Origin of the sequence: Clostridium guangxiense (assembly GCF_021043395.1) — a bacterium.
GTDB lineage: Bacteria > Bacillota > Clostridia > Clostridiales > Clostridiaceae > Clostridium_S > Clostridium_S guangxiense.
The window spans coordinates 1-97444 of sequence record NZ_JAJNKE010000011.1; the positions used below are offsets into that span (position 1 = coordinate 1).

The 97444-nt window shown below is 31.3% G+C and carries 89 protein-coding genes, 3 tRNA genes, 1 other RNA gene and 3 pseudogenes; 73 read left to right on the forward strand and 23 right to left on the reverse strand.

The genetic code is table 11. The annotated features are described in order from the left end of the window. Positions 1-76: 76 nt before the first annotated feature. The 8 genes and pseudogenes from LQK79_RS08550 to pyrE form a co-directional block, all read left to right on the forward strand. Positions 77-397: pseudogene (locus tag LQK79_RS08550) on the forward strand (ABC transporter permease); the annotation flags it as partial. Positions 398-954: 557 nt separating this feature from the next. Continuing rightward, on the forward strand, positions 955-2160 hold the full coding sequence (locus tag LQK79_RS08555; RefSeq protein ID WP_231016215.1) for a MerR family transcriptional regulator: 1206 nt from the start codon (positions 955-957) through the stop codon (positions 2158-2160). Positions 2161-2393: 233 nt separating this feature from the next. Beyond that, positions 2394-2792 (forward strand): helix-turn-helix domain-containing protein, encoded by a 399-nt coding sequence (locus tag LQK79_RS08560; RefSeq protein WP_053243247.1) that lies wholly within the window; start codon positions 2394-2396, stop codon positions 2790-2792. Positions 2793-2865: 73 nt separating this feature from the next. After that, a complete protein-coding gene (locus LQK79_RS08565) occupies positions 2866-4077 on the forward strand; it encodes an MFS transporter (RefSeq protein ID WP_231016216.1) in 1212 nt (403 codons plus the stop codon). A 126-nt stretch (positions 4078-4203) separates the two neighbouring features. Beyond that, entirely contained in the window at positions 4204-4725 is a 522-nt protein-coding gene (gene dcd, locus LQK79_RS08570; RefSeq protein WP_231016217.1) for a dCTP deaminase, read from the forward strand. Positions 4726-5067: 342 nt separating this feature from the next. After that, positions 5068-6297, forward strand: a complete 1230-nt coding sequence (locus LQK79_RS08575) for an aminopeptidase (protein ID WP_231016218.1) — start codon at positions 5068-5070, stop codon at positions 6295-6297. A gap of 450 nt (positions 6298-6747) precedes the next feature. Continuing rightward, the gene (locus LQK79_RS08580; RefSeq protein WP_231016219.1) at positions 6748-7365 is read left to right on the forward strand and encodes an alpha/beta hydrolase; all 618 of its coding nucleotides are present in this window, start codon (positions 6748-6750) and stop codon (positions 7363-7365) included. Between the two features lies 1 nt (position 7366). After that, entirely contained in the window at positions 7367-8041 is a 675-nt protein-coding gene (gene pyrE / locus LQK79_RS08585) for an orotate phosphoribosyltransferase (protein WP_231016220.1), read from the forward strand. A gap of 27 nt (positions 8042-8068) precedes the next feature. Here pyrE and LQK79_RS08590 read toward each other — a convergent pair whose 3' ends face one another. Next, the gene (locus LQK79_RS08590; protein WP_231016221.1) at positions 8069-9787 is read right to left on the reverse strand and encodes a ferredoxin hydrogenase; all 1719 of its coding nucleotides are present in this window, start codon (positions 9785-9787) and stop codon (positions 8069-8071) included. 203 nt (positions 9788-9990) lie between these two features. Beyond that, a complete protein-coding gene (locus LQK79_RS08595) occupies positions 9991-10875 on the reverse strand; it encodes a phosphatidylserine decarboxylase (protein WP_231016222.1) in 885 nt (294 codons plus the stop codon). A gap of 206 nt (positions 10876-11081) precedes the next feature. Between LQK79_RS08595 and LQK79_RS08600 the strand changes: the two genes are divergently transcribed. After that, the gene (locus LQK79_RS08600; RefSeq protein WP_053243075.1) at positions 11082-11648 is read left to right on the forward strand and encodes a TetR/AcrR family transcriptional regulator; all 567 of its coding nucleotides are present in this window, start codon (positions 11082-11084) and stop codon (positions 11646-11648) included. A 149-nt stretch (positions 11649-11797) separates the two neighbouring features. After that, positions 11798-14902: a YhgE/Pip domain-containing protein gene (locus LQK79_RS08605; RefSeq protein WP_231016223.1), complete on the forward strand. Its 3105-nt coding sequence runs from the start codon at positions 11798-11800 to the stop codon at positions 14900-14902. A gap of 25 nt (positions 14903-14927) precedes the next feature. Here LQK79_RS08605 and LQK79_RS08610 read toward each other — a convergent pair whose 3' ends face one another. Further along, positions 14928-16529: an ABC1 kinase family protein gene (locus LQK79_RS08610; RefSeq protein ID WP_198150098.1), complete on the reverse strand. Its 1602-nt coding sequence runs from the start codon at positions 16527-16529 to the stop codon at positions 14928-14930. A 207-nt stretch (positions 16530-16736) separates the two neighbouring features. Beyond that, positions 16737-17054 (reverse strand): phasin family protein, encoded by a 318-nt coding sequence (locus LQK79_RS08615; protein WP_053243071.1) that lies wholly within the window; start codon positions 17052-17054, stop codon positions 16737-16739. A gap of 280 nt (positions 17055-17334) precedes the next feature. Between LQK79_RS08615 and LQK79_RS08620 the strand changes: the two genes are divergently transcribed. From LQK79_RS08620 to LQK79_RS08635, 4 genes and pseudogenes are all read left to right on the forward strand, one after another. Further along, positions 17335-17411: transfer RNA gene (locus tag LQK79_RS08620), tRNA-Arg, on the forward strand. A gap of 225 nt (positions 17412-17636) precedes the next feature. Next, positions 17637-18959 (forward strand): annotated as a pseudogene (locus LQK79_RS08625) (IS3 family transposase). A gap of 24 nt (positions 18960-18983) precedes the next feature. Beyond that, the gene (locus LQK79_RS08630; RefSeq protein ID WP_231016278.1) at positions 18984-19154 is read left to right on the forward strand and encodes an Abi family protein; all 171 of its coding nucleotides are present in this window, start codon (positions 18984-18986) and stop codon (positions 19152-19154) included. Positions 19155-19184: 30 nt separating this feature from the next. Then, positions 19185-19469, forward strand: a complete 285-nt coding sequence (locus LQK79_RS08635; RefSeq protein ID WP_053242780.1) for an Abi family protein — start codon at positions 19185-19187, stop codon at positions 19467-19469. A gap of 343 nt (positions 19470-19812) precedes the next feature. Here LQK79_RS08635 and LQK79_RS08640 read toward each other — a convergent pair whose 3' ends face one another. Then, positions 19813-20592 (reverse strand): hypothetical protein, encoded by a 780-nt coding sequence (locus tag LQK79_RS08640; RefSeq protein WP_053242781.1) that lies wholly within the window; start codon positions 20590-20592, stop codon positions 19813-19815. A gap of 295 nt (positions 20593-20887) precedes the next feature. On the opposite strand from LQK79_RS08640, the gene LQK79_RS08645 reads away from it, so the two are divergent. The 11 genes from LQK79_RS08645 (at position 20888) to LQK79_RS08695 (ending at position 32831) form a co-directional block, all read left to right on the forward strand. Further along, entirely contained in the window at positions 20888-21280 is a 393-nt protein-coding gene (locus LQK79_RS08645) for a hypothetical protein (protein WP_157055776.1), read from the forward strand. A 545-nt stretch (positions 21281-21825) separates the two neighbouring features. Next, on the forward strand, positions 21826-21999 hold the full coding sequence (locus LQK79_RS08650) for a hypothetical protein (RefSeq protein ID WP_157055777.1): 174 nt from the start codon (positions 21826-21828) through the stop codon (positions 21997-21999). Positions 22000-22025: 26 nt separating this feature from the next. After that, positions 22026-22292, forward strand: coding sequence for a hypothetical protein (locus tag LQK79_RS08655; protein ID WP_231016224.1), 267 nt, complete (start codon positions 22026-22028; stop codon positions 22290-22292). 32 nt (positions 22293-22324) lie between these two features. Beyond that, the gene (locus LQK79_RS08660; protein WP_053242783.1) at positions 22325-22582 is read left to right on the forward strand and encodes a hypothetical protein; all 258 of its coding nucleotides are present in this window, start codon (positions 22325-22327) and stop codon (positions 22580-22582) included. Positions 22583-23548: 966 nt separating this feature from the next. Continuing rightward, positions 23549-24478: an ArsR/SmtB family transcription factor gene (locus tag LQK79_RS08665; protein ID WP_053241967.1), complete on the forward strand. Its 930-nt coding sequence runs from the start codon at positions 23549-23551 to the stop codon at positions 24476-24478. An 815-nt stretch (positions 24479-25293) separates the two neighbouring features. Then, a complete protein-coding gene (locus tag LQK79_RS08670; protein WP_053241968.1) occupies positions 25294-26556 on the forward strand; it encodes an extracellular solute-binding protein in 1263 nt (420 codons plus the stop codon). Between the two features lie 103 nt (positions 26557-26659). Beyond that, on the forward strand, positions 26660-27529 hold the full coding sequence (locus LQK79_RS08675; protein ID WP_053241969.1) for a carbohydrate ABC transporter permease: 870 nt from the start codon (positions 26660-26662) through the stop codon (positions 27527-27529). 18 nt (positions 27530-27547) lie between these two features. Further along, on the forward strand, positions 27548-28390 hold the full coding sequence (locus tag LQK79_RS08680; protein WP_053241970.1) for a carbohydrate ABC transporter permease: 843 nt from the start codon (positions 27548-27550) through the stop codon (positions 28388-28390). A gap of 33 nt (positions 28391-28423) precedes the next feature. Next, positions 28424-30196, forward strand: a complete 1773-nt coding sequence (locus LQK79_RS08685) for a glycoside hydrolase family 2 protein (protein ID WP_231016225.1) — start codon at positions 28424-28426, stop codon at positions 30194-30196. Between the two features lie 107 nt (positions 30197-30303). Next, entirely contained in the window at positions 30304-30705 is a 402-nt protein-coding gene (locus tag LQK79_RS08690) for a DUF4064 domain-containing protein (protein WP_231016226.1), read from the forward strand. A gap of 599 nt (positions 30706-31304) precedes the next feature. Beyond that, the gene (locus tag LQK79_RS08695) at positions 31305-32831 is read left to right on the forward strand and encodes a methyl-accepting chemotaxis protein (RefSeq protein WP_231016227.1); all 1527 of its coding nucleotides are present in this window, start codon (positions 31305-31307) and stop codon (positions 32829-32831) included. Between the two features lie 114 nt (positions 32832-32945). Here the strand turns inward: LQK79_RS08695 and LQK79_RS08700 are convergent, their stop codons facing one another. Further along, a complete protein-coding gene (locus tag LQK79_RS08700; protein WP_231016228.1) occupies positions 32946-33233 on the reverse strand; it encodes a TipAS antibiotic-recognition domain-containing protein in 288 nt (95 codons plus the stop codon). A gap of 171 nt (positions 33234-33404) precedes the next feature. On the opposite strand from LQK79_RS08700, the gene LQK79_RS08705 reads away from it, so the two are divergent. The 18 genes from LQK79_RS08705 (at position 33405) to LQK79_RS08790 (ending at position 53542) form a co-directional block, all read left to right on the forward strand. Further along, a complete protein-coding gene (locus LQK79_RS08705; protein ID WP_231016229.1) occupies positions 33405-33656 on the forward strand; it encodes a hypothetical protein in 252 nt (83 codons plus the stop codon). A gap of 331 nt (positions 33657-33987) precedes the next feature. After that, on the forward strand, positions 33988-34668 hold the full coding sequence (locus LQK79_RS08710; RefSeq protein WP_231016230.1) for a response regulator transcription factor: 681 nt from the start codon (positions 33988-33990) through the stop codon (positions 34666-34668). 96 nt (positions 34669-34764) lie between these two features. Next, complete coding sequence (locus LQK79_RS08715; RefSeq protein ID WP_053241977.1) at positions 34765-35688, forward strand: ABC transporter ATP-binding protein; 924 nt, start codon at positions 34765-34767, stop codon at positions 35686-35688. Beyond that, positions 35681-36478: an ABC transporter permease gene (locus tag LQK79_RS08720; protein WP_231016231.1), complete on the forward strand. Its 798-nt coding sequence runs from the start codon at positions 35681-35683 to the stop codon at positions 36476-36478. Before LQK79_RS08715 ends, LQK79_RS08720 begins: the two co-directional genes overlap by 8 nt. 118 nt (positions 36479-36596) lie before the next feature. Next, positions 36597-37490, forward strand: a complete 894-nt coding sequence (locus tag LQK79_RS08725) for a sensor histidine kinase (RefSeq protein WP_331000652.1) — start codon at positions 36597-36599, stop codon at positions 37488-37490. Positions 37491-37584: 94 nt separating this feature from the next. After that, on the forward strand, positions 37585-38778 hold the full coding sequence (locus LQK79_RS08730; RefSeq protein ID WP_231016233.1) for a GNAT family N-acetyltransferase: 1194 nt from the start codon (positions 37585-37587) through the stop codon (positions 38776-38778). Beyond that, complete coding sequence (locus tag LQK79_RS08735) at positions 38775-41663, forward strand: ATP-dependent DNA helicase (RefSeq protein WP_231016234.1); 2889 nt, start codon at positions 38775-38777, stop codon at positions 41661-41663. Before LQK79_RS08730 ends, LQK79_RS08735 begins: the two co-directional genes overlap by 4 nt. Positions 41664-41818: 155 nt before the next feature. After that, entirely contained in the window at positions 41819-42775 is a 957-nt protein-coding gene (locus LQK79_RS08740; RefSeq protein ID WP_053241981.1) for an AraC family transcriptional regulator, read from the forward strand. Between the two features lie 314 nt (positions 42776-43089). Beyond that, positions 43090-43404, forward strand: a complete 315-nt coding sequence (rhaM, locus tag LQK79_RS08745) for an L-rhamnose mutarotase (protein WP_053241982.1) — start codon at positions 43090-43092, stop codon at positions 43402-43404. Positions 43405-43434: 30 nt separating this feature from the next. Continuing rightward, positions 43435-44724: an MFS transporter gene (locus tag LQK79_RS08750; RefSeq protein ID WP_231016235.1), complete on the forward strand. Its 1290-nt coding sequence runs from the start codon at positions 43435-43437 to the stop codon at positions 44722-44724. A gap of 56 nt (positions 44725-44780) precedes the next feature. After that, the gene (rhaB, locus tag LQK79_RS08755) at positions 44781-46199 is read left to right on the forward strand and encodes a rhamnulokinase (protein WP_231016236.1); all 1419 of its coding nucleotides are present in this window, start codon (positions 44781-44783) and stop codon (positions 46197-46199) included. Between the two features lie 104 nt (positions 46200-46303). Then, on the forward strand, positions 46304-47560 hold the full coding sequence (gene rhaA, locus LQK79_RS08760; RefSeq protein ID WP_231016237.1) for an L-rhamnose isomerase: 1257 nt from the start codon (positions 46304-46306) through the stop codon (positions 47558-47560). A 9-nt stretch (positions 47561-47569) separates the two neighbouring features. Continuing rightward, positions 47570-48394 carry a rhamnulose-1-phosphate aldolase gene (gene rhaD / locus LQK79_RS08765; protein ID WP_053241985.1) on the forward strand — a complete coding sequence of 275 codons (825 nt, stop codon included), beginning with the start codon at positions 47570-47572 and terminating at the stop codon, positions 48392-48394. Between the two features lie 20 nt (positions 48395-48414). Further along, on the forward strand, positions 48415-49572 hold the full coding sequence (gene fucO / locus LQK79_RS08770) for a lactaldehyde reductase (protein ID WP_231016238.1): 1158 nt from the start codon (positions 48415-48417) through the stop codon (positions 49570-49572). Between the two features lie 476 nt (positions 49573-50048). After that, positions 50049-50537, forward strand: a complete 489-nt coding sequence (msrA, locus tag LQK79_RS08775; protein ID WP_053241987.1) for a peptide-methionine (S)-S-oxide reductase MsrA — start codon at positions 50049-50051, stop codon at positions 50535-50537. A gap of 202 nt (positions 50538-50739) precedes the next feature. Further along, on the forward strand, positions 50740-51633 hold the full coding sequence (locus tag LQK79_RS08780) for a polysaccharide deacetylase family protein (RefSeq protein WP_231016239.1): 894 nt from the start codon (positions 50740-50742) through the stop codon (positions 51631-51633). Between the two features lie 82 nt (positions 51634-51715). Further along, positions 51716-52174 carry a DUF441 domain-containing protein gene (locus tag LQK79_RS08785; protein WP_053241989.1) on the forward strand — a complete coding sequence of 153 codons (459 nt, stop codon included), beginning with the start codon at positions 51716-51718 and terminating at the stop codon, positions 52172-52174. A 510-nt stretch (positions 52175-52684) separates the two neighbouring features. Then, positions 52685-53542 carry a YitT family protein gene (locus LQK79_RS08790; protein ID WP_231016240.1) on the forward strand — a complete coding sequence of 286 codons (858 nt, stop codon included), beginning with the start codon at positions 52685-52687 and terminating at the stop codon, positions 53540-53542. 195 nt (positions 53543-53737) lie between these two features. On the opposite strand, the gene cooS is transcribed toward LQK79_RS08790, so the two are convergent. Both cooS and LQK79_RS08800 read right to left on the reverse strand, forming a co-directional pair. Continuing rightward, positions 53738-55624 carry an anaerobic carbon-monoxide dehydrogenase catalytic subunit gene (gene cooS / locus LQK79_RS08795; RefSeq protein ID WP_231016241.1) on the reverse strand — a complete coding sequence of 629 codons (1887 nt, stop codon included), beginning with the start codon at positions 55622-55624 and terminating at the stop codon, positions 53738-53740. A gap of 79 nt (positions 55625-55703) precedes the next feature. Next, a complete protein-coding gene (locus tag LQK79_RS08800) occupies positions 55704-56123 on the reverse strand; it encodes an RrF2 family transcriptional regulator (RefSeq protein ID WP_231016242.1) in 420 nt (139 codons plus the stop codon). 196 nt (positions 56124-56319) lie between these two features. Here LQK79_RS08800 and LQK79_RS08805 point away from each other — a divergent pair, with 196 nt between their 5' ends. The 6 genes from LQK79_RS08805 (at position 56320) to LQK79_RS08830 (ending at position 59601) form a co-directional block, all read left to right on the forward strand. Beyond that, positions 56320-56850 carry a metal-dependent hydrolase gene (locus LQK79_RS08805; protein WP_231016243.1) on the forward strand — a complete coding sequence of 177 codons (531 nt, stop codon included), beginning with the start codon at positions 56320-56322 and terminating at the stop codon, positions 56848-56850. A 448-nt stretch (positions 56851-57298) separates the two neighbouring features. Continuing rightward, complete coding sequence (locus LQK79_RS08810) at positions 57299-57772, forward strand: nucleoside deaminase (RefSeq protein ID WP_231016244.1); 474 nt, start codon at positions 57299-57301, stop codon at positions 57770-57772. Further along, positions 57763-58185 (forward strand): GNAT family N-acetyltransferase, encoded by a 423-nt coding sequence (locus tag LQK79_RS08815; RefSeq protein ID WP_231016245.1) that lies wholly within the window; start codon positions 57763-57765, stop codon positions 58183-58185. The genes LQK79_RS08810 and LQK79_RS08815 overlap by 10 nt, the downstream gene beginning before the upstream one ends. A gap of 42 nt (positions 58186-58227) precedes the next feature. Beyond that, positions 58228-58316: transfer RNA gene (locus tag LQK79_RS08820), tRNA-Ser, on the forward strand. A gap of 149 nt (positions 58317-58465) precedes the next feature. Next, positions 58466-59038: a chromate transporter gene (locus LQK79_RS08825; protein ID WP_231016246.1), complete on the forward strand. Its 573-nt coding sequence runs from the start codon at positions 58466-58468 to the stop codon at positions 59036-59038. Next, positions 59035-59601 carry a chromate transporter gene (locus tag LQK79_RS08830; RefSeq protein WP_231016247.1) on the forward strand — a complete coding sequence of 189 codons (567 nt, stop codon included), beginning with the start codon at positions 59035-59037 and terminating at the stop codon, positions 59599-59601. The genes LQK79_RS08825 and LQK79_RS08830 overlap by 4 nt, the downstream gene beginning before the upstream one ends. Positions 59602-59737: 136 nt before the next feature. Here LQK79_RS08830 and LQK79_RS08835 read toward each other — a convergent pair whose 3' ends face one another. Beyond that, positions 59738-60922: an MBL fold metallo-hydrolase gene (locus LQK79_RS08835; RefSeq protein ID WP_231016248.1), complete on the reverse strand. Its 1185-nt coding sequence runs from the start codon at positions 60920-60922 to the stop codon at positions 59738-59740. A 149-nt stretch (positions 60923-61071) separates the two neighbouring features. Here LQK79_RS08835 and LQK79_RS08840 point away from each other — a divergent pair, with 149 nt between their 5' ends. Together LQK79_RS08840 and LQK79_RS08845 are read left to right on the forward strand one after the other, a co-directional pair. Further along, entirely contained in the window at positions 61072-61659 is a 588-nt protein-coding gene (locus tag LQK79_RS08840) for a TetR/AcrR family transcriptional regulator (RefSeq protein WP_231016249.1), read from the forward strand. A gap of 68 nt (positions 61660-61727) precedes the next feature. Further along, positions 61728-62612, forward strand: a complete 885-nt coding sequence (locus LQK79_RS08845; RefSeq protein ID WP_231016250.1) for a hypothetical protein — start codon at positions 61728-61730, stop codon at positions 62610-62612. 161 nt (positions 62613-62773) lie between these two features. Here LQK79_RS08845 and LQK79_RS08850 read toward each other — a convergent pair whose 3' ends face one another. Together LQK79_RS08850 and LQK79_RS08855 are read right to left on the reverse strand one after the other, a co-directional pair. Then, positions 62774-63034 (reverse strand): hypothetical protein, encoded by a 261-nt coding sequence (locus LQK79_RS08850; RefSeq protein WP_231016251.1) that lies wholly within the window; start codon positions 63032-63034, stop codon positions 62774-62776. After that, positions 63012-63866 (reverse strand): M3 family metallopeptidase, encoded by an 855-nt coding sequence (locus LQK79_RS08855; protein WP_231016252.1) that lies wholly within the window; start codon positions 63864-63866, stop codon positions 63012-63014. The genes LQK79_RS08850 and LQK79_RS08855 overlap by 23 nt, the downstream gene beginning before the upstream one ends. A 272-nt stretch (positions 63867-64138) precedes the next feature. Between LQK79_RS08855 and LQK79_RS08860 the strand changes: the two genes are divergently transcribed. Both LQK79_RS08860 and LQK79_RS08865 read left to right on the forward strand, forming a co-directional pair. Continuing rightward, complete coding sequence (locus LQK79_RS08860) at positions 64139-64558, forward strand: helix-turn-helix domain-containing protein (protein WP_231016253.1); 420 nt, start codon at positions 64139-64141, stop codon at positions 64556-64558. Between the two features lie 5 nt (positions 64559-64563). Further along, positions 64564-65424 carry an EamA family transporter gene (locus LQK79_RS08865; protein WP_231016279.1) on the forward strand — a complete coding sequence of 287 codons (861 nt, stop codon included), beginning with the start codon at positions 64564-64566 and terminating at the stop codon, positions 65422-65424. Positions 65425-65636: 212 nt separating this feature from the next. Here LQK79_RS08865 and LQK79_RS21205 read toward each other — a convergent pair. Further along, positions 65637-66322: pseudogene (locus tag LQK79_RS21205) on the reverse strand (TIGR00266 family protein). A gap of 601 nt (positions 66323-66923) precedes the next feature. Here LQK79_RS21205 and LQK79_RS08875 point away from each other — a divergent pair. From LQK79_RS08875 to LQK79_RS08905, 7 genes are all read left to right on the forward strand, one after another. Then, positions 66924-67013: transfer RNA gene (locus tag LQK79_RS08875), tRNA-Ser, on the forward strand. An 11-nt stretch (positions 67014-67024) separates the two neighbouring features. Then, an RNA gene (gene ffs / locus LQK79_RS08880) (signal recognition particle sRNA large type) lies at positions 67025-67291 on the forward strand. A 422-nt stretch (positions 67292-67713) separates the two neighbouring features. After that, positions 67714-69351 (forward strand): DNA polymerase III subunit gamma/tau, encoded by a 1638-nt coding sequence (dnaX, locus tag LQK79_RS08885; protein WP_053243412.1) that lies wholly within the window; start codon positions 67714-67716, stop codon positions 69349-69351. A 70-nt stretch (positions 69352-69421) separates the two neighbouring features. Beyond that, on the forward strand, positions 69422-69763 hold the full coding sequence (locus tag LQK79_RS08890) for a YbaB/EbfC family nucleoid-associated protein (RefSeq protein ID WP_053243411.1): 342 nt from the start codon (positions 69422-69424) through the stop codon (positions 69761-69763). A 188-nt stretch (positions 69764-69951) separates the two neighbouring features. Continuing rightward, the gene (recR, locus tag LQK79_RS08895) at positions 69952-70548 is read left to right on the forward strand and encodes a recombination mediator RecR (protein ID WP_053243410.1); all 597 of its coding nucleotides are present in this window, start codon (positions 69952-69954) and stop codon (positions 70546-70548) included. A 73-nt stretch (positions 70549-70621) separates the two neighbouring features. Continuing rightward, complete coding sequence (locus LQK79_RS08900) at positions 70622-70885, forward strand: DUF2508 family protein (RefSeq protein ID WP_231016254.1); 264 nt, start codon at positions 70622-70624, stop codon at positions 70883-70885. A gap of 361 nt (positions 70886-71246) precedes the next feature. Beyond that, the gene (locus LQK79_RS08905; RefSeq protein ID WP_053243409.1) at positions 71247-71501 is read left to right on the forward strand and encodes a pro-sigmaK processing inhibitor BofA family protein; all 255 of its coding nucleotides are present in this window, start codon (positions 71247-71249) and stop codon (positions 71499-71501) included. A 351-nt stretch (positions 71502-71852) separates the two neighbouring features. Here LQK79_RS08905 and LQK79_RS08910 read toward each other — a convergent pair whose 3' ends face one another. Next, on the reverse strand, positions 71853-73037 hold the full coding sequence (locus LQK79_RS08910) for a M20 family metallopeptidase (RefSeq protein ID WP_231016255.1): 1185 nt from the start codon (positions 73035-73037) through the stop codon (positions 71853-71855). A 471-nt stretch (positions 73038-73508) separates the two neighbouring features. Between LQK79_RS08910 and pulA the strand changes: the two genes are divergently transcribed. The 10 genes from pulA (at position 73509) to LQK79_RS21210 (ending at position 81986) form a co-directional block, all read left to right on the forward strand. Beyond that, the gene (pulA, locus tag LQK79_RS08915; RefSeq protein WP_231016256.1) at positions 73509-75500 is read left to right on the forward strand and encodes a type I pullulanase; all 1992 of its coding nucleotides are present in this window, start codon (positions 73509-73511) and stop codon (positions 75498-75500) included. Between the two features lie 233 nt (positions 75501-75733). Then, entirely contained in the window at positions 75734-76672 is a 939-nt protein-coding gene (locus LQK79_RS08920) for an ABC transporter ATP-binding protein (protein WP_231016257.1), read from the forward strand. Then, positions 76653-77867: an ABC transporter permease subunit gene (locus tag LQK79_RS08925; RefSeq protein WP_231016258.1), complete on the forward strand. Its 1215-nt coding sequence runs from the start codon at positions 76653-76655 to the stop codon at positions 77865-77867. The genes LQK79_RS08920 and LQK79_RS08925 overlap by 20 nt, the downstream gene beginning before the upstream one ends. Before the next feature lie 24 nt (positions 77868-77891). Next, entirely contained in the window at positions 77892-79109 is a 1218-nt protein-coding gene (locus LQK79_RS08930; protein WP_231016259.1) for an ABC transporter permease subunit, read from the forward strand. Positions 79110-79175: 66 nt separating this feature from the next. Then, positions 79176-79412 carry a hypothetical protein gene (locus tag LQK79_RS08935; RefSeq protein WP_231016260.1) on the forward strand — a complete coding sequence of 79 codons (237 nt, stop codon included), beginning with the start codon at positions 79176-79178 and terminating at the stop codon, positions 79410-79412. Next, the gene (locus LQK79_RS08940; protein WP_231016261.1) at positions 79360-79995 is read left to right on the forward strand and encodes an efflux RND transporter periplasmic adaptor subunit; all 636 of its coding nucleotides are present in this window, start codon (positions 79360-79362) and stop codon (positions 79993-79995) included. The genes LQK79_RS08935 and LQK79_RS08940 overlap by 53 nt, the downstream gene beginning before the upstream one ends. Positions 79996-80014: 19 nt before the next feature. Then, on the forward strand, positions 80015-80344 hold the full coding sequence (locus LQK79_RS08945; protein ID WP_231016262.1) for an SdpI family protein: 330 nt from the start codon (positions 80015-80017) through the stop codon (positions 80342-80344). A gap of 230 nt (positions 80345-80574) precedes the next feature. Next, positions 80575-81075, forward strand: a complete 501-nt coding sequence (locus LQK79_RS08950) for a helix-turn-helix domain-containing protein (protein ID WP_231016263.1) — start codon at positions 80575-80577, stop codon at positions 81073-81075. Next, entirely contained in the window at positions 81072-81440 is a 369-nt protein-coding gene (locus LQK79_RS08955) for a DUF4180 domain-containing protein (protein WP_231016264.1), read from the forward strand. Before LQK79_RS08950 ends, LQK79_RS08955 begins: the two co-directional genes overlap by 4 nt. A 270-nt stretch (positions 81441-81710) precedes the next feature. After that, positions 81711-81986 (forward strand): XdhC family protein, encoded by a 276-nt coding sequence (locus LQK79_RS21210; protein ID WP_407928528.1) that lies wholly within the window; start codon positions 81711-81713, stop codon positions 81984-81986. Here the strand turns inward: LQK79_RS21210 and LQK79_RS08960 are convergent. After that, positions 81895-82482, reverse strand: coding sequence for a DUF421 domain-containing protein (locus LQK79_RS08960; protein WP_231016265.1), 588 nt, complete (start codon positions 82480-82482; stop codon positions 81895-81897). The genes LQK79_RS21210 and LQK79_RS08960 overlap by 92 nt on opposite strands. A 176-nt stretch (positions 82483-82658) precedes the next feature. Between LQK79_RS08960 and LQK79_RS08965 the strand changes: the two genes are divergently transcribed. Continuing rightward, positions 82659-83081, forward strand: coding sequence for a GNAT family N-acetyltransferase (locus LQK79_RS08965; protein WP_231016266.1), 423 nt, complete (start codon positions 82659-82661; stop codon positions 83079-83081). Between the two features lie 508 nt (positions 83082-83589). Here LQK79_RS08965 and LQK79_RS08970 read toward each other — a convergent pair. Next, positions 83590-83760: a hypothetical protein gene (locus LQK79_RS08970; protein WP_231016267.1), complete on the reverse strand. Its 171-nt coding sequence runs from the start codon at positions 83758-83760 to the stop codon at positions 83590-83592. A gap of 359 nt (positions 83761-84119) precedes the next feature. On the opposite strand from LQK79_RS08970, the gene sfsA reads away from it, so the two are divergent. Then, complete coding sequence (sfsA, locus tag LQK79_RS08975; RefSeq protein WP_231016268.1) at positions 84120-84812, forward strand: DNA/RNA nuclease SfsA; 693 nt, start codon at positions 84120-84122, stop codon at positions 84810-84812. A 198-nt stretch (positions 84813-85010) separates the two neighbouring features. Continuing rightward, positions 85011-85511, forward strand: coding sequence for an NUDIX domain-containing protein (locus LQK79_RS08980; protein ID WP_231016269.1), 501 nt, complete (start codon positions 85011-85013; stop codon positions 85509-85511). A gap of 309 nt (positions 85512-85820) precedes the next feature. On the opposite strand, the gene LQK79_RS08985 is transcribed toward LQK79_RS08980, so the two are convergent. From LQK79_RS08985 to LQK79_RS09020, 8 genes are all read right to left on the reverse strand, one after another. Further along, on the reverse strand, positions 85821-86837 hold the full coding sequence (locus tag LQK79_RS08985; protein ID WP_231016270.1) for a serine hydrolase domain-containing protein: 1017 nt from the start codon (positions 86835-86837) through the stop codon (positions 85821-85823). Then, positions 86837-89188 (reverse strand): excinuclease ABC subunit UvrA, encoded by a 2352-nt coding sequence (locus LQK79_RS08990; protein WP_231016271.1) that lies wholly within the window; start codon positions 89186-89188, stop codon positions 86837-86839. The genes LQK79_RS08985 and LQK79_RS08990 overlap by 1 nt, the downstream gene beginning before the upstream one ends. 29 nt (positions 89189-89217) lie before the next feature. Then, positions 89218-90141: an AraC family transcriptional regulator gene (locus LQK79_RS08995; protein WP_231016272.1), complete on the reverse strand. Its 924-nt coding sequence runs from the start codon at positions 90139-90141 to the stop codon at positions 89218-89220. A 171-nt stretch (positions 90142-90312) separates the two neighbouring features. Further along, on the reverse strand, positions 90313-91581 hold the full coding sequence (locus LQK79_RS09000) for a hypothetical protein (protein WP_231016273.1): 1269 nt from the start codon (positions 91579-91581) through the stop codon (positions 90313-90315). Beyond that, positions 91574-92698 (reverse strand): DUF58 domain-containing protein, encoded by a 1125-nt coding sequence (locus LQK79_RS09005; RefSeq protein ID WP_231016274.1) that lies wholly within the window; start codon positions 92696-92698, stop codon positions 91574-91576. Before LQK79_RS09005 ends, LQK79_RS09000 begins: the two co-directional genes overlap by 8 nt. Position 92699: 1 nt before the next feature. Continuing rightward, complete coding sequence (locus LQK79_RS09010) at positions 92700-93659, reverse strand: AAA family ATPase (RefSeq protein ID WP_231016275.1); 960 nt, start codon at positions 93657-93659, stop codon at positions 92700-92702. A 126-nt stretch (positions 93660-93785) separates the two neighbouring features. Next, positions 93786-94385 carry a DUF3862 domain-containing protein gene (locus LQK79_RS09015; protein WP_231016276.1) on the reverse strand — a complete coding sequence of 200 codons (600 nt, stop codon included), beginning with the start codon at positions 94383-94385 and terminating at the stop codon, positions 93786-93788. A gap of 140 nt (positions 94386-94525) precedes the next feature. Further along, positions 94526-96835 carry a carbohydrate-binding protein gene (locus LQK79_RS09020; protein ID WP_231016277.1) on the reverse strand — a complete coding sequence of 770 codons (2310 nt, stop codon included), beginning with the start codon at positions 96833-96835 and terminating at the stop codon, positions 94526-94528. Positions 96836-97444: the final 609 nt, after the last annotated feature.

Genomic DNA, 97444 nt, shown 5'->3' on the forward strand with positions numbered 1-97444 from the left:
CATATAAACACATCCTTCTCTTATCTATATTTTAATGTGTTCGGTCTTTCGTGTCTACAATATTATACTAGCACCACTGTTTACGCTGGCTCTGACATGGATTGCGGCCATTGCCGGACTGTCTGCAAAATCGGTGGATGGTGCAGGTGCCTTTTCATACCCGCTTATCTTTCTTCCATTTATCAGCTCGGCCTTTGTGCCAACCGCTTCTATGCCGGGACCTGTTGGTGCTTTTGCTGAAAACCAGCCAGTTACCTCCATCGTGGATGCTATTCGTGCACTGCTGTTAGGTCAGCCAGTTGGCAATGATATATGGGTTGCTCTTTTATGGTGTGTCGGAATTATGCTTGTAGCTTATATCTTTGCGATGAGAGCGTATAGACGTAAAGCAGCTTAATGTTTGCAGGCATTAAAATGTAAAACAACTTAATATATCAGTTATAAAAGAGCCAGACGCTATATTCAAGGTACTTAGTGACTCGGTAGCTCATATTAGACGAACTATTCGAACGCAACGAGCTAACCTTGTATGAGCTTACGGCATATTTAATTATGAAGTATAAATTCAACATTTGGCGTTAGGGGATAGCTAAACATTTATCTGTATTAGATGATGCAGGACGTGTAAAATCAAAACGAAAAGGAAAATATTGAGCACTTATTTTTAGCAATGAACCACTTAAAAATTTGCTAAAAGGATGGATAGAATAATTTTATAAATCAAACTAATAAACAAATGTTTTATGGGTTTTTTGAGAATAATTTCAGAAGGCCCGTTTTTTGCATATATATTTATGATCTTGAAATATACTAATAAATTTCAAAACAGTGTTGACCATAACATTATGTTATAGTGTAATATAAAAATAGAGATTAAAATGCTAACGAAAACTCACAGCCGGCAGAGTATAAGCCTGCATTTATAGCTCTAAAATCAAAGTTAGAGGTGAAGTTATGAGAACAGTAAAACAAGTTTCGGATTTAACGGGAATAAGTGTGCGTATGCTGCATCACTACGATAAAATTGGACTACTAAAACCAACTAAATTAACGGAAGCAGGCTACAGGCTTTATGATGATGAAGCACTTGAAACCCTACAGCAGATTTTATTTTTTAAAGAACTTGATTTACCACTTAAAGATATTAAGGAAATCATAACTAGCCCTAGTTTTGATAAGATGAAAGCTCTAGAAAGTCATAAAAAGCTAATCATTTTAAAAAGAGATAGACTAAATGGAATTATAGAGCTTATAAATAAAACCTTAAAAGGAGCGAATTCCATGAGTTTTAAAGAATTTGATATGACCGAATATTATAATGCACTAGAAGATTTTAAAACAGAACACGAAGATAAGGTAATTAAAATGTATGGAAGTGTAGAAAAATATAATGAATTTGTTGAAAAATGTAGGGCTAAAGAAGTTGATATTGCTAAAGAAGCTGTAAAGCATTATGGAAGTATAAAAAAGTTTGCTGAAGCCATAAAGAAAAATTTAAATAGTGATGCAATTACTAAAGCAGAACAAATTGATGAGTTTAAAAAAGATTGTCTTTATGATAGGAATCCAAAATTAAGGAAATTGTATAAAAAAATAACAGCTGACTTGAGCAAAGATCCTTCTTCAAAGGAGATTCAACAAATTGCTGGAGAAATAACTAATATAGTTAAAAGAGACTATGAGGTTTTTAAAAATGAACTTGGAGATTATTATTGGTATACTTCGGTAAGAAATTGCTTGGAGTTTCCTAAAGGTTTAGTGAAAAACTATGATGGAAGTGGTATGTCATGGTTAGAGGCAATAGATAAAAAGTATGGTGAAGGTGCCGCTAAATTTACAGGAAAAGCTTTGAAAATTTACTTGGGAGATTACGAGCCTAAAATAGAAAAGCTATATAAAAAGCTTAGAGCCGATTTAAGTAAAGATCCTACTTCAAATGAAATTCAACAAATTGTTTTTGAGATAGCAAAAGAAACTAGAAGACAAAATGAAGTTCTGAAGGTAGATAGTGGAGAGAATTTTTTTGGATATATGGCAGATTTTTATTTATCAAAGCCTACATTTATCAAAGCAACAGATAAAAAATATGGAGAGGGTGCAGCAAAATTTATTGGGGAAGCTTTCAAATTTTATTCTGAAAATAAAATTGAGATGAAATAATAATATTTGGAGATGTTAAACGGAAGTTATGAATCTAAGATTTATTAGCTTCCATTTAAACCATCTCTTCAATAGTTACTTTTAATGTCTTTCGCCTTAATAAGAGCAAAGCATATTTAAATGTTAAATATAAGATGTAAATGCCTAAGCAGATTTTTAAATATTAATTGACAATAAAAAAAATAAATGCTAATATACATTTAACGTTAACGTTAAATAAGGGAGTGAACTACGTGAGTTACAAAATTGGGGAAATAGCTAAGCTTACTAATTTGACAACTAGAACAATTCGATATTATGAAGGTCTTGGATTATTAGGAGCTAGAGAAAAAAGGTCTCAGGGTCAGCTTAGGTTATTTGATAATCACGATATTAAGCGTTTAAAAAAAATTCAGATGCTAAAAGATCTTGGGTTAACTTTAGAAGAAATTAGTAAAGTAATTGAACTATACTTTACAGATGGCCAAGTTTTGGAAGGGAAACGTCGTGTAATTAATATTTTAAAGGAGCATATCAAAACTGCTGAAGAAAAAATTAAAGAATTAAATACATTTAAAAAGGAATGTGAAGAAAATATCTTAAAACTAGAATTGATTATTGAAAAGTCACATATGCAAGAGAAAAACAAATAGGGATTTTCATATTTGTTTTTTACTTACTATTTTACGTTTACGTTAAAGTTATATAATTGGAGGATTAATCTTAATGAATCAGTATGAAAAAATAAATATTCAACAAAAATTTAAACTAAGCCGCTTTCTTGTTGTTTTAATGTCAATAGCTAGCGGCATTACTGTAGCTAACTTATATTATTCTCAGCCGTTATTAGAAAATCTTTCAAGGTTTTTTAATGTATCTTCAACCATGATTGGAATTTCAGCTATGTTAATACAAATTGGTTATGCAATTGGGCTAATTTTTTTAGTTCCGTTAGGAGACATTATAGAACATCGCTTTTTAATTATGACGATGCTGTTTTGTTCTATGGCAGCGCTAATTGGACTTTCTTTTGCTTCAAACGTGAAATGGCTATTTGTTGGATCTTTATTAGTTGGGATGACTTCAATTACACCAATGCTCATTGTGACTTTAGCAGCGCATTTGGCGGAGCCTGCTTATAGAGGTCGTGTAATTGGAAACGTCATGAGTGGATTGTTAATTGGCATGTTGCTGTCTCGGACATTTAGTGGCGTTGTTGGAGCAGCTTTAGGTTGGCAAGTTGTTTATCGTATAGCAGCTGTGATGATGGGACTACTTATTTTAATATTTTACTTTTTACTACCCGAAATTTCTTCCGATACAGTAATGAGTTATGGAAAATTACTTAAGTCTTTAGTAGGTTTACTTAAAAAGCAAGCTGTATTAAGAAGAGCTTCATTAATTGGTGCAATGATGTTTGCCACCTTTAGTGATTTTTGGACTACACTCTCATTTTTGTTGAAATCCCCAACCTATAATATGGGGGCTCAAGCTGCTGGAATATTTGGTTTGCTGGGAGTAGTAGGAGCCTTAGCAGCTTCTATTGTAGGGAGAATTTCTGATAAAAAGGGTCCGCGCTTTACTTTAACCATAGCAATTGTATTTTCTTTTGCGTCATATGTTTGCCTTTGGGTTTTTGGATATAATATGTGGGGACTTATTATCGGCATAATTTTATTAGACTTAGGTGTGCAATCTGGTCAAATTTCTAATCAAGCGGGCATTAATGATTTAGATGCTGCAGCACGTAGTCGTAATAACGCTGTATACATGGCTTTTTATTTTATAGGTGGAGCAGTGGGATCTTTTCTTGGTTCATATTTCTGGGGATTGTTTGGTTGGACAGGAGTATGTGCAGTAGGAATAGTTTTTCAAATTATTGCGGCCGTGACCCATATTATAGGTACAAGGCGAAGAGAATCTAAAATTTTATTTTGAAAACAAAAACAATGCGGATTTTTGTAATTAATAAAATTTTATTATAAAGCTAATAATAAAGAGTCATTATGTTATAATTATAAAAACAATATTTTTGGGAAATATACAAAGGTTAGGAGGATTTTTATGATTCTTTCAGGAAAAAAAATAAAAGAAGGATTAGGAAAAGAAATAATAATAGAGCCTTTTAATGGAAAACAGCTTAATCCAAATAGTTATAACTTAAAATTGCATAATGAACTTCTTGTTTACGATGAAGAAGTTTTAGATATGAAGAAGGAAAATAAAGCAAGTAAGCTTATAATACCAGAGGAGGGAATAGTTTTACAGCCAAGGAAACTGTATCTTGGAAGAACTATGGAATATACGGAAACAGATAAATATGTGCCTATGCTTGAAGGAAGGTCATCTGTTGGAAGACTAGGGCTTTTCATACATGTAACAGCAGGATTTGGAGACGTTGGTTTTCATGGATATTGGACGCTTGAAATATTCTGTGTTCAGCCTATAAGAATTTATTCTGGAGTGGAAATTTGCCAAATTTATTATCATGATATTGATGGAGAGTATGATAAATATTCTAGTGGCAAGTACCAAAATAATGAGGGTATTCAGCCAAGTTTGCTTTATAAAGATTTCAATAAATAAAAGTATAGTAAACTACTAGAAGATTTAGAAATATATTTTGTGAGGTTTGGCAAGTAATTTATAAATATTAAGAGCACAAAGTATAGAGTACAGAGTACAGTGAAGGATGATTTTTCTCCACTATCGCTTTGAAAAATCTAAAACTTAATGCTAACGCAGTGGCAGCATATATGGGGATCAGCGCAGCTGACAAATATATAAGTTCTAAGATTTACCTAAGTGAAACGAAAGGTAAATCTACTTTAACTCTACTCTGTATAAAAGTTAAGTGTTACTAAAAAATTTTCAGTTGATTTAAGAGTTGTATGTAATTTTGAAAAACGTGGAAGTGAGGGTTTAATAATGGAACAAAATTTATTAAAAAAGTATGCAGAGCTCGTAGTTAAAATAGGAGTTAACATACAAAAGAATCAAACACTTGTTGTAAGTTCTCCTATTGAGTGTGCTGACTTTGTTAGAGAAATATCCGAAGAGGCATATAAGTGTGGAGCTAGAGATGTTGAGGTAAGATGGAAGGATGATAAGCTTTCAAGAATAAAATACCTTAATGCTCCAGAAGAAATTTTTGAAGAATTTCCTGAATGGCAGAAGGAATTTTATATATCCTATGCTAGAGGAGGAGCAGCTTTTCTTAGTATAGCTGCATCAGATCCAGAAGCGCTTAAAGGGGTAGATCCAGACAGAATGGTAAAAGCAGAAAAAGCCACTGATGCTGCAATAAAGGAATATGTAGAAAGAATGATGAGTGATAAGAATTCATGGTGCGTAGTATCTATGCCTACAAAAAAATGGGCGCAAAAAGTTTTTCCTAATGTTTCAGAGGAAGAAGCAGTTAAAAAATTGGGAGAAGCAATAGCAAAGACTATAAGGCTTAATGAAGAAGATCCTGTAAGTGCGTGGATGAAACATAAGGATAATATGATTAAAAATGCAGAGTTTTTAAATAAATATAAATTTAAATACCTTAAATATAAAAATTCCTTGGGAACAGATTTAAAGATAGAGTTGCCAGAAGGTCATATGTGGCTTGCAGCTTCGTCAAAAACTCCAGAGGGAATAGAATTTATACCTAATATGCCAACAGAAGAAGTATTCACTCTTCCTAAGAAAACAGGGGTAGACGGAAAGGTTGTTAGCTCAAAACCTTTAAATTATAATGGAAATTTAATTGACAATTTTTCAATTACCTTTAAAGCTGGAAGAATTGTAGATTATGCTGCTGAAAAGGGTTATGAAAATTTAAAGAGCATGATAGAAACAGATGAAGGATCTCATTATCTTGGAGAGGTAGCTTTGGTTCCATATGATTCTCCAATTTCAAACTCAAACATATTATTTTATAATACTTTATTTGATGAAAATGCTTCATGCCATTTAGCAATAGGAAAGGCTTACCCAACATGTATAAAGGATGGTAGTGATATGTCAAAAGAAGAACTTGAAGCTTTGGGTGTAAATGATTCTATAACACATGTGGATTTTATGGTAGGAACAAGCGACTTAAGTATAGTAGGAGTTACGGAAAGTGGAGAAGAAGTAACTGTATTTAAAGATGGAAACTTTAATATCTAAATGGAATTTTATGAATGATGCTGAGGTTATTCATAGTTTAAAAATATTGCGAACTAATTCGAGTTAAGGGTTTTAACTTGCCTTGCTCGTTAAAAGACTAACTTTTTCACTTATGTGAAAAGTGAAGGGTTTGACGATGCTTTGCACGTCAAAGGTGAACTTTTCGTCTAAAGCCAAAAGTTAAGGTGATTTTTCCTTCTCTTAGCTACGGAAAAATAAATAAATTAAAGATTTTCTGTAGTAAAACGGAAGAAAATCATCATTAACTTTTTACTGAAGGTAAAAAAGTTCACCTTTTAGCGAGCAGAGCAAGTTAAAACCCTTCACCCTTAGCTTTTTCGCCTTCTTTTTAGGCGAAAAAAATTATTTATTACTTCGCAATCTTTATATTTAGTGTATCAATCCCATTAGTTATATATATTAAAGAATTGAAGTAAGAAGGTAGTATAATTGAGTAATATAATTAAATCATCGAGACTTGATGAAGTGTACGGGGAATATTACAGTGAAGAGAGTTCAAAAGCTCTGGCTGTAATATTTCCAGGATTAAAATATGGTCATGATAAACCGCTTCTTCACTATGCCAGAAAAGCGGCACAAATAAGTGGAAAAGACGTGCTTTGTCTTAATTATGAAAAAAAGCTTGATTGGGATGATATAGGCAAGCCGATTATAGATGTAGTATCTGATGCATGCTTAAGTATTTTAGATAAGTGTATGAAAAAAGGATACAAAAGTATTTATTTTTTAAGCAAGAGCATAGGAACAGAAGTTGCTGGTAATGTAGCTGAGAAATTTAAATATGGCAATGTAAAGTTTCTGTACCTAACTCCAACGTATTTTGCTGTAAAATATATTTGTAAATCAAAATGCTTTGCAATTGCTGGAACTAATGATAATATATTTAAGGATGAATACATAGAAAAGGTTAAAAGAAGTGATAATGTAAGGTTAATGCTTATAGAGGGTGGAAATCATTCTCTTGAACTTTCAAACGATTTGATTGGAAGCATTGATATATTAAAAAAAGTTGTTAAAGTTTATATTGATTTCTTTGAGGAGGAGTAAAATGGAAAAGTATAAAGAAGAATTTATTGAATTTATGGTTGAAAGTAATGTGCTTACTTTTGGAGATTTTATTACGAAAAGCGGAAGGAAAACTCCATTTTTTATAAACACAGGAAACTATACAACAGGAAAGCAGTTAAGCAAACTTGGCGAATATTATGCAAAGGCTATTCATGACAACTTTGGAGATGATTTTGATATACTATTTGGACCAGCATATAAGGGAATTCCATTAAGTGTTACAGCAGCTATAGCACTTAATAATTTATATAATATTAATGCATCTTACTGCTCCAACAGAAAAGAAATTAAAGACCATGGAGATAAAGGAATACTTCTTGGATCAAAAATTAAAGACAATGATAGAGTTGTAATTATTGAAGATGTTACAACAGCAGGAACTTCTGTATATGAAACTATGCCACTTTTAAAAACGCAAGCTGATGTAAGTGTAAAAGGACTTATAATATCTGTTGATAGAATGGAAAGAGGAAAGGGAGAAAAATCTGCCTTAACTGAGCTTAACGAAAAATTCGGTTTCAAGACATGTTCCATAGTTACAATGGAAGAGGTTGTAAAATATCTTTATGATAAAACGATAAATGGCAAGGTTTTAATTGACAGCAAAATGAAAAAGAGAATAGATGACTATTATAAAGAGTACGGTGTAAAATAAAAAAATAAGGCTTGTGGCCTTATTTTTTTATTTTTCATATACATGATGAAGTAATTTGTGAGCTAGTCCTTCACCTGGTTTTCCAAAGTAGCTTTCATACATTTTTACTATAGCAGGGTTTTTGTGTGATTTTCTCTTTGGAAGATTTTTATCTTGATTATATAATACAGAAGCTCTTAAAGTTCTGTAATCTACTTCTGATCTAGTTTCAGCATTTATATGAGGTTGTCCTCCACCATTTACACATCCGCCAGGGCAAGCCATAACTTCTATAAAATGATATTGCTTTTCTTCCATTTTACCGGATTTTACAAATTCAAAGAAGTTAGCAGCACCGTTTATAACAGCAACATTGTAGTTGTTTCCTGCAATTTCAACAGTTGCTTCTTTTATTCCTTCTAGGCCCCTTACTTCAGTGTACTCTACATTTTCAAGCTCTGCATTTTCAGCGAAATCTTTTGCACTTCTAAGAGCTGCTTCCATAACTCCACCTGTTGCACCAAAGATTACACCGGCTCCAGAGTATTCACCCATTGCTGGATCATGCTCGCCGTCTTCAAGAGCTGCAAATTTAATTTTTGCATCTTTAATCATTTTAGCAAGCTCTCTTGTAGTTAATACTGCATCTATCTGTCTTAAGCCGTTAACTTCCATGTCAGGTAGGTCAGCTTCGTATTTTTTATCATTACAAGGCATTATTGTAACTGTGTATACATCTTCTGGATTAATTCCAGTTATAGATGGATAATAAGTCTTAGTTGCAGTACCAAATATCTGCTGTGGAGATTTTGCAGATGACAGGTTTTTAAGCAAATTTGGGTAGTAATTTTGAGCTAATCTTACCCATGCCGGGCAACAAGATGTAAACATTGGGAAAGGACCATTATTTTTTACTCTTTGAAGAAGTTCTGTTGCTTCCTCCATAATAGTCATATCAGCACCAAAGTTTATATCAAATATTTTATCAAAGCCTAGAGTTCTTAAAGCAGTATAAAGTTTACCAGTTACGTCTTTTCCAAATCCCATGTTGAATAATTCTCCCATAGCAGTTCTAACAGCAGGGGCCATAGCTACTACTACATGCTTTTTAGGATCTTCTAATGCTGCCTTTACTTTTTCTATGTGAGATTTTTCCTTTAAGGCAGCAACAGGACATGCAATAACACATTGTCCACATAGTAAACAAGTAGAATCATCAAAGGATACATCATTTTCAGTTCCAACTACTCTTTGACCATCTTTTTTTATAAATTTGATTGATTCAGTTTGAGTGTATTTTTTACAAGCAGCAACACATCTTCCGCATAATACACATTTAGTTCTATCTAAAACGATAGCATTGCTTCTAGCTTCAACGTATGGAGTCTTGTCCTGTGGTAAAAATGGTTTTGTAGCTCTAGCTTTTGTTTTTATAACCAATTTTAAGAATTCGCAGCTTTCTCTTCTTGGACAAGGACCACATTTAAATTCATGTTTATCAAGAAGCATTGATACTCTCTTTTTTATTCTTTCATTTACTTCTTCGGTATTCGTATTTATAACCATACCATCTTTAACTTTTGCAATACAAGATGCTAAAATTTTCCCATTAACTTCTGCAAGGCACACTCCACATTTTCCAAAGTTGCCGCAATCTTTCAAGTAACATAAAGTAGGTATATCGACATTATTCTCTCTTGCTACTTCGAGTACAGTAGAACCTTCGTTAGCCTGTACTTCTTTACCGTTCAAAACTAATGTAATCATCTTTATCCTCCCAAACTTAAGTTTAAAAATCCAATTTAATTATAACATATCAAAATTATTGTTAAAATATTATCTAGCAAAATTAAAAAATATTTTTAAAACAAGTTTGGAATTATTTCTTTAGCATGTTAAATGATGAATTTGCCTTAACAAATAATTGATTATATGACTTTTTTAGTTTGTTAAAATAATAGCAAGCAAGTTTATTTGCTTCCTATTTTTTCACCCATAAAAATTTTGGTTTCATAACCAAACTTTGTTTGTTCAATTATATCACTATCTATTTTTATGACATTTTTTTCTAAAAACAAAACAACTGTAGAACCGCCAAATTTAAAGTAGCCTTTTTCGTCACCTTTTTTAAGTTCAGAATTTGGAGTATAAGTTTGAAGTATGCTCCCAACGCAAGTTGCACCAACCTCAACATATAATACATCTTTAAAGTTTTCAGAATGAAATATACTCCACTCTCTTTTATTTTCACAGAAAACCTTAGGTATTGTTTTTAAGGCAATTGGATTTACGGAGTAATATGAACCGTTTATTTTGTTACTTTTTTCGCAAACTCCATCGTCGATAAAGTGAAATCTGTGATAATCTGTCGGACAAAGTCTAAATACAAGACAAGTTCCATCAATATATTTTGAAGCTATAGCCTTATCCTTTATAAGTTCAAGTAGGCTGTAGTTTATGCCCTTAATTTGCATTATATTGTTTAAATCTATATGTTCATAGGCAAATAGTCTGCCATCAGCAGGTGAAATCAATATATTTTTTTCGTCAGAAAACGGTCTTGCATGAGATTTAAGCCTTCTTACGAAAAAATCATTGAAGGAATTAAATTCATCTTCAGTTTTTTCAGTTATAGACATATCGATATTAAGATCTTTTATAAAAGCTTTAATTTTAGGTTTACTTATTTTTTTATCGCAATACCATCCATACAACTTAGAAAAAGCTTTTTTCTTTATGAATATTTCAAGTAAACCCATTCCAAGTCTAGATGAGTAAGTCCAGTTTAGATATTTTTCCCCAGCTACTAGTTCTATTTCATATTTTTTTGATTTACGATTATAAAATTTTATCATTTTTAAACCCCATTTAATGTAATAAATTTACTAAGAATCATTTTTATCTTAAATTATAATATTATGCATATTAGTATGTCAAAAATTTTGTTAAAATATATTGAGTTTTATTAAACCATGAGAGTATAATATAAGTTAATGTGTTGTACTGACTGGTCATTAAATTATTATTACTAAGTTTAGTAATAAAAATGTGGAGTGATTATATGAATAAAACTAAGAAATCCATATTTGAATCTGCCTTAAGTATATTCTCTAAAAATGGATATAGTGAAGCAACGATGGATGATATAGCTGTTAATGCTGGAGTTGCAAAGGGAACTCTTTATTATCATTTTAAAAGTAAAGAAGAGATATTTAAATATGTAATTTCCGAAGGTATGAATCTTATAACGGAGGAAATGGAAGAAGCAACAAAAAATATAAACAATCCTATAGAAAAGATTGTTGCAGTTTGCAAGGTTCAGTTTGGGTTATTATATAGAAATAAGGATTTCTTTAAAGTTGTAATGAGTCAATTGTGGGGTCAAGAATCGAGGCAATTTGAATTAAGAGAAGTTGTAAGAGTTTATGTTGGAGAAATAGAAAGATTCTTAAAAGAAGCTATGGATGCTGGGGCTCTTAAAAAAGGTGAAACTGAATTTATGGCATATACGTTATTTGGAACAATATGCTCAGGAGCAGTTTATGAGCTTATAAATGATGGTGAGAAAAAAATTGATGATTTAGTGGAAAACATAACGAGTTACATTTTAAAGGGAATAGAAATATAATAAAATTCATTATTTAGAATCGGTAAATATATCGATTCTTTTTTTGCGCTTTTTTAGTATACTTCAAATTAACAGACTATTGACAATCTTTCCAAAAAGATGTATAACTAAACTGACCAGTCAGTTCACACAAAAATGGGGGTGGTTTAATGAATTTCCTTAGGATTGCATGGCGGGATATTAAAAGTATCTTAAAAAACAGATTTATAAGGGTGTCTGTAATAGCCATTATAATTGTACCTTTGTTATATAGTTTACTTTATCTTGCAGCATTTTGGGATCCTTATAGTAAACTAAAGAGTGTCCCCGTTGCAGTTGTTAATCTGGATAAGGGTGCTACTAAAGATGGGAAAGATGTTAATTATGGTGATGATATTGTTAAAAAACTAAAAAATAATAATGAACTGGGCTGGAAATTTACTACTTATAAAGAGGCCGATTCGGGGACTAAAGGCGAGAAATACTATGCGGAGTATATTATTCCTGAAAATTTTTCAGAAAAAGTCATTAGTGCAAAGGATAAAAAACCAGAACAAGCAAAAATTTTGTATAGGGATAATGAAAAAAGAAACTTTATAATGTCTCAAGTTAATTCAAAAGCTGAACTTGCTTTAAAGGATGAAATTGCAAGGACAATAACTAGTGAGTACACTAAAGTTACATTTGACAATTTATACGACGTTAAAGATGGATTTAAAGCAGCGACTTCTGGAAGCAAAAAATTAAGAGATGGACTTTCAAGCGCTAAAACTGGAAGTGAACAGCTTAAGAATGGCATAGGTCAAGTTAAAGACAAAATGCCACAGATTCAAAGTGGAACTAAACAGCTTTATGATGGAGCAAATCAGCTTGTAGATGGAATTAACACAAATGCTGTTGACAAGAATGGTAAACCACTTGGTCTCCAAAATGGAGCTCAGCAATTACACAATGGACTTTATGAAGCTGCTTATGGAGTAACTTCGGCACAGGGGCAAATATCACAAGCTGTAGCAGTTTTAAATGGACAAAAAGGTATTGCAGCTTTAATCAACATCAACAATGCAAGAGCCCTTAGAAGTATTATGGGCAATGCAAGTTCACTTTCACAAGTGGATTTAAGCGGCTTAAATAATGTTTTGCCATTTATGAACTCAAAAAATTTATCTACAATTAATAAAACAGTAGCAGACTTCAATTCTATTAACTTAAATTCAATACTAGCAATTCCAAAACTTGCAGAATTAACGACACCAGAAAATATAAATAATATAAATAATTTACTTAATGATACAAGTACTTTAAGTCAAGTGGATATGAATAAACTTTACCCAATAATGAAGCTTATGGAGAATACAAAGCAGTTAAATGATTTATTAAATCAGGCACAAGCACTTGGTAAAATGGATACAAGTTCATTAAATTCAATAAAAACTTTATTGAATACAAAAAATGCACAGGTTTTGAGTCTTATGCTGCGAGGTGCCAGCAGTAGTTTGGGAGGACAAAATGGAAAAAATACAATTGCTTTTATAAATCAGCAGAGTAGTTCTTCGGAGAATTTTGTAAGATCAGCAGCTGCTTTAAGTGAAGCTTATAATAAGTTAAACAGTTTGCAGTTAAGTGATGAGCAAAAAATTCAAGCTCAAAAAGAGCTTTTGGATAATTATAATAAACTTGTAACAGATACAGCGGCTTCAATGAGTGCTTCAAAAGGTACTATGACTAATATGGCAAATTCGCTTCAAAGTATGAATACCTTAATAGATAGCAATAGTGAAGTTATAAATGGAGCAGAAAATGCCCTGCAGTCATCAAATATAAATTCAGTTAACAGTATGATAGGAGCCTTAGAACAGACACAGGAGAGCATTAATTCACCTGAAACAACGCAAACTATACAAACAGTACAAAGTGCTATGTCACCTTCAAATATACAATATATTCAGCAGCTTGTAGGTCAATTTAATACCATGAAGACAGATCTTGACAAGAATAAAGATAATCTTGCAGCGGTTAAAGGTCTTTTGGCAGCAGTTCAGTCTAATGGTGGAGCTAAGGATGCTATTGCCAAAATAGCTGTATTACAAGATGACATGCAGCAAGCACAGCCAATAATAAGTACATTTAATACTATGATGAATGACCCAAAGATTAAAGCTCAGCTTGCAAATGCACCACAGCTTTTGACGCAAGTTACTAAGGTTCAAAAACAACTTAAAGATAACCAGAAATTACTTGATGTTGCACAGGATGAACTGAATGATGGAAATATTCAAATGGCAAACAATCTTATAGCACAAATTCCTACTATGACAGGGAAGTTCAACGAGCTTGCTTCAGGAATGAATCAGTTAAGCTCTGGCTCAAGTGATTTACTTGCTGGTGTAAAAACTTTATCAAATGGATCAACTAAACTTAGAGATGGTATAGGTACGTTAAACAGCGGAATTCCTGCTCTTACTGATGGAGCTAATAAGCTATACAGCGGTTCAAGTGATCTTAATAATGGAATTGGAAAACTATATGATGGTTCAGATGAATTAGCTTCAAAATTACAGGATGGTTCAGATAAAATAAATAAAAACCTTGTAAACACAAGCAGCGATATGGCTAAGTTTGTATCAGAACCGCTTGCAATGAAGGATGACCCAATTGGGGCAGTTAAAAACTATGGAACTGGTTTTACACCTTACTTTATACCTCTTTCCTTATGGGTAGGAGCTATAATGATGTTCTTTGTAATTACAGATAAGGTTGATGATGATATAAATGCGAGCCCAGCTTCTGTTGTTGCAGGTAAATTCATATCCTATGGTTATATAGGTATAATACAGGCAATTTTAGCAAGCGCAGTAGTGCTGACACTGGGACTTAAACCAAAGAGTTTAATTCTCTATTTCTTATTTAATATATTTATGGCCTATGTGTTTATAGCGATAATTCAATGCTTGGTATTTTTACTTGGAATGGCGGGTAGACTTCTTTCTATAGCAATTTTAATATTGCAGCTTACTTCCTGTGCAGGTACTTTCCCGCTGGAAGTTGTGCCAAAATTCTTTAAGGTTATAAACCCATTTATGCCATTTACCTATTGTGTATCGGCAATTAGAGAAATTATTGCAGGAGTAAATTATGCAACATTGTCTAAGGATATAGCAATACTTGCTGGAACTATGTTTGTATTCCTTGGTATATCAATGGCACTTAAAGGCCATGCAGATAAGGTTAAGGAAATAATACTAGAAAAGAAAGACGAAAGTTTAACAATGTAAAAAAATACGAAGGAACAGTACTATTTTATAATTTCTTTGTTCGTATAATTGATATTAAGAGCCAAAAACCAAGAATTGCTGCTATGGCATAGCCAGTTATTCCTATTATTGATATTCCATACATTTTAGGACCAATGTTTGAATGCAATATTAAAGAAGAACTTATTATCATTGAGGAGATTATAAGTGAGAGAACAATTCTGTTTACCATCTTGTTTATTTCATTTATAGGTTCCTCAATGTTTTTTATGTTAAATTGAATTTTCGCTCTTCCTCTCATAAGCCCGTTGCTTAGCTCTATTAATTTAGAAGGGAGCTTTGAAGAATTCTTTAAAAATAAATATGAATTTAAAAGTGCTTCATTAATATTAAAATTTTTAAGTATAGAGTCGTTATTTTGAGATTTAACAAAAGGAATTGCCACGTCCAATACAGAAATATCAGGGGAAATTTTTGCAATTACGCCTTCTAGTATAACGCATCCTCTTACAAGTACTATTAGATCTTTAGGAAGACTTATGTTATTTCGCTTTGCACAATCAAATACTTCCTGAAGAAATTGTGATATTTTTATGTTTTCTAGTGAAGCAGAAAGATAGCTAGAAAATATGTAATCTATGTCTTCATAAAGCTCATTTCTATCTACATAACCATGACGTATTCCAACCGCCATAATGACGGAAATTATCTTATCTATATCATAATAAGCCACAGATAGAATCATATCATTTAAAGCATTTTTTAAGCCTTTTGATAGATTTCCCATGAGACCAAAGTCTATAAAGCATATTTGTTTATCCCTAATCAATATATTTCCGGGATGAGGGTCGCCATGGAAAAATCCATCTTGAAAAACCTGTTTAAAATATGAAAGGGCAAGTTTTTTTCCAAGATCATTTAAATCGTAATTTTCAGCAGTTAGTTTTTTTATATCATCTATTTTGAAACCATCTATTTTTTCCATAGTTAAAACATGTTTCGTACTTAATTCATGGAATATATATGGACATGTTACAAAGGATACATCCTTATTAAGCTCTTTAAAATGCTCTATGTTTTTAGCTTCAATATTAAAGTCTAATTCCATCTTTGTAGACATTGATATTTCGTCCAAAGCCTCTACAGGGTTTATTATAAAGTCTGTAAATTTAGCCTTTGTAAGGTTAGCTAATTTATACAATATCGATAAATCTAACTTCATCTTTTCCTCTATGTTTGGACGCTGAATTTTAACTATGACTTTTTTCCCATCCTTTAAAGTGGCCTCATGAACTTGAGCAATGGAGGCGCATGCAAGAGGTTTTTTGTTGAATTTTAAAAAGGTTTCTTCAATAGTTTTATGAAATTCGCTGTTAAAGATAGTTTCTATAGTATCATAGTTTTCCTCTGGAACTTTGTCTTGAAGCTTAGACAATTCTTTTATGTAAGAATCTGGGATGATGTCAGGACGTGTGCTTAGAATTTGACCTATCTTTATGAAGGTAGGACCTAACTCTTCAAAGGCTCTCCTTAAATTCTGCGGGAACTTTTTTTCTCTATTTTTTTTAGAGTCTACAAGATAGCCAAATCCGTAAAAGGCAAGAACCTTTACTATTTCTCTAAATCTTTGTACAGACTTTTTCATAATGGTGACCTCACTTTTAACTGGAGTTTAAAAATAATATTTATATAGTGAAACGAAGGAAAATCATCCACCACTATACTCGCTAATCTGTGCTCTATGTAAATGCTGGCAAAAATATTTCCACTAATTTAAAATTTATAAGTAGTTTCACTTTATAAAAGCCCTAACAAAAAGTCGGGGCTTTTACATTTATTATAGTAAATTTATCGGTTACTGATTTAGTTTTTCTTCTAATTTGCTTATTCTTTCTTTTAATTCAGATAAATCCTCTTTAGTAGCAAAATTAATTTCCTTTAAAGCAGCTGTTAAATCTTCTTTAGTCAAAGGTTTAACTTTGCTTACTTTGTCGCTTACTGCACTGCTTTTTTCTTTTAAATTCTTTTTAAGCTCTTGTGACAATTCTTTTCCCTCATCAATAGTTAATTTACCCTTCTCAACAAGATCATCAACTACCTTTGAAGCCTTTTCATAAGTATATGCAGCAGAGCCCAATCCTGCAAGAACAACTTTTTTTAGTTCGTCTACCATCAAATTCATCCCCTTTATATATATTCCATACTTATAACCTAATAATATCAGAATGAGCTACCTTTGTAAATTAAAATGGGCATTATTTGATAGAATTATCAAAATATTAATAATTGGCTGTGTTTTAAAAGAATGTTCGTATAATAATTTTATATTTGCCATAAGCATAAAAAGTTATGCAATCTGGTATAATATTGTAGGTTTATTTCTAATAATATATATTGACATATTTGGCGTTTAGTAATAAAATATTAACTTGTGATAGTAAAATAAAATGTATGCGCTCGTAGCTCAGTAGGATAGAGCAGCGGTTTCCTAAACCGCGTGCCGGAGGTTCGAATCCCCTCGGGCGCACCATATATAAACCTTGTGATATGAATGTATTGCAAGGTTTTTTGTTTTTTTGAGAAATGAGGGTGAAATGTTGAATTGGGTTTTATTTGGGATTTATTAATATAGAAAATCACTTCAAATTAAGGTGAAATACAACATAAAATGGACCCTATATAGTAGACACTAAAAAAAGACTCTATCTATATAGAGTCTTTTTTTGTACAATGAGTCTATGAGGTGATTTTACTAATGAGTAAAAAAATATTTACCAGTGAAGAAATTGAAAATTTATCCCAAAATAAATATGTAAAAAAGATCAGTAATAAAGCTATCACGTATACTAATGAATTTAAAATTCATTTTATTGCAAAATTTAATAACGGAAAATCTCCAAGATTAATTTTCAAGGAAGCTGGATTCAATATTAATATAATTGGTTTAAAACGTATTGAATGTGAATCAGACAGATGGAAAAAAGCTTATAATAAAAATGGAGTCTTAGGATTAGATGATACTCGCCACAATAATAGTGGTCGTCCGCGTGAGCGTGAACTTACTAAGGACGATATCATAGCAAAGCAAAATGCTGGAATTGAATATTTAAAAGCGGAGGTTGCGTTGTTAAAAAAACTAGAGCTGCAAGAAAGGTAGGTGAGAAAAAGTAAAGTGACTGCAGCAGAAGCATTTGGTTTAATAGAAAATCTAGTTAATAATCCTAAGAAAAACCATTTTGATATTAGCCATTTATGTACCTTAGCTGAAGTTTCACGTTCAGGCTATTATAGATATTTAAAAACTAAATCATTAAAACTCGAACGTGATAACAGTGATTTAGTTGTTAGAGATAATATACTAAAAGCATTTAATTTTAAGGGATATAGGAAAGGATCACGTTCAATTAAAATGATTTTAGAAAACAGTTTTGGTATTGTATATAACAGGAAACGCATTCAAAGGATTATGAGAAAATATAATATAGTTTGCCCAATAAGAAAAGCTAATCCATATCGAAGAATGGCCAAAGCAACAAAAGAGCATAGAGTTGTTTCAAATCTTCTTAATAGAAACTTCAAGCAAAACATAGTTGGAAAAGTACTTCTTACTGATATTGCATATTTGCCATATGGTACTAATCAGATGGCTTATTTGTCAACCATAAAAGATGCTTCAACTAATGAAATATTATCTTATAATGTGTCAAATAGTCTAGAATTAGATATAGTTATGATTACTGTATCTAATTTAATGTCTAATAAAAATCTTAAAATAGCTAGTGACGCATTTATTCATTCGGATCAAGGTGTTCATTATACTAGTCCTAAATATCAAAAATTATTAAAAGAAAATAATCTTGGACAATCCATGTCCAGACGCGGTAATTGTTGGGATAATGCTCCTCAAGAATCTTTTTTCGGTCATCTAAAAGATGAGGTTGATTATAAAAGTTGTACTACATTGGAAGAAGTTGAGAATTCTATTAATAAGCATATTGACTATTATAATAATCATCGTTACCAATGGAATTTAAAAAAGCTGACTCCTGTAAAGTACAGGAATCAGCTTTTAGCTTAACCTCTTTTTTAATTGTCCTTGACAATGGGTCCATTTTACAATTCAAATAAACCTTTTATTAAACATCATAATGAAAAATATGATGGCAAGTTACATATTTGGGTTGCTACTGAAATAATGTCATTTGGGATGCTATCTAAATTATACTCTAATTTAATTCCTGAAGATAAATCATTTATTAAAGCAAATTTTTGAAATTTGAATGTTAAGCTGGTAGATTCTTGGTTGCAATCATTAACGCATTTGAGAAATCAATGTGCATATTACGGAAGAATATACAATGAATTTTTTCCAAACGTAAAGATAGCAAATAAGGACAAAGGATATGATCTTGATAAGAGAAGAATTTTTATACATATAGTTATTATAAAGCATTTGGTATCTGATGATAAAATATGGAATAAATTTTTTATAAGTTTGCAGCAATTAGTTAGTGAATATGCTAATTATATTGATTTGCACCTAATAGGTTTTCCAGCAAATTGGGTGGAAATATTATCAAAAATATAGATTATATAATTATTTGGCGCATTATTATATAAGCACTTGCTATGAAAATGGCGGGTGCTTTTTTAGTGTGTACCTCACAGATAAGCTAATAATAAAAAAGGTGTAAATTAATATCAATAAAAATAAAACTCAAATATAAGCCTTATAGAAGTACTAAAATATATGCTGAAACTATTTAAAATATAGCATTTACATCATATAATAAAACAACACAACAATAACACAACCGGAGTCAAAAAACTTATGTTTTTAAAGGTAATACATAGAATGCAATAAAGTTTAAATATAGGAAAGTCCCTAGAATAATTAAAAATAAATCTAGGGATTAGTTTTGATGGATATATTAATAATTTAATTGATATCCAAGTGCAGGACTTTTATCATATTGTGCAACAGCACTAATACCTATATCTGCACCACTAGTAAATGATATTGTTGGGTTAACAGTTATACCAATTTGCTGATGTGCGTAATGAAGTACTATGTCACTGCTTCCTGGAGAAGCATGGGCTTTTTTGGCTTGTACACAAATGGAACCGTACGGTATATGAGTATTTGAATGACTTATATCAAATTTATAGCCTATTCCGTATGTTTCTTCTTTAATTCTAGAAGTTGTCGCATTAGTAAATTCAGTTTGAGAAGTTACTACGTTACCATTATCTAAGTAAACATCATCCATAATCATTGCATATGTGTTAGAATAAGAAAATGTTATATTTGAATCATGAGCTAATGCAATAAAATCTATTCCAGAGAAAAATGGAACCGTTAGCCATGTATAATATCCAATAATGGTATAATTCTGACCAGAAATATTTGAAGTCCCAATTTCCATATCTAATTCCATCCATCCATCATATGTTCCACTTGTTCTTCCAATTAATGCCATTGTATTGGCTGTCGAATTTAATACTGTTGGATTAGAGACTGAATTTATATTTTTACGTTCACTAATTGAATTTTTTAACTTATTTATTCTAGTTTCTGAAGAACCTAAATTTAATTCCTGTTTATTAGGTGAAATAGTCTCTGCATTAGCTTTTATAGGCCAAATAGAAATAATAGCAAGAGCAATGCAAAAAATAAATGCAATTGAAATTAGTTGCTTATTTTTTTTCATATTGTATTCCCCCATCATAAAGATTTATATCATATAACACTTAATCATATTATTAACTATACCCCCTTAAAATTTATATTTTTACAATATATGATATTTAATGAATATTATGGCATATAATTAATGAAAAAAGTAAAGAAATATGATATATTTTTTATATAGAGTATTTTTTAGGAGGTTCCAATATGAAGAAAAAATTAAATTTACTATAGGCTTGACCGTGAGTTTCATATTACTAGGAATGTCAATATTTTTATATTATTTGGATTATTCAATTAAAGATAATGATTTACTTATGCAAAAGTATTTAGTTGGTAAAGGTGTAATTGGAGATAATTTAAAAGTAAAAAAACAGCTTTATTTACAAAATTATAAAATTGTTTTATTTAATTATAGTGATTCTAAAACAACATATGCAGTGTTGAAAAGAGGATTAAATAATAGGTATAAATATTTAAATTCAGGAATGTGTTATGGTAATATTTGTAGATTTAAGCATAAAATAGGTAAACAAACTTATTATATATGTGTTGGTTATAATAGCAATAATAAGTATCTGCAGATATCAACAAATTCGTATTTTAAAAATGATATTTCAAATTATAAAATAAAAAATCACAATTATTTTATATTATACAAATTGATTGATCCACATAAATTTTATTATTTTAGATATAGTGATATTTAATTAATGAATATATCTCTCAATAAAACGCGAATATAAGATTTATGGAGGCATTAAAACACTATGTATTTATAATTTGACAAAAAATGGCAGGTAAATGTTAAATTAATATGATTAATAATTTATAAATCCCATTGGGTTTTATTTGGAATTTATAAACACCAAAAATCATTAAAAGTAGCCATAAAATACAATAAGCCAAAATTAAGAAATGGCTTAAAACCAAAGGCTAATACAAAATACTGAATTACAAAATAAGCACTCATACACATTCCTAAACCGCGTGCCGGAGGCTCGAATCCCATCGGGCCCACCATATGCAAACCTTGTGATATGAATGTATTGCAAGGTTTTTTTATTGTGTGTAATTAAGGAAAGAGGGTGTTGCCTTAGCATATTTTTTTATGCTAAGGATATCATATTTTTAATTTAAAGAATGAAGAAATTTTAAATTTTCAATTAAATAATGAATTATTATCTACACTTACTGATGATATAAAAGTGAAAAATTTACTTCTAGGAAGATAACAAAATGAGGAGACGAAATTTTGAGAGGCAATAATACTTGCATTTGTAAGCTAGAAAAGAGTTTAAATGAAATAATTCCTTTATTAAATAGGGATTATTCAAAATATATAGATGATTTACTACCGTATAATATAGCTGATGATGATAAACCATTACCTAAAGAAATAAGAATATTAGTACTGTATTATTTTTAGAATTATTAGGTTCAACATATTGTATTATGATAGGATCAAAATCATGTGAAGATAGAATAAGAAGTAACTTGATGAAAATAAAATCATCACAAAAAAGAAAAACTTCTGAATGGGGAATAATACAATCAAAACAAGTACCAGGATACATTTTTGATAAACATTTTTATTGTTTGTTGATAAAAAACGAAGGAAATTTAATAAATATTAATAACGGGCGAAGTATATTGTTAAATGATGTAAAAGTGATACAGATAGACAGGCTAATTTGTATAGTGGAGAATGATCAAATATAGACTTAGAAGTACCTTTAAAATCTTTAGTTAGTATGGATGAAAAGTTGGTAAGTTTATATGTTAATATATTATTGGATAATACTATAACTTATAATTTTTTTCTAGATTATGATGGAAGAATAAATGTTGATCAGCATGCTTGTGGTGAATTTAATATATCGAAAATGAACGGATGGGGTACTATAGAAGATAATTTTAAGAAAAAATTATGTATTGATGTTATTATAGAATTAATTAAGCAAAACAATATTCAAATTGGAGAAATTCAACAAGCAATAACAAAGCTGTAAAAATCATAAAGCATTTATATATCTATTTTTTATAGAGGTTTCTTAATACATTATTTTTAGTAATATAAAGATATATAAATTAATAAATAATAATAAATAAAATTCTTGTAAAATGGTAATAATAATAATATAATTATTGTATAGTGAATTGAGCAAATTGGAAAGTAAATTCTACAATTTGGATAATTCACTTTCCAATTTACAGAATTAGACATAATAAAAACAGGGTGTTAGTAGCACCCTGTAATATACAATTCAGTTGTATGTAGACAACTGGTAATTTGTTTTAAGTAAATTAAAAAAGTGGCTTACCAATCGCAAGAGTGGGCTACTTTTTTAATTCTTTTATAAGTACGACTATTAGGTTTAATAAAAGCACCAAAAATGATAATGCTGCAAATATTGCCATAATTAAATCATACATAGGTATCACCCCCTTTCACGGAAGCGATACCAGTAGCCCACGCACAACTATATCGAATTGTATGTAAGTAGTTTAACATAATAAGGTATTTATATCAATATAATTTTATCAAGTAGAAAGACATGCGGAACAATTATAATAAAAAATATTATAATTATACCAATAGAAATAATACGCAAATATAAGCTTCATAAAAGCGTTTAAACACTATGTGTAATCTAGCTTATAATATTTAGATTTGGCGAAAAAATGGCGGGTAAATGTTAAGTTTACAGGGCTTTTCTTTATATGATTTTAGTTGATAATGGTATAAATCAAGACTTGTATCTAAAAATAAATATCTTATTATACGATATGGTACCTACATTTTTATTAACTTTGTTTAACTGAATAAACCAAAATATATGGAATAAACTTAAAAATATAAAATAAATGTATTGATATTCTATAAAATAGAATGTATAATAAAGATGTAATAAAACATAAATCCTGTAATAAAGTATTTTTGAAATAGTTGTCTATATAGAAGGGAAGATAGATCAATGAGCAAGATAGTCGATTTGAATTTGGAAAGAAGCGAAGAAATGTATAATGTCATTAAGGCATTAGCTTCAGAGGTTAGATTGGAGATAATAAAGCTTTTAAATTATAACAGTTACAATGTGAATGAAATTGCAGAAAAGCTTAATATACCAACTTCAACCGCTGCATTGAATGTAAAAATGCTTGAGGATGCTGGTATTATTAATACGGAACTGCAGCCAGGGGTGCGAGGCTCTATGAAGGTGTGCAGTAGAAAGATGGATAAGATTAATATACAACTAGATACATTAGGACTGCATTCCCAAGATAATTCTTTCTATATAAATATGCCTCTTGGAAATTTTGTTGATTGTGAAGTTTGCCCAACTTGCGGTATGGTAAATGAGAATGGATTTATAGATTCAGAGGATGATCCTAGAAGGTTTTATAATCCTATGAGGACAACAGCCCAACTTATTTGGTTTCATAAGGGATATATAGAGTATCGTTTTCCTAATAATATTCTTCAGATAGGAAAAGAAAAATTATTGGAAGTATCTATGGAATTATGTTCTGAAGCCCCTAATTATAGGAATAATTGGCCGTCAGATATAACGATGTGGATTAATGGAATAGAAATTGGAACTTGGACTAGTCCTGGAGATCTTGGCGGAAGAAGAGGAAGATTGAATCCAATATGGTGGTCAGATAGTTGTACTCAGTATGGGTTATTGAAAACATGGAAGGTTAATAAAGAAGGTTCTTTCATTGATGAAACAAGAATATCAAATATAAAACTTGAGGAATTGAAACTCAAAGATAATAAATTCATAACTGTTCGAATAGGAGTAAAAGAAGATGCTGAAAATGTTGGGGGAGTAAATATTTTTGGCGAAAAATTTGGTGATTACGAGCAGAATATAGTTATGCGAATAGACTATAGTATGTAAGATAGAGTAAGTTTGTATAATCCTAGTTAAGACTATACAAACTTATATATAAATTTTGAGATATGCTATAAGTTATTGCAGTTTTTTATTAAATCGTACATAAAAAATATAATATTACAATAAATATGTATATATGTTTTTAAAACTATGTATTTATATAATCTGCGAGCTTTATGATTACAGTTGAGGTAAAGTCTATAACGAATATTAAAGAAGATACAATCAATTATATTAATAATAATAAAATAGGTATATTTTTGATGATATTATTGAAAACGTTTCACTAAGTAAAACTATATAGATAAACAAGCTGAAATATTTAAATTACCAATACCAAATTTATCCTTACAAACTGGAATTTGTCGAGCACTATAGTGAAGGGTTTTACGGTGCTGTGCACGTAAAAGGTGAACTTTTTTATCTTCAATAAAAAGCTAAGGTTGATTTTCCTCCGTTTCCCTACGGAAAATCTTTAACGTATTTAAATTATTTATTTTTCGTAGAGAAACGGAGAAAAATATTTCTTAACCTTTTGCCGTGGCAAAAACCTTCACCTTTGACAAGCAAAGCTATGTCAGACCCTTCACTTTTCACATAAGTGAAAAAGTTAGTTTTTTAATGAGCAGAGCGAATTAAAACCCTTCACTCAGCTCGACAAATTCCAATTTATCAGGATAAATTTGGAGATTGCAATTTTAAAGTTTCAAGTTGTCTATCTATAATTAGCCATCAATCTCAATTGTTTTGCTTTCATACGTAAACCTTATCATAGATTTACGTTTAATTATAAAAATATTAATTTTGGGGGAGATAATATGAATCGTAAAATTAAAACAATCATCAGTGTTTTGGTTTCAACACTAACAGTTACTTCATTACTAGCAGGGTGTGGTAAAAGTGGAGGTTCTAGCGCTTCATCAGCTTCTAAAAATCAAATTATATTATGGACACCACTTACGGGACCGGATGGGGACACAATGACCAAAATAGTTGCTAAATATAACAAGACAAATCCAAAATACAAAGTAAAGCATGTACCTATACAAGAAAATGATATGTATACAAAGTTGCCTAGTGTTGTAAGCTCGGGCAAAAATGTTCCTGATTTAACAATTGTACATGCTGAAAGAATTCCTTTGTTTGTAAAGGATAATATGTTAGTTTCTTATGATGATGCTATAAAGAAGGATGGAAATAATATTAAGGAATCAAATTATTTAAAAGAAGGATGGAGAGTTGGAGAAGTTGGTGGAAAGAGATACGGAATTCCTCTAGATGTTCATTCATATATAACTTACTATAATCCTGATCTCTTAAAAAAATATGGGCCTCATGTGCTTGATGATGGAGTTATAACTATGGATGAAGTTAAAGAGGTAGGAGAAGCATCTAAGAAAGATAAAATAGCAGCTATAGGCGTTGACTGGATGAGAGTTATGACATTAGCATGGATTAAGCAATTAGGGGGAGACATAACTTCTGATGGAGTAAAACCTACTATTGATACTCCTCAAGCCGAAAAAGCGTTATCTACAATGAAGGATTTTGTAACTGAAAAGATTGCAACACAAGATGGTGATGACCCTCAACAATTATTCATGAATGGTAAATTAGTGTTTTGGCCAGAAGGAATTTGGATGCGTAACGGTTTAAAGGATTCAAAGGCACCTTGGAAAATGACTAATTTTATAACCTTTGATAAAAACAAACTGGTTAATTGGTCATCTTCTCACAATTTTGTAATGTTCAAAAATCCAGCTAGAGATGAAGCTAAGACACAGGGTATTATAGCTTTCTTAAAGTGGATGTATGGTAACTCTTTACAATGGGCTACAGATGCAGGACAAAACCCAGCTTCAATGGCAGTTCAAACAAGTGCCGAATTTGCGAAGGAGCCACAATCTTTCTTAGCTAAGGAACCAGATGCTTTGCATGTATTTAATTATAAGTATTATGGATATGCAGCAGAATCACTTGATAAGATTGTAACAGATGCAGTATTTGGAAAAGTAGATGTTAAAGCCGGATTACAGCAAGCACAAAAGGAAACAGAAGAAAGAATAGCTAGCGGTAAGTAGTCACAATAAAATTTAACAGCTTCAGTTATCATGTGACCTTATATTTAAGCAGTTGAAGCTGTTAGACCATAAAACTTTATATTAAGTGAGGCGAAACAGTATAATGAAAAAGGGCAAATGTACACCATATGTGTTTATAGCACCGCATTTAATTCTATTCATAATTTTTTTCGGTATACCAGCTATTTTTGGAATAGTGATTTCTTTTACACAGTGGAATTTGATAGATACACCTCATTGGGTAGGGCTTAGAAATTATGCTGAAATATTGGCTAATTCAAAATCAACTTTTTATACTCAGTTTCATAATGGATTAAAGAATACTCTTATTTTTACTGTGTTCAGTGTTCCTTTTTGTATAATAGTTCCCCTATTATTAGCTGTAGCACTTAATGCAAAACCTAAGGGAAACAAGATATTTCAATCTATATTTTATCTCCCAACACTTTTTTCAATTTCGTCGGTTATTTTAGCTTGGGGATTTTTGTTTAATAAAAACTTTGGACCAATAAATAAGATTTTAGGAAAGTCTATTAATTGGGGTGGTATTCAACCTTATGTTTGGATTGCAATTATAACTATTACAGTATGGTGGTATGTAGGTGGAAATATGGTTATATATCAGGCTGCACTGGCAGGAGTTCCGGCGGATTTATATGAAGCATCTTCTTTAGATGGGGCTGGTGCTGTGATGCAATTTTTAAATATAACCTTACCATCAATAAAGAATCAAATTGCTTATACACTTGTTATGACTACTATTGCTCAATTAAATATATATGGACAGCCACTAATGTTTAGCAAGGGTGGGCCTGCAGGTTCAACTTCAGTAATATTAATGTATATTAGACAAATAGCTTTTGGTACTGGTGAATCTATCGCAGGTATAGCATCTGCAATGGCAGTTATGCTGGGTTTATGTATAGTTTTTGTAGCATCACTACAGTTCTACTTGCTTAGAGATAAAGATTGATTGGAGGAGTGATGAAGAATGGTTTGGATTAGAAAGAAGGGGCCTAAGGTCGCCGCATTTATTTTCCTCTTTATAATGACGCTTATTTGGATATTGCCTGTTCTATATGCGGTACTATCTTCGTTTAAATCAAACGTAGAGATTAATTCTATGGGATACAAACTACTTCCAGAGCAGTGGATTGTAGATAATTATGTTAAGGTGCTAACTAACTTTGATAATGCACCTATACTCAGGTGGTTTTTAAATTCTTTATTAATATCAGTTACACAAACCATTTTGGTTTTAGTAGTATCTTCTTCAGCAGCTTATGCATATTCAAGGCTTAAGTTTAAAGGAAGGGACGCTATATTTTGGATATTATTAAGCACCATGATGTTTCCCAGTGTAATAAATCTTATTCCACTATATAAAATAGTAAGTATGTTTAATTGGGTAGATACACCTCTTGCAGTTATAGTTCCAGGTGTTGCAGGTGTATTCAATATATTTTTGATAAAGCAGTTTATGGTTAGTATTCCAAAGGAATATGATGAATCTGCAAGAATAGAGGGAGCTAGTGATTTTCAAATATATACAAAGGTAATATTGCCGCTCATAAGACCTGTATTAACAGTAGTGGGCTTATTTACCTTTACGGGGGCATGGAATGACTTTTTATGGCCGTCGATTGTATTTAATAATATTGAAAACTTGCCTTTAACTCCTGCTTTGCAACTTTTTCAAGGTATGTATACAACAGATTATGGACGATTGACTACTTCAGCAGTTATCGCAATAATACCAACATTTATTTTATATTTATTCACACAAAAGTATTTCTTGGAGGGGCTTAATTTATCATCTGGCATTAAAGGCTAGAACAATAATAAAACAACATTAGGAGGAACTGATATGGCAACAAGCATTGTTAGAAATGAATATCCACGTCCAAATTTTGAAAGAAAATCGTGGTTAAATCTAAATGGCGATTGGAATTTTGAGTATGATGATAATAATGAAGGATTAAAGAATAAATGGTATGAAAACAGTAAATTTAGCAGAAAAATAATAGTGCCTTATGTATTTCAAAGCGAGCTTTCTGGTATAAATGAGCAGGAAATTCATGATATTGTATGGTATTCCAAGGATATAAATATTCCAGAAGAATATAAAAACAAGAGATTAATTCTCAATTTTGGTGCAGTTGATTATAAAGCGGATGTATGGGTAAATGGAGAACATCTAATAAATCATGAAGGAGGGCATGTTCCTTTTTCTGTGGAAATTACGGATGTACTTAAAGATAAGGATAATAAATTAGTAGTTAGAGCAGAAGATTATACTTATGATTTAGAGCTTCCGAGGGGTAAACAGTATTGGAAAGACAAATCCGAAGGTATATTTTATACTAGGGCTACGGGAATATGGCAGACAGTTTGGCTAGATGCTGTTGGGGAAAATTATTTGAAAAATACTTGGATTACTCCAGACCTTGATAATAAAAAGGTATTTATAGAGTATGAATTAGATAGAGTTACTGAAAATACGTATTTAGATGTTACAATATCGTTAAGGGGTAAAGTACTTATTCAAGATAGAATAAGTATAATAAATGGTAGGGGAAAAAGAGATTTTTGGTTAGATCAAAATATAACTAAAGATTGGAATCATCAAGAAGCTTGGACGTGGACTCCTGAAAATCCGGTACTCTTTGATATAAGTTTCAAGGTGATAGTAGATAATGAATGTATTGATGAGGTTAATTCCTACTTTGGACTTAGAAAGGTTTCTATAGTTTCAGGAAAGTTCATGCTAAATAACAGACCTTATTTTCAAAAGCTATTATTAGATCAAGGTTACTGGGAGAAATCACTATTAACTGCTCCTAGTGATGAGGATTTTATAAAGGATATAAAATTAAGTAAAGCAATGGGCTTCAATGGAGTCAGAAAACATCAAAAAATTGAAGATCCTAGATATCTATATTGGGCAGATAAGCTTGGATTTATTGTTTGGGGAGAAATTGCCAGTGCATATAATTATTCAAGAACCTATGTTAATCGCATTACTAGAGAATGGATGGAGATGATAAAACGTGATTACAATCATCCGTGCATAGTGGCGTGGACTCCTTTAAATGAATCCTGGGGGGTTGAATGCATAATGAATAATAAAAATGAACAGGCTCATTCTGCTTCTATGTATTGGCTAACTAAATCTTTAGATCAAACAAGGCCTGTTATATCTAATGATGGTTGGGATCATACTAAAACAGATCTTCTCACAATTCATGATTATGAATGGAGAAATAAAGTATTAAAAGAGAGATATTCAACTTTAGACAATATAATAAATTCTACACCATCAGGAAGAACCTTAGTAGCCCAAGGTTGGAAATATGAAGGACAGCCGATTATAGTTTCTGAAATGGGTGGAATATCATATCAAAAAAGTAATTGGAAGGGATGGGGATACTCTTCGGCATCTTCAGATGAAGATTTTGTTAAGAGGTATTATAATGTTGTATCACCACTACTTGAATCTCCGTTAGTTCAAGGGTTCATATATACTCAAATAACAGATGTAGAACAAGAAATAAATGGCTTGCTTACTTATAAAAGAGAACCTAAGGTAGATATTAAAATAATTAAAGCTATAAATGATGGAGAATGGAAACCTTATTAATATTGTTTATGGGTAAGCCGTTTAGTGATTGGACTTATCGAAATAAAAAAATGTAAAAAATATCTAAACATCGAAGCGGTTTACCTATAAAAAGGAGGATATTATTTGTGAATAGAAAATTTGAGAAAATACTTGCTTACATAGGAGGTACTTGGCAAATACTATCGGGATTAATCACGATTATTCCCTATTCATCTATGATAAAAAGACAAGGATTTAACGTAACTAGTAATTCTCAATTGTCTATAAATGCGACACAGTCTGTTTTGGATAGTATATATTCCTTTAGTACAACCATAGGAATATTGTTTTTAGCAATAGGTCTTTTTAATTTATATTTATCAAAAAGATTAAGGAATATGAAGGTGGAAAAGAAAATCCCTATTTGGTTTATAACTTGTGGAATAGTGTCTTTCTTTGTTATGGATTTTATAAGTTGTGTATTTTTTATTTCATCTGGTGTAATTGCTATGGCTAAAAACAAATCTTTGCGGATAATGAATAATTAAAACAAAGTTTAAATATAGGAGAATCCCTAGAATAATTAAAAATAAATCTAGGGATTAATTATTATGGGGATATTAGTAACTTAATTGATATCAAAGTGCAGGAGTTTTATCATATTATGCAACAGCACTAATACCTATATCTGCACCACTAATAAATGATATTGTTGTGTAACGGTTATACCAATTTGTTGATGTGCATAATGAAGTACTATGTCACTGCTTCCTGGAGAAGCATGGGCTTTTTTGACTTATATCAAATTTATAGCCTATTCCACACCATTATCTAAGTAAATATCATCCATAATCATTGCATATTTTTTTTCATATTGTATTCCACCATTATAAAGATTTATATCACATAACATTTAATTATATTGACTATAATAATAAGTTTTCCTAAGTTTATAAAATAATCACTCTACTCTGCTTCAAATTCTGATTTGTCAGGATAAACTTGGAACTTATAATTTTTAAGTTTTCAAATGGTTTATCTTTAGAAAGAAAACAAATAGGAGGGTAATGCCTTATCAACTAAGTAATTGCCTAATGATGCAATATATGATAAATTAAGATAGAAATAAAATTCGGGGGTTGTTCAAATGAATGAATCAATATTTATTAAAAAAAATGAACAAGAAATCAATATTATTGCATCAAGAATTTTGATTGTAGTATCTCTTGTGATATTTCCTTTAATGCTTTTGCTCAACTATCTTAAAATATTTTCAATACAATGGAATGTTTTAATAGCATTTACTGCGGCAGGTATTATCATCGCTTGTATTCCTACTATCTTAAGAAAGCTAAGAGTGAGCAGCAGCATAGTTAAATATTCAGTAATGATAACAGGGACAGTGATAGTTGGTATTTTGGCAACAAATCAGCACATAGGAGTAAATATAGTGTATATATTTCCAGTAGCATTAAGCTGCTTGTACATAGATCGAAAACTTGTTATTATCTCATTTCTAATAAGCATACCTAACCTTGCTATATCAAGGTATATTAGAATATTTGATCAGCTTAAAGGTCTTCCACATAATCAAATTATGGCAAATTACATAGGGACTGTTGCTGGTTTTTTATTAGAGCTAATTGCTATTACACTTATTTTTAGTATGCTTACACGAAGAACTAAAAAGATGTTTGATGGACTTGTTGGAGCAGAAGAAAAAAATAGACTTTTAGAAGAGATAGAAATCGTTATGAATAAATCAAAAGATGCTTCACTAGCCTTATCAGCTTCTGTAAAAAATTTAACTTCAGAAATAAAGGACGGAGTTTCCTTTAATGAAGAGATATCAAAAAATACAGGGAATGCAACCAGCGACAATGAAAAAAGTTTTAATTATGTAGTAAGCACTTTAGAAAAAATTAAAAAAATCTCTGATTCTTTGAATAATATATCTAAACAATCCCAAGAATTATCAAGTATATCTACGGAAACACGTAAGTCAACAGAGACCAATGTGGAAGTGCTGAACAATGCTCTCATAAGTATGAAAAATATAGATACATTAAGCGATAGTAATAAGCAGGTTATGACAAACCTTAGTCAAAAATCAAAACAGATAAGAAAAATAGTAGATATAATTACAGGTATAACTGAACAAACTAATTTGCTTGCATTGAATGCCGCAATAGAGGCAGCCCGTGCAGGAGAATCGGGAAAGGGATTTGCTGTGGTTGCAGAAGAAATACGAAAGCTGGCTGAACAATCTGCTTCATCTACCAAGGAAATAACTATACTTATACAAAATATGATAAATGAAATGAATGATGCTGTTAGCACTATAGATACAAGTTCTAAAGAGATTAAAGAAGGAATAGACAAAGTAAATAATGTAGGACAAGCATTTAAGCAGTTGCAGGATTTAGAAGAAAAATCTTATTTGAAGATTGAACAAATAACTTCTACAAGCGGACAAGTTGCTGAACACGGAAATACTATAGAAGATATAATTTCAAATATTAAGAACTTAACAGAGCGGCTTCTTGAAAAATTAAGATATGTGTCAAAAGAATCATCACAGCAGCTTAATTCTATGAGAAGTATTGAAAGCTCGGTATCACAAGTGGGAGAAATAGCTGAGACTTTACTTACAATTAGAAATGACAATATTTAATATTATCAATTAAAAAAGAATATAAGTTTTATCAATATTCTTTTAAAACGTAGGTATATTTTCAAACACTAAAAGAATACCGAATTAGCTGTATAATTTGGTATTCCATTTCAATTATAAGCTTTCTAAGTAGTTAACTGCGGCCTTATTTAGAAAATAAGAGTAGCCAATCTGCTGCTGTTCTAGCATATTTCTGTGAAATTCATCTGTAATGAAAAATTCCGTTTGATTTACAAAGTCTTTTGGTGTTGCTGAAGTACCTTTATTTCCTAAAAATTTTAGGTGCTTTTTTATACGATCTATTACTTTCGAATCATTTGGAGACAAATTATTTTGCAAGAATATAATCATGTCTTTATTAAATGATTGTGATTCAATAGCAACTCCATTAACTGTGTACATTTTATTTCTCCTCTCAACATTTATTACTATAGAGTATACCCTAAGGTAAGAGTCAATACATTTTGTTTTTTTATATAAGATATAATAGTACATATTTATATAAAAAATTGGGATGATCAATAAAATTGAAGTGCATATTATGTATTAAGAACATTGGGAGAAGGTGTTTAAATGTACTCATATTTAGAATTAAATGATATTGATCTACCAAGTAGAATTTCAAGATATGAAAGGAAAATACAAAGAAGAATTAGACCAAGTCTTCATAAAATTATATATATTTGGCCTAAATTTGGAGATGGTTTTTTGGCATGGATTACTGAAAGAAATTGTACGTGCATTAATGGATACAGATGGAATCATCGCAGCTGGGTAAAATTTAGAATGAACTTAGAGAAAATTATGGATTTTAGAGAAGACTAAATTTTAGAATGAATAAGATTTAAGAGCGTATCAAGCTTTCTTAAACTTGGATGCGTTTTTTACGAAATCACCTTAATAAGGAGGGTGACGCATTAGCATATTTTTTTATGCTTGATATGCTCCCTTCTAGGTAGACAAGTGAAATAATAAAAAACTTGTCACTTAGGAGGGAGCATATCATTGGTTATAACAATAATTTGATAAAATCAATGATTCAATGGATTATGAACCTTTAATTGTTTTTCAGTAATTTTGAGTTTACACATTACGAAAATAATGGTTGTATGGTATTTTGATTTTTAAGATGATATATATAAACAGGAGGGATATTATGAGCGTTATACTTATTATTGAAGATAATAAAGATGTAAATATGATGTTAAAAGAAGTGTTGATAGACGCAGGACATGAGGTAAAATCAGTTTATACAGGTATAGATGGTATACGTGAAATTAAAAGCTTAAAATATGATTTAGTTCTCCTTGATATTATGCTTCCATATAAAAGTGGAGATGAAATACTAAAGGAAATGAGAGAGTTTTCAGAGATTCCTGTTATTATTATTTCTGCAAAGGATATGGTTGGCACTAAAATAGATTTTTTAAAACTTGGCGCAGACGACTATATTACAAAGCCTTTTGACTTAGGAGAAGTTGCAGCACGAGTGGAAGCTAATTTGAGACGTTCAAGCCAGAAGATTCAGGTAGATAAATCCTTTCGTTATAAAGATATGGTGCTTGATGATAGTACAAAGAGCGTTACTGTGAATAATAGTGAACTTGAGCTTACTGCTAAGGAATATATGATATTAGAGATGTTAATAAAGAATAAGGGCAAGGTATTTACAAAAGCAAATCTTTACGAATCGATTTGGCAGGAGGAATACCTTGGTGATGATAATGCGGTTAAAACACATATCAGTAATCTACGAAACAAACTAAAAAAGGTAAATCCCAAGGCACAGTATGTTGAAACCGTGTGGGGACTTGGTTATCGTTTATATAAAGAATGAATTATCTTTTTCTTGACACTTTCCTTTAGGAACTTAACCTTTTCTAAACCTTTGAACATTATAATTAATTTATAGGAAGGACAGAGGTGAATAGGAATGTTTAAATATATTTTAAAAACGGAAGATCTTACGAAAAGTTATCATGGTGTTACTGTTTTAAATAATGTATCAGTAACCTTGAAAGCTGGCAAAATATATGGATTAATTGGGCAGAATGGTGCTGGGAAGTCAACATTTATGAAGCTTATTACAGGTCTTACTTTTCCTACAAGCGGAGGTATTGAACTCTTTGGTCATACTGGTGAAAAAGCTTTACAGAATGAACGAAAAAGGCTTGGCTCTATGATTGAATATCCAAGTCTTGACTTAAGCATGACAGCAGAAGAAAATATTAGATTTCATAGAATTATGAAAGGTATCCCTGACAAAGGTATTGAAGATCAGGTATTAAAGCTTGTTAATATTGCTAATACAGGTAAAAAGAAAGTAAAAAACTTTTCACTTGGTATGAAACAACGTTTAGGAATTGCTATTGCGCTTCTTGGTAATCCAGAATTGCTTATTTTGGATGAACCAATAAACGGACTTGATCCATTAGGAGTAGTTGAAATCCGAAAATTGTTAAAAGGGTTATGTGAGGAGAGGCAAATGACAATTTTAATTTCAAGTCATAACTTGCCAGAAATGTATCAAACAGCTACTGATTATATTATTATTCATAAAGGCGAAATTAAGCAGGAGTTAACACTTGATGAACTTGAGGAATGTTGTAAACATCATATTCGTATAAGCTGTACGGAACCAGAAAAATTAGCTAGTGTTTTAGAAATGGAACTGAAAACGCAGAATTACAAGGTTATGCCAGATAAATCGATTAAACTGTACGACTATATAGATGATAAGGAGCAAGTGGCAAGGATTCTCTTTGAAAATGAAATTATCGTTACAAATTTTTCAAGTGAGGGTGATACTCTTGAGGATTACTTTATTTCTGTTGTTGGAGGTGAAAAGAATGTATAATTTGATTAAAGCTGATTTGTTTAAATTACGCAAATCAATGGCAATTAAGATCTTACTTGGAATTACAACTGTAAGTTCAATAGCTATGATTATGATGGCATATTTATTGCAGCAGGGTAAACTTAGTGCAAGTGCTTCTGGGCTGGGGTTTATGTTTTCTGACGCAAATATGATAAGTATTCTTGGAGCTGGTGTAGCCAGTATTATTATTTGTGGTGATTTTGATAATAGAACAATCCATGAAGCTATTGTAAATGGAAATAGTAGAGTAAAAGTTGTTATTAGTAAGTCAATTACATTTTGTTGCGGTTTGTTTATTATTTTGCTTCCATATATTATTGTAACTGCCATAGCAATTAGCACGGGTTATAAATATAATATGGGTCAAGTATCAGTCGGTTTTTTAAATATAATTACATTAGAGGCTGGTAAGGCTATTTCTACATCACAAGTGTGGAAGTTGTTAATCATTATGCTTGCATTAGCGATTTTGTATGCAGCACAGCTTAGTATTTGTATACCGTTTGCTATTAGCTTTAAAAAGCCAGTTGTTGTGGTTCCAGTGTATTATGGCATTGTACTTTTTTGTACTCAGTTAAGTAGATTGGAGAAAACATCCAAGGTATTTAAAAATATTTATGAGCTTACGCCATATGAAGGTAAGTATTCTCTCATGTCACTTAGTGCAGGAACAAATGATATAATAAAGGCAATTGCTGTTAGTTTAACATTTATGATTATAATGCTTACGATTACATGCTTTGTATTTAGAAAGGCTGAAATTAAGTAAAGATAAGCCAACTAAAAATTCGAAATTTATTCGTAACAAAATGACATCTTCTGGTCATTATGGCGCACATAAATTTTATTAGCTTACGCAGTTTATCTATATTGAAAGGTGGATGAAAATGCTCGTAACTGTGGTTTGTATTTTGAGTATATCAATTATATTATTTGTTTTATACATTTCATTTCTTCAGCTGCAGTTACACAGCATTAATAAACAACTATCTAAAAGGCTTAAAGAACACACACGTCAGCCTGTAAGTTTAATCCTATTTAGCAAAGAACTTAATGCTTTAGCAGCTAACATAAATAAATGTCTTAAAGAGGAGGAAAATCTTCGAATTGATGCTATTCGTGAGGAAAAACATTTTAAAGAGATGATTTCAAATATTTCTCATGATCTTAGAACACCACTTACTGCTATAAAGGGATATCAACAGCTCATAGAAAAAGGAACTCTTTCTAATGAACAGAGACAAAAGCTTAAGGTTGCTCAAAAGCATGCGAATGAATTAGGTGATTTAATTGAACACTTTTTTGAGTATGCATATCTTTTGAATGCAGAGCCAGAACTTAAAATGGAGAGGATTAATATAACAAATCTTGTAGCAGAATGTATAGCAGCGGCTATTACAGTTCTTGAAAAAAATAATTTGATGGTACATTTTTATGAAGCACCACCTGTATTTGTTTTTGTCGATAAAGAGGCAATTATAAGGATTATTCAAAATCTAATACGAAATTGTGTAAAGCATTCTCACGGAGATATAGAGGTACAAATATTTACTGAAAAAAATGCTGTAATATCCTTTAAAAATTTTGTTGAGAATGAATGTGAAATTGATGTGAAACGGGTATTTGATCGCTTTTACACCGGAGATAAAGCAAGAAGTAAGACCACTGGATTGGGTTTGTCTATAGTAAGGCTTTTAACAGAACAAATGGGCGGCAGTACTAGTGCATCACTTAAGGATAATATACTTGATATACGAGTTCAATTACCACTATTCAAATAATTTTAAATATAACCTTTATTTAATACAATACTTATTTGTTATAATATACAAGTAAAGTGTATATGCTTATTAAAATATTAGGAGAGAAGCAAAAATGGATAAACTTAAATATACTATTTGTTTTATTAAAAGAGGAGACGAAATACTACTTTTAAATAGAGAAAAGCCAAGTTGGATGGGAAACTGGAATGGAGTCGGAGGAAAATTTGAGGAAGGTGAAACTCCAAAGGACTGTATACTTAGAGAGGTATACGAGGAGACAGGCATAAAGCTTAAAGATGTACAGTTTAAAGGTGTTGTTACTTGGAGGGTAGATAAAATTAGAAATGGTGGAATGTATTTATTCATGCAGGAGGTTTCAGAGGATTTTGAGTACAAAGTTCCCATAAAAACAAGAGAAGGAATTTTGGATTGGAAGAAAGTAGAGTGGATTATGAATCCAGAGAACACAGGGATAGCTCATAATTTACCTAAATTTTTGCCAAAGATGCTTAAGGATAAGGGTACATTTCAATATCACTGTATTTTTAATAACAATGTATTGCTAGACGTTGAAATAAAGAAATATGATATTAAAGAGAATATTGCAGTAAATTTATTGTTGAAAAAGCTATTATTAAATGTAGATATGCTACAATGCATAAGAAGAGACAGTGCGGAAATAATATTTGCTTCAGATAAAGGTGTGCTGCTTTATGACGCTATATCAGGGGCTTACATGATGAGTACTGAGGATATGAAGACAGCGAAGGAAATAATAAGCAAAATTCCACAGAATGCTAATATAGTTGTTTGTCATCAGGAAGTGTACTATGATCTACTTATGAGCACATATCATTTTAAGGATAAAATGATATGTAATAATTCTGTATACACTAAAAATACTCTAATGGAGGTTTCAAAAGCTTCACCAGAGATAAGACTTTTAACTAGAGATTACATAGGTTTTATTATTAAACATTATTCAAAGAAAGAGCTTTGTAATGACGATTATATTGGTGAAAGAATAGATGCTGGAGTTGTGTATGGTGCATTTATAGATGGTGAGCTTTGTGGTTTTATAGGAAGCCATGAAGAAGGTTCAATTGGAATGCTTGAAGTTCTTCCTCAGTTTAGGAGAAGAAAAATAGCAACGCATCTTATTGTTAAAGCTGTAAATGAGATGCTGAAAAAAGGTTTTTATGCTTATGGACAAATTGAAGATGGTAACGAGGCATCTACAAAGCTTCAGAAAAAACTTGGATTTCAGATTTCAAAAGAGAAAATTTGTTGGCTATTTAAATTATGAAACCCTATAGCATATTAAACAATCTAGTATTTTTAAACATAAAAACTGCAAATGACAATAAGCTTGTAAAGGTTGATGCTGTTAAGATAAAAAATAAAATAGTTACTAAATTTAATAAGTTTGAGCAGCTTAGTGAGATTAAGGGAGAACTTAAGATTTTTGCCGAAGACCTTCCTTTAGTTTGTCATGATTCAACCTTTGCAAAAAGTATTCTTAATGTTGGAAGCAAGTTTTTGGATTCTTTAGAACTTGTGGCCATACTTTTTCCAGAGTTTCCAGAGTTTAATCTTCAGTATTTAAAAAATAAATTTGTGACAAAATATAAAGATATTAGTATTCAAGAAGAGTTGATAGAAGTACTTAATTATGTTATAAGCCGCTTTTATTCTGAAAATGGCTATGCTATTCCTATGAATATATTAGAGCTCGAACATTGGAACTGGTATAAGTACATTTCCAGCGTGAACATGGATGATGTGAAATGTTTTGTAGATAACAAACCTACTGCTTTAGAAAATAAAGAGAGAGAGCCGTATCCGGTTTTTGCTCTTAAGGATTACGAAAAGCTTTTTGAAAATGAGGCTATATGGAAACGCGGAGGAAGAAGCTACACTCTAAGACCACAGCAGAGAGATGCGGCTAAAGTTATAAGAGAAGGACTAGAAAAGGGAAAAATAACAATAATGGAAGCACCAACGGGCCTTGGAAAAAGTATGGCTTATTTGCTTCCTTCTATTATTTATACACATCTTAAACAAGAAAAAGTAATTTTATCCACAAACACTAAGGGGTTACAAGGGCAACTTGTGGATAAAGATATACCAAATATTTTAGAAGCACTGGATTTAAAAAGAGATGTTAACTATACCTTGATAAAGGGAAAGAGCAATTATCTATGTTTTGATAGGTTTGAAGATATAGAATATCCAAGTGATATGAAAACTCTCCTTGGTTATGTGTATTTAAAAAGGCTGTTAACAGAAAAGCAAATTGGAGATATTGAAGATATAAGTGACGAGATAAAAGAAAAATTTAATTTAAATGAGTTATTGGAACAGTGTTTTTGTGATTCAGAGCTTTGTGATGTGGATAGTTGCAAATATAAAGAAAGATGTTATTATGCCTTGAAGGTTGAAGCTTTAAAAGAAGCTCAGCTAATTGTAGTAAATCATTCACTTTTATTAAAGTGGCCTTATCAAAGTATTGTGCCGCTTCAAAATCTTGTGGTGGATGAAGCACATAATTTAACTGAAGAAGCTTATGATACCTTTGAAAGCAATTTAATTTCGTATGAGTTTGAGAAATTTTTAAAAGATATATATAATAGCGAAGAAAAAAATGGATATTTATATTATTTATCAAAGAGAACTAAAAAGGAAAACTTGCCTTTAAGTGAAATAGAGAGTGATATAGAAACATGTAGAAATGAAATTATCAGCATTAAAAGTGCTTTTGAAAAATATGTGTCTACCAGTGGAATAAGCAGGGAGTACAATATTAAAGAGCATTTAAATAAACTTAATCCAAAGATAGCAAGAATAATGGAGCATTTGGATTATCTTAAAGGAGATATATCTAAATTTAATATGGATTTAGAAAAAGCAATTACAACTTTAAAAAATATATCTACTTTAGAAAAAGATAAAAGGCTTAAGATATTGGTGGAGAAAGTAGAAACCATGAATGATTACATTAGACTTTTAGAGGAAGTGTGCATTCAAAGTGAAGAAGCCTATTGTTTTTATTTTGAAGTAGATAGGAACCTTCAGTGGTGGAAAATATCAAGTATACCTTTGGATGTATCTGGCGCTTTTTATGAAAAAGTTCTAAAGGGAGTTAATAGCTGCTTGTTTTTATCAGCTACTTTAAGTACGGATAAGGGCTACAATAATTTGAGAAACACTTTGGGAATTAACATTGCCAGTTCGGAAAATAAGGAAATAGTAGAAGTGCCGCCTATAAAGCCAATTTTCAAATATAAAGAGAAAAGTGCAGTTTATGCAGTACAGGGCATGGACCCAAATGATGCAGATGCCTTTTCAGAAGAAATGGAAGGTTTTATTTTAGAAATTTTAAATAATGTAGAGGGCAATATCATTGTGCTTTTTACAAGCATAAAAAGGCTTAAGGTATTTAAAGAAAAGGCAGCGGAAAAGCTTAAAGCTCTGGGGATTAGTATTGTTGAAAGCAAAAAAGATATAGAAAAATTGAAATCCAGAGAAGGAAGATATATTTTACTAGGCTCAAAGGGATTTTTTGAAGGCATAGATATACCAGGTGATACTATGGCAACTGTGGTTTTAGATAAGCTTCCTAATATAAATGGAAAGGAACCCTTTTATAAATCATTAATAGATAAAAATATTGAAAAAGGCAAAAACTATTGGAATGCATATGCCGCAGTAAATTTCCCAATTGTATCTATAGATTTAAAACAAATTTATGGAAGAATTATAAGAACCGAATATGACTATGGTGCACTGTTTATTATGAGTAAATTTGATAGCAATAATTCAACTGTAAGAAAACTTGAAAAACAGCTTTATGGGGTGCCTATTATAAGAAAAAATAAACATGAAATTTTTAAGGATTTAAATTACAGGCGAGTAAGGTGGAAACAAATAAATCTCTATCAAATAATGAAAGAGGTTAAGGCTGCTTTAAAGAAATCTATTTTAGAAGAAAAGCCTAAAGGTATTAAACATATAGAGAAGTTTATAAATGAATTTATGGCTTTAGAATATGGCAAAAGGTATTTAAAATACGACGCGAGCATTCAGCTAGAGGAGAAACTAGAAATTTATATTTGTGGAAAAAAGGTGAACTTAGGCGTAGGTAGAAAAAATATAGAGGAGTACTTTAGGGATATTTGCTATAAAAATTAAGAGTACAGATTACAGAGTACAAAGTACAGCGAAGGATGAATTTCCTTCATTTTACTGCGGAAATTCTTATAATATAAGATTTTTCATAGCGTTAGCGGAGAAAAATCATCCATAACTGTGCTCTGCACTTTGTACTCTAGTTAAAGGAGATAGTGATGAAAGCTGAGATATATGATAAATTAACTGCATTAACAGATGAAGAAATAAAGATTTTAAATGGAGAGCATGAAGTTAATAAGAGCTTGTACACAGATAATAGTAAGTTTGTTATAGATAGTAGTAAATTACTTCCCAAAGGTCAACTAATAGATATTAGAAAACATACAAGATTTATTAATTTTCCTAATCATACACATAACTATATCGAGGTTAGTTATGTGTACGAAGGGTCTCTAATTCAAATAATAGATGGAAGAAAAATAAAGCTTGAAAAAGGTGAAATTATATTTTTAAATCAGTACATTACTCATGAAATAGAAGCTTCGGGTAAAGGAGACATAATAATAAATTTTATAATTAAACCGGAATTTTTTGATTACATATTAACGCTTTTAGGTGATGAAAATGTAATAAGTAAGTTTTTAATAACTACATTATATAAGGATTATGAGGCAGGAGAATATTTATACTTTAAGGTTTCAGAGAAAAAAGAAATTCAAGACCTTCTCACGAAAATAATTACCGAGTTATATGAACTAACTATAATGAGAGATGCAGCAATAAAACTTTTAGTAGGACTTTTATTAGTAGAACTTTCAAGAAATTCGGAGAATATAGAAGTTTATTCCATGAATAATTATGAAAAAATGATAATAATTAGCATTTTTAAATATATTGATGAAAATTATAATAAGGCAACTTTAGGAGAAGCTTCAGAAAAATTAAAGCAGCCTAACTACAAATTAAGCAAGCTAATTAAAAAGCATACGGGTATGACCTTTAAGGAGCTGCTTCAAGAAAAAAGACTCAGTAAGGCTATAGAACTATTACAAATGAGCAGTTATTCTATATCTGAAATCATTGAGCTAGTTGGTTATGAAAATCCAACATATTTTTATAAGATATTTGAAAAAAAGTATGGGGTCACACCAAGAAAATATAATAAGCATTAAAGTTTCTAGTATAAGCTAGAGACTTTTTTATTTTTTTATGTTTGCAAATAAGGATAAAAAATTTAATTCGTTTGGATATTAAAAATAGTGATAAAATGAAATATAATTTAAGCATAAGTAAACGATTAAATCAAAGGAGGAATTATCATGAAAGATGACTTGCCAATTGACATGACTATTTAGAATTGAAGGAATAGGCTTTTATGTAAGTATCCAATTTTAAAAACTAAATGTATTATATCAATTTTTGCAATAAAGAATAAAAAGTAGGAAAATACTTATTTGGATTGAATTGCTTAAAGGAGGAAAATAAAATGATTCGCAAAGGAAGTATAATGAAATTATTTAGTGGATTTGAGGAAGAATATAAGAAACGTCATAGTGAAATTTGGCCTGAAATGGTTGAGATGTTGCGTAAATATGGTGCAAAAAACTATTCTATTTTTTTAGATCCAAAAACAAATTATCTATTTGCTTATGTGGAAATAGAAGATGAAGAATTATGGAACAAAACTGGGGAAACGGAAATTTGCAAGAAATGGTGGGCTTATATGAAAGATATTATGGAGACTAATCTTGATAACAGTCCTGTATCAATTGAATTAAAAGAAGTATTTCATTTAGATTAAATGTAAAGGTTTAGATTGGGGGGATAATAAATGGGAATTAGTAAAGAAAAAAAATCACTTTGGATAGCAACTATTTCAGCATCCATGGCAAATTATATTGATGCAGGTTCCATTGTTGCTGGTGCGGCAGGTTTATCGTTTTGGACTACTTTTCTTCATATGACTGACATACAACTTGGGTTATTGAGTGCTTTTAGTTCAAATGCTGTTTCGGCAGCTATCGGAGCATTAATTGGAGGTAAACTTTGTGATAAATATGGACGTAAATTAATTTACAACTGTTCTATGTTGTTTTATATGGTAGGAATATTGCTTATTGTTTTTGCACAATCGTTTCCTATGTTCTTTATTGGGTATGTAATTGTAGGATTATCAGTTGGTGCTGATATACCAGCATCTTGGACTACTATTGCTGAAGGTGCTCCAGCTAAAAATAGAGCAAAGCATTGTGGTTCGGCACAGCTTGCATGGTCAGCAGGCCCAATTATAGTTTATATTCTTTCAGTTGCATTAGGTGGTTTAGGATTACTTGGCAGTCGTATAGTTTTTGCACATTTATTTTTCGTTGCCCTTTTTACTTGGATAATAAGAAGAGGAGTACCAGAATCAGAATCTTGGAAAGCTGAGCAAAAGAAAGAAAAAGAACTTATAAAAAAAGGGCAAGCATCACAAAAGGTTACTTTCAAACAGTTATTAACAAAAACAAATATTAAATCAATGTTATTTTTAGTTGGAGTTTATTTGTTCTGGAATTTAGCAGCAGGTACAATGGGATTTTTCATGCCATTAATTTATCAAACCGTTGGAAAGGTTTCATCACAAACAGCTAATTTGCTTCAAGCAGGTTTATTTGGAATTACAGCAGTTGGAACTTATTTTGTATTTATGGGCATGGGAGATAAAGTAAGCCGTAGAGGTATTTATGCAGTTTCGTCAATAATGGCAATAGCAGCATGGTCAATATTTTTATTACCATCATCAAGTATGAAACCATTTATGCTTGTAATATTTGTTGTTGTATATGGACTTTCTTGTGGATTTGGTCAGCAACCATTTTATCAATTATGGTCAAGTGAGCTTTTCCCAACAAAATACAGAGGGAGTGCTCAAGGAGTAATGTTCTTTGTTGTTCGTGTAGCACTTGGTATATGGAGTTTTGTAGTGCCAACAATTATGAGTAAATTTGGATTTCAATTAGCAGCAGCATGTATGGTAGGATTCCTTATAATTAGTGCAGTAATTGGAGTTGTATTTGCTCCAAATACTCAAGGAAAAGCACTTGAAGAAATTGAAAAAGAGCGTTATGGTGATGCAGTTTAATATATATTTACAGTAATTAAAACATTAAAATTTTTGTTAAGGACGGGAGGAAAGCCATGGATTATTATTTAGCTATTGACATAGGAGCTTCAAGCGGCAGACATATACTTGGATATATGGAAGGCGGAAAGCTAAAAATAGAGGAAATATATAGATTTGAAAATGGCATAAGTAAAATAGGAGACGAATACTGTTGGGACATTAAAGGCTTATTCAATGAAGTAAAGAACGGTATAAAAAAGTGCAAAGAAATTGGGAAGATACCAATAAGCATAGGAATCGATACCTGGGGAGTAGATTTCGTCCTATTAGATGAAAACGATGATATGCTAGGTAATGCATTGGCATATAGGGATGATAGAACAGAAGGAATGATGGAAGAAGCCTTTAAAAAGATTCCTAAGGACATGCTTTATTTGTACACAGGTATTCAGTTTCAAAGATTTAATACGCTATATCAACTTTTGGCGATAAAGAACAAAAATAAAGAAATTTTAGATAAGGCAAAAACATTTCTAATGATACCGGATTATTTGAATTTTTTGCTTACAGGGAAAAAGGTGAATGAGTACACAGATGCATCCACAACTCAATTAGTTAATTCCTTTGATAGAACCTGGGACAAGAAGATATTAAATGAATTTGGAATAAACAACGATATGTTTCAAGAAATAAAGCTTCCTAAAACAAACCTAGGTGGCTTAAGGAAAGATCTTGTAGAAGAATTTGGATTTGATATGGATGTAATACTTGCAGCAACTCATGATACAGGCTCAGCATTTATCGCATCAGTTTGCAATGATAATGACAGTATTTATTTAAGTTCTGGAACTTGGTCTTTAATAGGAGTTGAAAATCGTTTTCCAATATGTGTTCCACAAGCAATGGATTATAACTTCACTAATGAAGGCGGGATAGATTATAGATACAGATTTTTAAAGAATATTATGGGGCTTTGGGTAATACAAGAGGTTAGAAGAAATTTAAATAGTAAATACTCTTTTGCGGAATTAGTTGATTTAGCAAGAAAGCATTTGGATTTTTCATCAATTATTGATGTAGATGATGACAGATTTTTAAAGCCAGAAAACATGATAGATGAAATAAAGTTATATTGCAGCGAAACGAAACAGAAGGTCCCAGAGGAAGTTGGAGAAATAGCAATTTGCGTATTTAACAGCTTGGCTCATAGCTATAAAAAGGCGGTAACTTCCCTAGAAGAAATATTTGAGAAGAAATTTAAAAGAATAAATATTTTTGGTGGTGGCTGCAAAAACAATCTTTTAAATGAAATAGTTTCAAATATAACAGAGAAAGAAGTAATTGCAGGTCCATCAGAGGCAACAGCTGTAGGAAATATTGCAGCTCAATTTATAAGTTCAGGTACTTTTAAAGACTTAAGTGAAGCAAGACAAGTTATAAAAGACTCATTTGATATAAAAAAATTTGGTCCAATTAAAGTGAAATCAAGATGAAACTTAAGTTATGCATGTTCCAAAATGTAAATCTTCAGGACATTATGGTACATGTGTAGCTTAATAGTTGAATTGGTTTCATCATAAAATAGGAGGTTAAGAGCATGAATATAAAAGAAAAATATGAAGCAGCTAAAAGTGAATATGAAAGATGGGGAATAGATGTAGATAAGGTGTTAGAAGATCTTAAAAAGGTTAAAGTATCTATACATTGCTGGCAAGGTGATGATGTTATAGGCTTTGAGGCTAATCAGCAGGAACTTTCAGGCGGAATAGCGACTACTGGTAATTATCCAGGAAAAGCAAGAACACCAGAAGAATTAAGAGCAGATTTAGATAAAGCACTTAGCTTGATTCCAGGAAAGCATAAAGTAAACTTACATGCTATATATGCAGAAACAAATGGAGAAGTAGTTGAAAGAGATGAAATAAAGCCAGAGTACTTTAAAAATTGGGTTAAATGGGCAAAAGAAAGAGGACTAGGTTTAGATTTTAATCCAACAATATTTTCTCATCCAAAGGCCTCCGATGGTTTAACACTTTCTCATCCAGATAAAGAAATTAGAGATTTTTGGATAAGACACAGCATTGCATCAAGAAAAATTGGAGAATACTTTGGTAGAGAACTTGGTCAACCATGCCTTACAAATTTATGGATTCCAGATGGCTACAAGGACATACCAAGTGATAGATTAGGACCAAGAAAGAGACTTAAGGAATCACTAGAAGAAATATACAAGGAAAAAATAGATCCAAAATATAATTTAGACTCTGTGGAATCAAAGGTGTTTGGTATAGGAGCAGAAGCTTACACAGTAGGTTCAAGTGAATTTTATATAAATTTTGCAGCTAGAAATGGATTATTACCTTTAATGGATACAGGACATTATCATCCAACAGAAGTTGTTTCAGATAAAATTTCTTCAATGCTTTTATTTTTCGACAAAGTTGCATTACATGTAAGCAGACCAGTACGTTGGGATAGTGACCATGTTATAGTTTTAGATGATGAACTTAAAGAAATTGCCAAGGAAATAGTTAGAAATGATGCTTTAGATAGAGTAATAATAGGCTTAGATTTCTTTGATGCAAGTATTAACAGAATAGCAGCATGGACAATTGGCGCAAGAAATATGATAAAAGCATTACTCTTTGCAATGTTAATGCCAAATGAAAAATTAAAAGAGTTACAGGATGAAGGCAACTTTACTGAAAGATTAGCCTTAATGGAAGAATTCAAAACTTATCCAATGTGTGACATATGGAATTACTATTGTGAAATTAACAATGTACCAGTTAAAGAAAACTGGCTTTCTGAAGTAAAGACATATGAAAAAGAAGTATTATCAAAAAGAAAGTAGGTCTTAAATATGAAAATTGAAGAACTAGATTTTGTAAAAAATTATATAAGAATTACTCAAGATGCATGGCTTAAAGGTTGGCATGAACGTAATGGTGGAAATTTCTCATATAGAATAGCTGAAGATGAAGTAAAACAGTTAGATGGGTTAATTGATGAATCAGGAGAATTTACTCCAATTGGAGTATCTGTTCCAAACTTAGCCAATGAGTATTTTTTAGTTACTGGAAGTGGAAAATTTTTAAGAAATGTAATTTTAGATCCAGAAGCAAATATTGGTATAGCTAAAATAGATGAAAAAGGGGAAAATTACAAAATTGTTTGGGGACTTATAAATGGTGCAAGGCCAACAAGTGAATTTCCATCACATCTTATGAGTCACTCAGTTAAAAAAGAAGTGACCAATGGAAAGAACAGAGTTATCCTTCATTCACATACTACAAACATCATTGCATTAACTTTTGTTTTACCACTAGATAGCAAGATATTTACAAGAGAATTATGGGAAATGGCTACAGAATGTCCAGTTGTATTCCCATCAGGAGTAGGTGTTGTGCCTTGGATGGTACCAGGCGGGTCTGCAATAGCTAAAGCAACAAGTGATCTAATGAGAGAATTTGATGTAGTAATTTGGGCGCATCATGGAACTTTCGTTTCTGGCGAAACTTTAGATTTAGCTTTTGGACTTATGGATACAGCAGAAAAATCAGCTGAGATTTTAGTAAAAGTATTGTCTATGGGTGGAAAAAGACAGACAATAACTGCTGATAATTTTAGAGATCTTGCTAAGGATTTCAAGGTTACTTTACCAGAGAAATTCTTATATGAAAAATAATTAAAGGGAGTGTGTTTTAAATGATAAATCGTATAGTACTTAATGAAATGTCATATTTTGGGCAAGAAGCTATTAGCGCAATTCCTGAAGAAGTTAAAAGCAGACAATTTAAAAAGGCTTTTGTAGTTACAGACAAAGACTTAATTAAATTTAATGTTGCTCAAAAGGTAACAAAAACATTAGAAGCTGCGGGAATACCTTTTGAAATTTATGATAATGTAAAACCAAATCCAACAACAGAAAATGTTTTAACAGGAGTTAAAGCTTATGCAGCTTCAGGAGCAGATTTTCTTTTAGCAATCGGCGGAGGTTCTTCAATGGACACTGCAAAAGCTATAGGTATAATAACAAACAACCCTGAATTTTCAGATGTTGTATCTCTTGAAGGAGTAGCTGCAACTAAAAATAAATCTGTGCCAATAATAGCCGTTCCAACAACAGCAGGAACAGCAGCAGAAGTTACAATAAACTATGTAATTACAGATGAAAAAGCTGTAAAGAAAATGGTATGCGTTGATCCTAAAGACATTCCAATACTTGCAATAATTGATCCTGAAATGATGTCTTCTATGCCAAAGGGACTTACAGCTGCAACAGGTATGGATGCATTGACTCATGCAATAGAAGGGTATATAACAAAAGGAGCATGGGTGCTTACAGATACTTTTGAATTAAAGGCAATAGAGCTCATTGCAAAGCATCTAGAAAAGGCAGTGTTTGAACCTACTAACATGGAAGCAAGAGAGAACATGGGTGTAGCGGAGTATATGGCAGGAATGGGCTTCTCAAATGTTGGACTTGGAATAGTTCATTCAATGGCACACTCCTTAGGTGCCGTATATGATACTCCACACGGCGTTGCAAATGCGCTATTGCTCCCTTATGTAATGGAATATAATGCTCCAGCAACAGGAGAAAAATATAAAGAAGTAGCTCGCCAAATGGGAGTAAAGGATGTTGACAGTATGAGCGCTGATGAATATAGAAAAGCAGCTGTTGATGCAGTAGTAGCTTTATCCAAAAAAATAGGAATTCCTCAAAAATTAAATGAAATTGGAGCAAAAGAAGAGGATTTAGAAAAGCTAGCTAAATTAGCTTATAACGATGTTTGTACACCGGGAAATCCAAGAGATACTTCTGTAGAAGAAATTCTTGAAATATATAAAAAAGCATTTTAGCATATTGATTAAAAAAACCGTTGCATTAATTGTAGCGGTTTTTTGTATAGAGGTATGTTGCATATTTTCCTATAAAGTGGCGTACATATCATTTGATTAGAATTAATAAAAATATTTTTTTAATTTGCTACAAGCATTTTCTTTTACTATAGATAAACCGCTTCAACTATTGAAATTTATGTGCACCATAATGCCCAGAAGACGGTATTTTGTTACAAATAAATTTCAAGTTTCAAGGTGGTTTATCTTTAGTAGGAACATAATATTATTCCTTTTATTACGAGAGATGATGAAGAATGGTTAAGAAAAAGCCACCAAAGAAAGTTTATTAATGATGCTGAACATGTTATGCGATTATATTTATAAAAGTTAGGCATATATACGAGGAGTGTAATTATATGTTTTTGTTATTAAATTGTGTTAAAATATAACGTAATATGTATACACAAATTAAATTCTAAAAGGAGGTAGAAAACATGAAAGAAATAGTATTTGCCGGAGGATGCTTTTGGGGTGTCGAGGCATATTTCAATACGATTGATGGGGTTGTAAGTACAAAGGTTGGATACGCAAATGGAAATACAGAAAATCCAACTTATGAGAAAGTCTGTGAAAACACAACTGGATATGCTGAAGCCTGCTATATCGAATATGATGAGAATGCTGTTAAACTGGAAAAACTTTTACAAGCATACTGGAAGGTAATAGATCCAACTATAAAAGACAGACAAGGACATGACAAAGGAACTCAATATCGTACTGGAGTATATTACATAGATGAAAGTGATTTAGATGTTATATTAAAGTCTAAGAATGAAGAGCAGAAGAAATATGAAAAACCTATAGTAACTGAAATTTTGCCTTTAAAGAATTTTTACAATGCAGAAGAGTATCATCAAAAATATTTAGACAAAAATCCTAATGGATATTGTCATATTCCAAAAGAATTATTGAAAAAACATTAAAAAATATCATAAAGTTTAAACTGAATTCCAGGTAATTTGTTGTTGCCTGGAATTATTCGTATTTTACGTAGACCCCTTGAGTAAACTTGTAATAATGTAACTAATTTGTAATAAAAAAAGCTGTTTTTTTGTAACAAACTGTACTAAATAAGGTGTAATATTATAGTGTAGGCATTATAAATTTATAAGGGGTAATCACAATATGAAAAATGTAGTCGCAAATAGAAGGCTAGATAGAAGAAAAGTATTTTTTACACGTATAAGTTTTATATTTTTAATGATTTTGTTTGTTTCAGCATTAACAGTTTCTTTTACAAAAAGAAAAATTGAGACAAACTCTTATTTATCAAATAAAGTAGTTAACAGTACAAAGAAGCATAAACCCAGTAGTGTAAAAAAGAGCGTTGTAGTTTTAAAAAATCAAATATCTAATTCTGGAACAAGAGTGGAAGATGTATATAAGGAAGATGGTAAAAAAACTGCTTATTTGACCTTTGATGATGGTCCGTCTACAACTGTTACACCAAGGATATTAGATACTTTAAAAGCAAATGGTGTACATGCTACATTCTTTCTAATGGGGCAAAATATAGAGAGAAATAGTGAAAGTAAAGAATTAGTTAAAAGAATTTATAATGAGGAAAATGCTATAGGAGATCATACGTATAGCCATAGCTTAAAAAAGTTGTATCCTCATAATCTTCTTGATGTGAGTGCTTTTATGAGTGAAGTTGACGAAACTCAAAATATATTAAAAAATATTTTAGGACCAACATTTTTTACAAGGATTATAAGAATGCCTGGTGGATATATGTCTAGAAAATATTATAAAGATCCAAATTTAATTGAATTTGATAACATACTTAAACAGAGAAATATGGTAAACATAGATTGGAATGCATATGATTTTGACGCTGAAGGAAGAAAAAGATATGCTGGTGAATTGCTTGATAAAGTGAAAAATACAGTTAAAGGTAAAAACAAGGTTGTTATATTAATGCATGATACCTATGGGAAAGAAGAAACTGCAAAGGCTTTACCGGATATTATACAGTATTTAAAAGAGCAAGGGTATGAATTTGGCACGTTAAAATAGCTGTGGCTTAAAAGAATATAAGGAATAATATTTATATTTTTGAATACCATTATAATGAAAGCTTGTTTAGGAAGTGGCTTAGTTGGAAGCCAATATAATTCTTGTAATAATTCTTGCCATATCAATACTAGGCAAGGCAAATTCAGTAGCAGTCGGGGTAGCAATTCTCTTGATATTAAAGCTGCTTAATCTTGATAAATATGTTTTCCCTACATTAAATGATAAAGGAGTTTTTTGGGCACTTGTATTGCTTATAGCAGCTATACTTATTCCTATTGCAAATGGACAAATAACTGCAACTAATATTAGGGGAAACTTGTTATCATGGATTGGTGTGGTAGCTCTTATTCTTTCATTTCTTACTACTTATTTAAGCGGACTTGGATTACAGTATTTAACTGTAAAAGGAAATAGCGACGTTATGCCGGCACTAATTATTGGTTCTGTTGCGGCCGCAGCTTTTCTTAAAGGAGTTCCTGTAGGTCCTTTAATTACTTCTGGGATGCTTGCAGTAGTAGTAAAACTAATTCATAAATCATAAAAATTGCGAAGTAATACTGCTTTGTAACATTAAAAAAATTCTATAAATCTAAGGTAGAAAAATCGTAAAACCCTAAGATATTTCAATAACTCGCATACACTCAGACAGATTGAAATATCTAAGTATTTTACGATTTTTCTACCAAGATTTATTAGAATTTTTTTAAATCGTTCCTTCAGCAGTATTACTTCGTTTTCACAGTAGTACAAGGAAAAACTTCATCTGTGCCTACGTGATTTTATGTCTGAAGCTTTGTAATTACTTAAGTTTTTATAATACATTATCTAGATCTAGATAAAGATTTATATTCCTTAACCTTAAATGATCTTTGTTTTTCTTGAAACACCTTTGTATTAAAATTATATATTATTGCTATTTCGTATCTTTTATATGTATGATATAATTATTGTAAATATATATGTTTTCTATGATATCTATGTAAAGAATTTTGAGAAAATTCTGATATGATAAACATAGTGTTATTAGTTGCAGAGAATGGAGTGATGCTTAGTGTTAAAAAAACATATTGATACGTATTATTACATCGTAAGGCTTTTTTTTATATTACTAGGAGTGGTGTTAGCATCCGTTGGGTTAGAAATATTTTTAATACCAAACGATATAATTGATGGTGGGGTTGTTGGGATATCCATTATGACAAGTTATTTAACAAACCTACCACTTGGACTATTTACTTTCCTATTAAACGTGCCATTTTTTATTTTGGGATATAAGCAAATAGGAAAAACTTTTGCATTTCTTTCAGCATTTTCTGTAGTTGCTTTATCTATAGGTGTATCCATATTAAAGCCTATTCCAGGAATTACTCACGATATACTTCTTGCGTCAGTTTTTGGAGGAGTTATATTAGGAATTGGAGTAGGACTTATAATAAGAAATGGCGGCTCTCTAGATGGTACAGAAATGGTTGCTATAATTCTTGATAAAAGAATCAGCTTCTCTATTGGAGAAATAGTGATGTTTTTTAATGTGTTTATATTGACCAGTGCAGGTTTTATATTCGGATGGGATAGGGCAATGTATTCTCTTATAACTTATTTTATTGAATTTAAGGTGATAGATATTATTGTGGAAGGTGTAGATGAATCAAAGTCTGTTATGATAATTTCAGATAAACATAAAGATATTCTTTCTGCTATAAATGCCAGACTTGGTAGAGGGGTAACCATTCTTGATGGTAGAGGTGGTTATAGGGGAGTTCAGACTAATGTTTTATATACTGTTGTATCCAGGCTTGAAGTCTCTAAGCTTAAAAGAATAGTTCATGATCTTGATGAGAAGGCACTTGTTACAATAGGGAATGTTGAAGTTGCTGGTAAGAAATATAAAAAGAGAGCAATACATTAGCGAAGTAATAGTGCTTTGCTTCCACGGTGGTGCAAGGAAAAAATTCCTCCGTGCCTTATGATTAATCAATTGGAGCCAATTTTTAATATAGATTGAATTTATAGAATTAAAAAATGTGAAGTAGGTTAATTTGCTTCACATTTTTTCTATATATTACTAAAAGGGTTTGAAAAATTAAAGAGTTCAATAAGTTTTTTATTCAAGTCCTAATTTTTTTCTTCTATCGATTATAATTTTCTCAAGCTCATCAGCAGCTTTAGTAACATCATCTTCAATTATTAATCTTCCACCAGTTATCCCTTCAAGGTCTTCAGTTAAAAGCTTTGAAACAACTGGACTTCCATCTATAAATGGAGATATTGCAAGATGGAGAGGTAATCCCAGTGAAAGACCAAAGGCTCCATCAGCAAGAGCTTGTTCTTCAAGCCACTGTGGTGCAGAAAGTACAAGTGGAAGCTGAGGAATATCTATTCCAAGATAATCGGCAAGTTCAGTTGCCACTATCTCAAGTCTTCCAATTGCAAGGCAAGGTCCAAAATTAAGTACAGGAGGAATTCCAAGTGCCTTACATACTTCTTTCAGACTGTCACCAGCAAGTTCAGCAGCAGAAGGTGACATTAAACCTACATTTTCAAGACCGCCGCTTGAACATCCAGCAGATAATACTATTATATTTCTCTTTATGAGTTCTTTTGTGAGCTCTACTGTAAACACATCATGTCCCTTTGCAGTTAGATTTGAGCAGCCAACAACGCCGGCCACACCTTTAATTTTTCCAGAAGCAATTAAATCAACAAGAGGTTTCCAGGTACCGCCAAGAAAATCTTTAAGGGATTTTTCACTGACTCCAGTTACAACATCGTCATATCCATGGTCTTCTGGTATATTAATAGTTACATCTTTTCTTCTCTTTGAGTAATTTTTTAATGCTTCATCAATTATTGTACTTGATATATTTTCACGTTCTTCAAAAGAGTAATTTATAAAATCTGCATTTGCTTTTTTAGCTACATCATCTACACATATCATTTTAACTTCAAATTCATCTGCAATTGGCTCGATTCCAGGAAGAGTACAATTAAATTCAGATAAAATAAGGTCTATTCCTCCAGTTGCAATCAATGCTTCACTTGTAAAGTTGTTGCCCGCATGACCAGAAAATACTTCCTTATAGTGTTCTCCTCTAAGCTGCAAATCTTGACCAACACAAGTACAGCCAACTATTTTAAAGCCTTTTGCTCCTGCTTTTTTTGCCATTTCAGTTACATCTTTATCTATAAGGCGCTCTTGAAGATGAGATATCATTGAATGTTGATGTCCTGTTATCATGATATTTATATAATCTGGATCTACAACCTTGAAGCCAACCTTTGCCTGACGTATAACGGGTTCTCCTAAAATAACATCATTTAATAGGTTAGTTAAAGTAAGCCCATATAAACCTGTTGAAATTCCAAGTTTTAAGCAATTTACTGTCATGTCAATGGGGTCACTGTTTAAGTTTGTTGAAGTTTTTACTATAGCATCAAATACCTCAGATTTTGCTCCACCAGGAAGTATATTAAGTTCAGTCCATTTTTTAAATCTTGGGGCATAAGCCATTTTTTCTATAAGCTCTGTTTTTTCAAATGTTGGTTTATAAAGATCAGCTAAAACTTTATCAGCTATGAGTGCAGCTTTCTTGTGGGGGTCTTCTTCTTTAATTTCAAATATACCCGCTAATTTGTTTAGAGTGTACATACCTTTGATTTCTTTTTTATTTTCTCCGATTGCCTTTAAGTTTCTTGCAGTAGTTTCAACTACATGAACATAGCAGCCTGTTCCTGCAGCAACAGCCCTTAGAAAATTTCTTGCAACTATTGTGTTAGCATCTGCGCCACAAATACCTCTTGGGGATTTTGGTGTGATCCTACAAGGTCCATTAGCGCATAATTTGCAGCACACACCTTCCTTACCAAATTTACATTTAGCCTTTTGACTTTCAACCCTATGTTCGGAAGTTTCTACATTTAAATTACATATAAAATTATGAAGTTTTGAGTCTGCGTCAGCACAGACATTACAGTTTTCACATTTACTCATTATTAATATTCCTCCTTGAAACAATACCTTTTTAGTATAGTTTTTGATTTATATAAAACCAAGCTTAGTGGGTGCTTGGTTAATATAGGACTTTACCAGATTTTAAGTCTTGGAAATTTACTTTCTCAAGATTTTGGATTAAAGATAGCTGAATAGAGGATAAAGCATTATGTATTTCGCATTTGCCAGCTCTTTTGGCACTGCAATATAAAGGGTCAGCAATACATCTATTTACTAAAATAGGACCATCTATAGCTTCAATGACATCTTTAAGTGTAATGTCCTTTGGTAATTTATTTAATGAATAACCACCTTTAACGCCTCTATAAGATTTAACTATTCCACTTTTAATAAGTTTTCGCAGTAATTTCAATAAAAAACGCAGTGGAAGATGTTCATGCTCTGAAATAGTAGCAGCATCAACCCTTTCATTAACTCCAATTTTAGAAAGGTGAAGTACAACTCTGAGACTATAATCTGCTTCTTGTGTTATCCTCATGATATTCTCCTTTAAAGTATACTTTAATAGTATAGATTTAATATATAACTTTTTCAATAATTTGTCAATCAAAAAAATGCAAAGTAACAGTATTTAATATTCCAAGATACGGTTACTTCACAATATTTTTAAACTGCGAAAGTTGAATAAATGAGGTATAATATTCTTATTATATAAATTAATAAGGAGATATTTTATGATATTTTTTGGACACTTAGGAATTACAACGGGTATTGTTAGAATATGTGAAAAGTTTACACCTAAAAAGGATTTAGATATAGATTACAGATATATTTTAGTTGGATCTGTGCTGCCAGATATTATAGATAAGCCTATAGGAGCCTTTTTTTTAAGAAATGTATTTCACAATAGCAGAATATTTGCTCACTCACTTTTATTTGGAATTGCTTTGTTGTGTATTGGGGCCTACAGAAAAAGTAAGTGTGGAAAAGCCGGAATTTTATTCTTAGGAATTGGATCTTTAATACATCAATTGCTGGATAGTATGTGGCTTTATCCTAAAATAAGCTTGTGGCCATTTTTAGGTCTTAAATTTCCAGCAAGACCAGAAGGAAGCTGGGTGGCCGATGATCTCACAAGATTAATTTCTGATCCTAAGTACTATGGACCCGAACTATTTGGTTTTATTATAATAGCGTATTACTTTATAAAGCTTGTTAGAAATAATGGTATTAAAAAGTTCTTAAAAACGGGAAGGCTTCAATGACTTAAGAGACTTTTATAAGGGAACTTGAAAATTGGGGGTTTAAAGCTTATACCGATAAACTGGAATTTGTCGAGCGCTATAGTGAAGGGTTTTACGGTGCTGTGCACGTAAAAGGTGAACTTTTTTATCTTCAATAAAAAGCTAAGGTTGATTTTCCTCCGTTTCCCTACGGAAAATCTTTAACGTATTTAAATTATTTATTTTTCGTAGAGAAACGGAGAAAAATATTCCTTAACCTTTTGCCGTGGCAAAAACCTTCACCTTTGACAAGCAAAGCTATGTCAAACCCTTCACTTTTCACATAAGTGAAAAAGTTAGTTTTTTAATGAGCAGGGCGAATTAAAACCCTTCACTCAGCTCGACAAATTCCAGTTTGTTAGTATGAACTCGATATTAGTAGTTTCAATCTTAAGTATTATGTATTTATAGGAAGTTTAGAGGAGAAATTATGGAGAATAATTTTCTTGATTTAGCAATTAAAGAAGCAGAAAAAGCAGCAGTTAAAGGAGAAGTACCTGTTGGGGCTGTAATTGTAAAAGACAATAAGATTATAGGAAGAGCTCACAATATGAAGGAAACTTTAAAAGATGTAACAGCTCATGCTGAAGTTTTTGCAATAAGAGAGGCAAGTAAAAAGCTTAATAATTGGAGGCTTAATGGCTGTGAAATGTATGTAACACTTGAGCCATGTGCTATGTGCGCAGCCACTATTTGCCAAAGTAGAATTAGTAAAATATATATAGGTACATTTGATCCCGAAGCTGGTGCATGCGGTTCTGTAATTAATTTGCTTCAAAGTGGACGATTAGGTTACAGCGTAAATGTAAAGTGGCTATATTCGGAAAAATGTAGTGAATTGTTAAAGGACTTTTTTAAGTACAGGAGAATTAAAAATATGATGGGGGCTAAAAAATGGAAGTAAAATGGTTTAAAGGAAATAAGGATTTAAAGGATGGATTTGAACTTAGAAAAAAAGTTTTTGTAGGGGAACAAGATGTTCCAGATGATATGGAAATTGATGAATTTGATATAGATTGTGACCATATTGTTATCTACAAAGGGAAAGATGCAATTGGGGTTGGAAGAATAATATTTGATAATGGTAAATGCTTCTTTGGTAGAATTGCGGTGTCAAAAGAATATAGGGGTACGGGTATAGGAAAAGTTCTAGTAGAGGAAATGCTTAAAAAGGCATTTAAAGATGGAATAAAAGAAGTGCTTATACATGCGCAAGCTTATGCGCAGGGGTTTTACGAAAAATTAGGTTTTAAACCATATGGTGAAAAGTTTTATGAGGCTGGTATAGAGCATATCTCCATGTCTATACGCATTTGATTTTTTACCGTCAATTTAGTATAATATCTTAGTATGACAAATGGAGAAGTATCGAAGTGGTCATAACGAGCCGCACTCGAAATGCGGTTGTCCTTCGGGGCACATGGGTTCGAATCCCATCTTCTCCGCCATCAATATAACAGAATGTATATATTGAAATTACAAGTCATTAAGTAGTATTAATGGCTTTATTTATTTTTTGAAACTTTATATTATTTGTTTTATGGAAAATTTTGTTTCTATGGATTCACAAGGTATAATTAATTATAGGGGAGAAAGGATGAAAAAAGAACTAAAGTTTTATAAAACACTATTTATGTCGACATTTTCGGTTAGTGCCTTCACTTTTGGAGGTGGATATGTGATTGTGCCACTTATGAAGCAAAAATTCGTAGATACACTTCACTGGATTGATGAAGACGAAATGCTGGATATAGTTGCTATTTCACAATCGTTGCCTGGACCAATGGTTGTGGATGCTTCAGCGCTAATTGGTTATCGGTTGGCTGGTATTCCGGGTGCATGTGTGGCACTGCTTTCAACCATCTTACCACCGCTTGTTATTTTATCTGTTATTTCACTTTTTTATCAAGCCTTCAAAACCAATTCAGTGGTAAATGCTGTTTTAAAGGGAATGCAGGCAGGAATTGCAGCGATTATTGCTGACGTGGTTATTTCTGGTGCAGTTAAGATTTGCAAGCAAAAAAACACCCTTTCGATTTTTATAATGCTTGCTTCTTTCTGTGCAATTTATTTTCTAAATGTAAATGTAATTTGGGTAATATTAATTTGTGGTGCCTTTGGTGGCATTTTAACAATTATTCAAAACCGAAAGAAGGTAAACAAATCATGATTTACTTGAAATTACTATGGAGCTTTTTACAGGTTGGACTTTTTAGTTTTGGTGGTGGTTACGGTATCCTTCCGGTAATTCAGCAGCAGGTTGTTACTCAAAATCACTGGCTGACCTTGAAGGAGTTTACCGATGTAGTAACGATTTCTCAAATGACACCAGGACCAATTGCTTTAAATGCTTCTACCTTTGTTGGAATGAAAATGGCAGGAATAATGGGGGCCGTTGTGGCAACCTTTGGGTGTGCGCTTCCAACGGCAGTACTGGCACTGATTGTTGGTCATTATTATTATAAATATAGGGACATAACGCTTGTAAATGGGATTTTTGAAGGTTTGCGTCCAGCCATTGTTTCATTGATTGCTTCAGCTGGACTGTCCATATTGTTTTTATCTCTGTTTAACACTGAAGTATTTACTAAGAGTGTACTCTATAATATAGATTGGAAATCTGTAGTTACGTTTATTATTTCTCTGTTCATTTTGCGTAAATGGAAAACCAACCCGATTTACATTATGATTGGTTCTGGAGCCGTTGGGGCAGTAGTTTATCTTTTGATGTAAGGTATTAAAGTGCTACATAGAATATAGAAATTAATCTATTTTGTGAAAAAGAGATCTATTTACATGAAAACAAAAGGACATCGCTTAACACAGAGTTTAGAGGATGTCATTTTTAATGCTTGAAACTGAGAAAGGGTTAATAAATAGGGTCAATCAGGATTTTGCCGTTTACTTCAATTGGAATAGCTCCTGCATCTCTTAACACTACAGCAACTGCAACATCTAGTCTTGATGGGAGGTCTGGCCACTTTATAGATGCCTTGAATTTTATATACTTGTTCTCCGATTTAAGCAATTCTTTTACAATATCATCTATTGTTGCGCGGCCAATTTTATGGTGTACAGCAAGAATTTCTTTTTTCATCTCTTTATAATAGGTGCAAAAGAAGTCAAAAAAGCCTTCACTATCAGAACTGGTTGAGGTATACATCATTGTTTCATATTTATTTACTTGAATTCCCTTTGCTTTGAATACTTCATTCATGTCATGGGATCTGTGAGCATCCATAACATATACAATATAGCCCTCACGTGCCATTGTTTCATATTTGCTTGTAATATCAATTAGCTTATCCATGGAACTGTAAAGGAAGGGAGGGTTGATTTCGATTGTAGTATCGCCGCTAAAAATAATTTTGTATTTTGGGTCATAAATGCAAATATGTCCACGAGAATGAGAGCCATCAAAGGAAATAAAGAATCGACCGAGTTTCCAGCCAGTAAGTGTTACACTACCATATTTTTGAGTAATTCTGGAGCTGCGCCTAAGGATTATTGCCTCGTCTACCATATGATTATCATCGTGGCCAACAGTTTCTTCTATAATTTGTCTAAGCACATTTTTAGTTAATCTATGAGATTTTTTTTCGGTCATCTCAAATAGAGGATTCCCAGAAAACTCTGAGGTATATACATCTTCCCATTTTTCTAAATCTTCATAATCACTCATGACATCAGATATCATGCTTCTGGTGGTCGCTATTTCTTCCTCAGGAAGATAAAATTTCCATGGGAGACCAGTTTCTTTAACAACATCACAATTCATCGCGTGATCAAAATGGCCTTGAGTAACTAACATAATAACTTCTTTCACTCCAGTTTTTTCATACATGTAAGCTAGATCAAGTATCTTTTTCTTATAATATGGTATTGTACCTGGATCTATAATGTATAATTTATCTTCATCTCTTAGTACATAAGTGGTTGAAGATGGGGCATTGCTCCAGAAATTTCCGCTTAAGGACCCTTCAATTCTCCAGACGTCAGGTAATACCTCTTGCATTACATCATCAGTTTTTGTTGCACTTTTTAAATTTTCCATGATTAAGACCCTCCTAAAAATAATTTATTTTATGAAATAATTACATAAATATATTTCATAAAATAAATTATAGACTATAGTAATTGAGTAATCAATAGTTATGATATATAATAATAAATATATTTCATATTTATTTTGGGAGAAAGCATATGAACGGATTTGAAAAAAGGCGCCAAGAAAAGAAAGAAGCTATATTGTATGCAGCGAAAGAATTATTTAAACAATACGGATATAGTAAAGTAAGTATTGCGGAGATTGCAAAAAAAGCATCTGTTTCACAGGTATCAATTTACAACTTTTTTGAAAGTAAAGAAAATTTAAAAAATCAATTATTAAAAAAGCTTTGGGAAGATTATTATAAAACAATAATAGATATTGTGAATGGTAACGAAAGTATAAGAAAAAAAATAGAAAAGTTTTTTTATACAGTTGTAGATTATTCAAGGAATTATACAACAAATTTTGTGGTTGAATCTCTACGTAATGAGCTGAAAAAAGATGAATTTTTTGTAGGAGAACAATTATCAAGTATTGAAGAAATTATAACTTCTCTTCTTGAAGAAGGAAAAAAAGAGGGGATTATAAAAAATACAATTACTACAGAGGTTATGTTGAATTTTATTGATATGTTTAGGTTTTATGTCATAAATAATCCACAGGCCGTAATTAATTATGACAGAAATCCTAAGCTTTTAGATGCAATGATATCATTAATTTTAACAGCATTAATGGTTTAATACTTGTAGGGGGCCTTGGAAACTTGAAATTGCAAGTCCAATAATTTATTTTATGAAAGCGTGATATTATGAAAACAATTGATGTTATATACTCACCAATCTGTGAAGCCAATGGTGCATTCTTAGAACAATTAGAGGAATGGCTAAAAGGTACTGACGTTAAAATAAATTATATTCCATATGATAGTTTGACATCAAAAGAAGTCGGGTGGTACAAAGCACAGGGGACTATACGTGAAAAATGTAAGCTAGTTTCCTCGGTTTTTATAGATGTTTTCTATAATGAAAAATTAATAGCTACTGTTCCTCTTAAAAAGGAAAAAATAGAACAAGCTTTAAACATTCATATTAAAGAACATGAGCAAGAAAGCATGTCTAAAACTGCACAAGCCATCTCAGTAAGTCAATTTAGAGCAGCAATATTAAAAGGTGAAATTGAATGGATACCAATAACGATTGCAAATTATGAGGATGAAATGACAATGTGTTTGAAAAACTATCCGTATGGTAATCCTCCTAAAAGATTTCATAAAAAATGCGTTGAAATTAAGAAAAAAGTATTTCTTGAAGTTTTAGAAAAAGAAAATATTGCAGGCATTTATGCGAAATATCAGGGCAAGGTTATAGGTTTACTTGAGATTTTTCCTAGGGAGATTATGAGAAAATATGGTTTTTTAACAGGGAATAAAGGAGATGATGAGGATTATTTAACGGTTGGATGTTATGAAGTTGGCTTTGGTATACCAAGGAAAGAGATGATAGATGAGCTAATGTTTCAGCTTGAAAAGTATTATTCTAAATTTATAAGAACTTACCTTGAGGGAATTGGAGTCTTTGAATGGAATGAAGGATTTATGCCTTACTGGGTTTACGATAAGTATGATTTTCACAAAACTGAAAGTATAAAAGAAAATACAGTTGTTATGGAAAAAGAGATTTATGAATACAGATAGATAACATGAAAATTAAGAATTGCAAATATCAAATTTAGCAATACAAACTGGAAGTTGTAACAGTTGATAGTTGACAGAGGACAATTGACAGTTAAGGATGATTTACCTTTTGCTTTGCTCAGGTAAATCTTAAAACTTAACAGCGTCAGCTGCGCTGAACACTATATTTCAAGCCATGCGCAAGCATTAAGTTTAACATATCTCATTAAAATTCCGCTTAACATATTTAATTTTTCTTTTGGACTGCATATTTCAAGCATTCTTCTTTGCAAAAAGTTTTCTGTAAATATTGCGGTCGCTTCCATAGTAGCTAGTGAGCAATTGCTGTTAATAGCAGCCTCTTTATTTAAGCAAGAATAATGATATACATGTCCAATTTCGTGAGAAAGCTGTAAAATATTATCGGCGGGCGGTACCTTCAAAATTAAATAGTATTCTGCTTTCTTTTATGCCGTGTAAATTAACAGAAAATCCACCACCTCTTTTATTAGCTCTAGGTTCTGAATCAATCCAATTCTCGATAAAGACTTTGGTAGCAACGGAATTTAGGTTATCTCCGAGATCTTTTAAATTATCAAGTATTATTGATTTTGTTTCACCAAAGGTATAGTTTTTTTTGGTTTTACATAAGGGAGCAAATAAATCATAAAAAGGCAAAGGGCTATCATAGCCTAAAAGTTTTGCTTTATGAGATATTCCTTTTTGAATATTATATAGATATTTTTTAATAACCTTAAACATTGTAGTTATTGTTTCCTCTTTTAAATTATAGCTATTTACAGCCATATGAAAAACAGAGTTATAACCTTTAAGTTCTGCTTCGGTAATTTGTTCTCCTTTTATAGAATTGTATGCCCACATAGAGGTTTCTGAAATTTTATTATATGAATTTAATTTTGATTTGAAGGCTTTTTTTCTGATTTCTAGATCACTATTGCTAGATAGACTTTGGATTGCTTGAAAAGGTAATAATTCATTTTTTTCTTGCAGAGTTATTTCAACTTTAACATTTGAAATTGTAATTCTATGGAGGTTTTCAAAAGCCATTGAACCTGTGATTTTCATCTTGCCAAGTAGTTTTATTTCGTTTTTTGAGGGCATATGTTTTCCATTATCAATAAGATTTTTAAGATAATATTTGTAATCTTTAAAAGTATCACTTCCATTAATAATATTGTCTATGTTATTAATCTTTAATAACCAACTTTGAAATTCTCTTTCTGCAGATATGATCCTAGGTTCAAAGGTTAGCATTTTATTAAGAGTTTGCATTGCTAAAGAATTTTTGGTATCAGCTGTGGATATTAAATATGAATATGGACCTAGTTTACTAAGCAGGTCTTCAGCTTTGTTTTTAAATACTTAGATTTTATAAATTTCATGAACAGTTCATACTTGAGAAACACATAGCACTTCACGCTAATTGCATATTATATACTGTTAAATTACTATTTATTACGGCTAATGTTGTACTAATTAATACATGGCGGTATAATGCTATTAAATAGAGGAAGGGGTTTTGTTTTATGAATAGTGATATTTTAAACTTTGAGCAAGCAATGGAACTTTTAGGTGTCAGTGAAAAAACTCTCATAAAAATGCTAAGGGAAGAACATGTTCCAGCTCGTAAAATTGGACGTGAGTGGAGATTTAGTAGGGAAGCTCTTATTAAATGGATTGCAGCTGGAGATTCAACTAACTACATAAATCAAAATGAACTATACATGGTTTCCAAGGATACTGTTGGTAAGTCTGCAGTTTTATTTGACAAAATCGAAGAAACCATAACTGCTGTAAAGGAAAATGACAATAATATTAAGATTATACTAAAAGACCTTGAGAAGGATATCACTATTCCTGAGAATGCTTCGCTTCGTATTAGTTACAAGCAGCAAAGAGAAATTGAGAAATTGGAGTTTAAGATTTTTTGGGGATTAAAGGAGTGATAAAAATGTGGATTTTATACGCTTTGGGTTCGGCGGTATTTGCAGGTATGACAGCTATTTTAGCAAAAATTGGAATAAAAAATACGGATTCTAACTTAGCCACAGCTCTTCGTACAATTATTGTAGTTATATTTTCATGGTTAATGGTTTTTATTGTGGGTTCAGAGAACAAAATTAATTCTATTTCAATGTATACACTTGTATTTTTAATTTTATCAGGGTGTGCCACTGGTGCGTCTTGGTTGTGTTATTTCAAGGCCTTGCAGCTTGGTGATGTAAATAAAATTACTCCTATTGATAAAAGCAGCGCAGTTTTAACTATTATTTTGGCTTTTGTGTTTTTAGGGGAGACGCCTACTTTAATTATGGCATTAGGTGTTATTGTTTTTGCCATTGGGACTTATCTTATGATACAAAAAAAGGTGTCAGAGTCCCATGATACCAAAAGTAAACTATGGCTTTTTTATGCAATTCTTTCTGCTGTATTTGCTTCCCTAACTGCGATACTTGGTAAAATAGGTATACAAGGGGTAGAATCGAATTTAGGAACAGCAATTCGTACGATTGTGGTGCTTATTATGGCATGGATAATTGTCTTTATTCAGAAAAAACATGTTATGATAAAATATATTGATAGGAAAAGTGGGGTGTTTATAGCGCTTTCCGGTCTTGCAACGGGGCTTTCTTGGCTTTGCTATTATCATGCACTTCAAATTGGTAAGGCTAGTATGGTGGTACCTATAGATCAACTTAGTATTGTGGTTTCAATTGCATTTTCACGTGTCTTTCTCAAAGAAAGACTTTCCGGAAAAGCGTTTATTGGCTTGGTGCTAGTTATATCTGGAACAATGCTTTTATTGATTTAATGCAGTTGCATTATTTTATTAAACAAGCATAGAATATAAAATAAGTGATAAGTTAAGGTAAGTTTTTTCTGCTTTTGCTATGAATAACTTTTGAACTTAATTTTGTTTCATTTTCATAAGAGAACATGTATATCTATAATTTAATAGTTGAGCTGATTCTCCTATATGGGAGTGAGCATAAGAAAACCATCCTAAACTTGTCACTGGTTTTTTTATTTGTTGTCTTTGAAGTTGTAAAATTGCCCAATTTTAGCTGCAAGGTTTTCAATAGGCATTGTTTGAAGGTATACTTTTCCTGGTCCTTTTAAAGTTCCTAAAAATAATCCTTCTCCACCGAAAAGCATGTTTTTAACACCTTTAACCATAGAAATGTCAAAGCTTACTGTAGAATCAAACATTGCAACATGGCCAGTGTCAACTTTAAGGATGTCATTATTTAAAAGAGAATAGTCCTCTACATGGCCATCGAATTCAAGAAATACTATTCCTGGACCAGTTATTTTTTGAAGTATGAATCCTTCTCCGCCAAATAAACCTGTAGATAATTTTTTCTTTAAAAATATACTTAATTTAACTGAAGATTCAGCGGCAAGAAAGCTTTTTTCTGGCATATTATACTTTCACCTGATAGTAAATGTCTTTCAATTATCTTACCAGGAAATGATGAAGGGAAAGCCACCATACCCATGTCTTTTTGGCAAGTAAATGTATTGAGGAATATTGATTCTCCAGAAATTGTTCTTGAAATTCCACCTAAAAGACCGCCTTTCATATTTGTATCCATTTTTATGTTATCACTCATCCACCCCATAGCACCTGATTCAGATACAAGAGTTTCACCAGGATTAAGCTTGCATATTACAATAGGTAAATTATCTCCTTTAATTTCATATCTCATTAAAATCCCTCCTCAGTTATATTATATACATTTATGGATCAAAATAAATGCATTTCCAAATTTTAATTATTTAATATTAGTTTAAGCTAAATTAAACAAAGAATAATAAAAAAGGTTGAAAATATTACGAAATAATGGTATTATATACTAAAAGGTATAGTTTAAATTTAATAATTCATTTATTTTGAGAATTTATGATATGTAGAATTTATGAGAGAAAATTAAAACTATCAAAAGTGTATGAGAATTTATGAGAGTTTATGGGTGAGAGATATAAAATGAATATTAATGAACTATACCTATTTTGTTTAATGGCTCTGAGTTTAGGAGCCTATTTTTTTTAGGTAAAAAAATTTTTGTACATATTTTGATTTTATTTTGATACACATAGTGAAACTAGCTCAACTACAAACTATATGTGCACCATAATTCCTTGAAGATTGGCATTTTGGCACACAAATAGTTGAAGTTTCGCAGCAGTTTCACTATATTACATAATTTCCATATAAAAAAAGATTATTATAGTTGAAATTGCGTTCTTTTAATAGTATAATATGATTGTTCTGCAAAAATACAATATATAAAGGATTAAATCATATATGGAGAGATGTCCGAGTGGTTTAAGGAGCACGCCTGGAACGCGTGTGTAGGGGAAACTCTACCGAGGGTTCGAATCCCTCTTTCTCCGCCATTTAATCTTTGCTGTGCTAAACGGGGAGTTAGCGGTGCCTTGTACCTGCAATCCGCTATAGCAGGGTCTAATTCCTTGAATAAGGCTTTGATTTGTGGGGTCTGCCCTTTAAATGCTGGTGTTGATAATTGGGTCCCACGCAATGAAAAATCATGAACCCCGTCAGATCCGGAAGGAAGCAGCGGTAAGTGAAACTTTTCGTGTGCCGTGGATTAACCTGATTTGAGCCAACTTTAAAGGTAACGCTCATAAATTAATGTCGAGTTCGAGGTGCACAGCATTTAATAATTGAATTTTATTGTATATAACATAAGATGCTTTACTAGGCATCTTTTTTTGTAGTATTATAAACTTAAGAAATACAGATAAAAAACTTGAAAGGTTGAAATGACTAATATTAAATTGGCCCTGACAAACTGGAAGGTGTAAAGCAGAGTACAATGAAGGATGATTTTTCTCCGCTGCGCTTTGAAAAATCTAAGAACTTGATGTGCGCAAAGCGCTTAAAATATAGTGCTCAGCGCAGCTGACACTATCAAGTTCTAAGATTTACCTGAGAGAAGCGAAAGGTAAATCCACATTCACTATACTCTCTACTCTTTACTCTTAGTATTTATAAAAATTATTTGAAAAACTTTGATAAGTGTATCTTAAAAATTTTATGCGGTTAAATTATATAGTATAGATAGAAGGTGAAAATGTGGCATATACTGCTTTATACAGAGAATGGAGGCCCAAAAACTTTAGTGAAGTTGTAGGTCAAGAACATGTTACTGTTACATTGAGAAATCAGGTTAAAAATAATAGAATAGCACATGCATATTTACTTTGCGGAACTAGGGGAACAGGAAAGACTACTACAGCAAAGATTTTATCAAAAGCAGTAAATTGTCTTAATCCTAAAGATGGTGAACCATGCAATGAATGTGAGATGTGCAAAAAAATAAACGAAGGTATGGCTATAGATGTTACGGAACTTGATGCAGCATCAAATAATAGTGTAGACGATATAAGAAACATAATAGATGATGTTCAATATCCACCCCACGAGGCTAAATATAAAGTTTATATAATAGATGAAGTCCATATGCTCTCTCAGGGTGCAGTTAATGCCTTTTTAAAAACTCTTGAAGAGCCACCTCAAAATGTTGTGTTTATACTTGCAACTACGGATCCACATAAGCTTCCTATAACCATTTTATCAAGGTGCCAAAGATTTGATTTTAAAAGAATAAAAAAAGATGCAATGGTTAATAGGCTTAGGGAAATAGTTACAGCTCAAGGGGTTTTTGCAGATGATAAAAGTCTTAATCTTATAGCTAGGATGTCTGATGGTGCAGCTCGTGATGCAGTAAGTATTCTTGATCAAGCAATTTCAGTAGGAAATGGAAAAATAGAATATGAAAAAGTACTAGACATGCTTGGACTTGTTACTAATGAGTATATATTTAAACTTATGGATTGTATTATAGATAAGAATGTTGAGGCTTGCATACGAACTATAGATGAAATTGTTTTTTCAGGTAAGGAAATAGGTATTTTTATAAAGGACTTAATAGAACATGTAAGAAATTTAATGATGATTAAGGTAAGTAAAAATCCTGAAGAAGTTTTAGATATGTCTTCTGAAAATTTAAGCATAGTTAAGGAACAGTCAAAGAAAGTAAGAATAGAAGAAACTATGCGTTATATAGGTATACTTCAGGAAGCAGACGAGCAGGCGAGAAAAAGCAGTAATAGCAGAATATATCTTGAGCTTGCTATAATAAAAATGTGCAAAGTTGAATATGATACATCTAATGAAATTATATTATCAAGACTTAACAAACTTGAAAGATTAATAAAAAGTGGAAATATTGTAGTAAATAACAATAGTGGTAATGAAAAAACACCAGCACCTAAGGTTCAAAATAAAGTTAATAATGAAATGCAGGTGCCTATTCAAGCTTCTGATGATGCTGATGAGGATACTGCAATAAAAACGGATGTAACCTTAGATGATGTTAAAAAAATTTGGAAAGATGCAATAGAAATGTTTAGAGCAAACAGAAACATGGTCATGGGTGTGCATTTAAGTAATGGTAATCCTGTGGCATGTAATAATGGAGTTATACAGATAGGATTTGATAAACAGTATAACTTTAGTAAACAGCATCTTGAAAAAGTTCAAAATAACAAAAAAGTAGAAGAGGTATTCTCAAACATGCTGCATGGCAGAGTTAAGGTTGTATATTCTTCCCAAGGTAATGATGATATAAAAAATGCAAGTCCTGAAAATGCAGAAGACATAATAAAGAAAACTTTTGGTGAAGATAATGTTGATATTATTGATGAATGAACTTGTAAATGTTAAAATATAAAATATTGATACAAAAATAATTGAAGTTAACATAGGAGGTTTTTTAATTATGGCAAGAGGTGGATTCCCAGGAATGGGCGGAGGAAATATGAATAATCTTATAAAGCAGGCACAAAAGTTTCAAAAGCAAATGGAAGATATGCAAAAGGACCTTGAAGATAAAGAATTTACAGCTACAGTTGGAGGCGGAGCTGTAAGTGCAACTGTTAATGGAAAGAAAGTCATAACAGATATAAAAATAAAACCAGAAGTTGTTGATCCTGATGATGTAGAGATGCTTCAAGATTTAATATTAACTGCATGCAATGAAGCTCTTAATAAAGCAGAAGAAGAAACTTCAGGAGAAATGAAAAAATTAACAGGCGGAATGAATTTACCAGGAATGTTCTAATATATAAATTTAGGAATTACCAGAAAGTTTTAAACCGTATTTGCTAAGAAATTACAAGTAATATTAAAAATAAGGATAAAGAGTAGAGTGAATGAGGATTTATCTTCCTTGCGTAGGATAAATCTTTGAACTTATAAAAGCGATGATTATAGTTTTGACATATTAAAGTTAGAAAGGCAAGTGGCATTATGGAGCTTTACCCCGTAGCAATTGAAAAGTTAATAGAAGAATTCGCAAAACTTCCGGGAATAGGATATAAAACTGCACAAAGACTTACACTATACGTCTTAAATTTACCTAGGGACGAAGTAGATGGATTTGCCAATGCCCTTATAAAGGCAAGGGGAACTATTAAATATTGTTCTGTATGTGGAAATTACACAGACACTGATCCTTGCGCTATTTGCTCAAATCCCAATAGAGATAAGGGCACGATATGTGTTGTAGAAGAGCCTAAAGATGTAATTGCAATGGAAAAGGTAAGGGAATACAACGGAGTTTATCACGTTCTTCATGGAGCAATATCTCCAATGTCTGGAAAGGGACCTGATTCCATAAAATTACGAGAACTCATAAGCAGAATGAATGGAAGTGTAAAGGAAGTAATAGTGGCGACAAATCCTAATGTAGATGGTGAAGCTACTGCCATGTATATATCAAAAATATTGAAACCACTTGGAGTTAAAGTTACTAGAATCGCTCACGGTATACCTGTTGGAGGAGATTTGGAGTATGCAGATGAAATAACTTTATCAAAAGCTCTTGAAGGAAGAAGAGAAATTTAGATAAACTATAGGAATACTATTCCCAATTTATGTCTATAATTTTAATAGGATATAAATTGGGAGGTTTTTTATTATGAATAAAAAAATACCTGGTAAGAAAAGCAGCTTAAGCGTAGAACAAAAAAAATTACTTTTAGCTATAGAAGAGGCCAGGCATGAATGGAAGCAGTGTTCGGAGTATTTTGATGTAGTAAGTGATCCAAAACTTATAGATTATGCTATATATAAAGAAGCGGCAGCCAAATCAAGATATATATATTTGTTAATGCAGGCAAAAAAAATGGATATTAAAATAAATGGATACGACGAATATTTAAGGGAAGTAAACTCTAATTAAACGCTTACGTAATCTATAGGGATAAACTATTTGAAATTTTGAAAATGCAAGTGTCAAGATTATACAAGTGATATTTTTTTAGTGCACAATTCACAATGACATTTCACAGTTAAGGATGATTTATTCCTCCTGCGTTGGATAAATCTTAAAACTTAATGATGTTCCGTTTTGCTTAATGAAATAAATAAGCAATTTTATAAATTTAGTACCAGTATTTAAGTTTTAAGATTTTCTGTAGCTAAGCGGAGGAAAATCAACTATGACTGTGCATTGTGCACTTATTTTTTATAAGTTAAATCCTATTAAAGGTATTTTAGCTAATTTAAAAGATAGATATAATTTGATAATGGGGGGATGAGGAATGGAGTATATAGGTTATTTTGTTGTTGCAATTATACTCATTTTAATTGTAGTTAAGCTGTTGTCTTGGCCTCTTAAGATTTTGATAAAGTTAATTATTAACGGTGTCTTAGGTGCGATTTTGTTATTCATTGTAAATATATTTGGAAGTTATTTTGGCTTTCAAATTGGTATAAATATAGTTACTGCACTTATAGCAGGAGTGCTTGGCGTTCCTGGAGTAATATTTCTAATTATTTTTAAATTGTTTTTTTAGAACAGCAATATATAAATATTGCGAAGTAATACTGCTTTGCAACATTAAAAAAATTCCTCCGTACCTACGGAATTTTGGGTGTGAACTTGTCCACTCATTTATTGATTAACGGTGATTATAGGGTATTTTTCGTAGGGAACCGGAGAAAAATTTACCTTGCATTTCCGGTTTAGCGAAGCAACAGTATTGAAGGAATAGTTTAAATAAAATTTTATAAATCTTAGTGGCAAATTGTTAAAAGCTTTAGAGATTTCGATTTGTTTGAACGATTAGTGAGTTATTGAAAGCTCTTAAGATTTTAACAATTTGCTGCTTAGATTTATTAATTTTATTTAATATTCCAAGATACTGTTACTTCGCAATATTTTTAAATTCTCGTTTTGCTTTTTCTAAAAGTTCAGGATTCAAATAAAGCTCTACCGCTGAATATGATATAGCTCTTACAACCATAATTGCTTTTTCTTTGGCTTCTGTACTATTTACATACTCTAAAAATTTTTCTTCATGAGGTTTTGTTTCGCCGTCACCAACACCTATGTTTCCATACATGGTTGGACATGCATAGCTTACGTTACCTAAGTCTGTAGAGCCGGGAGGATCTTTTCTTTCTACAAAATCCTTAATTCCACATTTCTCAAGGTTTTTTTTAGCAATTTCTATTAGGACTGAATTTACCACAAGATCATCGAAGGAATTTTCAAAATTGCTGATTTCTAATGCTGTTCCTGTCATAAGGGCTGCACCTTTAGCACAATTTTTTACTCTCTCAGAAACTTCGTTAAGGTAATCTCTTTTTTCTGATCTTACTTCAAATCTGCATGTACATTGATCTGGTATAATATTTGGAGCATATCCTCCCTCTGTTACTATTCCATGTATTCTTACATCAGATTTTAATTGCTGACGTAGTGCACTTATGCCAGCAAATGTTAAGTTAACAGCATCAAGTGCATTTATTCCCTGATGTGGGGCAGAAGCCGCATGACTTGCTTTGCCATTAAATTTGAACTGAAAAGCATCCATTGCGAGAGAACTTGAATTTAATGAAGTATTTGCGCCAAGATGCATTTGGAAAACAGCATCTATGCCTTCAAAGGCTCCTTTATTTACCATATCAACTTTTCTTCCAACGGTTTCTTCAGCAGGGGTTCCTATGACTACAATTTTACCTTTAAAATTATCCTTTAGCTTTGATAAAACTAAAGCCGATCCAACAGTAATAGCTGAAATCCAATTGTGGCCACATGCATGGGCATTTTTTTTATCAGAGCCATATCCAGGAAGAGCGTCATATTCTGCGAGAAAAACTATGCTTGGACCAACATTATTTCCGAATTCAGCTCTAAATGCTGTTTTGATTTCCATATAAGGAAATTCTACTTTAAAGTGGTTTTTCTCAAGTAAATTTACTAAATATTTTGAAGAAGTAAATTCATTATCTCCAAGTTCAGGGTTATAAAATATGTATTCATTTATATTTTCTATTTCACTTTTTAGTGCTGCTGTTGTTTCATCAACCTTTTTAAATAAATCCATGTTTTATCTTTAGTGAGATATTATACACTCACTAAAATTCACCTCTTTCTTTTGTATTAATTTAAATTAAGTTTATTAAAAATATTAGCTAAATGCAAGGTGTTTTTTAAATTAATAAAAATAAAATTGATGAAATAAAAAGATATTATTAATAGTATGCATTAAATTTTTCGAAAATGATAATTCATAAATGCAGCTATAAATTTTACCAGTACTTCTTTAAATCATAACAGTTTATGTTGACAAAGTAAAAAATAGTAATATATTAAAGGATATTGAAAAGTGGGAAGGTGTATAAATTACTTAGGTGATATCTAATGCTGCAAGTAAATTATGAATTTAAAGGTAAAAAAGTTATTGAGTTTTTCACATAAAGAATATATAATGTAAACATATAAATTGTACTCTTAAAGTACAATTTTTTTTATTTATTCGTGCAAACGATTGCGCCAACTGAATGGAGGGTACAAATTGGATAAGGATATTTTAAGCGGAAAATACGATTATGATGGAGAATTAGGAACAAATTATTCTAAGGAAAAAACCACATTTAAGGTTTGGTCACCATTAGCAGAAAAAGTTGTACTTAATCTTTATAGAGAAGGAGTAGGAGACAATTTAATAGAAAAAAATTTAATGGTACTTCAAGATAAAGGTGTCTGGAGCTTTACTAAAACTGGAGATTTAGCTGGTACCTTTTATACTTATGAAGTGACCGTTAACGGAAAAACAAATGAGACCCAAGATATTTATTCAAAAGCAGTTGGTGTAAATGGAGATAGAAGTATGGTGATAGATCTTTTAAAAACCAATCCAGATGCTTGGGAAAAGGATATAAGACCATACATTAGGAATCAGACAGATGCAATAATATATGAACTTCATTTTAGAGATATGTCAATGGATGAAGCTTCAGGTATAAAGATCAAAGGAAAATTCCTGTCTTTAACTGAGTTTGGAACTAGAAATTCTTATGGTGAAGCTACAGGGATAAGTCACATTAAAGAGCTTGGAGTAAATGCAATTCATATACTTCCATCCTTTGATTTTGGAAGCATTGATGAAAGCAAAATCAATTCCAATGAATACAATTGGGGATATGACCCTAAAAATTATTTGGTACCAGAAGGAAGTTATTCTACTGATCCATATTCAGGAACTTGCAGAATAAAAGAAATGAAAGAAATGGTTAAAGCACTTCATAAGGAGAATATAGCTGTAATAATGGACTGCGTATTTAATCATACCTATGAGTATGAAAATTCTCCATTTAGTAAGACTGTTCCTGATTACTATTATCGTCAGGATGAAAAGGGAAAGGTTATAGCTAATTCAGAATGCAAAAATGATACAGCCTCAGAAAGATTTATGTTTAGAAAATATATGATAGATGCTGTAACTTATTGGGCAAAAGAATATCATATTGATGGCTTTAGATTTGATCTTATGGGACTGCATGATGTAGAAACAATGAATCAGATAAGATATGCCTTGGATAAAATTAACCCTAATATATTGATATATGGAGAAGGTTGGAATCTTGGAAATGAGGTTACAATAACCGATGATGAAAAGGCCATAAAGTTAAATGCCAAGAAACTTGACAATAGAGTAGCTTTCTTTAATGATGACATAAGAGATGGTATTAAAGGATATGTATTTGAAGAAGAATGTGGAGGGTTTATTAATTATAATGCAAAATGGATTAAAGACGATGGAAAAACTGCATATTCAATTTCTGATTTAAAGGAGCAGGTAAAACATAGTATAGTTGCTGCTGTAGAACATGAGGATGTGGATTACGAAAAAACACCATATAAGTGTAAGCCTTGGGCAAATGAGCCAACACAAACAGTAAATTATGTATCCTGTCATGATAACAACACGCTTTGGGATAAAATAAATTTAACAAACCCAGAGGCAGCTGAAGAGGAAAAGATAAAAATTGATGAAATGGCGGCTTTCATAGTTTTAACTTCTCAAGGTATTCCTTTTATTCAAAATGGTCAGGAAATGCTTGGAACTAAACCTAAATTAAATGGAAAGGGGTTTGATAGCAATAGCTTTAGGTCACCTGATTCAGTAAATAGAATTGAATGGGGGAGAAAACATACTTATAAGAAGGTCGTAGATTATTACAAGGGACTTATTAAATTACGAAAAGAACATCCCGCTTTTAGAATGACTACTAAAGCTGAAATACAGAAAAATATAAAATTTTTTGATACTAAGGAAAGTGTTATTGGGTATTTTATTTTAAACAATGCCAATGGTGATGAATGGCAAGAAATAGCTGTAATTATAAATGCCAGTGCGCAGGATGAAAAAATTGACTTAAAAAAATCAGGTTGGGCTGTAGTTGTTAAGGAAGAAAAAGCGGGGACAGAGGTACTTGATATATTGTCTGGTGATGAAGTTTTAGTTAAAGCAGGAACTTCTATGGTGTTGACGAATTTAAAATAAGCTGTGTTTTAAAATAATGTCTCCCAAATTTTTGTTATTAATGACTCAAAATAAATTCATAAGTTGCTTTTAAAAACAATATATTTGTTATATCATATATATAACAAATATATTGTTTTTTATTATATGATTTATTATAACGATGTTAATAAAATTGACAATATAAGGTTAAAATTGTATTATTTATATCGTGAACTAGTATTTGTAAGTGTTTAAAATGAGGAGGAAGAAGTATGGCAGTTGTTCTTGAAGTCAAAGATGTAAAGAAACATATAGGGAAAAGACAGATAATAAAAGGAATAAGTTTTGATATAAAAGAGGGAGAAATTTTTGGCTTTTTAGGGCCTAATGGAGCTGGCAAAACTACAACAATAAGAATGCTTGTGGGGCTTATTGCGCCAAACTCTGGAACTATAAAAATCATGGACCATGATATTCAAAAAGAAAAAGAAAAAGCTTTAGCTAATGTTGGTGCTATAGTAGAAAATCCGGACATGTATGGGTTTTTAACCGGGAGAGAAAATTTAATTCAATATGCCAAGATGTATGGAAATATAACAAAGGAAAGAATAGATGAAGTTGCTGAAATAATAGGGCTTAAAGATAGAATAAATGATAAGGTAAAAAAGTATTCCCTTGGAATGAAACAGCGCTTGGGACTTGGGCAAGCACTTTTGGTGAAACCTAAGCTTCTCATATTAGATGAGCCTACAAATGGACTTGACCCTGTTGGAATTATGGATTTTAGAAAAATAGTAAGGCAGATGGCCACGGAAAATAAGTCAGCAGTAATGATATCGTCCCATATACTTGCAGAGATACAGCAGGTTTGTGATACTGTTGCTTTTATTAATGGTGGTGAAATAAAATCCGTTGAAAGCTTAAATGATAAGAAGACAAAAGAGGCTAAAGAAAATTTTGTTATTACAACCTCAAATATGGTGGAGGCCATGGGAATTTTAACTAAACTTCCTTTTGTATATGATGTTAAAGATGGAAAAAATAAAATTTCATTATCTCTGGATACAGGAAAATCATCTAAAGTAGTAACTGAACTTATGAAGGCAAATGTAGAAGTAAGCGAGTTCTATAAAACACATAAAAATCTTGAAGATAGATTTATGCAAATAGTGGAAGGAGGGGAGGCAAAAGATGTGGGGGCTAATAAGTAATGAGCTTTATAAAATAATAAAAAAGAAAAAGTTTTGGGTAACTTTAATTGTATTTGCGGCTATTTTATTTTTGTTTGGATTTTTTCAATACTCAAATCAAAAAAAATACAGAAGCCCAGAGAAAAGAATTGAAATGACGAAAACACAAATTGAAACAAATAAAAAAAGTTTACAAAGCGGCGGTATAAGTGCTAATGAAAGAAAAAAGGTAAAGCAAACAATAGTTCAAGAAGAGCAGAGTTTAAAAAAGTTAAAAAAGGATGAGGAAGATAAAAATGTAGAATGGACAAGAAGAGTTGAAAAGGATCTAAGGGCAAACAAAGAGGAGCTTATAAAGGCAAAAACCAAAGGTAAAAATGAAGATATAGATAATGCGACAACGGCTGTTTCAAAGGACCAATATTACCTAGATAATAATGTGGACCCATACAGTGAAACTGGAAAAGATGTATTCTCTGCTTTCCTTAACACAAAAGCATTTATAGAAATTATAATAGTTTTTATGATAATTGCAGTTGCAACCTCAGATATAGTAAGCTCTGAATATTCTCCTGCCACCATAAAAATGCTTTTAGCAAAACCAGTATCGAGATTTAAAATTCTGCTTTCGAAGTTTATAGCCATTTTTATAGCAAATTCATTTTTAATAATAATACCACAGTTATTGTTATTTATAGCATTAGGTACTATGGATGGATTTCCAAATATGTTGTCACCAGTAACTGCGGGAACAAAGTATCAATATGATAAAGCTGTAATAGCCACAAATAACCAAATTGGAGTATCACCAATAGTTGGTTCTACGCAAATTGTTTCCTATGCTAAATATCTTCTTTATGTTACAGGAATTGATTTACTATTTATAGCGACCTGCGTGTCAATATGCTTTTTAATTTCAGTTTTAATTAAAAACTCGGGAATAGCAATAGGAAGCAGCGTTGGAATTGGACTTGCAATGTCTATACTCGGAATAATGATGCTTCAAGGGTCACTTCCAGCTGTTCTTGAAAAAGTAAGTCCGTATCTTCCGATGACTTATGCATCCTCGGATATGCTTGTATATGGATATTTAGCAAAGACGATAGACAATCCATCTATAACAATGGATATGGGTGTAGGTGTGCTTGTGTTTTATACCATTGTATGTTTTGTTATTTCAAGTATTGTTTTTATGAAAAGAGATATGCTTGCATAATAATCAGGGAAAGGAGGGAGAAGTTTGTATAATCTTATAACAAACGAACTTCAAAAAATATTTAAAAAGAGAAAAGTTCTAATTGTAATGATATTATTTTCTGCTATAACTGTTTTATTTTCAGTTATTCAATATCAGTCTCAGCATAAGACACCTATGCAGACAGTAGTAGAAGATGAAAAACTTATAGCAACCTATAAATCTGCACTACCATATGAGGACGCCAATCAGGCAAAGCAATTAAGGCAGATTATTAATACTGAGAAAAGCAATATAAGAAATGCATACAGACAGGAAGAATTAAAAAAGCTTAGCTGGAAAGACCAAATAAATAACCTTATATCGGACGATGAAAAAAAGAAGGATTCTGCTGATTTAGCAGGTGATAATACCAAAATAGAGCAGGTAAATGAAGATATATTGGTGAAGAAATATGCTCTTAAAAATAACATGCCTGAACTAGCAGATAGTTCTAATGTAAAAGCAATAGATGTATTTACGGAAATGGTGTCTGTTTTATCAATTATTATTTTACCTGTAATAATATGCATAATAGTTCTTGATGTTGTTTCTGGAGAAAATTCTCCGCCTACCATGAAAATGCTTCTGGCAAAGCCGTGTTCAAGAGGAAAGATTTTGTTTTCAAAGTTTTCAGCAGCGTCAATTGCCAGCATAATTTCTATAGTTGGTTCTGAAATAATATCATTTTTAATATTAGGTATTATCATAGGGTTTGGAAAAGCTAATTCACCTCTGCAGGTCGGAACTAAATATGAATTTAACCCTAGCAAAACTTTGGCAGGAGATTGGCACGATGTACAGGCTATACTTGACAGCTCTTATGTTATACCTCAATGGAAGTTTATTTTAGAAATCATTGTTTTACAATTGCTTTTTATAGTTGCCTTTACGTCTGTATGCATACTTATATCAACTATTGCAAATACCAATACTTTGTCTATGACGGCGGGTATAGTAATTGCTGTAATCCTAAGCTTTATGATAATTAAAATAAGCTCTGGTGATGGAAGCAGCGCTGGAGATGTACCACTTAGGAGAATAGCGCCATATATTATAAACACTTATGCATCGGCAGGTTTAATGCTTACAGGTAACTTACCTCAAATGATAAGGAATCCTGATGTTTCACTTACACTTGGAATTGCAGTTAATGTAATTACAGGTGCTCTAAGTTATATTTTGGCACATGTGTGGTTTACTAAAAAAGATATGCTTGTATAAAGATAAAGCACCTTGAAACTTAAAATTTAATTGTATAAAAAATAATGATGAAAAGAGGAATTAATTATGAGAAAAAATAGAATTATGATAGCTGCTGTTCTTGCAGGAATTATGATTTTAAGTGTTGGCTGCGGAGGAAATTCATCAAATGGGAATCAAGCTAAAGCTAAAAAGGATCCAAATGCTATTCAAATAACGGGCAACGTAAGGTCAAAAAATGTGGAGAGCATAACATTAGGTGTTCCTATGGATGTTTTCGGTTGGAATATCAGATGTATTTGTAAAAGAGGGGCAAGAGGTTAAAAAGGGTGACAAATTACTTGCACTTAATTTAAATGATTTTAACGCATATGTAAATAAAGAACAAAATGAAATAGATATAGAGAATTTGAAAAAGGATAAGATAACTGATGAGGATCAAAAAAAGCTAGAACAAAAGACTATAGATGGTTTAACTGACGAACTTAATGCTACTAAAAATAAATTAAATCAAAGTTATATAAGTGGAAACAATGTAATATGTGATATGGATGATGCGGTTGTTACAAATATAGGATATTCAAAGGGTGATACACTAAATTCTCAAGTTAAAATAGTAAAGCTTGAGGACTTAAAGAATATACAGGTGGTAGCAAAGGCACCAGAAGAAAATATAAATGATATAAAGGTAGGACAAAGCGTTACAATATCATCACAGGCTTATTCAGGCAAAACTTATAAGGGAAAGGTAACTTATGTAGGCAAAAGTGTTATAAGCAGCAGTGCCAGTGTAAGCAGTGATTCTAGCTCAGATGACGATTCATATATACCAGCGGAAATATCAATAGATGATAATGACGGAAAACTCCTACCAAATGCATCTGTAGATTTGGAAATAAAACGTTAATTTTTAAGAGGAAAATATTATGTTATATGCTGTAGGTATAATATTCATAATCGCTGGTATTGTTCTTAGAGTTTTTCCACCGAAGAAGATAAATTCTATTTATGGCTATAGGACAAATCTATCAATGAAAAATCAAGATGCGTGGAATGAGGGTCAAAAATACTCAGGAAATACCTTCATTGTGTTTGGATTAATTTATTGTGCTTTGGAATTTGCTTTAGCTAAGCTAATTAAAAATACTAATATTGCTTACCAGCTTGCAATATTTTTAATTGGTATAATTATTATGCTTGTTATTGATGAAGGACATCTTAGAAAAGTTTTTAATGCTGATGGAAGCAGGAAATAGCAGCATAGTAATATTATATAATTAAGGCTTTGCAATAAATAAACTGTATTTTGCAAAATAGACATAGAAATGTGCCTATATTTACGGAATGCAGTTTTTTTATCCTAAGTTTATAGAAACAAAATACAATAAAAATCAATAAAATACAATAAAGTATAACAAAAAAATGACTTTTAAGATTTAGTTTGCTATAATTCTAATATATCAGTTTGATGAAGGGGTAAATTTAGATGGAAGAAAAATTTTACACAATTAATGAGGTTGCAGAGCTTTTGGATATGCACCATAAAACTATAAGAAAATTTATAACAGAGGGCAGTCTCAAAGCAAATAAGGTTGGAAAGCAATGGAGAATTTCCGAGCATGATTTAAATTCTTTTATGAAAGTAAATAAGAATAAGGATATAGATGAAGAACAAAGTTTAGACTTTTCTATAAGTGAGACATCATCAAATATAAAAAAGGCAAGAATAAATGTATCAACGGTTATAGATATTGAAGAAATAAATAAGGAACAATATATGAGAATATCAAATACGCTTATAGCTATTATGAATTGTAAAAATGCTAAAATGAATAATTCAACAATTAATATGAAATATTATGAGAAAGAAAATAAATTAAGAGTATTACTTTGGGGACAGATAAAGTTTATTGAAGAAATGCTTAGTACAGTTTCTATGCTTGTAGCAACACAAACTAAAGATAAAATGAGGGGAAATAAAATATGAATATTAAAAAAATAGTAAAGGATAATATCCCAATTGCACTTATTGAAAGTGATAAGCTGGTTTTAACAGATGTTAAGTCTGCTTTAGATCTTATGGCAACTGTAAACTATGAAACGGGCTGCAGTCGTATGGTTTTAAATAAAGCTGCCATATCGGAAGACTTTTTTAAACTTAGCACTCGTCTTGCAGGAGAAATACTTCAAAAATTTATTAATTATCATGTGAAGTTTGCCATTATTGGGGACTTTTCTATGTATAACAGTAAGGCATTGAAAGATTTTATTTATGAGAGCAACAATGGGAGAGACATATTCTTTGTTTCAACTGAAGATGAAGCAATTGAAATGCTTGCTTTGGATAAATAGAAAATTAGATTGTACATCAAGACTTCCTCTTACACCAAAAACAACTTTGGCATTAATATCACTTTTATGACTAATTAAAATTCAATAAATTAATCATTTTTGTTAAGGTTATTATTCCTATGTAAAAATAATATATATATTTAGAATAATATTCTCAAGTAGTAGAAATTGGAGGGAATTTTAGTGAAGGAACTGCATATTAAGGCAGTAGAACTTTTAAAAAGAAGAGAAAATTTTATAATAGCAACTATTTTAGATAAATCAGGTTCGATGCCGCGTGGTACTGGTGCAAAAATGTTAGTATTAGCAGATGGTTCAATTGTTGGTACTATAGGTGGGGGACAGCTAGAAGCTAATGTTATACATACAGCAGTGCAAGCATTAACTTTGAGACAAACAATATTGCAATTATTTCATTTGACCAGTAAAGACACAAATGCAATTAATTTGTATGCTAAATTGTTTTTTTTGATACATATAATTTTTTGCTATTGTCTGTTCCTGCATAAAATACCTCTGATGCATCTTTTATGTGTTGACTATTAAGCTGCGAAAGTAACCAATTTCTATCTAATTCCATATTTTTCAAATTTTCATCTAGTATAATTCCATCGATTATTATATCTTGTGTAAGTCCTGTACTTGTAACATTTATATTTATGTTGTTAGGAGTTAATGGCTTTTGATTTGGTTTTGGTAATACAGATAATTCACCATCTGTTTCTATTATGGCAAATTCTACATCAGCCACGTTAAATATATTTTTTTCTCTTAATTTCATCATCAATTCACTAATTGTAATTCTATTGCTTTTCATATTTGTTTCTATTATATTTCCATTATTAATTAGAATGTCTGGCTTTGAATTGATTATTTTTCTCAGTTTAAAGCTTTTGATATGAATATAACCAGTTACAATTACTAAAACAGATAAAACAATAAGCCCTACCATAGCAGATACAGGTGTAAATATTTGACTAACAATTGAATTCGCAATTATTGCACCCATTGAAACGCCTATAACAAAATCGAAAAATGTCATTTGGGATACAAATATGTACTCTTCTGCGGATAAATATCTAAAGTACCTTATTTGGAAAGAAGTAAGTATCCTCTGAAAATAGAGTGGAAAATTTATATATATGATATATAATTGTAAGATAAATTAGTTGAAAAAATTCTAAAATTAAGAAACTCGTGAGTGAGGGGATGGTCTTGATGATTAAATTGCGACAATTCACTATTTCAGATATAGATTTTATATTAAATAACTGGTCAAACACAGAACGTATAAAAGGATGCTATTTTCCAAATGACGCAAAGAAATTAACTAAAATTATAAACGAGTGGGCTGCCAAAAGCTATCAAGGCAAATATTTTGAACAATTTGCAATAGTACATAGCGAATGCATTGTTGGCATGATTTCCTTGTATGAAGTTAATATAAGTGCTGTGAGTGCTGGTGTTAGTATCGATAAAAAATACTACAGGAATGGTTATGCCATGCAAGCACTAAATTTAATTAAAGAAGTTGCTAAAAGCAAGGGATATAAGAAATTAGTATCTACTTGCAGAACTAATAATAATGCAAGTATAAAATTACACGAAAAGTTTAAATTTAACAATCAAGAAAATCTATAAATAAAAAGGGAAATGAAATATATAGATGGTACTATGAGTTATGGATAGATAACGTGAAAGATTGAAAGTGCTAATAACAAATTCATCCTGACAAACTGGAAGCTCATTCAGTGCACAATTCACAATGCACAGTAAAGGATGATTTTTCTCCGCTATGCCGCAAAAAATTTAAATTTATTACATATTTTGTCACAATAAGCTTATGCCACCTATAAAACTTTCCACTCAAAATTCCGTAGGTGCGGAGGAATTTTTTCTCTTGCACCACTGTGGGAGCGAAGTAACAATGCTGAAGGAACGATTTAAAAAAGTCCTAATAAATCTTGGCTCAAAAATCTTAAAATACTTAGATGTTTCAATCTGTCTGAGCGATAGCGAGTATAAACATACGTGGGGTTTGGGCTTTGCCCATTATCCTTCTAGAACCCAAAGCAACCACTTTTTTTAAATAACCACTTAGATTTATATGATTTTTTTAACGCGATAAAGCATTATTACTTCGCTTTTTTTATTTGTTGTGGGACAATTTTGAGCGTTTTGTAAATTTTTGTCCATTAGAATGAGAGCCTTCTTTTACTCCATGTTCTATACCTATATTGGCTCCATCTCTAGGAAACATTTTTCTAAGTTCTGCGTCTGATTTTGGTCTATCCTTCATTCTACTTTTATTGTTATCCATAATAAGCCTCCTAATTAACTTATTTAAAATATAGCTAATTTATTTTGTGTACATAAAATATGAAATATTCATATAATTTGTTGATAAAGTGAAGTTTGTGTATAACTATAGATTTTTAATGATAAAATAAAATATTGGTTTACAATAATACATATATGTTGTATAAATTAAATATAAAATTATCAACATATAGTATTGTTGATAATGTGGATAAGTTATACACAATTTTTTTGTAAATTAAACCCTAAAAACAGGGGATTTGAGGATAAGTGTTAAGAAAATCCACAGTTATCCACAGCAAACTGTGGTTAAGTAGGGCAAAAAGTGGATAACTTATATTTTGAAGGTGGAAAAGATAAATGATTATAAAAGAAAAAGTAGTTAAAGCAGAATTTATAAAAAGACCAAATAGATTTCAAGCTTATATAAAATTAAATGGTGAAGAATCTATGGTGCATGTGCCTAATACGGGAAGATGCAGGGAAATACTAATAGAAGGTTGTACTGTTATTTTAAGAGAGGGTAATAATGATAAAAGAAAAACAAAATATGATTTAATAGCTGCGTACAAAGGAAATAAACTTATAAATATAGATTCACAAATTCCAAATAGAGTTGTTGAGGAAGCATTATTAAATAAAAAGATATTGGGCTTAACAAAGTATGATATTGTAATGAGAGAAAAAACCTTTGGAAATAGCAGATTTGATTTTAAATTAATGGATTCTAAAGAACAGACATATTATCTTGAAGTAAAAGGAGTTACCCTTGAAAATGAAGGCGAGGCAAAATTTCCAGATGCTCCAACGGAAAGAGGGACTAAACATTTAAATGAACTTATTGAAGCTAAAAAAAGTGGATATGGAGCTGGTGTGTTATTCTTAATGCAGATGGATAACATAAACGAATTCACGCCTTATGATGATATGGATAAAAATTTTGGAGAAGCGCTTAGACGAGCATACAGAAGTGGAGTTGACGTGATGGCATATGAATGCTCCCTTGGAGAGGACTATATAACACTAAGTAAAAGTGTAAAAGTGAAATTATAAATAGTTGTTTAAATTATGACAGTAATCTATAATTTATATATAGTGAAAGTTGATTTCTTGTAATGAAGCACAAGAAGATCATCTTTCACTCTACTCTGTTACAAATTTTGAATTGTCACGATAAACTTGTAATTTACAATTTTTAGGTTCTAGGTTGTCTATACATAGAGGATATTATGTAAGGGGAGGATTTTAATCATGAAATATAAGTATTGTCCTATATGCGGAAAAAAGTTAAAGGAAAAATACAGCTGGGATGAAGGTGGGGTTCCATATTGCAGCACTGACGACATAATGTTTTTTGATACCCCCAAACCATGTATTATTGCAGCCGTCATAAAGGATGATAAAGTGTTACTATTAAAGCAGAATTACACTTTTAAAGATTCTAAAGTACTTGTATCAGGTTATGTAGCTAATAATGAAACTGTTGAGGAAACAGTCCTTAGGGAAATAAGAGAAGAAACAGGTATTATAGCAAAGGAGCCTAAGTACCTTGGAAGTTATTATCTTGCAGCAAAGGAGATAATAATGCTTACATTTATGGTTAAATACGTTAGTGGGGAGATAGTTAAATCAGAAGAAGTTGATGGAGCGGAATTCGTAAATTTAGATAATGCTTTATGTGAAATGAAGAAAGATAAAATAGGGAGCGAGGTTGTAAAAAAAGTAATTGGGGAGGTTAGGGGAGAATTATAGGTATGATCTAAAAGCTTAAAATTAGTGAAAAGTTTTTGACAGTACATACTAGATTAGAGAGTAAGGAGTAGAGTGAAATTACACACATACATACACCCATTGCTGAGCCATGTTTTTCTTGTGGTGTAACAATTAATACTGTATTCATCATAATAGGAATCATCATTCCACTAGCTGAAGCTAATCATACTTATATAATCTTTTAACAAAAAAACGAGTGATTTTAATAACTGGATTTACATTATTAAAACTACTCGTTATGTAAATATTATACAACAATTATAAAAAGCTTTGTAAACACTTTTTTAATTAATTTATAGCGGAAAGAATGTACTTCTTAATAAGTTCCCATCTATCACGAGGAGGCTTAGGTGTCCATTTAGCTGCAATTGCAATTACTAATTCCTTCTCTGGTATACAGCAAATAATATTACCACCATCACCTATAGCGGAGTATGTAAAAACTCCATCATCAGTTTTAAGCCACCATAGATAACCATATTTCAAAATTGTGCTGTTAAACTTTACTTCAGAATGAAGAACTGTTGATTCGCAAATCCACTTTTGAGAAATAATCTGTTTATTATTACAAATGCCATCATTTAGATATAAGAGTCCAAATCGTGCCATATCCACGGGTGTTAGTGTAAGTCCCCATCCACCTACGGAGTTACCCTTTGGATCTTTGACCCATCCTTTTAAGTCATTTCCAAATAAATCATCAACTTTAAATCCTTTCATTTCATGATCTTGAATTTCTCTCATACCAATAGGTTTAAATAAATATTCATTAGCAAATTCACGGGCACATTTTCCTGTACTGCGAGTGATAATGGCTGAAAGTAAGTGGGCTCCTTCAGAGGAATATTTAAAATCTCCAATTTTTCCACCATGTCCAAGGCCATCAAGTGTGTATTTTATCCAGTCTGACTGCCTGCACAGTCTTGCAAAGGGTTCGTGCCAGGCTTTAAATGGATATGGAGCAGTCATTGTGAGAAGATGGTGTATGGTTATTGCTTGTTTTTGTATATCGGCAGGATTAAAGGCATACTCAGGGAAGAAATCCAGTACCTTTTCATCAACACTTTTAATGTATCCTTTGTCTATTGCAATGCCAATTAGAGCGGATATAATACTTTTTGTAACAGATGCTACATGTAAAGTATCAAGAGGTTGGAAACCGTTATAGTATTTTTCAAAGGCAATGTAATCCTTTCGAAGAACAACTATTCCCCTTATATCGCTATATTGAGCTTTTACAATTGAGTCAAGCTCCAAAAGTTTTTTGTGGTTCATTCCTACGTCTTGTGGGCTTACATTTTCCATTATAAGTACCTCCCAGTTATAGATTTTGAGTTTTCTTTTAATGCTTTAGGAGAACCTTCTCCAATAATATATCCTCCTTTTTCTCCTCCTTCGGGGCCAAGTTCAATAATCCAATCACAGGTCTTTAAAACGTCTATATTATGTTCTACAACAATTACAGAATTTCCGTTTGCTATGAGCTCATCTAATAATCCAATAAGTTTTGCAGTATCATATGAGCTAAGACCTGTAGTTGGTTCATCAAGTACATAAAGAATATTTCCTTTTTGTTTTTTACCAATTTCTTTAGCGAGTTTAATTCTTTGGGCTTCACCACCACTTAAAGTAGGGGTAGGTTGACCTAGTTTGATATAGCCCATGCCAATTTGATCTAGCACCTTCAAGGTTTTTATTATACTTTGGTCATCTCCAAAAAAATCAACGGCTTCAGATACACTCATTTCAAGGATATCGTGGATATTTTTGTTTTTATACTTGATAGACAATGCATCATCATTAAATTTTTTTCCATGGCACTTGCAGCAGATTTTGTCTATGCTTAAGTTACTTGTAAGCCAGATTTTTTCATAGCCACTTCCACCGCATGTAGTGCAAGCACCTTTTGAGTTGAAGGAAAAATGACCAGCAATTAAATTTTGTTTAATTGCTTCTGGCTCATTGGCAAACAAGCTGCGTATTTTATCCCAGATGCCTATGTAAGAAACAGGGTTTGAGTTCATATTTTTACCAATGGGAGCCTGCGATATTTCTGCATATCCAGATATGTTTTTTATGCCTTCTAATTTATTCTTGTTACTTTGATTATGAAAATAGCTTTTAAGAAGAGGGAGAAGTGTGTTCTCTACAAGTGAGCTTTTTCCGCTTCCTGATTTACCAGCTACTCCTACCATCGCTCCTAAGGGAAATGATACAGTTACATTTTTAAGATTATTTGTGTTTGCATTCTGAATAGTAAGGCATGGAATTTTATCACTGTGTCTAATGCTTTGACATGTTTTTCTTTCCGGCATAGTGATTTTTCCAGAAAGATACTTACCTGTAATTGATTCATTACATTTAAGTAAACCCTGCAAATCACCTTGATATATTACTTGTCCTCCGGAAGTACCAGCTTTAGGACCAATATCAATAATATGCTCTGCCGCTTTGATGGTGTTTTTGTCATGATCTACCACGATAACTGTATTGCCTAATTCTTTTAATTCCTTGATGGCTTTTAAAGTTTCAATTTTTTCAGTTTCATGAAGCCCTGCTGTTGGTTCATCAAGTACATATATTAAGGAATCTAGCTTTGATTCTAGATGTTCATTTAGAAAAAGTCTTTGTAGTTCTCCACCGCTTAAAGTTGACATTTCTCTGTAAAGGCTTAAATGCCCTAAACGGAATTTCATTAAATGGCTTGTTTTACTAAGTATTTCTTTAAGTAGATTTCGCCCAAATTGTGTTAATGTTTTTTGCTCTAATAAAGCTTTAAGAAACTCATGCATTTCTAAAATTGTCATTTTCCCAAGCTCTCCTATATGCTTACCATTTAAAAGTACTCTGCGGGCTTCATCCCCTACCCTAAAACCATGGCAATCAGAGCAAGTAGTCATAGTATAAATGCCATCTAAAGCTTCGCCCTTCTCATAACGCCTTTGAAAGATTCTTGTTAAAGAGTAGCTTTGCTTTCCATTTTCATAATGACCATAGATTACTTCGTTTTTAACTTCTTCAGGTAATTGTAAAAATGGGATTGAAAAGTATTTTTTAAATTTCTTCTCCAATAGATTCATAAAACCTGGAGATACTTTGACACTATCAAAAATTTGTTTTAGAGTTGTATGTTTGTCTGGAATTAGCTTCTCAAGATTGATTCCAAAATATGCTCCACGTCCAGAACATTTCATGCACATTCCAGATGAAGAGTTATACGAGAAAAAATCTGGCTTTAAATGTTCTTCTGTATTTCCACAGCTGCTACAAATAAGGTTATTATCAACGGGTGATTTGCATATGGAACAAAGTATTTGACCGTCACCTGCATAAAGTAATGCAAGCATATTAAGAATACCAGTTCTTGAACCCAAGGTTGAACGAGGATTGCTTTGACGAACAATATTTTGCTTAACTGCTATAGCAGGTCCTAAACCTTGAATGCTGTCGAACTTGTTTTCATTGTCAAGCTCAGTAAGTATGCCTAGAGACTTAAGGTATTGTTTGCGACCTTCTTCAAATATGATGTCAAAGGCAAGACTAGTTTTACCTGAACCGCTTACTCCTGTTATAGCAATAAGCTTGTTTTTTGGAATAGAGATATTTATATTTTTGAGATTATGAACTCTCGCTCCTTTGATTTTTATTTCTTTCATTAAATCACCAACCTTCACTGTACTCTGTTTTAAAGTGGTTCTATAGGCAAGTAGATATCAACTAAAATTTTATGCTCTGAATTAGTATTTGGATCATTAAGGTATACTTCAAAAGGAAAGGAATCATGAGGCTTGAAGCCGCTATTTGTGAGCCATTCACTGTACATAAAGTCCCAGGCATCACTAAATTCATTTTCAAAAATGTTAAAATGACCTACAACGTATTTTCCAGAAGGGATTATCATACTGCCAATACCACTGTTTTCTGCCACAAGCACGTTATCTGGAATTATAATGCAAAGACTAGTTGTAAGCTTATCTGCCTCCGTAAATTCAGGATTGTCATGATAAATAGCTAAAAACTTTGTTCTTCCAGCTTCTATGAGATTCTGCTTGTCTGCATATTTATATAGTTTTTCCAAAAGTTTTGAAAAGTTAACGGCTAAACTTTTATATGAACCCATATATCTAACATAAGCAACATATACACTTGAAAGCATTAATATTTCAAGATCACCTTGGACAGGCACACTCTTGCTTTTGCCTTCAATTATTGGTACATACTCATTATACTTAGAAATTTTATAGGGGTCTTTGCAATTCTTGCTATAGTTATTTCTATAATAGGCTGGACTTACTTTATAATGATTTTTAAAGGCTCTAGAAAAAACAGCAGAGTCAGTGAAACCAAAGTGATAGGCAACATCGGTAATTGTCATATCTTTGCGATGAATAAGCATTTGAGTTGATTTCTCTAGCTTTAAACGATTTACGTATTGAGATAAAGGTTCATTAACTATTCCTTTAAAGATTCTGTGAAAATGAAACTTTGAGAAGCCTGCAATATTAGAAAGTTCTTCAAGAGAAAGTGAGTCATATAAGTGAGCTTCTATGTAATCTTGTACCTTATGAATTCTATGTAAATATTCTTCTCTGCTTTGAGAATTTTCCATGAGTTTTACTCCTTAAAATTTAAATATTATATTGAGTATTTTATTATAGCATATTATAAAAATTAAGAAGTAACTCTATTTTGCGATAATGTATTATAAGAACTTAAATGGTTGAATAAATTTACCACTAAAACTCCGCAGGTACGGAGGAATTTTTTCTGTGCACTACTGTTACTTCGCAATTTTCTTAAACTTATCTATATCCTGTTTAGTTGGTTCATATAAACTGTAACGAGATTTATTATATATTTTGGTAATATCATCTATGTTATTACCTGTTAAGTTTAAAATTCTATCCTTTAGCTCCATTGGTGTTGAGGAGTCTTTTACATCAAGACCTTTTTTTCTATAGCGTTTAATTAACTTTTTATAGTATCTTCTAAGCCTTTCCTTATTTGATAGATTAAAGTTGAATTTTGGAACTATGTTTGATAAATCTTTTCTAAAATCTTCATTTAAAAAGGTAGTTTCTGTTTCTGCATTTTGCTGATCTTCTATTTTTGTATTAATAAGAAATTTTATCATTTTAAATAGAAAAAAAAGTATTGCAAGTATTAGCATTAAGGATAAAATTAGATAAAAATACTTATATAAAAAACTATCATTTCTGTATTTAATATTTTGGGGGACTTTTTCGTTATTTTTAAACATGCTTTGGTTTGGAAATTTTTTTAAAATATTTTTGTTAGTGTTTTTGTTTGAATTTAAGAGACTATTTGGTGAAAATAAAGTAGTTAATGCATTTACTAAAGCATGGTCGCTGCCTGAATTTATTCGGTTTGTTATCAAAAGTGTAAAACACATAAAAATTAAGAATGCAGAAAATATGGATATAAGTAGTTTTCTTGAACTTAAAATTACTGTGTTGTTAGAGTTAACTTTGTTTTCTGAATTTATTAGAAGCCCATATTTGCTTCGACTAGAGTAGAATAAAAAGACCAATGAAAGCATTACAGCACAAAATAAGGTTAAGTGCTTTGAAAATGAATTGTTTAACGCATATGAAACTAGTAAATTAATTGATAATAAAGCTTCACCTAAAATAAGAATGGATATGCTATAAAAATTATAATCTATTTTATAGAATTTTCTTATGGAATTTATTAACGCTAGGGCAGCATATATACCATATAAAATTCTTTCGTAATTTGGGAAAGGTATTAAAATAAATATGAAAAATAAAACCAGATTTAAGGCTATTGCTAGAAAATGCTTTCTTATTTTTATTCTCATAAAATTTATTATTACTACGTAAATTATTAAAGCTATTCCATGAGTAAATATGAACCCATTTTTATACACCATTTCTAAAATATTTAATACTATAGGATAAAAGATTAGAAAAAATATTAAGTTTTCACAAATTTGAAAAATAGTTTTTTTGGGTGACTTGTTTAATTTTCCTATATCGGGTATTTTGTAACTATCAATTTTATCCATTGTTTTTAGATACCTCCCAAACATAAGTTTTAATTTTTGAACTTAATTGTTCAGTTATAGGCGATGCCTTAATAAGTATTAAGTTTACTTCTACATTAAATTTTTTTAGGGTCATAAGCTCGTTTACAAAATCTTCGCTGTAATGATGAGAAACAATGATACATAAGGAATTTGTATTCTTTTCAATTTTAAAGTTTTTTATCATGTCAGAAAAACTAAGTTCTTGATTTTCTAAATTTATGCATGCTAGATTTTTATAAATTAAATCAAGCCCAGCTTTCCCATTTTTACATGATATGCTAATGGATTTTTTGGACAAATCATTAATTCCATTTGAATATAAGGAAACAGGTATATTTTTTGATATACATTTTGTGGCCATTGATGCAGCAATTCTTATAGATTCTTCAAGTTCAGTTTCTGAATCCCAAGGGAAATATTTTGTGGTATCTAGTAAGATGATAACTTCTATAGAAGATGATGAGTTGAATTCATTTACTTTTAAAGCACCTGTTCTTATGGAAGCAAACCAATTAACGGTTTTCATCGAATCATATGGAGTGTAATCACGAATTCCCTTTAGCATAAAAGGATCTTCGAGTAAGTACTTTTTTGTTTCTAGATCACCTATGATATTCTGAAATTTAAGATCAAAATTTGTTCCCAAAAGAAGTTTAGGATATACATATAAAAATTTTTCATAATCTATATGAAGTAAATATTTATAAATTATGAATATATCGCTTATGGTTAAAGTGAAATTATTTAGGGAGTAGTGTCCTCGCTTTAATGCCTTTACGTTGAGCTTTCGTACAATTCTTTCATATGGCAACATAGAAAATATATCTTTTTTATAAAACTCATTGTCTAGAGAGGCAGTTTTCATGTTGTCAAACTTTAAGTTTCTTGAAACCAAAAATTGAACCTCTAGCCATATTGCAGGAAGAAATTTTTTATTTGATATTATTTCTTTTAAAATTAGACTTTCGTTTTCAAACACTTCAGGCTTATTTAATTCTATTTTAAAGTCTAAATTTTTAAAGCAGTATTTTGTATACAGTTTAATTTCATAAACTATAAGTATATATGTTAATACTAAAATCCAAATAATTTCCATACTATTTTTGACTCCAATCTTCAGTAGGTACTTTTATTTTATCTAGTATATTATTTATAGCAGAAAATGTTGAAACTCCTCTTATACCTAAAGTGTCTTTTAATATTATTCTATGATTAAGTACATATGGACATAAGTATTTTACATCCTCCGGTACAACATAGTTTCTACCATTTATTGCAGCATAGGCTTGACAACATTTTAGAAGAGCAAGGGCACCTCTTGGACTTACTCCCATAAGTATAGAATCATCATTTCTTGTATATTCTATGATATTTAAAATATAACTTTGAATTTCGTCATGAACATATACTTTTTTATATTCACTTTTAGCAGTTAATATCTCGTTAATGTTGCAAACAGATTTAATATTTTCAAGGGGATTCCCCATAATAAATCTTTTAAATAATTGTTTGCTTTCCTCTAAGGTTGGATATCCCATGTTTATTTTCATCATAAATCTATCAAGTTGGGCTTCAGGAAGGGGAAAAGTTCCCTGATTTTCAATTGGATTTTCTGTGGCTATTACAAAGAATGGTTGAGCTAATTTATAAGTATGACCATCAACTGAAACTTGATATTCTTCCATGGCTTCAAGTAAGCTTGATTGAGTTCTTGGAGTTGCTCTATTTATTTCATCCGCAAGAAGAATATTTGTAAAAATAGGTCCTTTTCTAAAAGTGAATTCTTTTTCTTTTTGATTATAGTAATTTATACCTATAAGATCTGAAGGAAGTAAGTCTGGAGTGAACTGAATTCTTTTAAAGGTTACATCGACGGATTTAGCAAGAGCTTTTGCTAGTACTGTTTTACCGGTTCCTGGAACATCCTCTATGAGAACATGTCCACCTGAAACCATTGATGTCAGTAATAAATCGATTACATTCAATTTGCCAATTATAACTTTTTGTATATTAGTAATTATGTTTTTAGCTGTAGTTTTTATAAAGTTATTATCCAAGTTTAACACATCCCTTTGCAGTTTTATTAAGTATATTATAGTATAATATGGCAGTGCAAAGTTTAGGAATTATATACAAATATTTAGCTTTAAGTTTGGATGTTTTTGTGAAGTTTGTTTTGTTATTTATTTTAAATTAGATTCTGATTTAGTGACCACTATGCCATTTTGGAAGGTTACAGTTGCATTACTATTATTACTGTTAATCCATGAATAAATTTCACTTTTATCCCCAGCAATGAATTCAGATTGAGAAGTTAATTGTCCTTTACCTAGAATTTTTTTTACTTGATTATAAGTCATGCCGCTATTCACTTTATTGTATTTATCAATTGTAACATTTGCACTGACTGGTTTTATTAATACTCTAGCTTTATTAATAACTCTATCTGTTTTTAATGTAATGGAAATATCGGTATTACTATCTTGCCATATGTATATAACGGTTTTTGTGTTTGTTGACACGTTTTCCTTTCCAACTCCAAGTATTTCTTTAACTTGATTATAGGTCATACCCATTTTTACTTGCATAAACCTTTCATTTTTACTTGTTGTAGTATAGGATGTTACGTTGATATTTTTTTTACTTACAAAATAGGCCAAACTAAAAATTGTAACGATGGCAATTATCGCGAAAGTGATAACAATTTTACTTTTTAAAGAGAAGCTTTTAGAGGTTATTTTGTTATGTGTGCTTAATATATTGTCCTTTTTTACTTTTATCATCAGAAATCACTCCTAAAGGATAATTTATTTGAAATATTTTATATAGGTTGACAGAGAAAAATTATTTGAATTCTCTGTCAACTATTGACTAGAAATTACACATATATAATTTTAGAATGTAAATAATTTAAGTTTTGCTTTTATTCTGCTGAAGAAAAATTGTAATTATTTGAATTGTTATTATCCCAGGTGCTTGACTGATTTTTAAAGGCTGTGTTCAATTCATAGCTTCCACTTGGAATAGTTATTGTAGCCATCCATCTTCCATCGGATTGTTTAGTCATCGTTGTATCTGTAGGTGAAGTAAAGCCATTACACCCCCAATGCAAGGTTATTGCTGTGGAATTTGATGCTAGCGTTCCATTATAGTATATTGAAACTTGTTTACCTGCTGTAGGAGCTGGGCTTACTTGTACTGGAACGGTTCCTGACCATACTGTTAAATGCCAATCTTTATTGCTGTTATTGTCCCAATTAGATTCATCTGTAAAATCAAAATCTAATTTTGTGGCTAAGCTTGGAATAGTTATTGTTCCCTGCCAAAAGCCATCTGAACGTTTAGTCATAGAAACATTTGATGTGCTTGTCCATCCATTAATCCCCCAGTGCAGAGAAACACTGCTTGAGTTAGCAAGAGAACCATTATAATATATGGTAAATGAATTCCCTTGTAATAAAGTGCTGCTATCATAATCTACTTTGTAACCTAAACTTGGAGAATAGCTTGTACTATTTGATGATTTAGTTACTGGTATACTCCAGTTAACTGAATTGTTACTGTCCCAATTAGTTCCATCTGTAAAACATAAATTCAAGGCGCTGATTGCTGAGGATGGTACTGTTATCGTTGCTTGCCATTTATTATTTCCAAGTGATGTCATTGCGGTGTTAGTAACACCACTCCATCCGTCGTATCCCCAGTGTAAAGTTACATTTGAAGAATTTGCTAGAACTCTATTAGTAGCATCATATGTGATTGAGACAGTACCTCCTGCAGTTGGGGCAGAAGGATCCCAACTAACTGTATTTGTTGTAGGTGTAGTGGTTGATGAACCATTATACAAAATGACAATTGAATTTGCAGGAATAGTTCCTGTTACTGTTCCATTAGATACAGTTAATGTAACATTGGCACTACCGTGATTTGTATAGGTTCCAGCAGCTAAGTTTGTAGAAGAATTGATATAAGTATTGTCACCATCGTTTACAATTACGGTTCCTTTGGTTCCACGATCTATCAGCATTGTCTGATTATTATTTGTCCATCTTAAGTATTCATTTTGTCCAACCATTGCATTGTGAAATTGATTAATAGCTACTATATCAGTGTCTTTCCATAAACCGTCGCCTTCATTTCCTATAGAACTTGTAGGTCTATCAAAAAACAGAGGGGTAGCTCCTGCTCTTGAAGCAGCTATAGCCCAACCTATTTTTATTTGTGAATTTGTTAAACTGCTACTTACATTGTCTTCGTAATTATCATGAGTTTCAACAAAATCTACACAAACATTTGGATCAAGTCCACCCATGCCGCTTGCTTTACTTAAGTCCTTTGAAGTTATAGCATTTCTAAGATTATAACCGTAAGTACTTGCAGTAACATTCATAAATGTTTCGTATGATGATATATTGTCTACAGTTCCATCTTGAAGTACTTCACCATAAAGAAATAGGCTGGACTTATTATGCAAATTATTTAGAACATTTGTCCAATAATTTCCTGCCCAAGATTGATTAGCATCTAGACCTATATTAGTTTCTATATGCTTGGCAGCATCAAAACGAAATCCATTTGCACCAGCATCTATACATTGATTTAAGAAAGTTATTGCTTTGTTTTGAACATCAGAACTCTGTGTTTTTAAATCAGGCATTCCTATTCCTTGTTGTGTTACATCATATCTGTTGTTCCAATCACTACACTGACCTAAATTGTGATATAAGCTTGAATCCTTAAAACTTGAATCTACGGTTGAATCAAGTTGATCTGCATTTCCGTTGTTAGCCATATGATTCATTACAGCATCTACAATTATTGATATTCCATAGTTTTTGGCTGTGCTACAAAGTGACTTAAAATCATCGTAAGTCCCTAGTTGTGCGTTGCCAACAGATTCATTTGTAGGTTGATATAATAACCACCAATTTGAAGCATCTGTGCCTGATTCTTTTGTTCCTTGTACAGGTGATACTTGAACAGTTTTATATCCAGCTGCAGCAATATTAGGCAACTCATTTTTTATAGTATTGAAAGACCAATCAAAGGCATGAAGTATAACACCATCCTTAGTATTAGAAGGCAATGCAGTAGTATCAGCATATGCTATTGATGTTTTATTTTGGGATAAATAAATTCCTTTAGATGGGAAAATAGAGAAGTAGAAGAGTACAGCTATCCCAATTGTTACAGGTAATACTTTTTTTTGCAATACTTTTAGCTTCATTTTCATTTAAATCATCCTCCATGATATAATCTTTAAAACCTTTACATTAAGTGCAAATTTATTTCTTTTGCAGCAATTTGTATTAGAATAAATTAGCCCTCCTTTCATATGAAAATGTAGTTGACTATTTGAGAAATCGTTTGCACAGATGCGGTTTGATTGTATTATATCACATTTATTGAATAAATTTACTTAAAAATTATATTTTACATAAAAAATATAAAATTATAATTGTAGATCAATATCTTGAATAGTTAAGGTGGTTGGACAACTTTATACTAAGATGAAATAAATATATTTTGTAAGTTATTAATATTTCTTTCTAGAGATTTATATTCTTAATTTAAACATAGAAAAGAATATTGAAGGGATTTTCGTTTTATCGAAATAAAAGCTAACATCTATTTAAAATAATGTAAAATATCAAAAACAGGTAGTCCAATTTAAACTACCTGTTTTATGAGGATATTCTAACTCTAAGTTTTGAGTTGTTATTTACATAGTGGTTTAATATAGTTCAAGAAGGATAATGGGCAAAGCCCCATAGCCATCAACCTAAGAAAAACAAAAATATGCATATATGATATAATTTTAGAAAAAAGTCTAACAAGGAAG

Excerpts from the sequence above, each read along its gene's own strand:
- LQK79_RS08845 (WP_231016250.1), top strand. The coding sequence starts at position 61,728 with ATGAAAACAATTGATGTTATATACTCACCAATCTGTGAAGCCAATGGT.
- LQK79_RS08730 (WP_231016233.1), top strand. The coding sequence starts at position 37,585 with ATGGATAAACTTAAATATACTATTTGTTTTATTAAAAGAGGAGACGAA.
- LQK79_RS08595 (WP_231016222.1), bottom strand. The coding sequence starts at position 10,875 with ATGATAAAATTTTATAATCGTAAATCAAAAAAATATGAAATAGAACTA.
- LQK79_RS08575 (WP_231016218.1), top strand. The coding sequence starts at position 5,068 with ATGGAACAAAATTTATTAAAAAAGTATGCAGAGCTCGTAGTTAAAATA.
- LQK79_RS08605 (WP_231016223.1), top strand. The coding sequence starts at position 11,798 with ATGAATTTCCTTAGGATTGCATGGCGGGATATTAAAAGTATCTTAAAA.
- LQK79_RS08675 (WP_053241969.1), top strand. The coding sequence starts at position 26,660 with ATGAAAAAGGGCAAATGTACACCATATGTGTTTATAGCACCGCATTTA.
- dcd (WP_231016217.1), top strand. The coding sequence starts at position 4,204 with ATGATTCTTTCAGGAAAAAAAATAAAAGAAGGATTAGGAAAAGAAATA.
- LQK79_RS08810 (WP_231016244.1), top strand. The coding sequence starts at position 57,299 with ATGGAGAATAATTTTCTTGATTTAGCAATTAAAGAAGCAGAAAAAGCA.
- rhaM (WP_053241982.1), top strand. The coding sequence starts at position 43,090 with ATGATTCGCAAAGGAAGTATAATGAAATTATTTAGTGGATTTGAGGAA.
- LQK79_RS08945 (WP_231016262.1), top strand. The coding sequence starts at position 80,015 with ATGTTATATGCTGTAGGTATAATATTCATAATCGCTGGTATTGTTCTT.
- fucO (WP_231016238.1), top strand. The coding sequence starts at position 48,415 with ATGATAAATCGTATAGTACTTAATGAAATGTCATATTTTGGGCAAGAA.
- LQK79_RS08655 (WP_231016224.1), top strand. The coding sequence starts at position 22,026 with ATGATAGGATCAAAATCATGTGAAGATAGAATAAGAAGTAACTTGATG.
- LQK79_RS08835 (WP_231016248.1), bottom strand. The coding sequence starts at position 60,922 with ATGGAAAATTTAAAAAGTGCAACAAAAACTGATGATGTAATGCAAGAG.
- LQK79_RS08955 (WP_231016264.1), top strand. The coding sequence starts at position 81,072 with ATGAATATTAAAAAAATAGTAAAGGATAATATCCCAATTGCACTTATT.
- LQK79_RS08615 (WP_053243071.1), bottom strand. The coding sequence starts at position 17,054 with ATGGTAGACGAACTAAAAAAAGTTGTTCTTGCAGGATTGGGCTCTGCT.
- LQK79_RS08780 (WP_231016239.1), top strand. The coding sequence starts at position 50,740 with ATGAAAAATGTAGTCGCAAATAGAAGGCTAGATAGAAGAAAAGTATTT.
- LQK79_RS08685 (WP_231016225.1), top strand. The coding sequence starts at position 28,424 with ATGGCAACAAGCATTGTTAGAAATGAATATCCACGTCCAAATTTTGAA.
- LQK79_RS21210 (WP_407928528.1), top strand. The coding sequence starts at position 81,711 with ATGCCGCGTGGTACTGGTGCAAAAATGTTAGTATTAGCAGATGGTTCA.
- LQK79_RS08725 (WP_331000652.1), top strand. The coding sequence starts at position 36,597 with ATGCTCGTAACTGTGGTTTGTATTTTGAGTATATCAATTATATTATTT.
- LQK79_RS08985 (WP_231016270.1), bottom strand. The coding sequence starts at position 86,837 with ATGGAAAATGTAAGCCCACAAGACGTAGGAATGAACCACAAAAAACTT.
- LQK79_RS08705 (WP_231016229.1), top strand. The coding sequence starts at position 33,405 with ATGTACTCATATTTAGAATTAAATGATATTGATCTACCAAGTAGAATT.
- LQK79_RS08800 (WP_231016242.1), bottom strand. The coding sequence starts at position 56,123 with ATGAGGATAACACAAGAAGCAGATTATAGTCTCAGAGTTGTACTTCAC.
- LQK79_RS08695 (WP_231016227.1), top strand. The coding sequence starts at position 31,305 with ATGAATGAATCAATATTTATTAAAAAAAATGAACAAGAAATCAATATT.
- LQK79_RS08865 (WP_231016279.1), top strand. The coding sequence starts at position 64,564 with ATGTGGATTTTATACGCTTTGGGTTCGGCGGTATTTGCAGGTATGACA.
- LQK79_RS08910 (WP_231016255.1), bottom strand. The coding sequence starts at position 73,037 with ATGGATTTATTTAAAAAGGTTGATGAAACAACAGCAGCACTAAAAAGT.
- LQK79_RS08805 (WP_231016243.1), top strand. The coding sequence starts at position 56,320 with ATGATATTTTTTGGACACTTAGGAATTACAACGGGTATTGTTAGAATA.
- LQK79_RS08680 (WP_053241970.1), top strand. The coding sequence starts at position 27,548 with ATGGTTTGGATTAGAAAGAAGGGGCCTAAGGTCGCCGCATTTATTTTC.
- LQK79_RS08990 (WP_231016271.1), bottom strand. The coding sequence starts at position 89,188 with ATGAAAGAAATAAAAATCAAAGGAGCGAGAGTTCATAATCTCAAAAAT.
- LQK79_RS08710 (WP_231016230.1), top strand. The coding sequence starts at position 33,988 with ATGAGCGTTATACTTATTATTGAAGATAATAAAGATGTAAATATGATG.
- LQK79_RS09015 (WP_231016276.1), bottom strand. The coding sequence starts at position 94,385 with ATGATAAAAGTAAAAAAGGACAATATATTAAGCACACATAACAAAATA.
- LQK79_RS08825 (WP_231016246.1), top strand. The coding sequence starts at position 58,466 with ATGAAAAAAGAACTAAAGTTTTATAAAACACTATTTATGTCGACATTT.
- LQK79_RS08890 (WP_053243411.1), top strand. The coding sequence starts at position 69,422 with ATGGCAAGAGGTGGATTCCCAGGAATGGGCGGAGGAAATATGAATAAT.
- LQK79_RS08600 (WP_053243075.1), top strand. The coding sequence starts at position 11,082 with ATGAATAAAACTAAGAAATCCATATTTGAATCTGCCTTAAGTATATTC.
- LQK79_RS08840 (WP_231016249.1), top strand. The coding sequence starts at position 61,072 with ATGAACGGATTTGAAAAAAGGCGCCAAGAAAAGAAAGAAGCTATATTG.
- LQK79_RS08970 (WP_231016267.1), bottom strand. The coding sequence starts at position 83,760 with ATGGATAACAATAAAAGTAGAATGAAGGATAGACCAAAATCAGACGCA.
- LQK79_RS08740 (WP_053241981.1), top strand. The coding sequence starts at position 41,819 with ATGAAAGCTGAGATATATGATAAATTAACTGCATTAACAGATGAAGAA.
- LQK79_RS08950 (WP_231016263.1), top strand. The coding sequence starts at position 80,575 with ATGGAAGAAAAATTTTACACAATTAATGAGGTTGCAGAGCTTTTGGAT.
- LQK79_RS08640 (WP_053242781.1), bottom strand. The coding sequence starts at position 20,592 with ATGAAAAAAAATAAGCAACTAATTTCAATTGCATTTATTTTTTGCATT.
- LQK79_RS08920 (WP_231016257.1), top strand. The coding sequence starts at position 75,734 with ATGGCAGTTGTTCTTGAAGTCAAAGATGTAAAGAAACATATAGGGAAA.
- rhaD (WP_053241985.1), top strand. The coding sequence starts at position 47,570 with ATGAAAATTGAAGAACTAGATTTTGTAAAAAATTATATAAGAATTACT.
- LQK79_RS08720 (WP_231016231.1), top strand. The coding sequence starts at position 35,681 with ATGTATAATTTGATTAAAGCTGATTTGTTTAAATTACGCAAATCAATG.
- LQK79_RS09000 (WP_231016273.1), bottom strand. The coding sequence starts at position 91,581 with ATGGATAAAATTGATAGTTACAAAATACCCGATATAGGAAAATTAAAC.
- LQK79_RS08995 (WP_231016272.1), bottom strand. The coding sequence starts at position 90,141 with ATGGAAAATTCTCAAAGCAGAGAAGAATATTTACATAGAATTCATAAG.
- LQK79_RS08900 (WP_231016254.1), top strand. The coding sequence starts at position 70,622 with ATGAATAAAAAAATACCTGGTAAGAAAAGCAGCTTAAGCGTAGAACAA.
- LQK79_RS08565 (WP_231016216.1), top strand. The coding sequence starts at position 2,866 with ATGAATCAGTATGAAAAAATAAATATTCAACAAAAATTTAAACTAAGC.
- LQK79_RS08630 (WP_231016278.1), top strand. The coding sequence starts at position 18,984 with ATGGGTCCATTTTACAATTCAAATAAACCTTTTATTAAACATCATAAT.
- LQK79_RS08965 (WP_231016266.1), top strand. The coding sequence starts at position 82,659 with ATGATTAAATTGCGACAATTCACTATTTCAGATATAGATTTTATATTA.
- LQK79_RS08715 (WP_053241977.1), top strand. The coding sequence starts at position 34,765 with ATGTTTAAATATATTTTAAAAACGGAAGATCTTACGAAAAGTTATCAT.
- rhaA (WP_231016237.1), top strand. The coding sequence starts at position 46,304 with ATGAATATAAAAGAAAAATATGAAGCAGCTAAAAGTGAATATGAAAGA.
- LQK79_RS08750 (WP_231016235.1), top strand. The coding sequence starts at position 43,435 with ATGGGAATTAGTAAAGAAAAAAAATCACTTTGGATAGCAACTATTTCA.
- LQK79_RS08980 (WP_231016269.1), top strand. The coding sequence starts at position 85,011 with ATGAAATATAAGTATTGTCCTATATGCGGAAAAAAGTTAAAGGAAAAA.
- rhaB (WP_231016236.1), top strand. The coding sequence starts at position 44,781 with ATGGATTATTATTTAGCTATTGACATAGGAGCTTCAAGCGGCAGACAT.
- sfsA (WP_231016268.1), top strand. The coding sequence starts at position 84,120 with ATGATTATAAAAGAAAAAGTAGTTAAAGCAGAATTTATAAAAAGACCA.
- LQK79_RS08660 (WP_053242783.1), top strand. The coding sequence starts at position 22,325 with ATGGATGAAAAGTTGGTAAGTTTATATGTTAATATATTATTGGATAAT.
- msrA (WP_053241987.1), top strand. The coding sequence starts at position 50,049 with ATGAAAGAAATAGTATTTGCCGGAGGATGCTTTTGGGGTGTCGAGGCA.
- LQK79_RS08925 (WP_231016258.1), top strand. The coding sequence starts at position 76,653 with ATGTGGGGGCTAATAAGTAATGAGCTTTATAAAATAATAAAAAAGAAA.
- LQK79_RS08590 (WP_231016221.1), bottom strand. The coding sequence starts at position 9,787 with ATGATTACATTAGTTTTGAACGGTAAAGAAGTACAGGCTAACGAAGGT.
- LQK79_RS08555 (WP_231016215.1), top strand. The coding sequence starts at position 955 with ATGAGAACAGTAAAACAAGTTTCGGATTTAACGGGAATAAGTGTGCGT.
- LQK79_RS08960 (WP_231016265.1), bottom strand. The coding sequence starts at position 82,482 with ATGACATTTTTCGATTTTGTTATAGGCGTTTCAATGGGTGCAATAATT.
- LQK79_RS08855 (WP_231016252.1), bottom strand. The coding sequence starts at position 63,866 with ATGCTAACCTTTGAACCTAGGATCATATCTGCAGAAAGAGAATTTCAA.
- LQK79_RS08700 (WP_231016228.1), bottom strand. The coding sequence starts at position 33,233 with ATGTACACAGTTAATGGAGTTGCTATTGAATCACAATCATTTAATAAA.
- LQK79_RS08815 (WP_231016245.1), top strand. The coding sequence starts at position 57,763 with ATGGAAGTAAAATGGTTTAAAGGAAATAAGGATTTAAAGGATGGATTT.
- cooS (WP_231016241.1), bottom strand. The coding sequence starts at position 55,624 with ATGAGTAAATGTGAAAACTGTAATGTCTGTGCTGACGCAGACTCAAAA.
- LQK79_RS08935 (WP_231016260.1), top strand. The coding sequence starts at position 79,176 with ATGAGAAAAAATAGAATTATGATAGCTGCTGTTCTTGCAGGAATTATG.
- LQK79_RS08940 (WP_231016261.1), top strand. The coding sequence starts at position 79,360 with ATGTTTTCGGTTGGAATATCAGATGTATTTGTAAAAGAGGGGCAAGAG.
- LQK79_RS08735 (WP_231016234.1), top strand. The coding sequence starts at position 38,775 with ATGAAACCCTATAGCATATTAAACAATCTAGTATTTTTAAACATAAAA.
- LQK79_RS09020 (WP_231016277.1), bottom strand. The coding sequence starts at position 96,835 with ATGAAAATGAAGCTAAAAGTATTGCAAAAAAAAGTATTACCTGTAACA.
- LQK79_RS08665 (WP_053241967.1), top strand. The coding sequence starts at position 23,549 with ATGAGCAAGATAGTCGATTTGAATTTGGAAAGAAGCGAAGAAATGTAT.
- LQK79_RS08670 (WP_053241968.1), top strand. The coding sequence starts at position 25,294 with ATGAATCGTAAAATTAAAACAATCATCAGTGTTTTGGTTTCAACACTA.
- recR (WP_053243410.1), top strand. The coding sequence starts at position 69,952 with ATGGAGCTTTACCCCGTAGCAATTGAAAAGTTAATAGAAGAATTCGCA.
- LQK79_RS08860 (WP_231016253.1), top strand. The coding sequence starts at position 64,139 with ATGAATAGTGATATTTTAAACTTTGAGCAAGCAATGGAACTTTTAGGT.
- LQK79_RS09005 (WP_231016274.1), bottom strand. The coding sequence starts at position 92,698 with ATGGAAATTATTTGGATTTTAGTATTAACATATATACTTATAGTTTAT.
- LQK79_RS08830 (WP_231016247.1), top strand. The coding sequence starts at position 59,035 with ATGATTTACTTGAAATTACTATGGAGCTTTTTACAGGTTGGACTTTTT.
- pyrE (WP_231016220.1), top strand. The coding sequence starts at position 7,367 with ATGGAAAAGTATAAAGAAGAATTTATTGAATTTATGGTTGAAAGTAAT.
- LQK79_RS08645 (WP_157055776.1), top strand. The coding sequence starts at position 20,888 with ATGCAAAAGTATTTAGTTGGTAAAGGTGTAATTGGAGATAATTTAAAA.
- LQK79_RS08905 (WP_053243409.1), top strand. The coding sequence starts at position 71,247 with ATGGAGTATATAGGTTATTTTGTTGTTGCAATTATACTCATTTTAATT.